94 protein-coding genes (2 of these 94 running past the window's edge) are annotated in these 115,343 nt (G+C 49.3%); 36 read left to right on the top strand and 58 right to left on the bottom strand.

The window, feature by feature from the left end; genetic code table 11:
* Nucleotides 1-649, bottom strand: partial view of an amino acid deaminase gene (locus tag D0C16_RS18600; RefSeq protein ID WP_151033747.1) — the beginning only. 659 nt of this gene lie to the left of the window's left edge; 649 of the gene's 1,308 nt are visible here — the first part of the coding sequence; the start codon lies at nt 647-649; its stop codon lies beyond the left edge, outside the window.
* A 387-nt stretch (nt 650-1,036) separates the two neighbouring features.
* Here D0C16_RS18600 and D0C16_RS18595 point away from each other — a divergent pair, with 387 nt between their 5' ends.
* The 3 genes from D0C16_RS18595 (at nt 1,037) to D0C16_RS18585 (ending at nt 4,348) form a co-directional block, all read left to right on the top strand.
* The gene (locus tag D0C16_RS18595; protein ID WP_151033746.1) at nt 1,037-2,452 is read left to right on the top strand and encodes a glycoside hydrolase family 19 protein; all 1,416 of its coding nucleotides are present in this window, start codon (nt 1,037-1,039) and stop codon (nt 2,450-2,452) included.
* Nucleotides 2,453-2,644: 192 nt separating this feature from the next.
* Nucleotides 2,645-3,301 (top strand): hypothetical protein, encoded by a 657-nt coding sequence (locus tag D0C16_RS18590; protein ID WP_151033745.1) that lies wholly within the window; start codon nt 2,645-2,647, stop codon nt 3,299-3,301.
* 138 nt (nt 3,302-3,439) lie between these two features.
* On the top strand, nt 3,440-4,348 hold the full coding sequence (locus tag D0C16_RS18585) for a surface lipoprotein assembly modifier (protein WP_151033744.1): 909 nt from the start codon (nt 3,440-3,442) through the stop codon (nt 4,346-4,348).
* A 26-nt stretch (nt 4,349-4,374) separates the two neighbouring features.
* Here the strand turns inward: D0C16_RS18585 and D0C16_RS18580 are convergent, their stop codons facing one another.
* On the bottom strand, nt 4,375-5,838 hold the full coding sequence (locus D0C16_RS18580) for a S8 family serine peptidase (RefSeq protein WP_151033743.1): 1,464 nt from the start codon (nt 5,836-5,838) through the stop codon (nt 4,375-4,377).
* Nucleotides 5,839-6,033: 195 nt separating this feature from the next.
* On the opposite strand from D0C16_RS18580, the gene D0C16_RS18575 reads away from it, so the two are divergent.
* Genes D0C16_RS18575 through D0C16_RS18565 form a run of 3 tightly spaced genes read left to right on the top strand, consistent with a single transcriptional unit; the run spans nt 6,034 to nt 7,820 of the window.
* A complete protein-coding gene (locus D0C16_RS18575; protein ID WP_151033742.1) occupies nt 6,034-6,540 on the top strand; it encodes an RNA polymerase sigma factor in 507 nt (168 codons plus the stop codon).
* A gap of 21 nt (nt 6,541-6,561) precedes the next feature.
* Complete coding sequence (locus tag D0C16_RS18570; protein WP_151033741.1) at nt 6,562-7,308, top strand: hypothetical protein; 747 nt, start codon at nt 6,562-6,564, stop codon at nt 7,306-7,308.
* Between the two features lie 17 nt (nt 7,309-7,325).
* Entirely contained in the window at nt 7,326-7,820 is a 495-nt protein-coding gene (locus D0C16_RS18565) for a hypothetical protein (protein ID WP_151033740.1), read from the top strand.
* Between the two features lie 171 nt (nt 7,821-7,991).
* Here D0C16_RS18565 and D0C16_RS18560 read toward each other — a convergent pair whose 3' ends face one another.
* The 3 genes from D0C16_RS18560 to D0C16_RS18550 all read right to left on the bottom strand — a co-directional run bounded on the left by D0C16_RS18560 (nt 7,992) and on the right by D0C16_RS18550 (nt 12,220).
* Entirely contained in the window at nt 7,992-8,873 is an 882-nt protein-coding gene (locus D0C16_RS18560; RefSeq protein WP_151033739.1) for an SMP-30/gluconolactonase/LRE family protein, read from the bottom strand.
* Between the two features lie 153 nt (nt 8,874-9,026).
* Nucleotides 9,027-10,754 (bottom strand): bifunctional protein-serine/threonine kinase/phosphatase, encoded by a 1,728-nt coding sequence (locus D0C16_RS18555; RefSeq protein ID WP_151033738.1) that lies wholly within the window; start codon nt 10,752-10,754, stop codon nt 9,027-9,029.
* Nucleotides 10,754-12,220 carry an MFS transporter gene (locus tag D0C16_RS18550; RefSeq protein WP_151033737.1) on the bottom strand — a complete coding sequence of 489 codons (1,467 nt, stop codon included), beginning with the start codon at nt 12,218-12,220 and terminating at the stop codon, nt 10,754-10,756. Before D0C16_RS18550 ends, D0C16_RS18555 begins: the two co-directional genes overlap by 1 nt.
* Nucleotides 12,221-12,855: 635 nt before the next feature.
* Between D0C16_RS18550 and D0C16_RS18545 the strand changes: the two genes are divergently transcribed.
* From D0C16_RS18545 to D0C16_RS18525, 5 genes are all read left to right on the top strand, one after another.
* Nucleotides 12,856-14,331, top strand: a complete 1,476-nt coding sequence (locus D0C16_RS18545; RefSeq protein ID WP_151033736.1) for an MFS transporter — start codon at nt 12,856-12,858, stop codon at nt 14,329-14,331.
* Nucleotides 14,332-14,553: 222 nt separating this feature from the next.
* Nucleotides 14,554-16,272 (top strand): bifunctional protein-serine/threonine kinase/phosphatase, encoded by a 1,719-nt coding sequence (locus tag D0C16_RS18540; protein WP_151033735.1) that lies wholly within the window; start codon nt 14,554-14,556, stop codon nt 16,270-16,272.
* A gap of 149 nt (nt 16,273-16,421) precedes the next feature.
* Nucleotides 16,422-17,834 carry a PleD family two-component system response regulator gene (locus tag D0C16_RS18535; RefSeq protein WP_151033734.1) on the top strand — a complete coding sequence of 471 codons (1,413 nt, stop codon included), beginning with the start codon at nt 16,422-16,424 and terminating at the stop codon, nt 17,832-17,834.
* Nucleotides 17,835-18,017: 183 nt separating this feature from the next.
* A complete protein-coding gene (locus D0C16_RS18530; protein WP_191968545.1) occupies nt 18,018-20,156 on the top strand; it encodes an ankyrin repeat domain-containing protein in 2,139 nt (712 codons plus the stop codon).
* 249 nt (nt 20,157-20,405) lie between these two features.
* Nucleotides 20,406-21,683: a GGDEF domain-containing protein gene (locus D0C16_RS18525; protein ID WP_191968544.1), complete on the top strand. Its 1,278-nt coding sequence runs from the start codon at nt 20,406-20,408 to the stop codon at nt 21,681-21,683.
* A gap of 55 nt (nt 21,684-21,738) precedes the next feature.
* Here the strand turns inward: D0C16_RS18525 and aga27 are convergent, their stop codons facing one another.
* The 5 genes from aga27 to D0C16_RS18500 form a co-directional block, all read right to left on the bottom strand.
* The gene (gene aga27 / locus D0C16_RS18520) at nt 21,739-22,953 is read right to left on the bottom strand and encodes an alpha-galactosidase Aga27 (protein WP_151033731.1); all 1,215 of its coding nucleotides are present in this window, start codon (nt 22,951-22,953) and stop codon (nt 21,739-21,741) included.
* A gap of 145 nt (nt 22,954-23,098) precedes the next feature.
* Nucleotides 23,099-24,457: a cellulase family glycosylhydrolase gene (locus tag D0C16_RS18515; protein ID WP_225318753.1), complete on the bottom strand. Its 1,359-nt coding sequence runs from the start codon at nt 24,455-24,457 to the stop codon at nt 23,099-23,101.
* 219 nt (nt 24,458-24,676) lie between these two features.
* On the bottom strand, nt 24,677-25,894 hold the full coding sequence (locus tag D0C16_RS18510) for an AGE family epimerase/isomerase (RefSeq protein WP_151033730.1): 1,218 nt from the start codon (nt 25,892-25,894) through the stop codon (nt 24,677-24,679).
* 4 nt (nt 25,895-25,898) lie between these two features.
* Nucleotides 25,899-27,080 (bottom strand): 4-O-beta-d-mannosyl-d-glucose phosphorylase Mgp130, encoded by a 1,182-nt coding sequence (mgp130, locus tag D0C16_RS18505; protein WP_151033729.1) that lies wholly within the window; start codon nt 27,078-27,080, stop codon nt 25,899-25,901.
* A gap of 165 nt (nt 27,081-27,245) precedes the next feature.
* A complete protein-coding gene (locus D0C16_RS18500) occupies nt 27,246-29,117 on the bottom strand; it encodes a sodium:solute symporter family protein (protein WP_151033728.1) in 1,872 nt (623 codons plus the stop codon).
* A gap of 324 nt (nt 29,118-29,441) precedes the next feature.
* Here D0C16_RS18500 and D0C16_RS18495 point away from each other — a divergent pair, with 324 nt between their 5' ends.
* Together D0C16_RS18495 and D0C16_RS18490 are read left to right on the top strand one after the other, a co-directional pair.
* Complete coding sequence (locus D0C16_RS18495) at nt 29,442-30,443, top strand: LacI family DNA-binding transcriptional regulator (RefSeq protein WP_151033727.1); 1,002 nt, start codon at nt 29,442-29,444, stop codon at nt 30,441-30,443.
* A 113-nt stretch (nt 30,444-30,556) separates the two neighbouring features.
* Nucleotides 30,557-31,189: a DUF6498-containing protein gene (locus tag D0C16_RS18490; protein ID WP_151033726.1), complete on the top strand. Its 633-nt coding sequence runs from the start codon at nt 30,557-30,559 to the stop codon at nt 31,187-31,189.
* A gap of 25 nt (nt 31,190-31,214) precedes the next feature.
* On the opposite strand, the gene D0C16_RS18485 is transcribed toward D0C16_RS18490, so the two are convergent.
* The 25 genes from D0C16_RS18485 to gspC all read right to left on the bottom strand — a co-directional run bounded on the left by D0C16_RS18485 (nt 31,215) and on the right by gspC (nt 61,031).
* Nucleotides 31,215-35,183: a glycoside hydrolase family 6 protein gene (locus D0C16_RS18485; RefSeq protein WP_151033725.1), complete on the bottom strand. Its 3,969-nt coding sequence runs from the start codon at nt 35,181-35,183 to the stop codon at nt 31,215-31,217.
* A gap of 285 nt (nt 35,184-35,468) precedes the next feature.
* Entirely contained in the window at nt 35,469-36,620 is a 1,152-nt protein-coding gene (locus tag D0C16_RS18480) for an AGE family epimerase/isomerase (RefSeq protein WP_151033724.1), read from the bottom strand.
* A gap of 418 nt (nt 36,621-37,038) precedes the next feature.
* A complete protein-coding gene (locus D0C16_RS18475; protein WP_151033723.1) occupies nt 37,039-38,022 on the bottom strand; it encodes an AgmX/PglI C-terminal domain-containing protein in 984 nt (327 codons plus the stop codon).
* Nucleotide 38,023: 1 nt separating this feature from the next.
* A complete protein-coding gene (locus tag D0C16_RS18470) occupies nt 38,024-38,545 on the bottom strand; it encodes a biopolymer transporter ExbD (RefSeq protein ID WP_151033722.1) in 522 nt (173 codons plus the stop codon).
* On the bottom strand, nt 38,542-39,087 hold the full coding sequence (locus tag D0C16_RS18465; RefSeq protein WP_151033721.1) for a biopolymer transporter ExbD: 546 nt from the start codon (nt 39,085-39,087) through the stop codon (nt 38,542-38,544). The genes D0C16_RS18470 and D0C16_RS18465 overlap by 4 nt, the downstream gene beginning before the upstream one ends.
* 40 nt (nt 39,088-39,127) lie before the next feature.
* The gene (locus tag D0C16_RS18460; RefSeq protein WP_151033720.1) at nt 39,128-39,808 is read right to left on the bottom strand and encodes a MotA/TolQ/ExbB proton channel family protein; all 681 of its coding nucleotides are present in this window, start codon (nt 39,806-39,808) and stop codon (nt 39,128-39,130) included.
* 53 nt (nt 39,809-39,861) lie between these two features.
* The gene (locus tag D0C16_RS18455; protein WP_151033719.1) at nt 39,862-40,248 is read right to left on the bottom strand and encodes a hypothetical protein; all 387 of its coding nucleotides are present in this window, start codon (nt 40,246-40,248) and stop codon (nt 39,862-39,864) included.
* Entirely contained in the window at nt 40,241-41,038 is a 798-nt protein-coding gene (locus tag D0C16_RS18450; RefSeq protein WP_151033718.1) for a tetratricopeptide repeat protein, read from the bottom strand. Before D0C16_RS18450 ends, D0C16_RS18455 begins: the two co-directional genes overlap by 8 nt.
* Nucleotides 41,025-43,931 carry a tetratricopeptide repeat protein gene (locus D0C16_RS18445; RefSeq protein ID WP_151033717.1) on the bottom strand — a complete coding sequence of 969 codons (2,907 nt, stop codon included), beginning with the start codon at nt 43,929-43,931 and terminating at the stop codon, nt 41,025-41,027. The genes D0C16_RS18450 and D0C16_RS18445 overlap by 14 nt, the downstream gene beginning before the upstream one ends.
* Nucleotides 43,928-45,877 (bottom strand): tetratricopeptide repeat protein, encoded by a 1,950-nt coding sequence (locus tag D0C16_RS18440; protein ID WP_191968543.1) that lies wholly within the window; start codon nt 45,875-45,877, stop codon nt 43,928-43,930. Before D0C16_RS18440 ends, D0C16_RS18445 begins: the two co-directional genes overlap by 4 nt.
* The gene (locus D0C16_RS18435) at nt 45,877-46,404 is read right to left on the bottom strand and encodes an AraC family transcriptional regulator (protein ID WP_151033716.1); all 528 of its coding nucleotides are present in this window, start codon (nt 46,402-46,404) and stop codon (nt 45,877-45,879) included. The genes D0C16_RS18440 and D0C16_RS18435 overlap by 1 nt, the downstream gene beginning before the upstream one ends.
* Nucleotides 46,405-46,729: 325 nt before the next feature.
* On the bottom strand, nt 46,730-47,932 hold the full coding sequence (locus D0C16_RS18430) for a hypothetical protein (protein ID WP_151033715.1): 1,203 nt from the start codon (nt 47,930-47,932) through the stop codon (nt 46,730-46,732).
* A gap of 133 nt (nt 47,933-48,065) precedes the next feature.
* Entirely contained in the window at nt 48,066-49,049 is a 984-nt protein-coding gene (locus tag D0C16_RS18425) for an FAD:protein FMN transferase (protein ID WP_151033714.1), read from the bottom strand.
* A gap of 3 nt (nt 49,050-49,052) precedes the next feature.
* On the bottom strand, nt 49,053-49,841 hold the full coding sequence (locus D0C16_RS18420) for a type II secretion system protein N (RefSeq protein WP_151033713.1): 789 nt from the start codon (nt 49,839-49,841) through the stop codon (nt 49,053-49,055).
* Nucleotides 49,842-49,913: 72 nt separating this feature from the next.
* Nucleotides 49,914-50,393, bottom strand: coding sequence for a type II secretion system protein GspM (gspM, locus tag D0C16_RS18415; RefSeq protein ID WP_151033712.1), 480 nt, complete (start codon nt 50,391-50,393; stop codon nt 49,914-49,916).
* Between the two features lie 34 nt (nt 50,394-50,427).
* On the bottom strand, nt 50,428-51,702 hold the full coding sequence (gspL, locus tag D0C16_RS18410) for a type II secretion system protein GspL (RefSeq protein WP_151033711.1): 1,275 nt from the start codon (nt 51,700-51,702) through the stop codon (nt 50,428-50,430).
* Nucleotides 51,703-51,767: 65 nt separating this feature from the next.
* Nucleotides 51,768-52,892, bottom strand: a complete 1,125-nt coding sequence (gene gspK / locus D0C16_RS18405) for a type II secretion system minor pseudopilin GspK (protein ID WP_225318752.1) — start codon at nt 52,890-52,892, stop codon at nt 51,768-51,770.
* Nucleotides 52,846-53,559 (bottom strand): type II secretion system minor pseudopilin GspJ, encoded by a 714-nt coding sequence (gspJ, locus tag D0C16_RS18400; protein WP_225318751.1) that lies wholly within the window; start codon nt 53,557-53,559, stop codon nt 52,846-52,848. Before gspJ ends, gspK begins: the two co-directional genes overlap by 47 nt.
* Nucleotides 53,528-54,013, bottom strand: a complete 486-nt coding sequence (gene gspI / locus D0C16_RS18395) for a type II secretion system minor pseudopilin GspI (RefSeq protein ID WP_151033710.1) — start codon at nt 54,011-54,013, stop codon at nt 53,528-53,530. Before gspI ends, gspJ begins: the two co-directional genes overlap by 32 nt.
* Nucleotides 54,010-54,582 carry a prepilin-type N-terminal cleavage/methylation domain-containing protein gene (locus D0C16_RS18390; protein WP_151033709.1) on the bottom strand — a complete coding sequence of 191 codons (573 nt, stop codon included), beginning with the start codon at nt 54,580-54,582 and terminating at the stop codon, nt 54,010-54,012. The genes gspI and D0C16_RS18390 overlap by 4 nt, the downstream gene beginning before the upstream one ends.
* A gap of 19 nt (nt 54,583-54,601) precedes the next feature.
* A complete protein-coding gene (gspG, locus tag D0C16_RS18385; RefSeq protein WP_304487097.1) occupies nt 54,602-55,063 on the bottom strand; it encodes a type II secretion system major pseudopilin GspG in 462 nt (153 codons plus the stop codon).
* Between the two features lie 62 nt (nt 55,064-55,125).
* Nucleotides 55,126-56,364 carry a type II secretion system inner membrane protein GspF gene (gene gspF, locus D0C16_RS18380; protein ID WP_151033708.1) on the bottom strand — a complete coding sequence of 413 codons (1,239 nt, stop codon included), beginning with the start codon at nt 56,362-56,364 and terminating at the stop codon, nt 55,126-55,128.
* A gap of 10 nt (nt 56,365-56,374) precedes the next feature.
* Nucleotides 56,375-57,925, bottom strand: a complete 1,551-nt coding sequence (gene gspE / locus D0C16_RS18375) for a type II secretion system ATPase GspE (RefSeq protein WP_225318750.1) — start codon at nt 57,923-57,925, stop codon at nt 56,375-56,377.
* 3 nt (nt 57,926-57,928) lie between these two features.
* Entirely contained in the window at nt 57,929-59,983 is a 2,055-nt protein-coding gene (gene gspD, locus D0C16_RS18370) for a type II secretion system secretin GspD (RefSeq protein ID WP_151033706.1), read from the bottom strand.
* Nucleotides 59,984-59,990: 7 nt separating this feature from the next.
* The gene (gene gspC / locus D0C16_RS18365; RefSeq protein WP_151033705.1) at nt 59,991-61,031 is read right to left on the bottom strand and encodes a type II secretion system protein GspC; all 1,041 of its coding nucleotides are present in this window, start codon (nt 61,029-61,031) and stop codon (nt 59,991-59,993) included.
* A gap of 538 nt (nt 61,032-61,569) precedes the next feature.
* Between gspC and D0C16_RS18360 the strand changes: the two genes are divergently transcribed.
* The 3 genes from D0C16_RS18360 (at nt 61,570) to dxs (ending at nt 64,691) form a co-directional block, all read left to right on the top strand.
* Nucleotides 61,570-61,818 carry an exodeoxyribonuclease VII small subunit gene (locus D0C16_RS18360; protein ID WP_151033704.1) on the top strand — a complete coding sequence of 83 codons (249 nt, stop codon included), beginning with the start codon at nt 61,570-61,572 and terminating at the stop codon, nt 61,816-61,818.
* On the top strand, nt 61,815-62,702 hold the full coding sequence (ispA, locus tag D0C16_RS18355) for a (2E,6E)-farnesyl diphosphate synthase (protein WP_151033703.1): 888 nt from the start codon (nt 61,815-61,817) through the stop codon (nt 62,700-62,702). Before D0C16_RS18360 ends, ispA begins: the two co-directional genes overlap by 4 nt.
* A 78-nt stretch (nt 62,703-62,780) precedes the next feature.
* Nucleotides 62,781-64,691 (top strand): 1-deoxy-D-xylulose-5-phosphate synthase, encoded by a 1,911-nt coding sequence (gene dxs, locus D0C16_RS18350; protein ID WP_151033702.1) that lies wholly within the window; start codon nt 62,781-62,783, stop codon nt 64,689-64,691.
* Between the two features lie 403 nt (nt 64,692-65,094).
* On the opposite strand, the gene D0C16_RS18345 is transcribed toward dxs, so the two are convergent.
* The 4 genes from D0C16_RS18345 to D0C16_RS18330 form a co-directional block, all read right to left on the bottom strand.
* Entirely contained in the window at nt 65,095-66,303 is a 1,209-nt protein-coding gene (locus D0C16_RS18345; RefSeq protein WP_151033701.1) for a sugar MFS transporter, read from the bottom strand.
* A 34-nt stretch (nt 66,304-66,337) separates the two neighbouring features.
* Complete coding sequence (locus tag D0C16_RS18340) at nt 66,338-67,483, bottom strand: Gfo/Idh/MocA family protein (RefSeq protein WP_151033700.1); 1,146 nt, start codon at nt 67,481-67,483, stop codon at nt 66,338-66,340.
* Nucleotides 67,484-67,514: 31 nt separating this feature from the next.
* A complete protein-coding gene (locus D0C16_RS18335; RefSeq protein ID WP_151033699.1) occupies nt 67,515-68,567 on the bottom strand; it encodes a sugar phosphate isomerase/epimerase in 1,053 nt (350 codons plus the stop codon).
* Between the two features lie 217 nt (nt 68,568-68,784).
* Entirely contained in the window at nt 68,785-70,755 is a 1,971-nt protein-coding gene (locus D0C16_RS18330) for an ATP-dependent DNA helicase RecQ (protein ID WP_225318749.1), read from the bottom strand.
* A 256-nt stretch (nt 70,756-71,011) separates the two neighbouring features.
* On the opposite strand from D0C16_RS18330, the gene D0C16_RS18325 reads away from it, so the two are divergent.
* Nucleotides 71,012-71,782: a hypothetical protein gene (locus D0C16_RS18325; protein WP_225318748.1), complete on the top strand. Its 771-nt coding sequence runs from the start codon at nt 71,012-71,014 to the stop codon at nt 71,780-71,782.
* A 72-nt stretch (nt 71,783-71,854) separates the two neighbouring features.
* Here the strand turns inward: D0C16_RS18325 and D0C16_RS18320 are convergent, their stop codons facing one another.
* From D0C16_RS18320 to D0C16_RS18260, 13 genes are all read right to left on the bottom strand, one after another.
* The gene (locus D0C16_RS18320) at nt 71,855-72,712 is read right to left on the bottom strand and encodes an AraC family transcriptional regulator (protein ID WP_151033698.1); all 858 of its coding nucleotides are present in this window, start codon (nt 72,710-72,712) and stop codon (nt 71,855-71,857) included.
* A gap of 245 nt (nt 72,713-72,957) precedes the next feature.
* Entirely contained in the window at nt 72,958-74,433 is a 1,476-nt protein-coding gene (locus tag D0C16_RS18315) for an OmpA family protein (protein WP_151033697.1), read from the bottom strand.
* A gap of 235 nt (nt 74,434-74,668) precedes the next feature.
* Nucleotides 74,669-75,253 carry a YceI family protein gene (locus D0C16_RS18310; protein WP_151033696.1) on the bottom strand — a complete coding sequence of 195 codons (585 nt, stop codon included), beginning with the start codon at nt 75,251-75,253 and terminating at the stop codon, nt 74,669-74,671.
* Between the two features lie 76 nt (nt 75,254-75,329).
* Entirely contained in the window at nt 75,330-75,887 is a 558-nt protein-coding gene (locus D0C16_RS18305) for a cytochrome b (protein WP_151033695.1), read from the bottom strand.
* 328 nt (nt 75,888-76,215) lie between these two features.
* Complete coding sequence (locus D0C16_RS18300; RefSeq protein WP_151033694.1) at nt 76,216-76,608, bottom strand: acyl-CoA thioesterase; 393 nt, start codon at nt 76,606-76,608, stop codon at nt 76,216-76,218.
* A 225-nt stretch (nt 76,609-76,833) separates the two neighbouring features.
* Nucleotides 76,834-77,226, bottom strand: a complete 393-nt coding sequence (locus D0C16_RS18295; protein ID WP_151033693.1) for a hypothetical protein — start codon at nt 77,224-77,226, stop codon at nt 76,834-76,836.
* Nucleotides 77,207-77,752 (bottom strand): RHS repeat domain-containing protein, encoded by a 546-nt coding sequence (locus tag D0C16_RS24685; RefSeq protein ID WP_304487096.1) that lies wholly within the window; start codon nt 77,750-77,752, stop codon nt 77,207-77,209. The genes D0C16_RS18295 and D0C16_RS24685 overlap by 20 nt, the downstream gene beginning before the upstream one ends.
* A 199-nt stretch (nt 77,753-77,951) precedes the next feature.
* Complete coding sequence (locus D0C16_RS18285; RefSeq protein ID WP_191968542.1) at nt 77,952-79,028, bottom strand: nucleotidyl transferase AbiEii/AbiGii toxin family protein; 1,077 nt, start codon at nt 79,026-79,028, stop codon at nt 77,952-77,954.
* Nucleotides 79,028-79,645 carry a DUF6088 family protein gene (locus tag D0C16_RS18280; protein WP_151033690.1) on the bottom strand — a complete coding sequence of 206 codons (618 nt, stop codon included), beginning with the start codon at nt 79,643-79,645 and terminating at the stop codon, nt 79,028-79,030. Before D0C16_RS18280 ends, D0C16_RS18285 begins: the two co-directional genes overlap by 1 nt.
* Nucleotides 79,646-79,938: 293 nt before the next feature.
* Nucleotides 79,939-81,309, bottom strand: a complete 1,371-nt coding sequence (locus tag D0C16_RS18275) for a TRAP transporter large permease subunit (protein ID WP_191968541.1) — start codon at nt 81,307-81,309, stop codon at nt 79,939-79,941.
* The gene (locus D0C16_RS18270) at nt 81,303-81,848 is read right to left on the bottom strand and encodes a TRAP transporter small permease subunit (protein ID WP_151033689.1); all 546 of its coding nucleotides are present in this window, start codon (nt 81,846-81,848) and stop codon (nt 81,303-81,305) included. Before D0C16_RS18270 ends, D0C16_RS18275 begins: the two co-directional genes overlap by 7 nt.
* Before the next feature lie 50 nt (nt 81,849-81,898).
* Nucleotides 81,899-82,450 (bottom strand): transposase, encoded by a 552-nt coding sequence (locus D0C16_RS18265; RefSeq protein WP_151033688.1) that lies wholly within the window; start codon nt 82,448-82,450, stop codon nt 81,899-81,901.
* Between the two features lie 200 nt (nt 82,451-82,650).
* Nucleotides 82,651-83,919, bottom strand: a complete 1,269-nt coding sequence (locus D0C16_RS18260; RefSeq protein ID WP_151033687.1) for a M48 family metalloprotease — start codon at nt 83,917-83,919, stop codon at nt 82,651-82,653.
* A gap of 80 nt (nt 83,920-83,999) precedes the next feature.
* Here D0C16_RS18260 and D0C16_RS18255 point away from each other — a divergent pair, with 80 nt between their 5' ends.
* From D0C16_RS18255 to D0C16_RS18185, 15 genes are all read left to right on the top strand, one after another.
* Entirely contained in the window at nt 84,000-84,482 is a 483-nt protein-coding gene (locus D0C16_RS18255; RefSeq protein ID WP_151033686.1) for a DUF4265 domain-containing protein, read from the top strand.
* A 35-nt stretch (nt 84,483-84,517) separates the two neighbouring features.
* Entirely contained in the window at nt 84,518-85,297 is a 780-nt protein-coding gene (gene yaaA / locus D0C16_RS18250; RefSeq protein WP_151033685.1) for a peroxide stress protein YaaA, read from the top strand.
* A gap of 166 nt (nt 85,298-85,463) precedes the next feature.
* A complete protein-coding gene (locus D0C16_RS18245; protein WP_151033684.1) occupies nt 85,464-85,847 on the top strand; it encodes a TfoX/Sxy family protein in 384 nt (127 codons plus the stop codon).
* Between the two features lie 95 nt (nt 85,848-85,942).
* A complete protein-coding gene (locus D0C16_RS18240) occupies nt 85,943-86,821 on the top strand; it encodes a response regulator (RefSeq protein ID WP_151033683.1) in 879 nt (292 codons plus the stop codon).
* Between the two features lie 99 nt (nt 86,822-86,920).
* Nucleotides 86,921-88,183, top strand: coding sequence for a hypothetical protein (locus D0C16_RS18235; RefSeq protein WP_225318747.1), 1,263 nt, complete (start codon nt 86,921-86,923; stop codon nt 88,181-88,183).
* On the top strand, nt 88,183-88,602 hold the full coding sequence (locus tag D0C16_RS18230; RefSeq protein WP_151033682.1) for a hypothetical protein: 420 nt from the start codon (nt 88,183-88,185) through the stop codon (nt 88,600-88,602). Before D0C16_RS18235 ends, D0C16_RS18230 begins: the two co-directional genes overlap by 1 nt.
* A gap of 44 nt (nt 88,603-88,646) precedes the next feature.
* The gene (locus tag D0C16_RS18225; protein ID WP_151033681.1) at nt 88,647-90,245 is read left to right on the top strand and encodes a sensor domain-containing diguanylate cyclase; all 1,599 of its coding nucleotides are present in this window, start codon (nt 88,647-88,649) and stop codon (nt 90,243-90,245) included.
* A 272-nt stretch (nt 90,246-90,517) separates the two neighbouring features.
* A complete protein-coding gene (locus tag D0C16_RS18220) occupies nt 90,518-90,721 on the top strand; it encodes a hypothetical protein (protein WP_151033680.1) in 204 nt (67 codons plus the stop codon).
* 68 nt (nt 90,722-90,789) lie between these two features.
* Nucleotides 90,790-91,554, top strand: coding sequence for a triose-phosphate isomerase (tpiA, locus tag D0C16_RS18215; RefSeq protein WP_151033679.1), 765 nt, complete (start codon nt 90,790-90,792; stop codon nt 91,552-91,554).
* A gap of 235 nt (nt 91,555-91,789) precedes the next feature.
* Nucleotides 91,790-92,869 carry a class II fructose-bisphosphate aldolase gene (fbaA, locus tag D0C16_RS18210; RefSeq protein WP_191968737.1) on the top strand — a complete coding sequence of 360 codons (1,080 nt, stop codon included), beginning with the start codon at nt 91,790-91,792 and terminating at the stop codon, nt 92,867-92,869.
* 87 nt (nt 92,870-92,956) lie between these two features.
* Nucleotides 92,957-93,925, top strand: coding sequence for a class 1 fructose-bisphosphatase (locus D0C16_RS18205; protein ID WP_151033677.1), 969 nt, complete (start codon nt 92,957-92,959; stop codon nt 93,923-93,925).
* 400 nt (nt 93,926-94,325) lie between these two features.
* Nucleotides 94,326-95,570, top strand: coding sequence for a glycoside hydrolase family protein (locus tag D0C16_RS18200; protein ID WP_151033676.1), 1,245 nt, complete (start codon nt 94,326-94,328; stop codon nt 95,568-95,570).
* Nucleotides 95,548-95,955 carry a hypothetical protein gene (locus tag D0C16_RS18195; RefSeq protein ID WP_151033675.1) on the top strand — a complete coding sequence of 136 codons (408 nt, stop codon included), beginning with the start codon at nt 95,548-95,550 and terminating at the stop codon, nt 95,953-95,955. The genes D0C16_RS18200 and D0C16_RS18195 overlap by 23 nt, the downstream gene beginning before the upstream one ends.
* Nucleotides 95,956-97,089: 1,134 nt before the next feature.
* Nucleotides 97,090-98,181, top strand: coding sequence for a hypothetical protein (locus D0C16_RS18190; protein ID WP_151033674.1), 1,092 nt, complete (start codon nt 97,090-97,092; stop codon nt 98,179-98,181).
* Entirely contained in the window at nt 98,162-98,683 is a 522-nt protein-coding gene (locus D0C16_RS18185) for a hypothetical protein (protein ID WP_151033673.1), read from the top strand. Before D0C16_RS18190 ends, D0C16_RS18185 begins: the two co-directional genes overlap by 20 nt.
* A 277-nt stretch (nt 98,684-98,960) precedes the next feature.
* On the opposite strand, the gene D0C16_RS18180 is transcribed toward D0C16_RS18185, so the two are convergent.
* The 6 genes from D0C16_RS18180 to D0C16_RS18155 form a co-directional block, all read right to left on the bottom strand.
* Nucleotides 98,961-99,614 (bottom strand): hypothetical protein, encoded by a 654-nt coding sequence (locus tag D0C16_RS18180; RefSeq protein ID WP_151033672.1) that lies wholly within the window; start codon nt 99,612-99,614, stop codon nt 98,961-98,963.
* Between the two features lie 66 nt (nt 99,615-99,680).
* Entirely contained in the window at nt 99,681-105,338 is a 5,658-nt protein-coding gene (locus tag D0C16_RS18175; RefSeq protein ID WP_151033671.1) for an alpha-2-macroglobulin, read from the bottom strand.
* A gap of 108 nt (nt 105,339-105,446) precedes the next feature.
* On the bottom strand, nt 105,447-106,346 hold the full coding sequence (locus tag D0C16_RS18170) for a peptidoglycan DD-metalloendopeptidase family protein (protein WP_151033670.1): 900 nt from the start codon (nt 106,344-106,346) through the stop codon (nt 105,447-105,449).
* Nucleotides 106,347-106,450: 104 nt separating this feature from the next.
* Nucleotides 106,451-108,703: an arginine/lysine/ornithine decarboxylase gene (locus tag D0C16_RS18165; protein WP_151033669.1), complete on the bottom strand. Its 2,253-nt coding sequence runs from the start codon at nt 108,701-108,703 to the stop codon at nt 106,451-106,453.
* A 225-nt stretch (nt 108,704-108,928) separates the two neighbouring features.
* Nucleotides 108,929-109,639, bottom strand: a complete 711-nt coding sequence (locus D0C16_RS18160; RefSeq protein ID WP_151033668.1) for a hypothetical protein — start codon at nt 109,637-109,639, stop codon at nt 108,929-108,931.
* Between the two features lie 157 nt (nt 109,640-109,796).
* Nucleotides 109,797-110,321 (bottom strand): helicase, encoded by a 525-nt coding sequence (locus tag D0C16_RS18155; protein WP_191968540.1) that lies wholly within the window; start codon nt 110,319-110,321, stop codon nt 109,797-109,799.
* A gap of 173 nt (nt 110,322-110,494) precedes the next feature.
* On the opposite strand from D0C16_RS18155, the gene ubiE reads away from it, so the two are divergent.
* The 4 genes from ubiE to D0C16_RS18135 form a co-directional block, all read left to right on the top strand.
* Nucleotides 110,495-111,244, top strand: a complete 750-nt coding sequence (gene ubiE, locus D0C16_RS18150; RefSeq protein WP_151033667.1) for a bifunctional demethylmenaquinone methyltransferase/2-methoxy-6-polyprenyl-1,4-benzoquinol methylase UbiE — start codon at nt 110,495-110,497, stop codon at nt 111,242-111,244.
* 21 nt (nt 111,245-111,265) lie between these two features.
* Complete coding sequence (locus D0C16_RS18145) at nt 111,266-111,874, top strand: SCP2 domain-containing protein (protein ID WP_151033666.1); 609 nt, start codon at nt 111,266-111,268, stop codon at nt 111,872-111,874.
* A 193-nt stretch (nt 111,875-112,067) separates the two neighbouring features.
* Nucleotides 112,068-113,708 carry a ubiquinone biosynthesis regulatory protein kinase UbiB gene (ubiB, locus tag D0C16_RS18140; protein WP_151033665.1) on the top strand — a complete coding sequence of 547 codons (1,641 nt, stop codon included), beginning with the start codon at nt 112,068-112,070 and terminating at the stop codon, nt 113,706-113,708.
* A 143-nt stretch (nt 113,709-113,851) separates the two neighbouring features.
* Nucleotides 113,852-115,343, top strand: partial view of a bifunctional diguanylate cyclase/phosphodiesterase gene (locus tag D0C16_RS18135; RefSeq protein ID WP_151033664.1) — the 5' portion only. Its footprint extends 326 nt past the window's final position; the window shows 1,492 of its 1,818 coding nt (coding positions 1-1,492); its start codon is at nt 113,852-113,854; the stop codon falls past the right edge of the window.

The raw sequence follows: 115,343 nt of genomic DNA, 5'->3' as shown, positions 1-115,343 counted from the left end.
GTACACCTTCGTAAACTTCAACACCACAGAGGGCGAGGGATTTTGGATATTGGGCAACAGCAACCAAGACGGCATCGCGAGTTGCAACGTCGCGCACGCCCGTGCGGCCACCGGCAACCCCCAGCTCCAGCAACAGATTCAAACGCTGGCCAGCGGCAGCAAAGAATTCGCCCAGTTGGGTAACATTGGTTGCTGAATCGACAATTACATAAAACTCAAAATCAGGGTTCTGCAGCAGGCGGGAGACAATCGCCATATTGGCTTTGCCGACCAGTTGATTAGCCATAATCACCCGGCGCACCCCAAATTCATAGGCCGCCTGCACCTGAGGCGCAGTTGCCAGGGTAATACCCCAGGCGCCCTCTTCCAACTGGCGATGGAATAACGCTGGACTCATAGTAGTTTTGCCATGAGGTGCGAGTTTCAGCCCGTAGGTACTGATAAAAGACTTCATCCATTGCAGGTTATGCTGCAAACGGCTCTCGCTCAGCACCGCCACTGGCAGACTGATGTCCTCGCGCAACAGATTCCACCCCAGCAAGCCCGCATCGGTAACCAGGGGCTGTGAAGTCAGGTCGCCGAGACCTTTACCCACTGGGCTCAGCAGTCTGCTTTCAAATCTTTTCTGTAAATTATTTTCTTTTGACATTGGGGTCAATCCAACAAAAGTCCGGCAAAAGCCGGAAAAACAAGCACTTTTGCCAAGGCTACCATCAAAAATGCGCCATGAGAAGAAAATTATTTACAGAAATATGTCATTTAAACCGATGAATGTGAAAGTTTTTTAACACCTCTGTAAAAAATTTTCACCTTTGAAAACAGCCCCTGCACAGACAAACCAGGTGGTGCGATATCGCGCCCGCGCCGAAAGTCGAACCCGGGTTCGATTTTCGGCGGGCCAGTGGCAGTTAAAGGCATCCTCAAACTGGGACTGGCAATCGCCGTTTGCTTGTTTGATGATCAGCCCGGCCGCCAACACCCCACTCCAATAACTCTGTGTGCGCCCACCCCCATCAACCCAGCGAGGACAATAACAATGAACAACTTGTCACCCCGTTATCGGCACTGGCTTAGCCTGCTTGGCGCCGGCCTGACCCTCGGCGCCCTGGCGCTTCCAACTCAGGCGGTGGTTTACCAAGCCGAGAGCTACTCCAACTTCTATGACACCACCGTCGGCAATAGCGGTGGCGCGTTTCGAAGCGATGCCGTGGATATAGAAGCCACCACCGATAGCGGTGGCGGCTACAACGTCGGCTGGATAGAAACCAATGAATGGTTGGTTTACGGTGGCCTGAGCATCCCCACGAGCGGAAGCTATATCGTCCGCATGCGCGTCGCGAGCCCCTCTGGCGCTACCGCGGCCGTCGATTTGAATGGGGGCAGCATTCCATTGGGCGACTTTGCCATTCCTGCCACCGGCGGCTGGCAAAACTGGACGACGGTAACCCGCACCCTGAACATTAATGCTGGTACCTACAACCTGGGTGTGTTTGCCAAAACCAGCGGCTGGAATTTTAACTGGATCGAAGTTGTGCCCAACGGCGGTACCAGCGGCCTTGTGACTGTCTACGAGCACTGCAATTACGGCGGATGGGCAGCGGGCTTTAACACCGGCTCCTATGACGGTAATGTGATGACCTCGCTGGGGGGGCGCAACGATGCAATTTCCTCGGTGCGCGTGGCGGCAGGCTACGAAGCAGTACTTTATGAAAACTGGGATTTCAGCGGCGCCTCTGTCGTGGTGACAGGCGATAACACCTGCCTGAGCAACTTTAACGACCGCGCCTCCTCTCTCATCGTAAGGCCCGCTACCAACAGTGGCACAGGCTTCGCGGCGATAGTTAGTGAAACCCAGTTCAACCAGATGTTCCCCGGTCGCAACAGCTTTTACACCTATGCCGGACTAGTCGCGGCGAGCAAAACCTACCCCGCCTTCGCGGGCACCGGTGACCTGGCGGCGAAAAAACGCGAAGCCGCGGCCGCGCTCGCCAACTTCTCCCACGAAACCGGCGGCTTGGTGTACGTGACTGAAATTGCCAAGGGCGAATACTGTGGCGATTGGGATGGCAACCCCGCCACTTGTCCCTGCGCGCCCGGCAAACGCTACTACGGACGCGGCCCCATCCAGCTCAGCTGGAACGGCAACTACTGCGCTGCTGGCGCGGCTTTAGGCCTTGATCTGCGCGCAAATCCGGATCTGGTTGAGCAAAACCCGACCGTGGCCTGGCAAACCGCGCTCTGGTTTTGGATGACCCAGGCCGGCGCCGGTTATCGTCCGGCTCACGATTCTATGGTCGGTGGCTTTGGCTTTGGTGAAACCATTCGCACCATCAACGGCTCGCTTGAGTGCAATGGCGGTAATCCGGCGCAAGTGCAAAGCCGCATTAACGAATACCAGCGCTTCCTGAATATTCTGGGCGCTACCGCAGGGCCGGGGAACATCGGCTGCTAACAATCAAAATACTCCACCATTATGGGCAGCCGCAGAGCAATTTGCGGCGGCTTTTTTAATGGCCAACATTATTTGACTATTCGTTTTTTTAAAAAATTTTTCCTTCTCCGGGAATAAAAATAAATCCTCATGCGTTAACAGGATACAAGCGCGGAATTTCCCGCTTGCCTATTAACCCAGAGGATTAACGCCATGAACAAAAAATTATTGATGCTTGTTATTTGTAGCCTTACCGCCAACAGCTGGGCTGCCGATATTTCACTTGCTACCCGTACCGATTCCAACAATCAACTTTCTGCTAACAATGGCCTTTCTGCCAACAATCAATTTTCTACTACCAGCCAAACCAATCCGCAAGGTGCGAGCATTGCATTGAGTGGCTCTGCACAACACCAACAAGCAGCATCAGCGACTAGCGAAGAAAATGCTCCCGCAGCGACAGATGAAGAGAAAGCCAGTAATCTAAATGCACAGACACAACAAAATATGCAATCAGTCACTGGGCAACTGAACACCAAGGTGAACCAACAACTGAATACCATTTCTGCGCTACAAGCGGATAAAACCCTGCAAGATTCGGCAAACAATCTGCTGAGCACCAGTGTTGATGGCTCTATCAGCAACGCCATTAACAACAGTCTGCAAACCGGAGTGGCCAGCGCGCTGGATGCAACTGTTAATTCAGCGATCAACTCTACCGTCAACTCAACCATTGATTCAGCGGTAAATTCCACCATCAACTCGGCGATTAATTCCACACTTGATTCAACTATCAATTCGACCATTGATAGCGCGGTGGACAGCACCATTACCACCGCACTTAACGATAGCCTCAACCTTGGCCAATAACCGTTGGCAAATAACCGTTGGCAAATAACCGATCGTCACTCACCGTGGATAACAACCATTGCAGAAGCATCGGCGCTGCGGCGCCGGTGGTTTTTATCACAACCGAAAAAAATATTTCCCCTGTGCGGAGCAAATATCATGAACACTAAATCACTCGCCCCTATTACATTTCTCAGCTGCATCATTGGCGCCGCCAATGCAACAGTTGCAAAACCGTCTACCCAATTCGAATTGGAAACGGGAGCGGAATACGATTCCAATTTATCGGTGATTGAATTGGACCAAAATTCTACCGAAGGTGATTGGTCTGCACTGGCCAATGCGCGGGTGAACAGCCAATGGCAGGCGAGCGAGAAAATCAAAGTAAAAGGCGGGTTGGGTTACAGCAACAAAACCTATCAGGATTTCCGTGAATTTGATTTATCCATCAAGCAGGCTTCTGCCGATGTTAGCTACGATTTTAGTCTGCTGGCTCTGGGCGCGAGTTATCACTACGCCGATGCCGAACTGGATGATCAAGGCTTCCTGACCCTGCAACAACGCAGCCTGTATATTTCACGTTTGATTAATCAGAAATTTTTTCTGCGCGCTGCCTTTAATAAACAAGATAAAAAATTTCCCGGCCTTAGCGCTCGCAATGCCGATAACCAGAACCTTGCCGGCGACGCATTTTACTTTTTCAATCAAGGAAAAACTTTCTTTACTCTTGGTTTGACCGGCGAAACGGAAAACGCAGGCGCCAATGAATTTGATTATGACGGAGTGAGTTTCCGCACCAGTCTTAATCACCAGTTTTCGCTAGGTAATATCAAAAATCGCGTGCAGCTGGGTTATCGCTACGAGCAGCGCGATTATTCCGCAGTGACTCCGTCGATAGAAGCCAAACGCACGGATGAACGCCGCATTACCACGCTGGAGTGGCAAATAGAAACGACGAAATGGTTAAGCCTGGTGGGCAAAGTGGAACGCGGCAATTACGATTCCAATCTGGCTGCCGCCAACTATTCTGAAACGGTGAGCTCGTTAATGCTTAAGGCCCACTTCTAACGAGCGAGGTGTTTAATGCACCTCGGTTAAGGACGACTTATTAAACCATCACCAAATATCGGGTCGCGCCCCGCCGCGCCCAAATCCAGCGCCTGCTTTTTTAGTTGGTCGATGGCGGAAATATTTTTTGTAGTACAAGCAACCGCGGCCGTTACCAGAGGCGCCGCCATAGAGGTTCCGGTTTCAGGGCCAAAATCGCCACTGCTGCGCGCGGTAAACACGGCAACACCCACGGCTGCAAAATCGATGTAATCGCCGCGATTGGCCCAGCGATAAATGCGCTGGTTTTTATCCACTGCCGTTACCGCAATTACATCCGCGTAAGCAGCGGGATAGGCAGGCAGTGCCGCCGGCCCTTCATTGCCTGCCGCCGCAACAATAGTGATGCCCGATTGAATGATTTTTTGAATCGCCAAAGCCAGGATTTTATTATCCGGCCCCGCCAAACTCATATTAATAACGCGCACTTTTTTTTCTGCTAACCAATTTAACGCGCGCACCAGGTTAACCATGGTGGCGCCCTGCGCATAGTCTGAGCGCGGGTAAAACACCGATGCAGAAAATACGGTTGCCGCAGGCAATAAGGGGATTAGTGGTTGATTCTGCCCCCCACGCATGCCCACCAAAATACCCACCACAGCGGTACCGTGAGCGCGCGGAGCTTCAAATTCAGCGCCGGCAAAATCCTGGCTTTCAATATGGCTGTTTGCAAACGCAACATGATGCGTATTTAGCGCCGTATCAATCACACCAACACTCACGGCGTGATCGCACATTGACTTGGCAACCGGCGTTATTGAAATCGCCGAGGAATGTTGTTCTTTCGCTTGAATTACCCCGTGCGGGCCGCCCCTTTGTGGGCTGTAGATGTGATTGCGATCCAGCTGCTCATGCAAATGCGCCGGCAAATGTTTTTTTAATTCAGGCAAGGAATCCAACGCAGCAGGCACACGAAAACGCACCAGTTGCAATCCCAGATCTGCAAATTGCGTCTGCTCGATAATTTCAGCATCCAGGGCCGCTAATGCGGTTAATCCGGGTTGGTCGAGCAACATCAACCATTCGCGCTCGACTGCGCGCCAGTTATCTTCCACCCGCACCTCAACAAAAGCCGTTGCACCTGCGCGATTGAGAATTGGCAGGCGAGCCGCAAGTGTATTGCCGACAGAATCCCCTGTTGCTTTGGCGAGACCTTCGGTTGATTGAACCGCACCCTCTACCGCTTGACCCAGAGTATCCGTTAGCGGATTGATGACTTGACCTGACAATTCATCCTCCGCTGTTTTGCGCACCTGCTCCTGCACATCCTCTGTTACCTGTTCCAACTCTCGCGTCACGCCATCAACCTGATTACCCAGGCGATCCAGCAACTGCGCCTGAGCGCCCTGACACCAACCGGCGAGGATCAGGCTCATACAGGTCGACGTCAACAACGTCGATTTCAACAAGGTCGATTTTAAAAGCATCGATTTCAAATGCGGGCGTTTCATAGGGCAGACTCGGTGAGGATGGGGAAATTAAACACAAAAAGTGGTTCATCTTCATTAGAAACGTTTGGCAAGCCCGAAAATTCCACTAAAAGATTTGCTCCAGACGGGAATAAAATACGTATCGGGCCGTTAACTGGATAACAGACCAAAAAATCCTAAGCCCCTGAAACTGATATTCCCGAGCAAAGAACCCCTATGCAACACGATCAACTGAAACAGGAATTAACCCGGATAGCGCCCGCACTGCGCCGTTTCGCCTATTCGCTCACCGGCTCAGCCGCCGATGCCGATGACTTGCTGCAAAATACCCTGGAGCGTTTGCTGAGCAAGGCGATTCCGGACGATGTCGAGCTCGCCAAGTGGGCCTTTCGTATCTGTCGCAACCTGTGGATTGATGAGTATCGCGCGCGCAAGGTGCGTCAAAAGAATGTGTATTCATTGGACGACACCGAAGAACCAGCCACCGACGGTGAACAGGTCATTCATGATCAAATCACCCTAACCCAAGTGGACGCTGCCATGAACCAGTTGCCCGACGAGCAGCGCACAATTATGGCGCTGGTGGCAGTACAAGGACTGTCGTACAAGGAGGTGGCCGAAACACTCGGCATTCCACAAGGCACAGTGATGAGCCGCCTGGCCCGCGCGCGCGTTGCGCTAGTGAAATTTTTAAACCCCACGGCAGACCCGGCCAGCGCGTGAGCGAACATTGAGGCAATGACAATGACAATTTCCGATGAACAACTCTCCGCCTTTCTGGATGCAGAATTACCTAAAGCCGAAATGGAATTGGTACGCCAGGGTTTAGTTGACGATGAAAATCTCGCAAATCGATTGGCCGAACTGGCGATGGTGGATGAGCAAATTGCCAGTCACTACGCACAAATAGACGCGCGCCCAATGCCGCTTGCCATTACGCAGCTTCTCGCACAAAAAACTGCGTCACCTTCAACAGAAACTGCACCAGAACCTGTGCAAGAGAACAAAGTTATTCAATTTCCATTCTGGAGAAATGTGCAGCGAGGGCTGCAGCAACACGCAGCCCTCGCTGCCAGCGTGGTACTGGCTATAGGTTTCGCTGCGGTTCAATTGCTCCCCGGCAACAACCCGGGTGCAAGCAACTGGCATGCGGTAGCGCAGGTACTGGAGCAAAATATCAGTGGCAGCGAGCAGCGGTTTGAAGATGGCAGCAGTATTAAACCGCGCCTCACATTTATCGATAACAAAGGTGACTACTGCCGGCAGTATCAGGTTATTCAACGCGAGTACAGCAGCGAAAATATTGCCTGCCGCCGCAACACCCAGTGGGAATTGGTAACCAGCCTGCCACAGAAAGCACTCGCACAAGGCGATTACCAAACTGCCAGCGGCGGTTCACCGCTAGACACAGCACTGGATGAAATGATGCAAAGCGAAGCTTTTGATACAAACGCTGAACAACAAGCCATTCATTCGCGCTGGGCGCAATAATGCACGGAGTATTGATCATGAAACCTGCACTGCTTTTTTGTTTGATCTTAATGCTGAGTGCATGTGCGACTGCACCTTACTCCCACTATCGCGCTGCACAAAAAAATGGCCCCGGCTATAAGGAAATCGCGCTGGACAGCACCAGCTACCGCGTGCAATTTACGCTGCGCGGCAACCAGCGCACTGCTACACAGAATTACGCCTTGCAACGCGCCGCCGAGTTAACGCTGGCGGCGGGTTACGATTGGTTTATCGTGAGTAAACAAAAACGTCGGTTAATATCGACACGTGAAAACTCCGCCGAGCGCACCGAAACCATAAACACCCGCCGCTGTGGTTTGCTCGGTTGCCAAACACAAACCTATCGCGCCGACAGAAACGACCCACTCGCGGAGCAGGACAACTACACGCTAGTGCTATTGGACATTCACATGGGCAGAGGCATTCGCCCGGAGAAAAATAGTTACGATGCGCAGGAAACCTGGGAGAAATTTTCGCGACGAGAAAAATAAGTTTTTAACTTCGTAGCCTGTTTGTCATTAGGGCGTGTATTTCGAAAACCCATGAAAACATCCGTACAACCCCCTCAAGTCACCCCTGACTTGAGGGTTTCGCAATACACACCCCAACGCCAAACTCACGTTGAAATAAATTAATTAAAGCCGAATGCTAAAACGGAAAATTTATTTCGCGTGCAACAACCACTCACGTCCCGGCAATTCACTGCGGAAGGTTTCTATAGCACCGCGATCCTGTAGGGTGACATAAACGGTTTTGCCATCGGCGCCGCCAAAGGCGACGTTGGTAGGTTTTTGGCCTTTGAGTTTAATGCGTTGCAGCAAGGTGCCCTGCGGCGAAACTACCGCAACTTCGCCAGCAGCGTAACGAGCGATATATAAATTGCCTGCCGAATCACAACGCATTCCATCCATACCGTGATCTTTAAATTCGATGAGCAGGCGCTTGTTGCTGACATCGCCGGTTTTGCTGTCGATATCGTATTTCCAGACTTTTCGCTGCACGCTTTCATTCACGTACAAATGTTTTTCATCGGTACTCACTTCCACACCGTTAGTGGTGCCCATATCCGCTTCCAGCAAGGTCACTGTGCCATCGGTGGCGACTTTCCACAGATTGCCGGTATTGTCTGCCCACTTGGGATCGCTCGCATAAATCACACCGGATTTGGCGATGGCGATATCATTGGGCTGATTCATCTTATCGCTGTGTGCATGCACACTAATGGCTTTGGTGTTGGGGTCGACCTTCAACACGTTGTGGGCGGAATAATCGGCCACATACATAATGCCCTTGCGATCGAAACGAATGCCATTGCCGGTACTACCTTTGGGCAATTTCACAAACAGCTGCGCGTTATCTTTTTTATCGATAATGCCGATGGTGCCTTCTTCGGCAAAATTCACGGCGTATAATTTGCCTTGTGCATCCACCGCCGGGCCTTCAACGCCCTGGGTAAATACGTTATCGGCTACGTAATCTTCGGTTTGGGCGTGACTATAGCCACTGATGGCGAGACAAACGGCCAACAACAACTTTTTATTCATAACAACCTCGTGTGCAATTTCAGAGTGTACGGCATGGCACGTCGAGAGCTAGCAGGGTGAATGGGCCAACCACTCATCGGTGGTAGCTCCTTTTGATTATGGTGCAGATACTACAGGATAGCCCTCGCATCACCAAGGGCAACGGAGGGATAATTAAAAATACAGCGCCACGCAAAACGCCACAAACAAACCGCCGGAGAGATACTGCCAAAAGCGCACCGGGTTTTTATCTTGCAGGAGTGCGCGATAGTGTTGCTTGTATTTGGGGTTGGGATGTTGCAGCTCGTGCAAAAATTCTGACACATCACCGTGGCGACGCTCCGGGTCATAGCGCAAGCCTTTGCGAATCGCACCATCGACCCAAAAGGGCACCAGTGGATTGAGTTCGTAGGTGGAGGTGTAACGGGTATTTAAATAGGCGCGCTCGCTGCGACAGGAACCGAGCTTGCCATCGAAGGGCGGCTTGCCCGTGAGCATTTCAAACACAATCACCGCGAGCGAAAACAAGTCAGATTTTTCATCGCTCTTACCATGCAAAATAGTTTCCGGTGGCGAATACTCTGCAGTTCCTAAAATGCGTTCGCGCGCAATAGGCGAACTGATTTCAACAATGCCCTGCACTAAGCAGGAACCAAAATCGATAATTTTAATTTCGCCGTTGCGATCCACCATAATGTTGGCCGGGCGCAAATCCTGATGCAAGGTTTCGCGGCGATGAAACGCGCGCAGGCCTTTACTGATCTGTTCAACTTTATAAATGACGTCTTGCACCGAAGGCTGCGGATTTTCTTTAATCCACTGATTCAGGGTAATGCCATCCACATACTCCATTAAATAATAGAGACAGCTTTTGGTTTTATTCGCCGCAATAACCTTCACTACATGGGAATTGTGGATGCGGCTACCGATCCAGGCCTCCAAAATAAAGCGTTCAATATAGGCGGGGTCATCGACAAAGTTGATCGATGGCGTTTTCATGCAATACATTTGATTGGTTTCAATGTCTTTTACCAGATACACCTGGCTGCGACTGCTCGCGTGCAGTTCTTTTTCCACGCGATAGCCATCAACCACCATACCCGGATTCAAATGCGGCGGGAATGGCAGTGCGCTGAGTTTTTGGCAGGCGTCATCGACATTTTGTTTAGGTAACGAATCCACCCGCAACACCTGACAACTGATATTGTCATCGCTATTATTGGCAGCGGCCAGCGCCACGATGTGTTGCGCCAGAGCTTCATAATCATCACCTGCCGATTGCAGTGCGCGGGCAAGTTGCTCGTCACTGACAAAATCGTGCACGCCATCGGTGCTGAGCAAATAAATATCATTTTCTTCAACGTCAATGGTTTTGCAATCCACATCAAGCGAAACATCCAACCCCATGGCGCGCACTAAATAGGATTGCTCGGCGCTAATGATGGTGCGATGGTCGCGCGTGAGCTGTTCGAATTTGCCGTTGCGCAAGCGATAGATACGCGAATCGCCCACATGAAAAATGTGTGCGCTTTGGGATTTAAAAATAATACTGCTGAGGGTACTGACGTAACCTTTTTGCGCCTCTCGAAAATGTTGCCCACGCGAATAGAGCCAACGATTTAAAGCGACCAATACCTGGGTGGTAGATTTTTTTACCGTCCAGGTATCGGGCGTGGAAAAATAATCGGCAAGGAAATTGCGCACGCAAGTTTCGCTTGCCTCTTTCCCCGCTTCAGCGGCGCTGACACCGTCGGCGATAATCGCTACCGCACCTTTGGTATCCAGCAACATACCTTCGGGAATACGAATCCCGATCGCGTCTTCATTTTGTGCTTTCACCCCAGCGGACGAAAATTGCCCGACAGTGAAACTCAAATTGCTGTTCAGGTGCCATTCGTTCATCAGTGCATTTCCACCATTTGCACTCGGCCATCCGGTAGCACTTCAAACATTTTGGTCGCCGGCTCATCGAGCAGCATTGCCGCCATGGCCGTAACTGCAATGCTTGCGGCAATGGTCAGGAAAAATACCGGCGTGCTCACAAATGAAAATACCGTGAGAAATACCACAGCGCCTATATTGCCGTAAGCGCCTACTATGCCCGCGATTTGGCCGGTGAGGCTGCGGCGAATTAAAGGCACTACTGCAAATACACAGCCCGCCGCTGAGCCCAGAAAGAACGAGCTACACATCATGGCACCGACCGCGAACGCAATCGGCCAATCTTTGGTGATACTGGACATTACAAAAAATCCGATTGCCGCGCCGATCAGTAAAATCACCAGCGATTTTTTGCGGCCAAATTTATCGCTGATCCAGCCACCGGATGGACAGGAGGCAATATCCACGGCGGCGAAGCAAGCACCGAACACCCCGGCCAACGCCACGGGAATTGCAAAGGTATTTTGGAAAAACATCGGCAGCATGGACACTACCGCCAGTTCAGAACCAAAGGTCACCGCATAGGCGAGACTTAAAATCGCCACCTGCTTGAATTTATATTGCTGCAACTTATCAACCGGCTTGCTAAACAACTGTTGGTTCAAGCTATAAATTTTGCGGCACTGTAATAAAAAGATCGCCACTAGCACAGCATCTATCACGTACATAGTGGTTGCGGTAATTAAACCGAGTGTATTCACTTTCCACGCGAGCAGCGCAAGTGCGCCGTACATAGGAATATTCACCAGCAGGTACAAGACAAAATCTTTTTTGCTGGTCACTTCCAATCCGCCCGATTTATTCGGCTTGAAATAGGTGGACCCCGCAGGAGTATCGGTCACCGAAAAATAATAAATAAAGGCATACACGAAGGCGATTAAACCGGTCAGGCCCGTGGCATAGCGCCAGCCATCATCCCCACCCACGAGCAGTGCAATGGTCGGCAGGCTGATTGCAGCAGCGGCCGAGCCGATATTGCCCAGGCCTTTATAAATTCCTTCCGCCAACCCCATTTGGCGTGCAGGAAACCACTCACTAATCATGCGAATGCCAATCACAAAACCCGCGCCCACAAAACCCAATAAAAAACGCGCGAGTGCCAGAGTTTCAAAGCTGGTAGCGAGCGAGAAAAATAAACACAGGAAGCCGGTGACGATTAACAGCAAGGAATAAACGTTGCGCGGGCCAAAAGAGTCCACCAGCATGCCCACAACAATCCGCGCGGGAATAGTCAGGGCAACGTTGAGAATCAGCAGGGTTTTGATTTGCTGTTCGGTTAAGCCAAAGGTACTTTGGATTGCAAGCAATAAGGGCGCATGGTTAAACCACACGATAAAGGTAATAAAGAAGGCGACCCAGGTCAGGTGCAGGATCCTTGTTTTACCCACAAACGAAAACACATTCAGTTTTGCACTATTTTCACTCATCACCAGAGCCTCACTGTTAACTTATGAGGCGCAAACAGCAATATCCAAGCCACAACAGCGAACCCTGTTATCTTTACTCACATTTTTTATGCACCAGATTAAAACTTCGGCAAAAAAGGCACAGGAAAGCACACCAATCGAGCACCATGCACCATTACACTCACCCAAAAAAGCGCAAATTCGAACACCAAGCTCGCACACTTTTGGTTATCTTCTTTGCGGAAACCCCTGAAAATACCGGAGTTTATCGGCAGGAGATATGCTAGCCCTGCGCACAACTGCTTCATCAACTGGCAAGACACTGATCATCTATTCTCAACGACACACTTTTGCTCGCCAAAACGGGGCAGAGCTGTTATCAGCACCACAACTGCACCATTCGGAATCAAATATTGATTTTCAGGCGTTTATTTGGCGCACACCAAATAACTATTTCTGCACCCAAATACACCTGCTGGTTAGAAGAGCGCGTTTTTAGCGCACCAATTACGTCATTCCACGCATTGACTAAAAGCTTGGCATAGCCGTTGCAGAACCCCTGCCAGAAGCCATCGAGCTTCCTACTGCAGAGCGGCCCCCTGTGTTATCGCGGTGCATCCTCTGCTGATGCTGAATAATTTGCCGGAACCCATGCCATGAGCTCACATCGTTTAAACCTGCTGGATTTCTCCAACAAATCCGTCGCAACCTTGCACTTCACCTGGTTTGCGTTTTTTCTTACCTTTGTTATGTGGTTCAGCTTGCCACCGCTCAAGCCGCTGATCACCGCCTCTTTCAATATGACGCCACAACAATGGGCGGCACTGTTAACCCTGAACGTAGCGCTAACCATTCCCGCACGAATTGTAGTGGGCAGCTTGGTGGATAAATTTGGTCCACGTGCAATTTATTCAGTGTTGTTGATTCTCTCGGGTGCGGTGTTAATCGCTTTTGCTACCGCACAAACCTACGAGCAATTGGCGCTGTTCCGCTTCCTGTTAGGTTTTGTAGGCGCTGGCTTCGTTATTGGAATCCGTTTAGTGAGCGAGTGGTTCCCGGCGCGTCAGGTTGGCCTGGCAGAAGGTGTTTACGGTGGCTGGGGTAACTTCGGTGCCGCTGCTGCAGGTTTCACCCTTCCATTTTTAGCGATCCACGTTTTTGGCGGCGTTGATGGCTGGCGCTATGCGATGATCACCGCCGCAATTATTGCGATGGTTTACGGTGTGGCTTTCTATTTGACCGTGCGTAATACCCCGAAAGGTTCTACTTATTTCAAACCAAAAAAATCCGGCGGTTTGGAAGTAACCAGCAAAAAAGATTTCGTGTTCTACGTCATGATGAACGTGCCTATGTACCTGATCCTAGCGGTACTTGCGTGGAAAATGTCGCCCACCAATTTAGGGCTGCTGAGTCAAGCAACCACTTACATACTTTATGTCGTGCTGATCGGTTTGTTTGCTTTCCAATTCTCGCAAATTTATCGCGTGAACAAAGACATGTTGAAAAACGGTGCCGCTGAACACGACAAATACGAATTCAAGCAAGTGGCGATTTTAAGCTGGGCTTACCTTGCGACCTTCGGTTCTGAAATTGCCGTGGTATCAGTATTGCCAGCCTTCTTTATGACGACATTCACTGGTCTGAGCGTCACCCAGGCAGCGATGCTCGGCGGTTCCTTCGCGTTTATGAACCTGGTGGCACGCCCCGGTGGCGGTTGGGTGAGCGATAAATTCGGTCGCCGTTTCAGCATGACCTTGATTCTGGCCGGTGTAACTGCTGGTTATTTGCTGTTGTCACAAATCAATGCCAGCTGGCCGCTGTACGTTGCCTTTGCGGCAGTATTTGTTTGCTCGTTGTTTGTACAAGCCGGTTGCGGTGCGGTATTCGCGGTAGTGCCACTGATCAAACGTCGTATGACCGGCCAAATCGCTGGCCTTGCCGGTGCTTACGGCAACACCGGTGCGCTGTTTTTCCTGACCATGAATACCTTTATCGATATTCAATCATTCTTCTACATGCTCGCAGGCGCCGCAGCGATTGGACTGGTGTTTGTACAGTTCCTGAAAGAACCTAAAGGCCATGTGGTAGAAGTGAATGAAGATGGCTCTTTGCACAAAATTGAAGTAAGTTAATTACGAAAGCGCAATAGTGAACCCTGGGGGCGTGATTTATCACGCCCTTTGCTTTTTCCGAATACAGTTTTTATCGGGCGAATAAATTAGGGCGCAATAAATATCAGGGCGCAATAAATTGCGCCCCTACATGGTGTGATATCCGCAGGGGTGTGATTTATCACGCCCAATAAATTGCGCCCCTACATTTTTTAAAAAACCTTCTTGTAAAAGACAAAAAATATGGATCACCTGCAATCAGTTCTGCATATTTCCTTTGCACAAAAAAGCGAAGCTGGACGCAAGCCAGAGAATCAGGACACTGTAGGTGCTCGCATTCCCGAAGGTAATTTACTCACCACCAAAGGCATAGCAGTTGCCATTGCCGATGGCGTTAGTAGCAGCAAGGCTGCGCGTGAAGCCAGTCAAACCGCTATTGCGGGTTTTCTCAGCGACTACTACGCCACACCAGATACCTGGCGCACACAACAATCCGCCGTGCGTGTTATCCAAAGTTTAAATTCCAGCTTGTGGGGACGCAGCCAAAACTCTATTTACGGCGAAGGCTACCTCACGACATTTTCTGCGCTGATATTAAAAGGTGACACCGCTTTTATTTTTCACGTAGGCGACACCCGCGTTTATCGTTTGCGCGATAACAACCTCGAGCTGCTTACGCGCGACCACACTCAGCGCATAGACAAACACACCACACATTTAAGCCGTGCAATGGGCGCGGATCCCTATTTAGAAGTGGATATGCATAGCTTCGAATTGCAGCGCGGGGATATTTTTATTTTATCCAGCGATGGCATTCATGAAGCTATTCCGGCACAAGAATTCAAAAACCTGATTCTTAGCCAGCGCGAAAATCTGGATGACTTAGTGAACCAGGCATTACCCCTCGCGTTGCATCACAACAGCGAAGACAATTTAAGTATTCAGGCTTTGCGCGTAGAAAATTTAGGCACTGCCGGGCAGGATGACGCCGTGCAAGTGCTGTCGCGCCTGCCTTTTCCACCCGTGTTGTCTCCGGGGCAAAACCTTGATGGTTTGCGCATCAAAAAAATTATGCACGAATCAACCCGCAGCCAGGTTTACCTGGTCGAAGATGAAAAAAATCATTTGCTGGTGATGAAAACGCCGTCCGAACTTTATCAGGACGATAAAGCCTTTATTGAGCGCTTTGTGATGGAAGCCTGGATAGGTGCACGCATTCACAGCCCGGCAGTAGTGCGGGTCATTCCCGCGTCGGAAGCGCGCTCTTGTTTGTATTACCTCACCGAATATATTCCCGGCCCTACGCTCACGCAATTGCTAAAAGAGCGCGGCATTTTATCTATCCTGGATGCGGTTGAACTCACCGAAGGTTTAATTCGCGGCATTCGCGCCTTCCATCGTAAAGAAACACTTCACCAGGATCTGAAACCAGACAATATAGTTATTAGCGGCAAGGGCCCGATGATTGTCGATTTTGGCTCTTGCTGGGTCGCCGGTGTGCAAGAAGCAGGCACACCGTTTACGCGCGATAATATCCTGGGCACGCTCGATTACTCCGCACCCGAATATCGCTATGGCGGCAGCGCCAGCGAAGCCTCGGATCAATTTTCACTGGCAGTGCTGCTCTATGAAATGCTGACCGGCAAACTGCCTTACGGCAGTGCTTACAGCAAAGCCATGGACCTAAAAAGCTTCCAAAACCTCAGTTACATCTCCGCGATGAAGCACAACCCGCTGGTGCCCTACTGGCTGGACAAAGCGTTGGAAAAAGCCCTCAGCATCAACCCCGCGCATCGCTATGAAGCCCTGAGCGAATGGTTACAGGATTTAAAACGCCCCAACCCCAACTGGCTTAGCCCGCGCGCGCAACCCTTGATGGAAACTCACCCGGACAAGGTGTGGAAATTCCTCGCTATTACCGGCTGGATTGCGGCAGCGATCGCATTTCTTTCACGCCATTAAAAAAATCCGCTAAATCCCTGACCGGGTTGTGATTTGGGTTGCCCATTGGCACCCAATTCTTTGCTATCCTTTTGAACAAATAACAATCACATCCAAACAATCACCGAAAAAGTATTCGCTACCCATAATACCGACTACGGAACCTGACCATGGCTAACAAGCGCGCCCTGATTGTTGACGATTCGACAACTGCCCAATATCGCCTAAAAAAAATGCTGCGCCGCTATCCGCTGGATATTGACGTCGCCGACACCGGTGAAGCTGCACTGCGCTATCTCGCCCACCATGTACCCGATGTGATTTTTATGGATCACACCATGCCGGGAATGGATGGCTTTCGTGCGCTGCAAATTATTAAATCCCACCCGGAAACCGCGATGGTGCCGGTCATCATGTACACCGCCCAAAGCGGCGATGTTTACACCGGGCAAGCACGCGCACTCGGCGCATTGGATGTGGTCAGCAAAGACACCATCAACGCGACAGATTTATCCAAAGTGATGGAGACCATCCACATTTATCCCGGTGAACGACAAGAAACCACGCACGAACAAATAGAAAGCGCCGAATTAATTGCCGCTGCCAACAAGGTAACGGACATCAACAACCATCGCATCGAGCGCCGCACACCCAGCCCGGTTGCATTGGAGCAAGCGCGCAATCTGGAATTGCGCCTCAGCCATATGGAGCACACGCTCGAAGATAACCGCCGTTTTATCACCTCACGCGTAGTACGCGAGCTGCAAGGCCTGCGTAAAACTATTCGCGACGAACTCAACGACATTTTGCAAAATCAACCGCAGCCAGCTCCCCAAGCGTTACCAAGCCCCGATCCTGCGCCAGAACCAAAACAAAATGGCGGCTGGTCGGTGACCAGTAAATTATTATCCTTTGCCGCGCTGCTGGTAATCGCCTATTTCCTGGTACAAATTAGCCAGCAACTCAACCAAAGCTCGCAAGTACAGGAGCAACTGGGCAAACAACTGCAAGATGTCACCAGCAAAATAAATAAAGAGCCGGAATTAATTTCCCCGGCATTGCAAAATGCCGGTATCGGCCCGCAACCTGCACTCACCACTAACAACAACGATTTTATTGGCGACCTCGCCTGGACGTTTAATCAAAACGGCGCGCTGACTTTTAAACAAAATACCATTGATCCAAAACCCGTCTTGCGCTTGCACGAACTGCTGCATCGCATTGCCAGCAACGGTTTTAAAGGTACCGCCCAAGTGACTATTTTTGTGGGCAACTTTTGTGTAGCCATCGACAACATGGGCACTGCACAACTCGCCAAACCGGATGCCACCCTGGGTGACTGCATGCTTTCCAGCGAAATTTATATGCTGGAGCGAGTGATGGATGAATACATGCGCGAAACCAATATGATTCTCAGCAACTTAACGCGCACGCCCAACTCGACACTGCAATTACAAATCGGCACCGCCGAAGGCCCGGACACCTACCCCGAACGCATCCCCACCGTCAGCGCCCGCGACTGGAATACCATCGCGCAAAACAATAACCGGATTGAGCTAACGCTGATTCCGGATGAGCAATAACACCAGCGCACATTAAAAAGCCAGCTCTCTCGGGAGCTGGCTTTTTACTGAGCACCCAAAGTCCACAATAATTTTCGCCCTATTCATCCCACCTTTGTTTACTTTTCAAATGCAGCAACGCTAATCTTGCCAAAAAAATCATCAAACAAGATCATGCTGAATTTAAAACCCAAGGAAAAAACAATGAAATATGGAATTCTTTCTATTTTTTTACTCTTATCTTCCTACTGTCATGCGGAAACAGCGTGCATCAGCGATAGCTTACGAAAATCATGGGAAACACTACAAAAGGAGCAATTCGAACGTTCGCCAGCTTCCTTTTTTGCAACCATAGATGCTTGCCTCAAAGCTGACAAGGATATTGAAGACCTGGTATCAATTATTGATAGCTCATTGATTGGATTAGCTTCCAAAAGCCCTGACACCCAAAAATCTACCTATTTATTTAACAAATCAGCAATCAAATACGCTGCAGAAAAAAATATACCTTTATTTCAATTTGTTTTTGCCCGCATACACAATAATCAATATAGATGGGCCTCCGAACTGGAACCGGTTGACTACTACACCTATATATTTTGGCTGAAAAAAGCGACCCAAAATGGTGACCAGAATGCATTAATGGATTTAGCTCGGCTAGCCAAAGGTAGCTTTTTAACTCGATATGACGAAGCTCCAGAATCTATGTATTTTCCATTCTTCACATTAAATGTGAATCAGGCAGTAAGCTTATTAAATAGCATTGACTCCACCAAGCTTAACAAAACATTTTATCCGTATGACGAAAGGAATCAATTGCAAAGAGAGCTGACAGGTTCAAATGAACAGATAACCACTAAGTTTGATAAAGCCGCTGTAAATCCAGAACCCAATTATCAAAAACCCATCTGGCTCAAAGGTTATATTGATGAGAAAACCCCAATAACCATGGTGCTTTATTATCAGAATGATGGTTATACCGGCAGCTATTTCTATGACAAAGCGTTTAAAAAATGGAAGGGAAAACTAGCCATAAAAGCAAGCACTATAAAAGAACGATTACTAGTTGAAGTTTTTGACGATTCAGGAAAACAGATTGAGCGTTTTAACTTAACAATACACAGTAAGAAAGACAACCATATTTATTACTCAACAGGAACATGGTCAGCAAATGGCAAAAACCTGCGCGTGGAACTCGGAGACATCTTATTATTTGATGACTTTGTAAGCTGCGAGGAAATGCTGCTAGCGCCAGATTTTGTATTCAATCGCGAACTGGACTTCGGCGTAGGCGCAAACAGCAACATGACGAGTGTAGCTAACGACTGCCCTCTAATAATTGACAATATTAGCTTCGCGCAAAAAGCATTTTCTCTAGCTTCAGAAATTCGCCACCCACCCAATACGGGGCCTTATTGTTATGGATCATTGATCCATGTAAAAAACAGAGTAGCCTCTTATAAAAGAGCTATGGCGGCTTACGCTCCAGAAATGTATATGGAAAAGTATCAGAGCGAACAACCAAAAGATGCTAAAAATCTCGATAACTGGTCAAAAATAGAGCCCTTTAGCAGGAAGCTATCTTTCGACTTCAACCAAGAGCTGATTGTTTTAGACGCTAAACTTCAAGATTTTTTAAAATTGCGCTCAAATGAAAACACCGGGAAGCCAGAGGCTTTCAGCAAGGCGGCTATAGCTGCCTTACTAAATTATGCTGTAGGCTCAGGAACAATAGAAGCCACCAAACCAAATTTAATAAGCCTTTATGAAAGCAAGGGCATTAACGGAATCAATTCAACACAACCAACCCCTGAGTCTATCGTTGATTTCCAAACATCGCTTAATTACGCATTAGTCAATGATTACCCTGATGATCTAATTAGTGTGTTGATTGATAAAAATCAGGATTTAAATTTTGGCAATGAATCTCCTATATTTTATTCACTGCATAACAAAAAATTATTAACGATTCTTTTGGAAAAGGGGGCAGATATTAATTATGCCAATAGTTTTGGAAAAACCCCCTTATTTTACAGCATTCAAAATAATGACATCGCATTAACCGAGTTTTTATTGTCAAAAGGCGCAAATTTAAATCATAAGTACAAATCAAAAACTGATTACGAGGCAGCACAGGACCACTCCACGGATTATTATTGCATATATAGGAAAGCCCGAACTCCATTAATGCACGCCGCCCAACATGCATCACTGGATATGGTAAAGCTACTAATTCGGAACGGCGCAGATAGTTCAGCAAAAGACGACAATGGCGATAGCGCGGCAGATTACGCGAAACAAGCGAACAAAACCGAGATAGCGAATTATTTAAATAGTCTTTGATACAGAGATAATCAGGCTGGATTCTCATCTAATTCTATTGGTAAGCGCTACTTTGAGGCATACCTGCATGTTGTATCAGTTACGAATACCCTCTTCAAATCAATAGTGACCAAATGTCTCGCCCCCACACGATAAGCCATGCTAAAACTCATGGCTTATCGTTGTGTTGTATTCCTACCTTCGGCTGCACTGCCCTTGGACATACTAGATTGGTCTACACTTATTGACTGTTCAGGATGGGAGTTGCGAATGCAGAAAACGTCAAAATCCTCACTAATATTGCTCTACCGGGCTCTGTTTCTATCAACGGTGCTTGCGTTAGTGGCAATACTTACCTATTTCGCCTTGCCCGATCGAAAAGTTCGCATATTGCCGGGATTCGGCCATGAATCGCATTTATTTTTCGATGGGGAAAAGGGCGGACTAACAACGGCCAACTGGGTTAACCAACCGGCGTTCCACTTTACCTGTACTGCGACCACCCCGGTTACTGAAACCCCTTACTGTGGCTTAAGCATTAACTTTCACAAATTCGAGAATGGAATTGATTATTCCAATTTTCAACATATTGAATTAAAAATTCGGTATCACGGAAATAACCATCGCTTGCGTTTGAAGCTGCACAATTTCAAACCGGCACACACCAATGGCGATACACAAGAAACCTTGCAAGGGCTGGAAGTGAGTATTTTGGCGAGTGATGCCAATAAATTGCTCGTCATCGACAACCGGGGTTGGGGCAATTTTTCTCAGGGCAGCACAGTTGATATAGGCATAGACCTGGTTCCACCCATCGCACCTGGCACACACGAACTACAACTTGAATATGTAGAAATTCACGGCAAGCGCTTCAAAGCAGAATCCTGGTATTTGGGTGTGGCTTTGCTGTGGCTGTTATCCAATTTATTTTTTATTACTCGCCATTTAATGCAACAAGAAAAACGTATTCGCAATGACTCGCAACGTTTATCGACCCTTGCCCTTTACTCTAACGACCTGCAGCAGGAATCGCAGCACTACAAATTACTTTCCAATACAGACCCATTAACAGGCGCACTTAATCGCAATGGGTTTGCTACCGACATGGGGCAACGTTCACCCGCTGGAAAAATGGAATCGAACACTACACTAATGATTATCGATATCGACCACTTTAAACGCATTAATGACAGCTATGGCCACGACGCTGGCGATGTTGTGCTGCGTGAAACCGCAAAAATTATCCACAACAACACCCGTGCCGCCGATAGGTTTGTTCGCTGGGGAGGAGAGGAATTTGTCCTCTACTGCGAAAATACCAATCCTCAACAAGCACTACTCATCGCGGAGAAAATTCGCCTCTCTATTGAATCGGCGAATATTCTTTACAACAGCGCGGCAATTCCAATGACAGTCAGTGTGGGAATAGGTGTTGCCCTAGCCAGTGAAGACTTTGACCATCTGTTCAAACGCACGGATCAAGCGCTCTACAAAGCCAAAAATATGGGGCGTAATTGCATCGTATTGTCCGACACAAACGATAAATAAAAAAAGCCAGTAGGATAAATCCTCCTGGCTTTTGATTATTACCGTTCTAAAACAATTATTGCGGAGTCAAACGCAACACCACTACACCGTGTGCAGGAATTTTTGTGGTGTATTTTTCTGCCGTTGAACCCTTGGCCGTATTCCAAATATCGCGCCAGTTGAATTTCTTCTGGTCGAAGAAAATTTCGTGCTTGCTGATATCGTCTTTCATGTAGTGAAAGGCCCAATCCAGCGTGTAATCGCGCGCAACATCATCACGATTCAGGAACAGAAACGCGAATTCACCTTTCTCCAGCGGTTTGACGTAGATTTCGATGTCGCCATCATCAATCCACTTCATTGCTTGAACACCCAGCTTGTCCTGATTGATGGCGAGCATATCTTTATTAGTGAGGATTTTTTTGGTGGCCTCACTCATGCTGCGCAAATCATTCCCCGCGATTAGCGGTGATGCCATCATGGCCCATAACGAGAAATGTGCGCGATCTTCGTCTTCAGTCATACCATTGCCGACTTCCATCATATCCATATCATTCCAGTGACCGGGTCCAGCAAATTTGCGCAAGCCGGCTTGCTTGTCGAGAATTGGCAACACGCCCCATGACGACCAGGAACCGTGGTTGTGCTCGCAATTCCAGCAGGGATAGATATCGCCAGTGGTGCGCCAAGAATGGCCAACATCTTTGGCCCAATCCCAGGGCTTGTTATCGCCCCATTCGCAAATGCTGAATAAAATCGGGCGACCAGCTTTATGCAGCGCATCGCGCATCGTTGAATACGCAGAAACCGGATTGATATCTTTAGTATCACACCAATCGTATTTCACGTAATCAATACCCCAACTCGCGTAAGTAATGGCATCCTGATATTCATGGCCACGGCTGCCCGGACGGCCGGCACAAGTGGTATTACCGGCATCGGAATAAATACCAATTTTCAAACCTTTTGCGTGTACATAATCGGCAAGCGCTTTCATGCCAGACGGAAAATGTTTTTTATCGGCCTGGATAAAACCGTTTTTATCGCGCTCGCCGTGCCAGCAATCATCCACGTTAATGTACTGGTAGCCCGCGTCTTTCATGCCGGTTGTCACCATGGCATCAGCCATTTCGCGAATCATGTTTTCGTCGACGTTACAACCAAAGGTATTCCAGCTGTTCCAGCCCAATTGCGGCGTCTTGGCAAGCTGATCAAATTTTTGTGCATGGGCCTGCGCACCCAATAAAAGCGAGGCAATAACGCCACAGCAGAGAAGTAGTTTTTTTGTCATGAGAGAGTACCTGTTGTTGCTCTATTAAAATTGCAGCTTTATAAATATCGTTGCTTTTATTGAATATTACTAATCATACAAATTAATGGATTTGTAAAAAAAACTGCAATCGAAATTGCAGTTTTTTACGAGCGACGATAAACAATTATTTATTCAAACTGTGAATCTTCGCGTTAAAGGCTTTAATGATCGCAATCGTTGATGCATCGGAATCAAAAATACCATACATACCTTGCTCTTCCTGGGGTGGATCACCCATGTAGTCATCGCCTTCCTGCCACCAGTAATTCGGGCGACTAGTGCGCGCTGCACCGTTCCAGGCCCAGAAGTTATAACCAGCAATGGGTTCGCCTTTTTTCATCGGCGTCCAAAGCACGTTAAAGACTTGCTGATAAAATTTATCGCGCACCTGAGTGGTGGCTTTAATATCATAAGCACCCGCATCGCGATCCAAACCAAATTCTTCCAACACAATTGGCTTGCCGATTTTTTTAGCAATTGCGATGTGCGATGTTAAATATTCTTCACCTTTCGCCCAGCCCGCGTCCCAAGTGCCGGCAAAATTGGTTTTATCAATCCAGCCCCAGTTGCGAATCCACATATGATAAGTCAGGTAATCCACATTCTTACTGGTATGCGCATCGATAAATAATTTTTCATCGCGTACTGACCCCATTAAACCTTCGCTGCCGGTGCTCACCAAATGATGCGGATCCAACTCTTTAATGTACGAAGTTACGCCATTAATCCAATCCACATAAATTTGTTTTTCTTTGTCTGTCGCATTGGAATTACCCGGGCGCGGTTCGTTAGCCAATTGCCAGGACAGAATGGCCGCGTCATCCGCATAGGTTTTGCCCGTGACTGTGTTTACGCGCGTAACGATTTTCTTAATCGTTTTGCGATATTCGTCCTGAGCTTTGGTGCTTTGGTAAAAGCTGGCCGAACGCGCCATAAAACCTTCCCAATCTTTAGTGACGTTAGGATCTTGCATGGGCTTGCCATCAACCCAACTCATGTACTGGCTCATACCGCCCGACCACTGCCAGTAGTTATTCAAGTAGAGCACTACCGTCATATCGCGCTTGGCCACTTCGGCCATAAAATAATCCAGACCTTTTAATAATTCCTCATCATAATTGCCAAATCCGTTGGTCGTCGCCGGCTTTACCACCGAATTAATATCGCTTTTTTCCGATACAGCGAGCACGCGCAAATTATTGACGCCTAGCGCTTTGAGCGTATCCAATTCTTTGGCAAGACGAGCGCGATTACCCACTTTATTCGCGGCACCCAAATAACCGGCGTACCACATATTGGTGCCTGCGATGTAATAGGGTTTGCCCGACTTTTCAAACTGTGTACCTTTCACTTTTACAAACGCCTGATACGCGTCCGCTTTTTTTGGTTCCGCCGCCAATGCGACAGAACTCAAGCCAAAACTCAGGATCGCCGCCCAAATCCCCATATATCTTGCTGTTTTAAAGTAGCTTATTGTTTTCATTCCAATTACCCGTTGAGTGCTTTTCGGTGTAGTAAATCTAGCAGACTATCCGGTTCTTGCCCGCCCATGGGCGTACAATATTTTCCTGCATTACAAACAGAAAAAACGACAGCCATTGAGCAAATAGCTATCGTTTTTCCTTAGTAAAAATTTACCGGTTTGATTCGCCGTTCGGATGACTTTTTATGGGTCACACGGCAATTTTCATAATATTTCTGCTTAAGCCAATTTTTGCAAATAGCGCACCGCTTCCAACATCGCGCGCCCATTGTGATAAGGGCATTTCCAGAAACCGACCTTGTAGTAAGCATCTGCTGCACGGGCCTGCAAACTGGACAACCAAAACCATTCACCATTTTTATGGTCGATTTGATAGGTTTTAATAAATTGCCAAATATTTTTTGCAGCCTCGTAATAACGCGTTTCACCGGTCATTGCATAGGCGAACAAAAATCCAACCAGTGCTTCTGCCTGCACCCACCAGACGGTATCGACATTCACGGCTTGAGTAGCAAAATCGTAAGAGTCCAGCACCTGCCCGTATGCACCAATACCTTCTTGCAAGGTCACTTCGGCGATGTTCAGCAAAGTTGGAGTGAGAAACTCGGTGTAAGCATCATCACCCAGCGACTCCAATGCCTGGGCAATTAACCAACTGGCTTCAATGTCATGACCGTAGGTATAACCGGGCGAAAAGTCTTTCCACTCCAGATCCATAAACATGCGCAGATGATGCGTATTTCTATCGATCATGTATTTATCAAACATCTCGATGTTATAACGCAAGGCTGCTTTTACCGATTCACGTTTATCAACCTGATACAAACGTGTATAGGCTTCCAGAATATGCAAATGGGTATTTTGTGATTTGGGATAATTCAGATCTTTTTCACTCAACCGCAAATCGGCAATCACACCCCATTCGCGCGTAAACGCTTCCAAATATCCTTCGCGCGCGCGATCAATACCGTGTTGCTCAATTAAGGAAAAACAGGATTGCGCCAGGTGCAAGGCCTGCTCGTCCTGCGTTAACTGGTAATAGGCGCAGAGCGCGTAAATGGTAAATGCCTGGGCGTAGATTTGTTTCTTGGTATTGATGGGCTGGCCCGTTGCATCCAACTCCCAATAAACACCACCAAATTCGCTATCGACAAAATGTGCAACTATGTAATCGTAAGCGCGCTGCGCATTACGACGATAATCGGGGTTATCCACTGCTTGCGCGACTTCGCTAAAAAACCAGAGGATGCGCGCATTTAAAATAATCCCCTTGCTCGCTTGCGTTACTGGCTGGTTATCCGCGGAAATCTCTCCGTAAAAACCACCTTGCGCCTGGTCGGGTGCATGCTGCGCCCACCAGTCGGCAATGGCAATTAATTCCGCATGAAATTCTTGCGGCAACGGCGCAAAACGCGCCGGCAATACAACTGCATTCATGCGGTTACACCAACTCATTCAACACTTTTAAATTGGCACTGATCAATTCATTGCGCACCGCTACGGATGCCGCTGAACGCAGGCCATCTTCCGGGGTGTTTTTGCAATAGTCGATCAGCTTTTCCACGGTAGAAGTCGCAACATGCATGCGCGTGTCGGATGAGGCGTAATAAATAAACACTTCATTTTTTTCATTCACAATCCAGCCGTTGGAGAAAGTCACGTTGGACACATCGCCCACACGTTCTTCGCCGTGGGGTGCAATAAAATGACCGGCAGGTCGGTGACTGATCACCCAGGGGCGTTCCAGCTCAGTCATGAACATGTACAAGGTATAACGCAAACCGGCCGCGGTGTTGCGCACGCCGTGTGCCAAATGCAACCAGCCTTCTGCGGTTTTTATGGGCGCGGGGCCCTGGCCATTTTTAACTTCTTTAATGGTGTGATACACCTTGGGGTCCACAATGACTTCGGATTTTACTTCGGCATTGGTCATGGTGTCGGTTAAGCCCCAACCCACGCCGCCACCGGCGCCCACACTGATAAAACCATCTTGTGGGCGAGTGTAGAGCGCGTATTTGCCATCCACAAATTCCGGATGCAGGACCACGTTGCGCTGCTGGCCGGAATAGGTAATCAAATCCGGCAGACGCTCCCAGGTAATTAAATCTTTAGTGCGAGCGATACCGCATTGCGCTTCTGCTGCCGAGGTGTCGTTCGGGCGAGTTTCATCTTTGCGCTCGGTACAAAACAAACCGTAAATCCAGCCATCTTCATGAGCAGTTAACCGCATATCGTACACATTGGTATCCGGGCGATCGGTCTCCGGCATGGTGATGGGGTAATCCCAGAAACGGAAATTGTCGATGCCGTTAGGGCTTTCAGCGATGGCAAAAAAAGATTTGCGATCTACACCTTCTACGCGCACTGCCAAAATATACCTTCCATTCCACAACATGGCACCGGAGTTAAATGCGGCATTTACCCCCTGACGCTCCATCAAAAATGGATTGGTTTTTTCATTTAAATCGTAGCGCCAGAAAATGGGAGCATGCTCAGCAGTCAGGATAGGGTTTTCATAGCAATCGTAAATGCCATTGCCATTTGCCTTCTTGCTATTTTTTTTGGTTACCAATGCATTGTGCTGCTGCAACAGCGCTCTGGCTTTGTCGTTAAAGCTGCTCATATTGTTTACTCCAATGAGTCAAATTCTGATGTTACTAATGTTCGCCCAAATTCATATTCATTACTTAAAAAGCACCATGCATTTAAGTAATCGATTACAACTGATATTAAATTTTTTTCGCCGCAGCCATTAACAACCCAGCTGGCTGCAGCGCAAATTATTCACTTAACTTTTATTGAGCAGGTGCTCGTCATTGGTACCTTTCAGTACATCTGCCGGAGTATCCGCTGGATAGTCTTCCAGTTTTTTATACCAGTTAATCCACAGGAAAATGCTGGTTGCAATGACCACCGCCATAGCAATCGCAAATTCCTGCCAATGTTGGATCACCATAAAGATCGGCGCCGCCGTTAGCGAGGTTTGCCACACAACGCCCACCACCACATTGATGGCATCGCGGCCAGAATTTTTATTCGCTTGCACCTGTGGGTAATCTTGCTGCACCGCGGCCAGCACCGGCCCCCAGAAGCCCCAAGGACGAACTTTAAGATAGAATTTTTTCAGGACATCCATATCGTCCGGAGCAGTTAACAATGAGCCAACCACGCAGGCCACCACGCAGGCGAGAAACATAAAAGGGAAGGCTTTGATTGGCGACACATCGGTAAAAATTAACGGGAAGGCTATCGCGAAGCCGGTTACCATGCCCCAGAAATAACCGAAGCCGTTAAAGCGCCACCAATACCATTTGAGTAAATTTGCCGCGGTATAGCCGCCGTAAAGCGCACTCACTATCCATCCAATAATTTGGTTGAGACTCGGAATGAAAAAACCAATCGCCACCCCAAAAATAACGAATAGAATCGATACCAAATAACTCATGCTGACATAGGTTTTGGCGTCGGCATTGGGATTGATGTAACGCTTGTAAATATCGTTAATCACGTAAGCCGGCGCCGCATTCACGGTTGCAGCGAAGGTCGACATGAACGCGGCGAGCAAGCCCGCAATTAACAAACCTAATAAACCGCTCGGCAAAATATCGCCAGCGAGCACCATCGGCAGGATTTGTTCAAAATCGATATTCTTACCCATGGCATTCAACTGCGGCATAAACAATGCGATAGCCAGGACACCCAAACCAGTAATCAACATATAGCGAGGAAACAACAGCACCAGCGAAACGAAGCCACTCATTTTGGCTGCCTCTTTGGGTGATTTAGCCGAGAGTACACGCTGCATATCGTACGTAGGTTGCGGGCCAGCGAGGCTCTGTAATATCCCTTTAAACAACACCAGCATAAAAAATACGGTAAACGGGGAATAACCGTCGGCGAGAATTTTATCGTTGGCTGCGGCCAATTGTTTGGACCAATCCAGATCCAGACTGCCACCCATCCATAAATGATTCCAATCCGCCGGCACCAGGCTCGCGAGCAACTCGGGCGAAACGCGCTGCATTGCAATCACCCCCACCGCCACACAGGCAATCGTCATGATGATGAACTGCAACACTTCGGTAAACACCACGCTGAACATACCGCCCTTCACCACATAAACGGTGGTTACCAGGGTGATTAGCAAGCCGTAAAAGACATCGTTCATGTGCGGATCGGACGACAGTTGCCAAGGCATAAATACTGCCGCAAATTTGCCAATCCCGATAAATCCATAGGCGATAAAACCAATCACATTGACCAGCGCAAACAACACCACAATCAAATGCGAAAGCCGCGCGCCCTTACCATCACCAAAACGGAACGTTATCCACTCAGCGCCGGTCATTACACCGGAACGGCGCAGCCAGCTGGCGAGAAAAATCATCAGGAAAATTTGGTTGAATACCGGCCACAACCAAGGGATATAAACGCTACTCAAGCCATAGACAAAGAGTAGATACACCATCCACATAGTGCCAGAAATATCGAACATCCCTGAGGCGTTGGATAAGCCCAACTGCCACCAGGAAAGCTTATTACCTCCCAGGAAATAACTTTTAATATCCTTGGATGCTCGTTTGGAAATCCAAAAGCCAACCACCAGAGTTGCTACAACGTAAGCGAGAATAATCGCTATATCCAGCAAAGGAAGATTCATGAACACACACCAATTTATTATGTGGATCGCCAATTCAGTGGACGAGGTGATCGCTTTTCTTTTCTGGCCCAGCACATCCGTGCAGTAGCTTCCGGAGTTACCGGTAAGGACTGAGACTCAGGGGAACTGCAATCGACAAACCTTTCACAGCCAAGATATAGCACAGCCGACCATAAGGTTCGTCATAGAAGGCTAATGTAACCGTTTACATGTTTTTTTTCTAGTCTCTTTTGGCGCGCTGTAGTAAATTTTCACGCAAATAAGCAAAACCCCAATAAATTCAATATCAACTAGCTCTTTACCGGCTCCCCTAAGGTCACTTTTATGTCCAATATTCGCGATGTCGCCCGTCTGGCGGGTGTTTCCGTAGCTACTGTGTCGCGCGCGCTCAGCAACCCTGAGAAAGTTTCCCCGGAAAGCCTGGATAAAGTGCACAAGGCAATTGCCGAAGTCGGCTATAGACCGAACATGCTCGCACGCAACTTTCGCTCGGCGCGCGCCTATGCCGTTGTGGTACTGGTTCCCGATATCGCCAACCCCTTTTACTCGCTGTTCATCCGCGCCCTGGAGGATCGTGCTCACCAGAAAGGCTATGCCGTACTGCTGGGCGATACGCGCGGCACTCCTGAGCGCGAACTGGAATATATCCGCCGTGTGGAAACTCGTCTTGCCGATGGCATAGTGCAACTGCGTCCCAGCTCGGAAAAGAGCCAGAACAACATCCCCGCCGATGTCCCCTGCGTGAATGCCTGCGGCTGCGAATACACCACCGGCCCGGCGATTCGTATCGATAACCGCGGTGCGGCCAAAAGCATGGTGAATTATTTGATTTCGCTCGGGCACAAACGCATCGGCGTTATCTCCGGTTTAAAAGACAACCCCCACGCAATCGATCGTCTTGAGGGTTACAAAGAAGCGCTCGCCGAAGCGGGCATTCCCTTTGAAAAAGATTTGATTGCCGAAGGCGACTTCACCATGTGGTCCGGCCTGAACGCTGCCTTCCAGTTCTGCAACATGAAAAATCGCCCTACGGCAATTTTCTCCATGAACGATGAAATGGCGATTGGCGCCATGCAAACCCTGAAGAGCCAGGGCATTCGTATTCCTGAAGATATTTCCGTGACCGGCTTTGACGACATCGCCTACGCCAAATACTCGGACCCAAGCCTGACCACCATTTCGCAACCGGCGGAAGAAATGGGCAAGATGGCAATGGATATGTTATTGAAAGTAATTGAGGGTGAACCGCTGAGCCAGCGCGAATGCGTTTTGCCAACAGAATTTATTATTCGTAAAAGTACGGGGCCAGTGCCGGGCAAGAAATAATTACTGTTGTTATGAAAAACACGAAAAGCGCGCTTAATGGCGCGCTTTTTATTGGCGGCAAGTAATTAACGGCAACCAACAATAATCAATGCCGAGTTACGGGTAACTTCGATATGAGCAATCAAACACGCGGTAACAATTTTATCTTTCTTGCCAGCTTGATTTTACTCAACCTGGTGCCTGCTTATGGAGTTTTTTATTGGGACTGGAAAAGCTTCGACCTGATTTTTTTATATTGGCTGGAAAATTTAATCATTGGCGTCTTCACCGTTTTAAAATTGATGGCTTACCCCTACCAGAATTTCTCACAAGTTGCTGGCCGGATATTTCCATCGATTCTTTTCAGCGTACATTACGGCATTTTTTGCCTGGCCCATGGATGTTTTATTGTGTTGTTCTTCGCACCCGATGAACAGTATCGCTCCCAATTTGGTGATATCACTTATTTAATTGCATTGATTGTGAGCCAACATCAACTTGGCTGGCCGCTGTTGGCACTGGCCAGTTATCAATTAATTGATTGGCTGCGCGATGCAATAACCCATTGGCCCAGCGAGGAAAAAGTCGAGCACATAATGTCCGCGCCTTACAAACGTATCGTCGTTTTGCACTTCGCAATTATCGGAGGTGGATTTTTTATTGCGGAAAACAATAATCCAATTGGCGGGCTGTTGTTGTTGATTGCACTGAAAATAGTAAATGATGTCTATCAATGGTCCAGAGCTATAAAAAAGCCGCCCTTGTGAGGCGGCTTTTTCATTCATACACAGATTATTCAACCAATCTCATGGAGCCAAATACGCTTGCATCCAAATAACCCTGGTTGTTTTTGTGACCCTGGGTATCCACTGAGCCCATCATGCTTTCGCGCTGTGCACTGCCATCATTATCGATGTAACTGGCAGAGAATCCCATCAACTTACCGGCTGTGAGCGTCAGCGGAGTATTTGCCAGAGAATCTGAATAATTCTCACCGTAAATACGCACGCGCATTTCCCAATAATGTTTATCGCCGTTGCTGACCATGCGGACATCTATGTGGTCATTCAACAATTTAGGTCCAGAGGTGGTGTAGTCCACAACATCGCCATAGGTGCTGACGTGATACGCCCAGGCACTGGTGTTGTACTGGTGCTGACCGCCATTTTTATTTTCGTCGATAAAAATTTCTACCGTGTCATCTTCCCAATAATTACTCAACGCATCGCGGGTGCGATCGTAGATGCGATCATCGGTAATATCGAACAACAGATACAAATAGTTTTGATCCCACAGGGCTTTGTATTGACCGGTGTAATCGGCGGCGCTTGGATTAGATTGAGTTCCCAACCAGAATACGTTGATCGGTGCCCAACTCGCCTGCGCCCACACAGAGTCCACTGCACCATCTATCACTGGAGCCACTTGCGCCTTGGGCGCGATATACAAGTTGCGGTCAGCAATGCTGGAACTGGATGAGGATCTTGGCAGCGACGAAGAACTCGACGAGCGAATCGACGAACTCACCACACTACTCAGGGATGAAGTGCTCGACATACTACTGCTTACCAAGCTGCTAACCGATGAACTGGAGCGAATGCTGGACGAGCTGGAGCTAGTCATCACACCGGTGTGCGCGCGCTTGATGGAGAACACATAGTCCCACAGTTGCGGATTCATATAGGCGCGCATCCATACTGTGTGCTGCAAGTCATTGCCATTTGGTGGATCACCTGGATCTACCATGGCGGTAGTGCCACGCGGAAATTTATTCATGGTCGCACAACCACCCGCAGTGCGAATTGCACTCACCGTATTTTCGGTATCAGTCACGGAGTTATTTTCATCGCCTTCGCCCTGTTGTGACCAAATAACCACTTTGGAATTGGCAACAGCTTGCGCGTGATTGCTGCTAACTGGATGCCCCGACATAGGTACCGCCGCCGCAATTAAATCAGGCCGGCGCGCGGCCAATTCCCAGGAGCCACCACCGCCCATGGAAATGCCGGTGACATAAATGCGATCAGGATCGATTTGATAAATCGTTTTCAGGTGCTCAATTAAATCCGTCAAGGCTTTGCCATAGCGAGAAGGGTTGCCGCTGATAGAGAAAGGAGCGCCGCCACCTGATGACCATTCGTTACTATAAAATTCACATTGGCATTGGGGCGCAACAATATAAGCGGGTTTGCCTTGGCGATTTTCCGGCGTTAACAACGAATTGCTCGATGCAAAAAATGGCAGCGCGTGGCGCGATGTTAAATGCTCTTCATTACTACCGCGCTCGCCGCCACCGTGTAAATAAATCACCAGTGGATATTTCGCTTGTGGATTGGCAGCAGCCTGTGATGGTTGATAGAGGTTATACGGCAAAGCGATGTTGCCGTTATTGAAGGCCGGCATTTTCACCATCAGCTCGCGATAATTTTTCACCACCTTTTGCGCTTCATCATTGGTGTTGTAGGGCGCCCAGGAGCCAAATTGAGTCGCAGGTGGCGCAGCGGGGCAGTCGGTGCGAACCACATCCGACACTGAGCTACTGGACGAGGATCTCACACTGGAAGACGCTGGCACTGACATGCTGCTCGCCGACGAACTTAGAACCGACGAACTTGCCCTGGATGACGATAAACTCGAGCTAACGGCAGAGCTTGTGGCCCGCACCGAGCTGGACGCCGCAGAACTTGAAAGCGCCGTACTCGAGAGCGATGAGCTGATTACCAGACTGCTGGAACTGCGCATAGAACTGATGGAACTGCGTACTGAACTTGAGGATGCTGCACTGGAGACCGGATCAAGGCTTGGGTATGCATTTCTCACCAACAATTGGAACGCTTCCGGGAACCAACGGCCTGCAACCGGGGCATTGGCGAGGGCACCTGTGCCCAGGTTGGAATTATTGCCTTCGGTAAAGGTGTACGTTGGGTCGCACATGCGATCAAAGCCCTTGGCCGGATCCAGTGGATCAAACGACAACTCCAGGGACGATGCACCATCAGATTCACCTGGCGGTTTCACCCAAACATAGGCGTCCAGACCCGGTGCAGGCGTGGCTTGTGGGCGCTCACCAATACCACCGGGTTGGTTACACCAATTGCCTCGATGGATACGACGATCAACGCGGGATTGATCGACAAAGGAATCAACCTGGGTACTGGTGGATTGCGCTGTTGGACGATTCGGACCACCCCATCCGTTGCGCGAGGTGTCGACCAACATGCCGATAGATTGAGGGAATCCCGCCGCAATCATTTTGGTTCGCCAAGCTTGCACAAACGCTACTTCGCTAAAGTGCGGATTCCACTCATAGAATTTTGCCTGACGCACCTGAGTGCCACCACCGCTGCCCGGCATAGCACTATTCGCCAACGAGTCCAGGAAGGGTTCGTACACAGGTGTGTAACCCGATGTATTAGACACAAAGCCGGCAATGGAGCGCACACCATTGGTGGTGCCTTTGATTGCATTGGCGATCAAAGTAACCGCCTTAGTGAAGTTATCATCCCAACCCAACCAACCTGAGTGGCCGATATCCACATAGCTGTAGACGTTTGGAATTTGCGACAGTTTATTGAGCGTGTACTGCGTATTGGCAATATACCCATGCGCCGCATCGGTCGCGAGCTGACAATCAGGATCACTTAGATTCGTCACGAGGTTGGGCAATGAGTCAGGTTCAATGATCGCAATAATGCGCAGATTGCGGTATTTGCTATCAGCGAAAATATTCGCCACTGCATCAATGTATTCACTGCGATAACGCGCGCTTCCGTTTGGTCCCTGGGTCAATTCACCGTTAGACGCAAGTGCATGGCAATCGCGATTGGGCAGGTCATAAACAACTATCTGAATCAGGTTCGCGCCTTGCTCCAGAGCTGCATCCAAATGATCACGCAAACCGAAGCCTTCTGCAGGATCTATCGCCCCAATGCGATCCATCCAAATAGCGGTGTTGTAGTTGGCAATTTTATCGCCACCAACTTCACCACGGGCTTTTGCTGACCAGTTGGGATCAATGTACCAGCGCGCACCCACAAACGGATTATCCAATGGATGTGCATCGATTGAACTGACCGAACTGCTTGTGCGCGAACTCATACTGCTCGACACCAGACTGGAGGATGCAACTGAGCTAGAGGACGCAACTGAATGCGAAGAAAGAACTGAACTGGACGATACAATTGAGCTGGACGATGCAACCGAGCTAGACAGTGAAATTGAGCTGGATGATCGCGATACGCTCGTGAAAACGGCCGAACTTGAAGACGCTATGCTACTGGAAGTGAATACCGCCGAGCTGCTCGTTGCCGGGACTGATGAACTACTCGACGTGCGCGCACTGCTGCTGGAGGATGGAATACTGGAAACCGCACCACTACACACACTGCCCGTTACACTGGGTCGTTGGGCGGGCGCGTTAGCCACACCTTTATTGCCCTGTACACCAAACTCAACCGTCTGCCCGGGATTTATCCGGTCGTTCCAGCCCATGCCGGTCGCGGTATAAGGATTACTTCCGCTAATGTTGGCGTTCCAACCTCCAGTGCGGGTTGAACCGTCGGTATAACGCCAGGAAACAGACCAACTGCTAATTGCCGTTTGAGCGTCATTCGTGATTCGCACAGCGGCAACAAAGCCATTGTTCCATTCACTTTGCACAACGTACTCGCAGCGGGCTGCGTAGCTGGAAGCAGAATGCAGTGCCAGCATTCCACAAAAAGTCGCAGCAAAACGCCGCAACGGAATTTTTGAGATTTTCATTATTCCCTCGATTACAAGGTGATTTACTCAGAGAGCCTATACAGCAGGCGATGAAGGCATGGTGATGCGATGCGGAGCGCATTATCGAGTTACGCACCGGAAAAAAGCGGAATGGGTTCAAGCAAATTGGATTGCGGAGAAAATTGTGGCAGCTCAATATTCAGATGCAGAGCTAATTTTTTTCTAACAAACAAATAGTTCATTAGTGGCAAACTTTGCCTGTGTAGAGCAGCAAAAAAATAGGAGTACCTGCAGGTGCAGGTACTCCAACAACGAAAATAATGTTTACTTTACCGCGGCGTTCACGTGATCCAGCAATTCCATCGCCGCAACAATTAAATGGTAGAGCGTGCTGGCGGGCGCTACATCAACGACCACTTCATCATTGGCACCGCGCTGGTCCACATAGGAGCCCGGTGTTGATGCACACAAATAATAAGTAAATAAATCGTCCACGCCTTTAACGGCAATGGCTTCGGCATTAGGGTTACCTTCGCGAATTTGCACCAGGCTGGCTTTGATTAATTCGGTAATACCCCAGCAGCGTTTGTTGCGATCGATAACGTCACCCGTGTATGACACCGCATCAAATAGCAAACCGGATTTATCCATACCGATTTCCAAACCGCGCGCGTAAAGCGCTTTGGTGTAATGCGCAACCGGGCGACCGGTGCGGCGGTGATACCAATCCAGCAGCCAAACCCATTCCATCATATGGCCGGGTTCTACCGTATCGCCTTTGGCATTGGGTAAACGAGTCCAGCTATCGTCGAAAAATTCAAACAACACGCCGTGAGTTTCATCAAAAAAATGTGACTGGAAGAGCGCAAATAATTCGCCAACGCGCGCTAAATATTTTGCATTGCCGGTTGCATCGTAAAGCGCGAGGAAGGCTTCAAATAAATGCATGTGCGGATTCTGGCGGCGACAGGCGTAGGCGTAATCGCCTTCGATCCAACCACCCACGGCGGAACCGAAGTGCGCATCCAAATGCGCAATTAATTTATCCGCTTCATCAAGATAGGATTGTTCGTTGAACGCGCGATAACACCAGGCATTGGCGAGCAAAAAGAAGGCGTGATCGTAGAGGTCTTGCTTGGTATCTACTACCACAAAATTGTTATCCAGCAGATGTGTGTAACCGCCACCTGCCGTTGGATGCGCGGCAACATTGTGCACGAACGTCAGCAGGTTTTTAGCAACCGGTTTCCCCTGCTCACACCAACCGCGATGGTAAGCCGCAGCAAAGAAAAATGCTTGGCGCGCTTGCACCCTCACGCGCGTACTGGACTCGAGGTCCGGTAATCCGGCCGGGGTTAAACGCTCATAATTGGCGTTGGTCTTGGGTTCAATTCCACGCTCCAGCCACAGTGGCAGGGCATCGTTTTTAATCCAGCTTTCTAGTCGGCTCGCGGCCGCACGCAATGCTTGTGACATAAGAGAGTTTCCCAATTCGCAGCGCCGCCCCTGGCGAGAAATGAAGTGAATAGGCTGATTGCGGCTGAAGTGCAGAAGCATTTTGCGGGAGGATTCACTAGGGCGCAAATGAAAAAACCCCGGCAAGCCGGGGTAGAAAAAAACACAACAGCGGGCTATGGCTGAACAATTAATCACTAACATACAAGGATATTCGGAGCCTGGTGATTGAGCATTCAACCAACAAAACTGTAACCGATTACCACTGCATAACCATGAATAAAAAGGCCTTAGCGACGCCATTATTATCAAAAATGTAACCGATTACAATCAATTTATGCAAAAAGGGTAAAAAAGTCGTCGCGTACACGTTAAATGGAATGGATCGCCAATGTGATATAGCTCCCACGGCCAGTGTTAACTGAACCGTGGGTTAGCGTTATTGCGGCAGGAAATCGAAGGTTTGGGTAATGGTTGTGCGCGCCACATTGGATGCTGGAAATGTGATGAGCTTAATACGCTGGAGGATCTTGCTCTCTAACGCGGAATCACCTAATTCACTCGATACCAGACTCGCCTCGACAATTCGGCCATTGGGGTCGATCACTATTTTCACCACCATCTTGCCTTGCAGGGCAGGATTTTGGCGCAGGGCGCGGTTGTAAATCGAATAGATAGCACCTTTGTGCTGCTCCATGATCTTGCGGATTTCCTCCTCACTGCGCGCTGCACCGCCAGCACCATCGCTATTGCCCGCTTTAGCTGCACCGGTTTTTTTACCCGCTTCAGCGAGACCGCTTTTCACCTTGGTCGTCTCACGCCCGGACAATGCAACTCCGCCGGTATCGCGACTCATGGCAGCGGTATTGATGCCACCACTGGCAACCTTGGCGCCGCTGGTAATCATGGCGCGATCAACCTGAGCTGCTTCACCCGTACTATTAGTCACAGTAGTCGCTGCCGTTTCTATCGCCGAGGTTTGCATCATCTCGCGCATTTCAGCGAGATCATCCTTAAATTGGCTCACCTGGCTTTCAGCCTGCTCGCGTGCGCGCTCAACAGCTTCCTTGGGTGGTAACTTGGACGGCTGCCTGGGCTTTTCAACTGGCTTGGGCTCTGGCTTTGCTTCCACCGGTTCAGGCTTTTTTTCCTCGGGTTTCTTTTCTTCCGGTTTTTTCTCTTCCGGTTTTGGTGGTTCAATCGGTTTTGGTGGTGGAAGCTCCTGCTTTTCCAGCACCACACGCGCCAGTTGCGGCGGTAGCTTTTCTTTTTCAGCGCGCGCCAATTCCGGGACTTTAATAACCGTGACCACCACACTCACCGCGAGCAATACAACAATGCACACCAACAAAATTTTGTTGTAGCGCTTGTCGTCATCAATCGACGAGCTCCAGGGTAATTCCAAATTCAGGGCAAGAGCCATATCAGCCTCCCCCACCGGAATTAGCAGGCAATTCCTTTTTGGTGACGGCGAGAGAAATATCGCGATACTCAGCAGCAGCACAGGTTGCCATAATTTTCTTCAGCAACTGATAAGGCACTTTTTGATCCGCCATGATGGTTACCGGGCGGCCAGTGAGCTTATCTTTTTCAGCCAAGGGGCCAGCGCGCTCAGCCTGGTATTTCAATTCCTGCTGCAAAGGCGCGTACAAATCGCTGGTGGACGCTATCAGATCAGTCACTGTACCTACCGCACGGCCACCCACCACCACGTCAGTCGCGCTAACTAATACCACGAGATTATTTTCCGGTACCTGTTCAGAAAAAGACGCGGGCAATTTAATACTTTTATCGGTTTGCAATACTTCTACATCACCGGAATTCACCAACAGGAAAAATACCAAAATGGTAAAAATATCCATCAAGGAAACCAGGTTTAACTTGGAGGCCTGATTCAAACGGCGGTGATGTTTAGCCATACGCTTGGCGCGCAGCGACTGTTTCATTGCGCACCTCCCGCTGGCGCTACCGCACCGGTGGACTGACCTGGCGGAGGAGCATCACCCAACGAAATTTCCGGGAATAATTCTGCATCAACGAGATTAGCCGCTACCACGGCTTTAAACGAGCGCACGGTATCCATAGTGGTGACGAGCGTTTGGTAGTCGGTGTCTTTTTCCGAGAGAATATAAATATCTTTTTTCTGGATGCCTTTGTCTTCCAGCAGGCGTTTTGTTTCTTGCAACACACTCGCCAGCATTTTGAAATCATATTCGCCATCAGCGGTTTTTTCGACCCACTTTAATTTAATGCCTGCCGGATAATTCACTTCAAATTTATCGGCGCGAATAATTAATTCGAGTTGTTGTGGCGGCTCCTCCGTCATAGGAACACTGGAGTCAGCCATATCCGGTAATTTTAAATCCAATACCGTGGTGCGCGAGAGCACCATGCTCATCAACAACACCGGTACCAATATGATCATTAAGTTCATAAAGGAGGTGATGTCGAGATCAGGGTCCTCTTTAATTCGCCGTTTAATGCGCATGAGATTGAACCTCGCTCTTACAATTCAACAGGTTCAATCGTTATTGTGCAGATTGTGGTTTGGTAGCACCGGTATCCTGCGTACGGGTACGCGGTACATCCTGAACATGGGAAATAATATTCAGGCACTTAACGCCCGCCATTTCCAGGCTATCAATAATTTCTGTGGTTTTGCTTTGCAACATTGAGTGGATCAACAATAACGGAATTGCCGCGACCAGACCAAACGCCGTGGTATTCATTGCAACGGCAATTGATGACGAGAGCAGTGCTGCTTTTTCTGCCGGGTCGGCGCTGGCAACCGCCGTAAATGCCTGGATCAAACCGATAATGGTACCCAACAATCCCAGCAGGGTAGCGATATTGGCGAGGGTCGCGAGATACGCGGTGCGCTTTTCCAAACGCGGCATGGCCTCCATAACACCTTCCTCCATCGCCAATTCAATATCATCGCGACGTGGCGATTGGGCCATGCGCGCGATACCGGCAGCGATAATACGCGCGATAGGGGCATCGCTGGATTTACCGACATTCAGCACACCGTTGTAATCCTTTTTTTGCAACAGCGGCAAAATACGATCAAACGCTTGGCGATTGGAACTCTTGGCATTCATTAAAACCAACCAGCGTTCAATCGCAATCGCCAACCCCACTACCAATACCACGGCGATGGGATACATGAAGGCGCCGCCTTCCTGGAAAAAACGAATCAGAGAATCCATAACCAAAGCCTCACAATAAAAATGTTTTAAGTTGTATTCGTGTTTAAAAGAAATTACTCAGCCGTGCTATCGTCCCACTCGCCCGATGCTTCCAGGCTGCGCTGCATTTCATCGCGCTCTACGTGACCAAATACTGCTTCTTGCTGGCTACTGAGCATCTCCATTTCCAAATCCGGACTGGTGGGCGACTGCCAGGGGAGGATATACATCACCCGCGGTTGTTCCTGGTTGCCCGTTACCGTAGTACGCAGATTAATATTGGCTTCGCGCACCATTTTTTTTCCGCTTGCATTTGTTGATGCGGTTTTATTGTCCGCATCAGCTTTTGCTGGCGCGCTGGCAGCCGCCGACTCAGCAGATGCCTCGTTCGTTTGCGCGAGCGCCGGCAAACTGACAATAATCGACACAAAGCAACAGACTTGGGCAAATAATTTACTCATCGCTAGCCTCTTCAACGACTTCACTCGACTCTTTTACCGCTTCACTCGTCGCTGCTTCTCCATCAGCGTCAACATCTGCCGCCGCATTTTCTGTGACGGGTGTCGCTTTCGGTTTGGGCGCAATCCCCAAACGTCGCTGCAAATCCGCAATCCAACCGGTCACTTGCTTGTCGCCATCGCCGCGCAATTGCTGGTAAGCCTCAAAGTGCACCAGGGCCTCGGCATTTTTGCCGAAATACAAATCATAAAGTATGCCGATATTGCGATGACTTTCCGCATGGAAGGGCCAAATGCTTAAGGCCTTTTTATAATTGCTTTCTGCATCATTAAAGCGCCCCTGTTCGCGCTGCAAAATAGCCAACTGGTTGTAAGCATCCAGATTAGTGTGGTTGGCATTGATCGCGTCGGTAAACGCCTGCTCCGCACGTTTATCTTCTTTCTGTGCACGGTAGATCAATCCCAAATTCAAATAGGCACCAGACAATTTGGTATTTTGCGCTACCAATTGTTGCAGCAAGGTTTCCGCCTGCTGCCATTGCTTGTTGCGCATCGCGCGCGTGGCATTGGCAAATTGTTGCGCGGCGGCACTGCTGATTGATGGTTTATTTTGCAAATAAGGATTAGGGGTAACCGGCCCTGCCGGCAGAATAGATGTACCTGCTGGTACAACCGCTACCGGCTCATCAGCTGCCGGTTTTTTGCCAGCCGTTTTTTTCGGTGCCGACGACGAACAGGCCTGCAGTAAGATGATTCCTGCCATCAACAACCAATAGCGTTTAGTGAATCTCATCGCTCACCTCCAAACGCATTTCAGATTTGTTGTAACGGCCGGGCAATAATTTGGCGAGCGCCGCAAAGCTGCGTTTTACGCCGGCATCGTAAGTGCCTTTCCAGCTGCGCTGGGCATTGGCCTGATGGATTTCAATCGCCTTTTCCTCAAACGGATAAGCCTGTTCCTCCAGTAAAATTTCGTATTGCTCCAGCGCTAATTCATCCAGATCTTTGGGTCGCTGCGAATTCATCAGGTCGCGACTCAATTGCGCATAGACCTCGCCAATTTTAAAACTGGCTTCGGTGGTAAATTCACTCACGCCATAGGCAAGGATTTGCTCCTGGGCTTTAATTGCTTTTTCCATAGCTGCACGCTTACGCTGCAAGCTGGCTTTTAGCGGAAGGGTCAAGGATATGCGTGCAAATTCATCGTAACTCGCCTGGGATATTTCAGTCTGCGCGCTCGCCGCTAACCAGGTTGAGCGATCAGACTTCTCACTGCCCGCGCGATTGTGCGTATTCACAATATTCTGCAACCAGTAATTGCGCTTATCGCGATTGGCGGATGCTTTGTATAACTCTGTTAATTTAAATTGCGCTTCCAGGTTATTCGCCAACGGCCGAGGATATTGCGTAGCGTAACGCTGGTATTGTTCGATGGCCTGTGAAAGCTTGCCCGATTTTTCGTACAACTCAGCGCCCATATAGAGCGACTGGCGTTTTACATCCGGATCAGTACTGGTGCGCTCCATCACCACTAACTCATCGGCAGCTTGTTGCCATTTATTCTGGTTTTGATAGATCAATACCATTTTGGCCGGCAGCGTTGCCGCTAATGCATGTTGCGGATATTTTTTTCGGAATGAGGTGTACACATTTTCCGCTTGGGTCCATTTTTCCTGATCCATTAAATAAACACCTGCATCGTACTGCGCTTTAATCGCCACTTCGGTATCCGGGGTGACTTGCGTAATACGCAGCAGTTGCGCAATCGCCGCATCCTTATCGCCAAATTCAAGGCTCGCCTCCGCCTGGCGATAAATACTGGCGGCAATGCGTTCGCGCACTTGTTGCGCACTGGGTGCGCCGGGGGTTTTACCATGGGCGGGCAGTAAATTTAATACCTGCACATAGGCTTGTTCCGCCGCCGCATATTCTTTGGTTTCAAAACGGCTATGCCCCAGAATTAACCAACTGGTAAATTGCAGCGAACCTTCCGCCGGTGGCTGCCAGGCAATCACCCGTTCGGCGATGTTTTTTGCATCCACGTAGCGATTTTGTTGCAGTAAATCGTTCGCTGCTTCTGCCAATACCACCACCGCGCGCGGATCATTTTTGTAAACATCGGCAAAGTTCAACGCATTTTGTATCTTGCGATTTTGCCATTCTTCCATGCGATTATCCGGCAGGCTGCGCGCCGACTGTATTAATTGCTGCGGAATTAAAATTGCGGCGTAGCCGGCGTCGGCTCCGCGCAACTGGTCCATGTAGCCATAGGCAACTTGCTCATAGGCTTCCATGGCGGGAATTAAATCACCGGATTCATTCAAACATTCGGCTAGCAAAAAGGTCATCTCTGCAACCTGCGCATCCTTGGCAAAGGTTTGCACAAATTCGCGATACCATTTTGCCGCGCGCGCAAACGCGGCTGTGGAATCCGCTTTATTGGTTGCCTTTAAAGTTTGTGCCTGGGCGTGTTCGTATTGCGCTAGCTCTTGCAGGGATTGATGCAAGTAGGCGAGCGCATTGTCGCCGATTGCACCTTTCCGTTGCGTCCAAAAGTTGCTGCTAATTCCATAACGCTCCACAAATTCCTGTTTGGCAGGCAGGATTAAACTGGGGAAGTCGCCCTGTTGGTAAACATCAATCGCTTTAATGCTAAAGCTGGGCGAAAAATCGGAATTGGGGTTGTGCTGCACAAAATGCTGATAGGTTTCAGCGCTATCCGTGAAGCGCTTTTGCTCCAGATATAATTGACCGAGCTGTTGGTAAAGCAAATATTCGTAAGCGCGTGGGCCACCCAACGCGAGCTGCAATTCGCTAATGGATTTTGCACCGTCCAGATACGATAATGACAGCCCCATAACACGTAACGTATCTTTTACCAGATTCGCTTTGGAGAGCCCAATATCGGTTAGCGCCGCATCCACATCTTGCGGATTGGTGGCGTGACCAATTAATTGATCGAGCACGCCGGCAAATGATTTCAGTGCGAGGTCGTAATCACCACGCTTAAATTGCGCCCAACCTTTCATATAGAGTGCGTTTTGTTGCAGCTCCGCATTATTGCCTTTTACCACCGCATCGTAGTTGCGCTCGGCAGCTGCGTAGTCACCATCGGCAAAAGATTTCTCCGCGCGGCGAAATTGTGTCTCCGCCATAAATGGCGAATCGGGATTGGTTTGCGCTAATTGGTCGAGGATCACCGACGCCTCTTCAGTGCGTCCATCGAGTGACATCGCTTTGGCCAGCTTGTAGCGCAATTGATCCGGCTGAATACCTTTAGCGGATGGCGCCGCCGCGCCCTGCATTTTTAACAGCTCATTGTAGAGCGCAATCGGCTTGTCATACTGACGACGGGTATCAGTTGCGTCCAGCTGTGCTTTTTCACTGCGCGCCATTTCAAGGTCGGCAATACGCACCATAATTTGCTGACGCAAGGCCGGCTCTTCCGCGGCGGCGAGTGCACGCTGATAACTCTGTTCAATGCGCGCCATATCCAATACTTCTACTTTGGTTTTGGCATTGGGAATTTTTGCATCGGGCAAATCCGCCAGCGTTTTACCGCGTCCATCGTCGCCAATGCCGAAGGTACCGCAACCTTGTAAATGAACGCTGCTGGCGATAATGAGCGCGAGTAATGTCACTCTTGTCGTGCGCGACCGGGTTGACTGTTTAGTGAGGAAAATCATTCGGGTTGCTTCCTCAATTCGGCATCATACAAACGCGCCACCGCGAGATGCGCCTGCGCTAAATAATTGTTCAGGCGTTTCTCGTGGGTTGCGAGCTGCGCATCCACTTGCTCACGTAAACTGGCACTCTGCTGGTCAATTAATTGTTCAGTGTGCTGCAAATTACTATTCACGTCTTTGCGCAACACATCCAACCGAGCCAACACGGGCTGAATGTCCATGCTGGTGAGCGTGACTTCTTCAATTCGCTGGCGTGTTGCCGCGACAGTGGCGAGCGCATCGTCAATCGTTTTTAATTCGGCGTGCTGTTCTGCCATCCGCTCTGGAAATGCCTGCGCCGCACGCCACAGCAAAATACCTTTAAACATATTCAAGCGCGATTCCACATCGGCTGTGTTCTGCCCCGCCGCCTGCATTTGCTGAATTGTTTTTTCGCCGCGCTCGATCCGCTGATAGAGTGCACGCGTATCCTCATCAGCCAGCGCGATATAATTTTCCGCGCTCGCAATAGTTTGCAACCGCGCGGCAAGCTGATCTCGTTCAACACTTAACGTCTGCTGTTTTTTGGCCAATAATTGTTGCGCGCTTTGTTGCTCGTGACGGCTGCGGCTTGCTTGTTTTTCCAACAACAGTTCGCGATAGGCCTCCAGTTTGGGTTGCCATTGTTGCAAGAGCGTTTGGATGCGCAGCAAATCGCGCAAATCCAGCACAGAGGTTTGAAATGAATTTTTAGCAAACAATTCATTTAAGTACGCGGAGCGCGTTTTGATCACGCTGGTTTTATCCAGCTTGAGCCAGTTTTGTCCATCATCGGTAATGACCGCCGTAGGTGCTCCCTCGGCCGTGCCATCACCGCGCAGAATTTTTTTTGCCTCTTTATCCGAAAATGCTTCGCTGCCCACCAACGTCAGTAATTCACCTTGCGTAAGGGTTGCGCGCATCTCGCGAATTAATTGTATTTCACGGGCAAGCAGCTCTTCAGCGGTGTGATATTCCTTAACGGCTTCGCCTTGCGCATCCAGCTTTTCGTAAGCGTAAGGAATGGCAAGTAGCGATTCCTGCACCGCGGGTTGCATTAAACTGCGCTGGCGCAATACCTGCCAGGGCTTAAGCGCAACGGCGTATTCCTCTTGCGCAACAGCAGCCCAACCGTAACCAAGCAATGCCTGATTGGCGAGCGGACCTTCCAGGCGCACTTTGGTGAATTCACGAATCGCCGCGCGGTATTTTTTTTCTGCCAGAAATGAATAGCCAAGTGCGGTATAGGCTTTATCTTGCAGCGCCCATTCTTCTTTCTGACGCGAAGGGCTAGCGGAAATGTCGATATCCGCCAGCTCCTCGAAAAACTCCTGCGCACTTTTAAAGTTGCCTGCGCGCGCATGAGCAGCGCCAAGGTTATAAAGTGCGTAAGGATTCCAGCTGCGTAATTCCTCAAGGTCTTCGGGTTTGACCTCGGCAAAGTTATTGTTACGAATACGAATATTGAATTGCAGTGCCTGCAATTGAGCGCGCAGGGACGGTTTAAAGTTGCTACTGACGCGTGCAAAACTTTGTTCTGCCGCTGCCTGATCCCCGCGAATGTAATGCAATTTGCCTAAATAAAACCAGGCCGCATCGCGAACATGCTCGGGGCGACGTTCATCTTGCAATATAGTGGTGAATACACTTTCTGCGTGATGCTGCATACCAAACGCGAGGCTGATGCCGCCGGCAATCAATTCCGGATTATCGCTGTGGCCCTGAATTCCATCGCGTGTGTCAGCGACCATGAGTTCAGAGAGCGCTGGAATATAATCCTGCTGGTAGTAGTGGTAGAGCGCCACACCGTAGCGTAAATCTGCCACTGAGGTTTTCATCTTTTCTTTTGCCTCTACGCCCGGAAGACAGGCGAGGCTCGCCAGTGCAAGCACGAGCGATTGATGCCGAAAGAGCGCAGCGGCACGCATTACATTTGCCATTGCTTAATAGTAAATTCCGGTTGCAACTGCGCGGTAGAATCCACTATGCGCAATTCCAGCACTACCGGATCTTGCGCCTTGCTGATCACCAGTTTTGCGCCGCGTTTGTAATCTTTTTGGGGGCCGCGCCCGGTAAAAAAGGCGCTGATTTCATGCTCGCCAGTTTTTAAATTGCCGACATACAAACGCTGCACGCCGCCGCGAAACAGGGCTTTGGTTTGCTTGTCGGTGTAGAGCTCGCTCGCTACCAATTGGCCATCAATTTCCAGTTTGATTGCATCCAAATTAAAGAAAGCGCCCAAATCCATGGACACGTACACCGCCACCTGCGTACTGGCGGGATAGAGCAGCTCCTCTTCCAGAATGAGTAAATCGCGATTGAGGGTCAGCACCGATTCTTTCAGGGACTCCACATTACCCGCTTCCTGCGCCAAGGCGCGCAGCGGACTAAGCAGCAAGGGGCACAGCGACAACAGCACAGCCAGGCGCAACCAATGGCGCAGGGGTTGAATCATGTCTCTCTCCAGTTTCACATCAGGCCAATAGTTATCTCAGCCCGGGATTTTTTGTCAGCGCGCCCATTGCCGCTGCCTGTTTTTGACACTCACAGCTACCGTGAATAAATCATTCTAGAAGCCAATCCGGATATTGGATGTGACTTTGAGCACAGTTGATCTGGCGCTTGAGTGATTTTTTTTAGGCGATGATCACGCCCTGCACAAAAGTGACAAGGCCGGTCAAAAAGTGAGAATTAAGGATAGCTTAGATGGTTTTCGGAGAGGGACAACTCCTCCGCTATTTCCCAGTGTTTATAGCGGAGGAAGGGCTTACAACAGGAAATTACTCGGTGATACGGATCGTATCCAGATAAATATAGCCGGAAGGCAAAGGGGTACCCGTAGCGTAAACATGAATGGCCAACTTGCGTACATCACTGGCGTTAAAACCACCGGCAAAGCTACTGCCCAATTGCGTGCTAATCATTACCCACTCTTTATCGGGAAATGCCTGGCTAGTGAAACGCTCAGTCGCTGCTTCACGCCCGGCACCATCTGTCGCCACCAACGCAAACTCCATTGGATAGGCGAAGCCAGAAACAATGCTGGAGAGTAATTTGATTTGCAGACTTGCCGTTTTGTTTTTGATGCTAATTGGCTTGCTCAGTTGCGTTTCCAATGCCCAGTGATCCAGACTGCTGGTCCACTCTGGAAATGCACCCAAGCCCTGAGAAAGATGTTTGTGAATCTCACTGATTCCACCCGCGTAATTTACAAACTTCCAGTTGTTAGCCGATGCCTCGGTATTGAAATGCTCCACGAACACTTCTTTGGATGAGGAGATGCTGCCGGCCCCTTTGATCCATTGGATGTTATCCAGTTGGAATACAACCCCTGTTTGCACACCGTCATCAATAGACGGGCGAATCATGAAACCGGTATTAACTTTTTTCAAATCCAGACCATCACGGACCAAATCGGCGACTTTAAGCTCAACCGTTTGCCACTGATTTAGAAAACTGACAGGAACCTTGGCTGAATGCGACAAGCAGGGCCACACACACTCTACTACCACTTCAAATAACATTTGCCCTTTATTCGCGTCGTAGGCGTTGCCGAAACTCTGCACGTTTATATCAAACTTAATAGTGCCCGTTGCGTAATCACTGCGATCAGTCGGCTCGGTATTGAGGTAGATCTGGCTATTAAAACCACTCTTTAAACCAAAGCTCACCTCAACAACTTTGTTGCGTCCCGCGGCCGGGGAATCCACTAATTTCCACTGCACGTTACCGGCATTGGCTTCAGTGGTATATTCGGAGCCCTTACCCGTAGCGACTTCGTAATTGAAGGCTTTGAAAACACCCCAGCTCTTGTTCACGCAATCGGCAAACAGCGTTCCCTCGGTGCCGCAATTGCCCCCGATAGGGTTGCCCCCAATAGGTGTTGATGAAGAGCTACCGCCCGATGAAGAGCCACCGCCCCCACCACCGCCACAAGCGCCCAATAACAAACTGATGAAAAGAAGTCCCCAATAAAATTTCATAACTACTCCTTGAGAGAGAAAACGAGAAAACATAAACGTGTGATAGGAAAAACGCGAGGAGAGAAGCGCAGCCGCTATTGTACGAAAATTTGCGCGTCACGCGGCCAGAAAAAAAGTGATCTTATAGGCAAATCTATTGTGGAACGGCCAAACCCTGACTGTAGAGCACCTTACCTTCGGTGGTAATAACTACCGCGTCGAAGCCGGGCAACTTATTGATCAGCGCCAGGCCTTTGTCTACCCCCAAAATAAACACGGTGGTAGAGAGAGCATCCGTATCTATACCCACCGGCCCAATAATCGTCACACTATTAACACCACTGACTGGAGATTTCCCCGTGCGCGGGTTGATGATGTGATGCACACGCTCACCCTTATCATCGATAAAGTAGCGCTCGTAATCACCCGACGTGGAAACAGCAACATCTTCCAGAGGCAAGGTAATTGCCACTTTGTCTGCGCGCGGATTTTTAATTCCCACCAGCCAGGGGCGACCCAATTTATTTCCCATCACGCGACTATCTCCGCCGGCAGTAACGCTCGCATGACTAACGCCGAAACCTTTCAGTATTTCGATCGCTTGATCTACTGCATAGCCTTTGGCGATGCCACCCAAATCGATATACACCTTGGGGTGTTCAAACCAGAGAGTGTTATTTTTTTTATCCAAATGAATAAAGTGGTAATTAATGGCCGGTAACAATTCTTCGCGTTGCTGCTCGCTGGGCGTTAACTTTTTTCGGTAATCGTAATAGCGCGCGAGAGATGCGAAAGTGATATCAAACACACCATCACTAAGGCGGCTGTAATAGAGGGATTTATCGATGATACGCGCTAGCTCAGCCGAAATTGTTAATGGCTTTTGCGCGCTGGCTTTAGGGGCGAGCTGATTAACTTTATAGAGTTCGCTGGTTTCAATGTAGGGACTGAAGGTCGCATCAATACGGCGCATCTCGTCCATTACGGCGACCACTGCTTGCTCGGCTTTTACATCATCATCCAGATACAAAGTAACACTAACTTTGGTACCCATGATGTCTTGGGTATCGCCGTGCCATTTTGCCTGAGCACACCCAGCGACAACACAGAGCAACAGTGCGCAGAATATCCGCCACATAAATTACAAATTCAAGTCGACACGGTAATGATGTTTATTTTCAGCATCCACTTTTTCAAGCTGGGCAAACATCGCCAATACATCTTGCGCATTGGCCGATTCGAAAAAGGTCTGAGGGCCGGCAAATTCTCCAGTCACCCGGCCCCCTGCCGGTGCGGCCAATTCAATCTGCAAATTCACCTCCAGCGGGCCAGAAAGCTGGAACAGTTTTGCGCTGACGCCGTTGTTACCATTATCGACCAATTCAGCCGCATAACTTCCTATATCCAACCAATTTGTACCGGTGTTTACTCGCGCACCACTCCACGTGAAATTGCCTTTTAACTTTCCAAGCACATTGCCGCGCAACTGCAGTGAATCTATATGAGAAGAAAACTGGCCTTGAATGGGTACGGGAATTTTGCTTTGCAATATCGACGATGGCACGGAGATATCGGCATTGTGCACCTCGACCTCTCCATTTGCACCGGCACAAACCTCACCGGTAAATTCTTGCGCGGGCAATTTGGTGGCTACCTGTGCGCAACGTGTTATCAGTGACAGTGGATTTAATTTCCAACTTAATTGCCCGAGCGAGTGCTCCTGACCATTCATTTGCAAACTGGCGAGACTCGCCTTGCCATTCCACACGCTGCCGGTAACACCGCTCATCGCCAAACCTGTGCCGCGCGTTAATACCCACGCGCCCCAAATGGCGGGAATATTACTCAGCACAAACACCAGAAACAGCACAACACCCAAGCTGATCCAGAGTTTTTTCTTGGCTTTAAGTAAATCGGGAATGCTGCTCATAGAATTTTCTTTTTAATTTCTGTTAACAAAGTCGAGACGCGCTGCTATCGAACAACGGATATATCGTGTTTATCACTGCGCTTTTTGCAGGCGCAAATTAACGGTGACTTGCCCAGGGTCATTAGTGGAGGCCAGGGACAAATCCGTTACGTTAATGCCCTGCTTGTATTCCATTTCGTATAACCATTGCATCAAGGGTTGGTAGGCAGCTTTATCCAGACGAACACGAACTTCACCATTGGCTCCAGGCTGCAACAGACTCATTTGCAGCCCATTATTGCGCAAGCTGGAATCAATCAAACCGTTAATATTTTCATTCGTACTCGCATTGCCCTGTGCACGCAATTGCTGGATTTGCGCGGCAAGAATTTGCACCCGCCCCAGGGTTTGGGTGGAGCTGGTGTTAGCTTGATACAACTGATCGCGCTTTTTCTGGATTGGTGTAAGTAACAGCAACCACACCAGGTACAGGACCAGCACCACCGCGCACGCAAGAATCATGGTCTGCTCGCGGCGATTGTATTTGTTAAGCAAATTTAAAAACTGGTTCATCAAATTTTCCTCAATGAGTGGATCAACTCATCGATTACTGGGGATTTTTAGTTATTTTTAACCGCGCCGTTTGCACGTTGCCCTGAGCATTTGCACTGAGCACTTCCGCATTAAAACCCTTATCGCGAATACTTTGTGCGAGCGCCTCAAATGTCGCGAAGCTATCGGCCTGCACATTAATATTTAACTCGCCAATTTCGCCCACATACGCGATACCTTTAATGCTCACATTAGGCACTGCTGAAATTTGCGGTAACACCACCGCCAACAACTCCATAACACGACCCGACTGGCTGGTGGGCTGCAGTTGTTTCAGTACTGTATTAAGTTGTTTTTCCGGATCAACCATGCGCCCTTGCGGAATAACCCCGCGCGCGGCCGCTTCAATTTGCTGGCGAATTTTTAAATTCTCGCCGCTCAATTTTTGGATTTCGAAAACCATAGTGCCGAGATAAACCAGCGCGCACACGCCCGCAAAAATCGCAACGGATTTCCACAGTTTCCACCAGCGTTCGATGGGCAGTCGCTGTGAGAAATCGCCCTGACATAAATCAATTGCACTGCTACCAAAATCCAGACTCCAGGCATCGGCCAGCGTCTGGGAGCTAATTGAAGTTTGCAATTCGGCGGGAATTACTTCGCTCAGGCGCGCGAGATCCTCATCGCTGGCCGCACGCAGATGCAAGGCGGGCAGGCGATCCACTCGCTCTTGCGAGGCTAGCAATAATGACAGCGCCATGCGTGCGTGTGCTTCCGCCACACTGAAGCCCAACGTGGGGGCGTAGCGCAAATAAAATTGGCCATCATAAAGACCCAGCGACCAGTGATTGTATGCGTCGCCGGTAGCTTCAGCAGCCAAAGGTAATACCTGGGGCGCAGACCAACAGCGAGTAACTTCAATTCCCAAGGTCGCCAGTTCCGCAAATACTGCCTGCAGCCAGGTTTTATCGGTGTAAGCAACAACCACGCGACCATCGGCAGGATTACCTAGCGCAAAATGCAGCTCCTCGACATCGCCCACGACCGACTCTTCGAGTTGGAAGGGCAAAAGATTGCGCAGGTGCTTTTTTTCTTTTTCACTGTATTCCAGCTCACGCGTGCTAACACTGGCACCGGGCAATATCAACCAAGCCGATTGGTTAGTACCACTACGTTCTCCCAGTGCCGCGCGCAGGGCTTCACGGTCACCGCTTGCAGCGGTATCCGTTTGCGGCTGGCCATCGGTCCCCAGCCAACACCAGCGAAACCAATCGCCCAATGTTTTACCATCGGTGGAGCTATCTACAGAGAGCAGCAGTTGCATTGACATAATTTGCTCTGATCACTTAAGTAAATTGTCGTTATTGATCGTTAACGTCTTATTGGATGGCGGATTTACTCAACCAGCTCGGTTTCGCCATCCTCATCCTCTTCTTCATCGCCGTGGCGCACAGAGCTGGGCAACTCATAAACATCTTCACGCTGGATTGCCTTGAGCGTCGGACGCCCCTGAAAATCATCGCGTGTCATCAGGCTACGCATACTGCGGCGTTGCTCAACCAACTGCACTGTGGCGTTAAGCCAAAAAAACGTCGCCTTTACGTTCAGCCCCTCTACATTTTTGCCGGGAAATGCCGTCTGGATTGCAGACTGTTCGGTGAACCCGGTTTCAGGGCGAGCGGCAAAAATCTGTTTAAGATCTGACTCGGGTGCGGGCGATAACGAATTGCTGTCATTGATCGTTAACAGTAAGTTATTGATCATTTTAGTCCCGCGTACCACCGGCTCCATCGTATTAATATTCATGCCCACCCCGGGTTGCGGTAACACCGTGATAAACGGCATTAAGCGCAAAACTAATTGTGGGTTTTCATGAAAACCTCGAATCAAACGCAGTTCATCGACTGATTTAAACGGCGCATTAGCCGGCATATAGGGTTCGGGCATACTTTGATAAAAATTCGACTCAGCGCCGCCTTGGCCGGATTCGTTTTCATCCGCATCAATCCAGTCCACTACCGCTTCCAGCAAATACTCTGCCTGATCCTGCCCAAGCGGTATGTCCGGAAAGGTTTGTAATAACCGGATAAAACGCCGCTGCTGCTCCGAGGTATAGCGTTCAGGGCTACCCATTGGCTTATCACCGACCAATGGAGAGGCTAGATCATTCAGGTTGAGCTGGGTGGTAGCATCGACCAGTTGCGCAACACCAGAAACACCCTCGTCCTCAATTGGAAACTCCGTGTCCCAACCCTCACCCAGAAAATCAGTCGCTTGATCGCGATCCACTTCGGCAAACATCAACTTGGCCACTTCTTCCGTGCCTTCCAAAAAGGCTCGCGCCTGAGCGCCATGCCAGCGAGCCTCAGCACGCGCAAGCCCCAACTGGTATTGCGCAGCAAACTTGATACTCAAGGCGGCCACTAGGGCGACAATCAGCAGCACCAACACCAGCACGGTGCCGCGCTGCGCGCTATTGCGGCGGCTGAAATTGCTCTGGCAAGGCAAACAAGCGCGCAATTGTTCCTACCCCTTTGAGTTGAATCGTAATTTCTATCGCCAGGGGCAAGCCCACAGCACCGGTGGTTGCATCGGGCCAATCCTGCAGCCAATCGTCGGTAAATTCACGGCCTTCCAGCGCGCTTTTGCCACGCGAGGCTATAGCGCCCTGGTGCAGAAAGCGGATTTGCACGTCTTCGACATCTTCCAGAAGCAACTGATGCAAGCCGTCATCTTCTTCCAGATCCACATCCGCCAGCAGGAGGTTGTATTCCGGGGCAAAGTCACGCCACAGCTTTCCATCCAGTAGGCGATACTCCACCAATTGCAGGTCGCTGCGTTGGCGGTTTGAGAAATTCACCCAGCCTCTGCGCTTGAAAATCAACAGCACTTGATCGGCGTCTTCACCTGACCCGTTTAGGCTGTCGCCCTTAAATATCCAGGTTCGGTCAGTACCAATCGGTGGCACTATGTGGCGCAGGTCAGTTCCGATAATCTGCCAGGCACGGTCAATTTTATTAATTTCATTCAATACTTCGTTGGTGCGTGTTGCACCGCGATCAGCGGAGTCCAGCGACTGGAATGCCATTACGGCGATGATTGCCGAAATCACCAACGCGATCATGACCTCTAGCAGGGTAAAACCCCGCTGCCGGCTATTGCAGCTGCTGGGTGAATTCAGGATCACTGATATACCCCGTCAACAGCGCCATCGCCGGTTTGTCGTTATCCACTATTGTCCGCCCCAAGGTTGGCCCATCGGCCACTCCCAATAGACGTACCGCAATTTCTATGCGCTTAAAGCCCGGTACCGGCAACGTATCCATAGCGATGGTTTTTTGCTGCCACTGCCAGCGAAATCCGGCCAGATCCACTACTCCGGAATCTTTTTCTGGTACTTTGTAATCCACTAGGCGTTTTTGCATTTTTTGCTGTTGCAACAAGCGGATTCGGGTCAATTGGTTTTCCGCTACCCAATAGGCATAGGTTTTATCGCGAATTGCTCCCGATCCATCCAGTTGGGTCATAACCAACGTAACCAACGCCGGGAGGGCCATAGCTACAATCATCAGCGCGATCATCGCCTCCAACAGGGTAAACCCCGCCTGTTGCTGATCATGTTGGCGTCGGATAAAGCTCATCGACCTTTGCGCTCCGCTTCGAGTCGCTCTTCTTCGTTAACCCAATGAATTTCACCGGTCGCATCCAACTTGAATTTCTGGGTTTCCACCTCGTCATCCATATTGGTTTGACTGGCAAAAATGGCGATTTCAGTTTCCGCCGTAGCATCGCCACTGGGGAAAAAGCCGATCACCGGATCCTGAAATTCCAGCTCCGGGTCATATTCCCACAGCTCTTCATCAATCGTAAATTCAATCGCCAGGCCTTCCGCAATACAGTGGGGAGTTAGCTCGGTCAGGTCTTGCCAGGCGCGGTCGCGCACTCGCCGCCAGATGTAACACCATTGTTCCTGAGCATCCACATCCTGGGCTGGGCGCAACTCGACAAATAAACCATAGGTTTCGCCTTTTAGTACCGCCTGCTCAGCCACGTAGGTGGTTTGTAACATGAACTCATCGGCTTCCTTGCGCGCCTTGTCAGCCGCGGCATTGCCACCGACTGAAATCGAAATGACCCCCACCGCCATGCCGATGATAAATACCACCACGATGATTTCGATCAGGGTAAAACCCTGTTGGCGGGGGTTCACACGCAATATCCGCTACCGATTATTCTGCATCCCACACGCTGATGTCGGCATTCTGGCCTTCACCACCGCTCACACCATCAGCACCGAGACTGTAGATGTCGTATTCGTGACCTTCACCAGGACTCATGTACTGATAGTCATTGCCCCATGGGTCTTTGGTGAGGTTATCAATGTAACCAGACTCTTTGTAGTTGCGTGGTACCGGTGCGATGGAGGGCTTGCTCGCCAGGGCTTCCAGACCTTGCTCGGTCGTGGGATAGGTGAAGTTATCAATACGATAAAGTTTGAGTGCCGTTTGCAGGGAGCTAAAGTCCGCGCGCGCTTTCTGGATATTGGCCTTATCGAGGTTATCCATCACGTTAGGTACCACAATCCCCGCCAGCAAACCAATGATGATTACCACCACCATGATCTCTACCAGGGTGAAACCCGCCTGACGGGCACTGGCCTTAAGGCCGGACATACGCGCTCTTGTGTTCATAGTGTTCTCCTGGAACCGCATTTAGCAAATGTTTGTGAAGGAAATCCGTATCGGCGACCCGCTTAACTTAGCTTGGTCATTTCGAAAATAGGCGTGAGAATTGCCAGTACAATCAAGCACACGGCACCACCCATAAAAATAATTGTGGCCGGCTCAAGCAGCCCCATGGCCACCCCCAGCATCATCTCCAGCTCCCGCTCCTGATCTTTGGATGCGTTATCCAACTGCTGTGGCAGGGTGCCGTTGGTTTCCCCGCTCGCTACCAACTGAACCAACAGAGGAGGAAAGTTTCCGGTATTTTCCATCGCGCGACTCAAACTCATACCCTCGCGCACCGCCGCAGCAACCTGATCGCAGGCCTCTTGCAAGATTTTATTTGTCATCACCTGACCGGAAATATTTAACGCCTGCAGAAGCGGTACACCACTCGCCGATAACAAACTGAGTGTTGCAGCAAAACGCGCCGAGTTAATTTGCTTCACAAGTTCGCCAATCACCGGCAATTTCAACTGCACCACATGCCAAGCGCGCAATCGCTTGGGATCTTTCATCAAGCGTTTGATCAGGTAGTACACCCCGATCAGCACGACAAATAAATACACGCCGTAATTGATCAAAAAATTACTCGTAGCAATCAGAGCCTCGGTAAGTGCCGGCAATTCACGCTTGCCCTGCTCAAATATTTTTACCAACTTGGGCACGACCAGCACCATCAAAGCGACAATTACTGCAAGGCTCACAACCAGCATTACGATCGGGTAAATCATCGCCATTTTGATGCGTTGCTGCAGTTGCTGGCTGGTCTGGGTGTAATCTGCGAGCCTTTCCAACACCGGGCTTAAATAGCCAGAGCCTTCACCGGCACGCACCAAGGCGCGGTACATATCGTTAAATGCAGCAGGATTATCACCCATGGCCTGGGCGAGACTAAAACCTTCCAATACACGCGTACGCACTTGCAATACCACACGTTTAACATTGGCTTTTTGCGATTGTTTGGCCGTAGCGTGCAAGGCTTCATCCAGCGGCAAGCCGGACTTTACCAAGGAGGCGAGCTGGCGGGTAATCAAACTTAAATCGCGCACACTGAGCTTGGCAGCGCGACGACGGAAAGTCGCCGACAGGTTCAGCCCTTCACCGCTAGCAGTTGCCGGAGCTTCACCGGTGGCGCTCACGACCTCTAATGGCTTAAGCTTTTTGGCGCGCAACTGGGTGCGAATATGCCGCTCGGAGTCACCTTCAAGAATCCCCTTAACGGTTTTTCCTTCTTCGTTCAGCGCTTTGTAACTGTAGGCACCCATGAGCTATTCCTTAGAGCTGCGTAGTTACGCGCAAGACTTCTTCAATACTGGTGACGCCGTTGAGCACGCAGGTACGGCCGTCATCGCTCATAGACGCGCTGTTTTTGCGCGCCTCGGCTAATAGCTCTTGCTCGCCCGCTTGCTCATGGATCAAGTGGCGCAGCCGCTCGGTAATCTCAATCAGCTCATAAATACCCTTACGACCACGATAACCCTGATGGTTACAATGCTTGCAACCGCTGGGTGCCGGGCGCCAGATAGGGGTATCCACCGGCAATTTGAGCATTTCACGCTCCGCATCACTCGGTAGGTATTGTTCCTTACAGTGGGTACAGAGCACACGCACCAAGCGCTGCGCCATAACCACTTCAAGGCTCGATGCCAACAAGAAGGGCTCAACACCCATATCTTTCAAACGCAACACTGCACCAATAGCAGTATTGGTGTGAAGTGTAGATAGCACCAAGTGACCAGTTAACGATGCTTGAATCGCAATTTCTGCAGTTTCACCGTCTCGAATCTCACCCACCATTACTACGTCCGGGTCTTGACGCAAAATCGCGCGCAGACCGCGCGCAAAGGTCATATCGACTTTGGCATTTACCTGGGTTTGGCCGATACCGGGCAACAGGTATTCCACCGGATCTTCAATAGTAAGAATATTGCGGCTGCGAGTATTGATATGGCTGAGACTAGCATAGAGGGTAGTTGTTTTACCGGAGCCGGTTGGGCCGGTTACCAGAATAATACCGTGTGGTTTGATCAGGTTTTTGGTCAGGCGCTCATACACCTGCGGTGGCATCTGCAACTGCTCCAGACGCAATTGCCCCGCTGCCTGATCGAGAATACGCAACACAATCCGCTCGCCGAAGGCAGAAGGAATGGTCGATACACGAATATCTACTGCGTGCCCGGCAAGGCGAACAGTAATACGGCCATCTTGCGGTAGGCGTTTTTCAGCGATGTCCAAACGCGCCATTACCTTGAGACGCGACACCAGAACTGGCGCCAGCTCAGCCTTGGGTGACAGCACTTCCGTTAATACACCATCGATCCGAAAACGTACTGAAACGCGATCTTCAAAAGGCTCAAGGTGGATATCTGAAGCACCTTCACGTACCGCCTGGGAGAGAATTGCATTAATCAAACGAATAATCGGTGCGTCATCGTCACCGGCCAGCAAGTCGGTGCGATCAGCCAAGTCATCCGCCATGGAAGACAAATCGAACTCATTGCCCAGATCTTCCGCGGCCCGCTGAGCGGCCCCATCACCACTTTGGTATTCGCGGGTCAGGCGCTTCTGGAAATCCTCGGCTGGCATTTCTTCCAGCTCAAAACTCTTGCCGAGGATCCGTTGCAACTCCAAGAGCACATCCAGAGTTAGCCCCGGCTTATGCAGTACACGCGGCCTAGCGCTCGCACCTACGTCTTCCAACATAACGCCATGGGCAGAGGCAAAACTGAACGGGAGGCGCTCAAATGCCTGCAATTGACTTGATGAGTCTTCATCTCCGAGCGGCGAATCAGCTCCCAGAGTTGGCTCCAGTACTTGCTCGCTCACGATTTATTCCCCTGCCTGGGTATTTGCAGGTTGTTGGCTATTTTGCTGAAATTCGCGAATTTTCTCTTCCCATTCCGGCAAGACGGGGACATCACTCTTATTCATCAAAATACCGCGATTACGCTGGAACTGGACCTGTTGGTCGCGTAACGTCCGATACTTCTCAGCAGTAGCTCCAGTGAGCACCTCGTCAGTCCGAATAATGGTCGGCTTCAAGAAAATTAACAGATTGGTTTTATTCTTCTTGGCCCCTTGAGAGCGGAACAAGTGGCCAAGAACTGGAATGCTGCCCAACACCGGCACACGGCTATCACTTTTATCAACCTGATCCTGAATTAAGCCGCCCAACACCACTGTCTGGCTATCACCTGCAAGAATCTGGGTTTTAATTTCACGCTTACTGGTGGTAGGACCATTAGGTGAGGATTCTGAACCACCCAACACCGATGAAATTTCCTGTTCAATATCCAGTACCAGACTATCCCCCCCATTTATGTGCGGGGTAACCTGTAGCTTAATACCCACGTCTTCACGGTTTACGGTATTAAACGGACTGGAGAATGAGTTGTTACCACCCGTGGTCGAACCAGTCATTCCGGTGTAAGACCCTGTAACAAACGGCACCTGCTGACCAACAAGGATAGATGCCTCACTGTTGTCAGTGGTTAACAGACTTGGTGTAGAGAGAATATTGCTGGATTCGGTCGTTTGCAGCAGTTTGAGCACACTCAAGAAATCAACATTTTTACCTAAGCGGCCCACGCCAAATATTGGCGATTTGGCCGAAACAATACCTGTCGCCAAGCCTGCCAAAGCATCATTATCGTTGGGACTTTCCAACAAATTAAACGCTGAGCCCGCAACCCCACCCAGGCCAGATCCGGGAGCAAAACCACCGAAGCCAGCATCATCAGCCTGATACATCCACTCGATACCCAGCTCTTTCTGATTTTTGCCGGTGATCTCCACAATAATCGCTTCAACCAAAACCTGCGCGCGACGAATATCCAAGCTATCAACAATCGATAGCAGGGTATCCATGGTCTCCACATCAGCAGTAATCAATACCGAGTTAGTCGCCTCGTCCGCTTGAACTGCCGCTTGGGTTGCATTGGCGGGAGCGCCATCAGCCGGTTTAGCTCCACCGACGCTTTGCAACATTCCGGTTAATACCTTGGCAACTTCTTCCGCTTTCGAATATTTCAAATAAATCACACGCACATTGCTATTGCGGGTTTGCGGGCGATCCAAATCATCGATCAATAACTTGAGGCGCTGGCGACTCAAATCATCGCCACTGATAACCACTGCGTTGGTGCGCTTGTCCGCCACAATCACCGGTGGGGAAGTAGTCATACCGCGATTGGGATCCGGCTTTTCCAGTTGGCTCAACATGGCCACCACATCGGCTGCGTTCGCGTATTTCAATGGAATCACGTCGGTATGGGTCATACCGATTTTATCCAGCTGAATCACCAACTCATTCATGCGCGCAACGTTGGCACGGGTGTCAGTAATAATCAGCGCATTGCTGGGTTCATAGGTTGTCAGGTGGCCATACTGGGGAACCAGGGGACGCAACGCCGCCAAAATTTTTGCCGCGCTGGTATTTTTCAGCGGGATTACCTGGGTGATATATAAATCGTCTTTGTTTTTGACATTGTTTTCCGTCGGAATGGGTAAATTGCGCGCATCGCGGTTCATTACAATACGTACAATATTGCCGCTTTCCACAGCCGTGAAGCCATGCACATCCAGCGATGCGAGGAACAGCTCATAAAGCTCTTTAGCGTTGAGTGGCTTGGTGTTGATTACCTTAATCGGGCCACGCACCTTGGGATCGATAATGATGGTTTTCCCGGTAGCCCCCGCAATAAATTTAATAACTTCCTGAATATCCGAGTCATTAAAATTTACTGTCCAGGCCTGCTCACCTGCTGCATTTTGCCCAGCGGGTTCTACTTGCGCCCAGGCGAGATTAACGGTACCACTGATAATCGCCGCCAGCATTACGCTGGAGATTATTTTCTTATTGTTACGACCATTCGAACGGATCACGAAAACCTCACTTGAGCATTACGTCTAGGTTAACTGTACTGCCACCGCGTCTGATCTCCAGATTCGCCGATGTGGCACTACCCATACTTTTGTATATTTCCATAATCTTGCCAGGACTACTGAGCGGAACCCCGTTAACGGCAGTGACTACGTCATCTGTCTGTAAACCTAAAGAGCTAAACATTTCCGCGTTGCGCCCTGGGCGAATCTTGTAACCCACCACTTGGCCGTTCTCGCGATAAATACTCATCGCCACCACATCAGCGAGTGTCTTACCCATCTGCGCCATTCCCGCATCGCCAGCGGGAGAAGGTACAGGCGAATCAAAACGCGGGCTTTTATCGGCAAACACCGGTGGTTGCTGTTGGTAAGGAGGATTGGCATACCCGCCGGGTGTTGCCCACTCAGATGAAGGTGCCGCAACCGCGGTACCCAGTTTTGCTGCTGGGTCATCCTTGTACATCCACAAGGATTCAAAGGAACCGTTGTTATTAATAATTACCCGCAGGTCAAGCACCTTGGCGAGGGTTACATTGTTGCCAATAGGGAGTGCATCGCCAATCCCATAAACATCTGCTCTGTCGCCGGTTGCAATAATGGCCCGCGCCGCTTTTTCATCATTGCTCGACAACACACCGCGCAAAATTAAGTTGAGCTGGGTATCTGCCGCGTTATTTTCGATGCCTTGGGTTGCGGGCGCCGGTTGCGCCTCCACTGCTGCCACGGGCTCTGCACTGGTCTCGCCAAAAGGCGCTAAATTTTTAACCTGTGCGATATTGATCACCTCTGCCGCCGCTGGATTAGCGCCAGGCATGGCGGCCACCACCGAAGTAACTGTCGCCGGCGGAATAGTCGGCCCAGGTATAACCAGCCAAAATAGGCGCGCCACGCTGTGGCTCAGCCAAATTACGAGCAACAGCACAATCAACCACTGCCAACGCTCCAGTGGTATGCGACTCAAAAAGGCAAAGAGGCGCTGCAGCAGCTGCTCTAACTGGGCAGTTCGCTGTGCAAGGGCGGCGTTATTTACAAAAGACTTATCTGGCATGAATTTGACTGAGTCCTTCACACTGGGTTTACGACAGGTTCAGCTAGGCAATTATCAGTCGTATCAAAAGCTTAGTGCGTTATGTTTATCAAAGCTATGAGATTCTACTCCACATCTATTACAAAAAGTAAGATTAGGAAGACTGCGGAGTGGCCAAAAGGCCTAAGTTTCAACAGCTTTTGGACGCCAGAGAAGCAGGTAAGTTGCAGATTTGATGAAATATGCGACAAAAGACACAAAAATAGTCACGTAAAATGCGAAAAACCCCGATTGCAGGAGGGGGCAATCAGGGTTCTTACAGGATGACAGACCAACCTTGGCGGTATACGTGCTCGATTCCATTGTACTCCTTGCTATTGCCGCTTCCAGCAGCAATCTCCTATGGAGGTCATTATTGATGAATAAGACGTCAGGCAACAGTGGCCAATTTCGGCAAGTTTTGTAGGAAATATCTCACAAAGATGTGCGCCAAAAGCCCTGCAGATTTACAGCGTCAGGTTTATAATCCGCGCCCAATCACCACCACGAGATTGCACCCATGCCGCCCAAGAAGAAAAATATTGATTTTGAGCAATCGCTCAGCACGCTGGAAAGCTTGGTAAATCGAATGGAGCAGGGCGACATGACACTCGAAGAGTCCCTGCAATCATTTGAAGCCGGAATAGCATTAACACGTGAATGTCAGGCACGCTTGGCCGCCGCGGAGCAACAAGTCAATAAATTGATCGAAGACCAGGGCAATATCACCCTACAGACCTTTGACGCTGAAACAGGCGACGACGAATGACAGGTCATTTTAGTCAATTTGCCCAAAACTGCCGCCAACGTGTTGATAGTGCCTTGGATGTTTTTCTTCCTGAACAGACCGACCCAACCTTGCTGCTGACGGCTATGCGTTACAGCCTTTTCAACGGTGGCAAACGTGTGCGCCCAACTTTGGTCTATGCGGCCGCTTTGGCAGTTAACCCGAATATTGACCTGGCCGGCATAGACCCTATTGCCTGCTCCTTGGAGTGCCTGCACTCCTACAGCCTGGTACATGACGACCTGCCTGCAATGGATGACGATGACTTGCGTCGCGGTAAGCCCACCTGCCACATCGCCTTCAATGAAGCCACCGCAATTTTGGCAGGGGATGGGCTACAGACGCTGGCATTTGAGCTGCTTTTGAATGCAAAAGTATCGGCAGAGCTTAAAGTGCAGCTAGTTGGCGAATTGGCAAACGCCTCCGGCGCCAAAGGGATGGTGCTGGGACAGGCGATAGACTTAGCGGCCGTAGACCAGCAATTGAACTTGTCCGAACTAGAGACAATGCATAGATACAAGACCGGCGCACTTATACGCGCCAGCGTTGCAATGGGGGCGCTCGCCGCGGGAGCAAATGAAGAGCAACTGAAGGCATTGGATGACTATGCCGCAGCAATTGGACTCGCCTTCCAAGTACAGGATGACATTCTCGATGTAACGGCTGACACGGCAACATTGGGAAAACAGCAAGGCGCTGATATCGCTCGCAACAAACCTACCTATGTCTCCCTGCTGGGACTGGACACAGCAAAAGCCAAAGCAGCTGAACTTCATCGGCAGGCACTTAGCGCATTGGATGTTTTTACAGAACAAGCGGTACACCTGCGCCAGCTAGCAGACTACATAATCCAAAGAGCAAGCTAGCCAAGCCCTTGGCAAGCTGCCTACAATGGTGAACTTGCAGAGTTTGCCCCAGAACTATAACCAGATTGATGACGCTGAATGCATAACGAAATCCCCACCAGCCGCCCGCTAACTCCCTTGCTGGACAGCATCGATAATCCTGCTGACCTGCGCCAACTCAGCGAAAAACAACTGCCGGAGCTGGCAGAAGAGCTGCGCGCCTTTTTGTTGTACAGCGTAGGTCAAACTGGCGGACATTTTGGTGCCGGACTTGGCGTAGTGGAATTAACCATCGCCTTGCATTACGTTTATCAAACGCCAGATGATCGCCTCGTATGGGATGTCGGTCATCAAACTTACCCCCATAAAATTCTAACCTCGCGCCGTGAGCGCCTCGGTAGTATCCGTCAAGGCGGCGGCCTTTCCGGCTTCCCCAAGCGCGAAGAAAGTGAATATGACACCTTTGGTGTGGGCCACTCCAGTACCTCCATCAGTGCAGCACAAGGCATGGCGATAGGCGCCAAAATGGCAGGCGTGGAGCGCAAGGTAGCGGCCATTATTGGTGATGGAGCCATGACCGCAGGCATGGCGTTTGAAGCGTTAAACCATGCCGCACACACCGAAACCGACATGCTAGTCATACTCAATGACAACAATATGTCCATCTCACCCAATGTCGGTGGATTATCCACTTATCTATCTAAAATCTGGGCGAGCAAGTTCTACAATTCACTGCGCGAAGGTAGCAAACAGGTGTTGGGGAAAATCCCCCCAGCCTGGGAATTTGCCCGTCGCACGGAAGAACATTTCAAGGGCTTTATGTCCCCTGGGACCCTGTTTGAAGAAATGGGCTTTAACTACGTCGGTCCAATCAATGGTCACGACCTGAGCGATTTAATTCGTTGCTTGCGAAGCCTGCGCGAAATTAAAGGCCCCAAACTGCTTCATATCATTACCCAGAAAGGCAAAGGCTTTGAGCCGGCGGAGTTAGATCCCGTTGGTTATCACGCCCTTAACAAAATCGAACCCCAAAAAGCTGCTATAGGCGCTGTCAACACGCCAAAAAAACTAAAGTATCAAGACGTTTTTGGCCAGTGGCTGTGCGATATGGCACAGCAAGACGACAAATTAATTGGAATTACCCCAGCTATGTGCGAAGGCTCGGGCATGGTCGCGTTCTCTACTGCCTTCCCCGCGCGATTCTATGATGTCGCCATCGCCGAACAACACGCTGTTACCCTGGCTGCTGGCATGGCGTGCGAGGGCCAAAAGCCGGTGGTTGCGATTTACTCAACTTTTTTACAGCGCGCCTATGACCAGCTGGTGCACGACGTAGCCCTGCAAAATCTGGATGTTACCTTCGCAATAGATCGCGCCGGATTGGTCGGAGAGGATGGCCCAACTCATGCGGGCAGTTTCGATATTAGCTACCTGCGCTGCATCCCCAACATGGTTATCGCCGCACCCAGCGATGAAAACGAATGCCGCCAGCTTCTCTACACCGCTTACCAGCATCAGGGGCCTGCAGCGGTTCGCTATCCTCGCGGGACAGGCACTGGGGCAATCATCAATCCAACCATGACTGCTGTACCTATTGGGAAGGGGTTAATTAAGCGCGAAGGAAAAGCTGTTGCACTCTTATGTTTTGGTACCTTGCTGACAAATGCACAAATAGCTGCAGATAACCTCAACGCCAGCCTCTGTGACATGCGTTTTGTTAAACCGCTAGATACCGAATTGATCGAAAAAATGGCAGCAAACCATGATTTATTGGTGACCCTGGAAGAGAACGCAATCGCCGGCGGCGCGGGCAGTGCCGTAACCGAGTACCTGCAATCAATAGGCCTAACGGTCCCAGTAGTACAACTTGGATTTACTGATGAGTTTGTCGATCACGACAGCCAGAAGCAGCAGCTTGCCGCACAAGGTTTGGACGCAACATCGATAGAAGCAACTATCCGTGCTCGCTTGGCTCAACTGCAATCACCGAAGCCGCTCGCCGCGAGTTAAACCCAACGCAAAACTTGAACAGACAAACAGCGCAGGCATGCTGCTGGTTGTCGATTCACTCGCGCGAAAAAGCAATCTAAACACTGAAAAATGTGCAGAATACTAATTTGACGATTGGAACTTAACGGATTAAACAGAGGGAAACGCTGGGAAGGAAGGTGGAAACTCAAGTCCTTTTGAGCTCACTAAACCACTCACTCATATCATGGTCATGCGGGAGTATTTATACACCCGACCATTCAAAAAACCCAACCAACTGCACCACAAATGCGAACCAGTTCCTATATTTGTCGCATAACGCATCAACTTATTACATCAGATTACAACTTGTCGCCTCAATTTGTGGCCACCAAAAAACAAAAAGCGCCACTTAGGGCGCTTTTTGTTTTTCTCGTGTGAACTCTCAATGGGCAAAGCGTTTGCGCAGTAAAAACAACACCCCAAATGCGATAATTAATACACCAGGAATCATCGCCAAACTTTGCAGTGTCGCCTGACCTGCTACCAGCTCAACAGCATCACCAGTTACTCCGCTGTCGATTGCCTCTTTCTTGGCTGCATCCAACCAACTACCAATGACTGGATTCCAAACGAACACCGAGAACATACCTGCACCACCCATCAGCGACATTCCTAAAGCACCGGTTTTCGCGGTGTATTCGCTGGTAAATCCAATCATGGTTGGCCAGAAATAAGTAACACCTAACGCGAATACCGCCGCTGATACATAGATCATGTAGCCAGATGCCTGACTCAACAACACCAAACCAATAGTGGTTACTACTGCTGATATCACCAATACGCCGGCCGGATTAAATGCATGCACAAGTGGGCCGGCAAAGAAACGCCCAAGCGCCATCAAGCCTGCGGTGAGCGCTAATACCATCATAGGATGCACATCAGACGATTCAAAAATACGCCCTACCCACTGCTGTGCCCCGAATTCCGAAATTGCAGTCATGGTCATACAAAACATCATAAACAGGAACAAGGGAGAGATGAGCGCTTTAACGTTGGCAGCCGTTGAAGTCTCAGAGTTCTCCATTTTCGGAAAGGTCTGACCGAAAATCATCGCGCCATAAACAAAGGTAGGGATAATCATAATTGCGATTTGCAGCTGCCAGCCCAACCCCAATTTGGTCATCAGTGCCGACACCAGTGAGCCAATCACAATACCGCCGGGAAACCACACATGAAATTTATTGAGCATGGCGGTTTTGCGCGTGTGATAAATATCGGCGATCAACGGATTGCACGCCGCTTCCACCGAACCATTGGCGAAGCCGATAAAAAAACTCGACAGCAACAGAGTCCAGAAACCACCGGCCGTAATAGTTAAAATCAACCCAAGCAAATGGCAAGCAAATGCCAGATACATCAGGGTGCGTGCACCTACATAGTTATAAATAAAACCACCGAACAACATGGCGATGGGAAAACCAAAAAACGCCATGCCGTTGATCCAACCTAGCTCGGTGTTGTTAAAATTAAATTTAACGCTGAGTTCAGTCAAAATACCCGCGCGAATAGCGAAGGTCATGGCCGTTACAATCAGCGCAATACAACAAGCGGTAAAAAGCCGCTGGGGATTCATTGTGGAAGATGTGGTCATGAAATCTTTACCTGTTGTTATTGTTAATAAAAAATTACGCCAGCGGTGTCCAAACACCATCGCGCTGACTTGAGGTTAGCACAGCGTTAATAAAGCGCATGCCTTCCACACCTGTGTCGATATTCGGCACCCAGTTTTGCAGGAAGTGATTTTCTCCCGCACTACGTGCAACCAAAATATCGGCAATATCTTTGTACAAGTTGGCGAAACCCTCGAGATAACCTTCCGGGTGACCGCCAGGCGTGCGCATACCGCGCGCGGCAATTTCACTACCGATATCGCCTCGACGAGTGATTCGCTGACGCGGTTTGTTTAATTCGCCAAACCACAATTCGTTGGGATTTTCCTGCGCCCATTCAATACCGGCTTTATCGCCATACACGCGAATACGCAAACCATTTTCACAGCCGGGAGCAACCTGGCTCGACCACAACATACCCTTGGCACCACCATCAAAACGCAACAGCGCGTGAACATTGTCATCTACCAAACGGCCGTCGACAAAACTGGTTAGGTCGGCGCTCACTGCACTGAGTTTTTGTTGAATGATAAAACGCGCAAGTTGAAATGCGTGAGTACCTATATCACCCAGGCAACCGGCCGCACCGGAACGCGCAGGATCAGTACGCCATGACGCCTGCTTGTTATCATCAGCTGCCGCTTCCGTCAGCCACTCTTGCGGATATTCAACCTGGACGACACGCACTTTTCCAAGTTTGCCCTGCTCAACCAACTCGCGCGCGTAACGCACCAACGGATAGGCGGAGTAGTTGTGGGTGAGCGCGAAAAAACAGCCGCTTTTTTTCACAACTTGCTCGAGCTCCAATGCTTCTTCCAGGGTCCGTGTAACCGGCTTGTCGCAGATCACATCAATACCCGCTTCCAGACACGCTTTTGCCACCGGAAAGTGCATATGATTCGGCGTAACAATGACGACTGCTTGAATGCCATCGGCGCGCGTTTTTTCAACGCGCAACATTTCTTCATAAGAGGTGTACGCGCGATCGGCGGCAATATGTAAATCAGCCGCCGATAATTTTGCATTGTCCGGATTGGAAGACAGTGCTCCGGCAACCAATTCAAACCGATCGTCCATACGCGCCGCAATACGATGTACGGCTCCGATAAATGCACCACGGCCACCACCGACCATGGCATAACGAATTCTTGGTGTTGTCATAACTTTATTTCCTGAAACTGGCAGCTAACCATTAAAGGCCGAGAATGCGGCGGTTTTTTGTTTCATCAATTCCGCTTTTGGCAAAATCATCAAACGCGCGCTCAGTCACTTTAATAATGTGTTGCGCAATAAATTTCGCGCCCTCTTCTGCACCGACTTCCGGATGCTTCAGACAGCACTCCCATTCCAACACCGCCCAGCCTTCGTAATCGTAGGCCGCGAATTTGGAAAAAATTTGTTTGAAATCTACCTGGCCATCGCCGAGTGAACGGAAACGACCAGCGCGATCCACCCAACTTTCGTAACCGCCATACACACCTTGCTGTGCGCTTGGATTAAATTCCGCATCTTTCACATGGAACATTTTGATGCGCGCGTGATAGCGATCAATGAAGGCAAGGTAATCGAGTTGCTGCAACACAAAATGCGATGGATCGAACAAAATATTTGCGCGCGGATGATTATCTACCGCTTTCAAAAAACGCTCGAAGGTTGCGCCATCGTGCAGGTCTTCACCTGGATGAATTTCGTAGCACACATCCACGCCCTCTGCATCGAATGCATCCAGAATTGGTTTCCAGCGCTTTGCCAATTCCGCAAAACCATTTTCCACCAAGCCCGCCGGACGTTGTGGCCAAGGGTAGAGAAAGGGCCACAGCAACGCGCCGGAAAAAGTAGCGTGCGCTTTCAAACCAAGATTTTTACTCGCTTTGGCAGCCAACATTAATTGTTCAACCGCCCACGCCTGCCGCGCGGCCGGATTCCCACGCACCGACTCTGGCGCAAAGCCATCAAACATTTCGTCGTATGCCGGGTGTACCGCCACCAGTTGCCCTTGCAAGTGGGTCGATAATTCAGTCGCTACCAAGCCGTGTTTGGCGAGGGTTGCCTGAAAGCTTTTACAATAATCCAGATTGTTAGCCGCCTGCTCCAAATCAAATACGCGCTTGTCCCAGGTGGGAATTTGTACCCCTTTAAAACCCAGGCTGGCGACCCAGGCGGCAATATTCTCCAGGTTGTTAAAGGGTGCGGTATCGCCCAAAAATTGGGCGAGGAATATGGCTGGACCTTTAAGGGTTTTCATAGGTATCTCCGGCAGTGGCTGGATGCGGGGCATCCTGTAATTATTAACGGCAAAATTTTGAAGGCGATTATTGCAGCTCCAGCACAGGAACCACAGAGAAAATCTGATTTATTCATCCGCGCAAAACTCTATTCCATGTCGCTACAGGGCGCGACACGGGAAACAGTTATTTACACTTCTTATAATCCCCAAGCACTGGCTAGAGGATAGAACAAATTTAACCCGCCGCGGCCAATACCACGGAAAATGAGACCTCAGCCAACGCGCCGAAAGCGGGGTGATTTTTTAGCGTAGAACGACTGGTGGCCGGACTGGGTAGGCCGCATAAAAACCGGGCCAGCTGGCGGGAATGCAACAACGGCTCATGCTGCTCTTGCTTTACTGCCGCAAGCAAGGCCGACTGGCGTTCAGTCAATTTGGCCTGCACGGGTACCAAAACCCGCGCGGCGCCAGTGCCTGTACAGTGATTACACACCCCACACGCAGGCGCATCGGCTTCACCAAAATACTGCATTAACTGCTGACTAAGGCACGCGGGGTTATTAGCAAATTCCACGACGCGGGCGATACGTTTTATATCGCGAGCTTCGCGCTGGGCAAATAATTGTTCCAGATAATCGCACAGAGAGTGCACTTCGGCAGGGGATGTTATTGTTTGATTATTGGCATAAACCTGGCGCAAATTGGCAACTGACAATCCAATCCAGCTTTTTTCTTCCAAATAATCCAACGCTTTTTGGATACGTTCTTTAGGCTCATTTAGTTGGATTGCAACCCGCGCAATATCCAACGTTAGCCATTTTTTTCCCATACGCCCAGCCGAAAAAACCTGTCGCAAAAATTGCGCGCGCGCCGCGTCAAAGTTCGCAAGAATTATTTCAGGAGGCTGAATAAACTGTACTTTGTACTCGCTATAAAACGGCGTAAGTGCACTTATTACCCCGCGCAGTTCCAAATAGGTCAAAGCAGTATTTAATACCAGCGGGCGCAAATCAAAACGCTGTGATAGCTCATAGGTTGAAAGATCAAACACATCGCCTGCGGCTAATAAATAACGCACCAATGCCGCCAAGCCTTCGCGCGCCGGCGTATCGCCGTAGCTGAAATTTTCCAGCACGCGCACATCGTCACCAACGGCCAACAATTCACACACAGACCCATTCCCATCGCGCCCGGCACGGCCAATTTCCTGTACATAATTTTCTATCGACTTGGGCAAATTAAAATGGTACACCGCACGGATGTTGCTTTTATCGATGCCCATACCAAATGCGATGGTGGCCACCACAATCGGGACTTCGCCACTCATAAACGCATTCTGAATTTGATCGCGCTCGTCATCTTTTAAACCGGCGTGATAATAAGCGGCCCGCAAACCGGAAGCGTTTATGGCCTGCGCGATTTCCTCCGCCGTTTTTTGCAAGGTGACATAAATAATGGTAGCCGCTTCTGGCGCCTGCTGATGTAAGCGCTCCAACAATATTGTTTGGCGTTGATTAGCCGTGCAGGGCGTAACGCGCAATTGCAAATTAGGCCGCGCAAAACTGGTTTGTATATGATGCCGCGGCTGAATGGAAAATTGTCGGCAAATATCCGCAGCAACGTCAGGCGTTGCTGTTGCGGTTAATGCCAGTACTCGCTCCACACGCAATTTCCTGGCGAGATCCGCGAGCAATAAATAATCTGGGCGAAAATTATGGCCCCATTCCGAAATACAGTGCGCCTCATCAATCGCCAGCAAACTAATCGTGGAACGCGCAAGCCGCTGCACAAAGCGCTCATTCTTCAAGCGCTCGGGCGATACATACAATAATTTTAAACGCCGCTCATAAAGCCCATCATAAATCGCCTGGGTTGCCGCTTTGTCCAGCGAAGAATCCAACCGCGCTGCGGGAATCCCTAATGCCTGCAGCGCATCCACCTGATCTTTCATTAAGGCAATCAGCGGTGAAACCACCAGTGTCAGACCTTCCAGCATCAAGGCCGGCAATTGATAACACAGGCTTTTGCCTCCACCGGTAGGGAATACCGCCAGCGCTGATTGCCCCTGCAGCAATGCATTGATAACAGCCTCTTGCCCAGGGCGAAAAGCCGGCAATTTGAATGATTCGTGTAACACCTGTAAGGCAGAAGACATAGCGCGCGACTCTTCGCGGGGCAAAGATGTTTCCAAAATATTAACTGCCATCGTCCGTGACTCCGTTTATCTGTGCGAATAGGTTGTAAGGTAATTGTGAACCCGGCATCAATCGCTTTGGGCGGATAGAAAAATACCAGTTTTGCATTCAAAAATACATTTTCTACTGGCTTCAACTTGGCAGAATAAATTTAGGGAGCAGGATTCACCAATAATCGCTCATGCGATTTTTCACCATAAAAATCCGCCGCCATACGCGAGGCACACAGGGATACCAATAAATTCACACAATAACAGCGAGGTCAACATGATCAACCCTCAATACATGCGTCACCTAAAACGGTTTATGGTTTTTATGGTCGCCAGTTGCAGCAGTTTTATATGCTTCAGCGTGCAAGCAGTCAGTTGTAGTAATTTAAGCGAATGGAATAGTGCAACGGCTTACAACGGTGGCACCCAGGTAAAACAATCAGGCAAAGCCTATAAAGCCAATTGGTGGTCACAAGGTCACAGCCCGGCGAATTATTCCGGCCAATGGCAGGAATGGACACTGCTCGGCAGTTGCGATGGCACGGCCGCATCCTCAACAAAAAGTTCAAGCAGCAAACCTGTATCATCATCGAGCAAATCCAGTGTCAAATCTTCCATTGCTTCTAGCAAGGCCAGCTCATCCGCAAGCGGAAATGATTGTGGCGCGGCCTGGTATCGCGCCAACCTGACCAATTATGAATCCTATCCTGCACCGGGCAGTGACGAATGCGTAATTTATAACGGCTGCACCTGGAGCGGTTATTTCTACGGCATCTCCGGTAAACAACCGGAGTCCTGGGTGATGGCCAACAACATTGCGGCGGTACATTTAAAAGATTGGAGCTGGCTGGGCAATAAAACATTGAACTTGCGCCAGGGCAGCAAGCGTATCACCGTAAAAGCTTACGATGCCTGTTCCGATTCTGATTGCGATGGTTGCTGTACCGCTAACCTCGCCGGCGATGGATATCTGATTGATTTGGAAAAATACACCATGCAACGCTTTGGTTCTGGCTCGGGTATCGTGGAGTTTCAGGTTTGTAATTAGTCCAACAAACTCCCGTGGACCTTTTGGGCCGCAATGCGGCCCGTTTTTATTTATCGCTTCTTTTACCTGACGTTATGATTTTACATAGCTGCGTTTAAATTCACGCGGTGTACATTTTTTTAATTGCATAAAACGGCGATTAAAATTGGAGAGATTATTAAACCCGCAGCGATAGCTGATATTCGCCACCGGCATATCCGTTGTTAGCAATAACGAGCAGGCACGACCAATACGCAATTGATTGACAAATTCGGTAAATGTTTGCTCCGTGCGCTGTTTAAAAAAGCGATGAAAATGATTGGTGCTCATGTGCGCGAGCGCGGCCATAGTTTCTGCACTCAAGCCCTCTGTGTAATGCTGATGAATATACGCGATAACTTTATCAATTTTTTCCGTCGACGAATCCGGGAAATTCACCGGCGTATAGCCTTCGCTGGAAATGGGGCGCGCACTTTCATCCACACACATCAATTGCAGAATTTCCAACAACCAGAGTAACCGCTGCATAGGCGTTGCATCGCCCATAGTTTCAAACCGAGTGCGACACGCTTGTGCTGTTGCCAGTGAGAATGCAACTCCACGTTTGCTTTTTTGCAGCAAATCCCCCAGCGGTTTTAATTCCGGCATTAGCGCCAGAGATTCAATCCAGCCGGTCGGCAATTGCGCCACATAGGTGAGATGCTGACCAGGGCGCAGCAGGGATTGAGAATGCCAGGTGTGCGGTAATTTTGGCCCCAGTAGCACCAAATCCAGATCACCATAGGCATGAATGTTATCGCCAATATACCGTTGCCCTTCGCTGTTAAGCGTTAAGCAAAGTTCATATTCCGGGTGATAGTGCCAATTGAAGGGAATTTCATCCAGCGCATACAGCCAATAACGCCATGAGCAATTTTCAGTAGGTAAGACTTTTTCATACATTGGCTTCATGGCAGCACTCCAATACAAATACCGCAGGTGCGAGGCACTTGCGGGTTATGTAAATGTATTTATCAAAATTTGAAGTTCGCCAAAGCTGCCAGGGTATTTTTAATCTTATTGGCTAATGGCAATAGAAACAGAAAACGCGGCAGCTGACAAGAACAATGAAATGCAAAAAGAAGAAATAGAGACAAAAAAATCCCCGCCTTGGCGGGGATTTTTACAACTCATTATCTGCGCAGTGAACTGGATATTTAACGCAGACGTTTCACCAATTCCACACGACGATTTTTTTGCTTACCCGCATCACTGGTATTGTTGCTGGCAGGCGCATAGGGGCCAACGCCTTGCGCCTGCAAACGATTAGCGGCAATTTGATAATCTTTCACCAAGGCAGCAACAACCGAATCGGCACGCTGCTTCGACAGAGTTACGTTAGCTACACCATCGCCGGTATCGTCGGTGTGGCCTACGACATAGAGCAACAAATCACTATTGCGTTTTAACAGGTCTGCAATCGCATCCAGTGTTGGCTTGGACTCGGCTTTAATATCCGCTTTGCCGGTATCGAAATATATGCCGTAAATCAGCGCCTTGCCGTCAGCATCTATTTGCTGTTTCAATTGATCGGCGTTGACATTGACCAGACCGGTTTGCACCGATTTTTCTTCCAGAATAATTTGTTGCAATCCCACTTCATCCTCGTGGCCACCAATAAATATTGCTGCGTATACATTGCCTGTTGGCAACGCTTTTTTGGCTAATACGTAATAGGGTTTGCGATACCAGTTGTAAACATTGTCTTCAACTGAAACCTGACCACCGAGTTCGCTCGCTTGCTTGTCAGTTCCACATTGATCCAATTCGCATTGCGAAATAAAAGAGAACCCACCATTGAGCAATGCCGCTTTATAGTTTTCATAGACTTTCAGTGTAGAAACATTTTGAATTTCATAGGTATGCCGGGCAAGGTCACCGGTTAACTTCAGTGGTGTTTTATCTGTCGCGTTGCGCGCCATAGGGATGGTGATAGTTTCCGTATCCACTTTTTTGTGTGTACGCAGCTTGGCACCTGGGTAGCGCGGCAACATGGAATGATCTTTCGCTTTCTCCTCTGCTGACAAGGGCTCAACCGGTGTCGGCGCCGCCGATTTGTTCGCATAGCTTTCATCAACTTTTACCAAACCGGTTTCCAGCGGTTCGGATTCAATAATCACCTGTTGCAAGCTAACCAAATCTTCATGGGAACCAACAAACCAGGCAACATAAATTTTTCCCTTCGGTGATTCCTTTGCACCGACCCAGTAATAGGGTTTTCGATATTCGTTAAAGACGTTGCCGCGCACGGCGATCAAGGTTCCCAATTCGCTGGCTTGTTTTTCATCGCCACAGGCTTCCAGCACGCAGGAAAAAACTTCTTTAAACCCCAACTGTTTAGCCGCAGCCATATAATTTTCATACACTTTCAGCGAGGACACATTCTCAATTTCGTAATTGTGCCAATACACATCCCCCAGCGCGTCCAGCTTGGTAAATACGGGTTCGCTTTTAGTCACATCGATAACCGAAGTCGGCAGTGAAAACTTTTCATAGTCGTACATCTGTGCCTGCTCCAGATCCGCCTTGGGATAGGCCGCAAACAATGGATGATCATCTTCATAGTCCGCGTATGCAGTAGCACTCAGTAAACTAACCCCCAAACCGATTGCCATAAGTCTGTGTTTGAACATAACTACTCCATGGTTCTTTTTAATGATTTAAAACTGCCGTATGCGTAAAGCCGGCAAACTACGCATGAAACGCTGAATTTTGGATGAATGCATTTGCCCGGCTAGCAACGAATTGTAACTTTGCAGACTAGTTCAACTTTTTCGATGCAGCCGCACGCTCAGTAATCCATTTTCTTGCCCACTAAAAGCAAAAAACCACGCCTGAGCGTGGTTTTTTGCAACGAAAGAATCGAGCTTACTTTTTAACACCTTCGACTTCGAGCTGCAATTTAACGGTTTGTGACGCTGGGCCCAAATCCATTTTCACGTTGAAATCTTTCAGTTTGATTTCGGTCTCGCCAGAGAAGCCAGCGCGGTAGCCGCCCCATGGGTCTTTACCTTCACCGACTTTTTCCACTTCAATCGTTACACTTTTGGTTACGCCATTCAGGGTCAAGTCACCGATGATATCGAACTCGTCTTTATCGCCCGCATCGACTTTGACTGACTTGCTGACAAAAGTCGCGGTAGGGAATTTTTCCACATTCAGGAAATCACCGCTGCGCAAGTGCTTATCGCGCTCAGCGTGGTTTGAGTTAACGCTGGTGGTATCAATAGTTACGGTGATGGTGCTGGCTTCCGGTTTGGCAGGGTCGTAGGTAAATTCGCCGTCGAACTTATCGAAACGACCGGTTAACACGCTATAGCCCAAATGCTTGATCGCAAAATTAATCGAGGCGTGCGCGCCTTTGGTGTCTATCGCATAAGTATCTGCCAAGGCAGGCAGTGCCACTACACCAATACTACTTACTGCCAAAGCAAGAAGGGATTTTTTTAACATGGAGAAGCTCCTTTGAGGTTGATCGTTTACACGTTAATTGTCACGGGGTTGAAAGCTGGAATTTAAAATTAATACATTACACATCGGATTTTTTAACTGGCTTGAGCATACGAACCAGGGTTTTGTCGCGCATCACGAAATGATGCATCAAAGCGCCTAATGCATGGACAACCACCAGCGCGATAATTCCCCAGGCAAAATATTCGTGCAGCCCACCGGCGAGATCCACATTGCCCGCACTTAACTCCACCAGTACCGGAAATTTAATCAGGTTAAACATACTGGCGGGTTGGCCTTCCGCCGTGGTAATTAAATAGCCACTGATTATCACCACAAAAATAAAAATATAGAGCGCAAGTTTGACCAATTTAGCGGCTTTTTGTTGCACCGGCTTTGCAGGCAAATCCACTGGTGTTGGATTACTAATTCGCCACACAATCCGCAACAGCATCAACAATAAAACCACCAAACCCAGACTGATATGCAACTCAGGCCCTTTGTGATACCAGTCGTCGTAATAGGTCAGATCGACCATGTACACACCCAGCCCGAATAAAAATAAAATCAGTAGCGCGCTGATCCAATGAATTGCAATGGCAACGGCACCATAACCCTGGGGTGAATCTTTTAGCATACTGGCCTCTATTGGTTTTATTGGATAACACGGCAATGACTGCACGATAGCAGCACATGCTGAAAATTTCAGTACCGAAAAATTTTAGAGGATTGGCGGCGGACTGCTCGATGAGGCAATGTAAAGATGGCTTTACACAAACAACATCAGGGATTTCAAGCAGTTACCACAAACTGACGCGACACACTCACAAACGCATTCAAGGTATTGATCAGTTTTTTCGTTGTTTATGATTCAATTTTCGAGGGCTGTTTTAGCCAAACTGTGCGGTATTTAATTTTATGCGTTGTTAGTTCCGCACCGATGTTACCCTGTGTAGTTTTTAACCCTACGTGGGTTTTATAACAGGGCGTTTGTGACCCTGTTCATCAATCGCTACATACACATACTCACCTTCAGTCACCTGGCTGATGTGATGTGTGAGAAAGTCTTTAATCCAGACTTCTACCTTCACGCGGATAGACGTAGTACCAATGCGCAGCGTGCTGGTGTAACAACTAATCACCGCACCAACCGGCACCGGCCGAATAAACACCATACTCCCCACCGCCACTGTAGTAACCCGCCCCAATGACACCTCATTCGCATGGATGGCCCCCGCAATATCCATCTGCGCCATCAACCAACCCCCGAAAATATCCCCAAACGGATTAGTATCCGCCGGCATGGTGATGGTTTGCAGGGTTAGTGTACCTGTGGGTGTGGTGTTGGTGGGTTGCATGCAAATATTCTCTAGCGAAGTATCGAGTCAGTATAGCTCTCGATTTCTGCGCGGACAGCGTCAGAAAAAATTTAATAAAAACAGAATACCGTAGGTTGGAAAAGCATAGCGCCTTCCGACAAATACATGGGCGCATGGCACATGACCAATAAACATGTCGGAAGTCGCTGCGCTCTTCCAACCTACAATTATTTATTAATCTGAGCTACATGTTAAATCCGATTGCTATCCGTCACTGGGGTACAAAATAGCTTCAAATGAAATATTATATTTTGATAATTTTCTTATAGAGCAATCAGAAAGATGTAGTGAAAAGGCAGGAATAATTCTGGGATTAAAATAGATGCCTAATCGCAGCTCACCGCGAATATACCCAACAACATCCAATAGCTGCTCAACACCTAACAAAAAATCAATAATTATCTTCCCAAAATCATTATTACTTGTCGTTAGCGGTTCGTTAGCTTTATAGCGAACAAATAGATTTTCTAGGCCAATATCAACCGCTTCAAATTGAACCATGTAAAGGTCTCCGTGGAAAGAATCCATTCCACGTCTATCAATCTGAAAAAGCCTTAAATCTATATCTACTTCTGTTTTATATATTGCATTCATCATTTTTTTCCTGATTGTCAGGGATGCCATTATGGTTGCAATCCAACTCTGCGCACCCCATCGGAGTAGGCATTAGATACCAAGGAATCAACAAATCTAACAATATTCCTGGATCTGCAAATCCACCTTGGTCTTGCTTCCATTGTTCATATAGTTCTTTGGCATCTTTCTTTGAAACCTGACCTGTTTCAGGATCTTTTAATTCTTTTATCAATTTACCATTATCCTCTCGATGCAACCATCTCCAGAATTCCTTTGGATATCCATATAATTTATCCCATGGACCAAGACCTAGAGGATCCATCAATATTAATGGATTCCCTCCAACATAAGCATAGGAATTAATCCCTCCCTCTAATCCAATCGGGTCACTCTCAATATACCGCCCAATACTCGGGTCATAATCCCGAAAGTAGTTGTAATACAAACCTGACTCCGGATCAATATATTGGCCGGGGAAGCGGCTGAAAAGTTCGATGCTGTTGGATTGATTGGCAGCGAGTTTTCCGAAGGGTTCGTAGTTGGCCATCCACACCACCTGCTGGCTTTGGTTGGTGATCACTTGTGGGGTATTTAAATGATCGTTGTGGATGTAATACAGCGACGTTGTCGTTGTGGTAACCGGTGTGACTGCTGCGAGATCAATTTTATCGATATTAGGGCCAATTGGTTCATTATTATTTTTCCTCTATAGAAAACCAACACTATGTTTTTTGATAATTTCAGTGTTAGCGGAAGCTATCGCGTGCCCAAGCCATAATATCTTTGTTAATTTTCCCTTGCGCCAAATATATTCGATTAATTATTTTCTCAAAGCTATCAGGCTGCCTATGAATATAGAACATGCGCCCATCAACGGCAGCCTCATGATCGGAGGCAATGCCGGATAACCGCTCAGCACTTGGGATAAGTTTTATTTCACCGCGAAGTGCAGCTTCATAATCAACTCCCTTTTCTGCCCAGCGCTGCTTTTTCATTTCAACAACGTCAATCATCGCCTGCTTGGTGTTTTGGAAATCAACCATGCCTTTTTGCAGAATGCGATCGACGTCATACCAATGTCTTGCCAAACGATATGTATCCGGTTCTTTGTCCATAGTTGAAAATTGATGAAGTGCTGTCAATTTTTCCCATAAAATATAAGACGGTTCATAAGCCTGTACTGTTGCGTGCGGAAAATTTAAAGCACCTAATGCTTCAACGTCAGCCATATAGCATTTTATTTCATGTTCTTTTGTGGGCAACCCTCGGTTTCGCCCGCCAAATTCCAACAACACATGCTCCAAGTGATAAACGCCCTCACCCTCAGCAACTTTAGGAAAGTAAATATTAACTTCTTCGCCATGGGAATCAACAACAAGTTCAGCGCCCAACCCTTCAATATTATAGGACTCAAAACGCTGATTGAGCTTTTCAACAAGTTGTGATGACCACTCCGTCAGACGCTGACTTTGTTGACTACGAAATTTATCGCGCTGGCTACGGCTTTTTGTTGATTGCTCCCATGCAACAGACTCATCATCAACTTCTGCCAAATCTGCCCAATGGATTGATAAATCAATATCCTCTGAAAAGCGGTCAATAATCCCCCAACATTTGCTCAATGCAGTTCCACCTTTAAAGGCAACCGCATATTCTCCTAAAAAGTTTTCATCATAGAGCAAGCGTAAAATTTCAGTTACCCAAAGATCTTTTTCAAAAAAGAAATCAGGTAAACCATCGGGATGATTTTGAGCCGCAACCTCCAGTATCCGTTTTAACTCGTCTCGCTTCTGAGCAGTACTATAGAAATCTAAAATATTCATTATGTAGCCTGCTCTAATTGTTGAAGCTTACTTTTCCACTCACTTAACTGGGGAAGTGAGCTCAGTTTTCTGGTTATCATCTTTACTTCAGAAGCGCTGAGGGATAATCGCTGGACAGCTCTTTTTAAATCCGAAACTTCCACCGATTGCGGTGGCGTTACTAAAAGTCCCCGCAACAGTGCCCCCTCAGGTTTATTTTCCCAACGCAGCTTTCGCTCAGCAATATGACGCACTTCGACAATCTGATTACCAATTTTGAATTCTCGGGAGGGGCCATTACTCCAATACACAGCTTTCATTGGAGCCTGGGTCTGAAACCCCAAGCGATAGGCAGATTCCAGCCCTTGGCTCACCAGCTTGTAACCATGCTTTTTGGCCCAGGCGCGGGCAACTTCATTAGCGCTGGCAGTAGTTTTGATACTTGGCAGACTTGGTAGAGGTTTGGGGCGAGCATAGAAGCCCTTGGATACCCGAGCTACAACACCCTCCTTAACCAAACGGCTAAAGGCCTTCTGTACAGACGTCTCGCTACCCAACTCATAGAAGCTGCCGATGGGGAAAGGGACGCCGCGCTGCATACGATTTAGCCGGGCTAGTACCTTTTGGGCGACTGACATGGCGATAATCCTGACATTAATTAGGTATAGTGATCTTATTCTAGTCCAGTATTTACAAGGCTTACAAGGGTATTAATGTCAGGATTAATGTAGATACTAATGAGGATTTGCCTCTGACTAGACCTTTTCTGGCGGAACAACAGTATGCCTACAGCAATTAAGCTGATTGCCATGTCAGACTCAGAACTGCTTGGAGTTCGATTTACGCAAAGATTCGATTGGATTTGGCGAAGATACAAAATAAAAAGCCCGACAATAAGCCGGGCCCTTAACTATTTTCATGCACCAAGGAACTACATCCGCTCCGGCAACCAGGTAACCAACCCCGGCCATAATGCCATCGCACAGAGCAAGAGAATTTGCAGCACGATAAACGGAATAACACCGCGATAGATTTCGCTGGTTTTAATTGTTGCCGGGGCGACGCCGCGCAAATAGAAAAGTGCGAAACCAAAAGGAGGGGTGAGGAAGGAGGTTTGTAAATTTACGGCGATCATAATGCCTAACCAAATTGGGTCCACCCCCATTGCGAGGAGCACGGGGCCGACGATTGGCACCACCACGAAAATAATTTCGATAAAGTCGAGAATAAAGCCGAGCAAAAACATCACCACCATGACCAGCAACACGGCGGTAAATACGCCGCCCGGTAATTGGCTAAAAAATTCGTGCACCATTTCTTCGCCGCCGAAACCGCGAAATACCAGTGAGAAAAGTGACGCACCAATTAAAATCATAAAAATCATAGCAGTGATTTTTATGGTGGATTGGGAGACTTCGCGCAAGCGTTGCAGGTTTAATTGTTTTTTGCCGAGTGCTAACAAGCAAGCGCCTAATGCACCTACGCCCGCAGCTTCCGTGGGCGTTGCTGCGCCGATGAGAATTGAGCCGAGCACTAAACCAATCAATAGCAATACGGGCAATAAGCTCAGCAATACTTTGACTAAAGGAACCTTTTCCCCCTCATCACTTTGCACGCGCGGAATAATGTGCGGACGAAAGTAAGCGGTGAAAAATACGTAGAGGATATAGAGCACAACCAGCGCGAAGCCCGGCACTAGCGCGGCTACAAATAAATCGCCCACCGAAATCGTTTTGGGATTAAACACGCCCAATTTTAATTGCGCTTGTTGATAGGCGCTGGAGAGCACATCACCCAACAGCACCAATGCAATTGAAGGTGGAATAATTTGCCCGAGGGTTCCGGTTGCGCAAATGGTACCGCAGGCAAAACTGGGCGAGTAACCGCGTTTGATCATGAGCGGCAGTGACATCAACCCCATGGTCACTACCGTTGCACCGACAATGCCGGTGCTGGCAGCGAGCATAGCGCCCACAATCACAACGGATATTCCCAAGCCACCCGGCAAACGCCCGCAGGCTTTGGACATATTTTCCAGCAAATCTTCCGCAAGGCGCGATTTTTCCAGCACCGTCCCCATAAACACAAACAGTGGCACTGCGACTAACGTGTAGTTATTCATAATGCCGTATAAACGTGCGGGAAAACTTTTTAGCAAGTTGGGATCAAATACCCCACCGGCAATGCCGCAGGCGGCAAACAAAAGTGCAACGCCACCGAGCGTCATAGCAACGGGATAGCCCAGCATTAAAAAAATGCAGATAGCGGCAAACATCAACAACGGCAGAATTTCAATTAGCATGATGCTTCCTCCTGCGCGGGTGTAATATTCATCAGCACTAACAGACTGCGCAACATTTCTGCAATCGCTTGCAAGCTCACACTGAGTGCCATCAGTGGCAATAAACTTTTCAACAAGTACACACCACCAAGCCCGCCCGAGTCAGTGGAGCCTTCGCCAATGCGCCAGCTTTCGCTCACAAACTCCATGCTGCCCCAGCCGATAAAAATCATCAGCGGCAAGGTGAACAGCAAACTGCCCAGTACATCCACCCAGGCACGCGAGTGCGCAGACATTTTGCGATAAAAAATATCCACCCGGACATGATCGCCCGTTTTCAGTGCATAGGCGGCACCTAACATAAACACCAGCGCATGCATGTAGGTAACCGATTCCTGCAAGGCGACTGAGCCAATACCAAAGACATGGCGCAGGGTCACAACCGTGCAGGCGACAAGCACCATAATCCCGGTGAGCCATGCGGTGGTGGTACCGGTATATTCGGCAACGGAATCGAGCCAGCGGATGCTGCGTTGAGCAAGGGAATTTGAAGCAATCATGATGAGTGGACTAGTTAGTTTTATTGGGCGGCGATTATACCTAATAATCATTAGATCACAGCGTGATAAATATCCGCCAACCAACGCTGCGGATTGGTTCTTACATAATCAGCAATCTTCAGGTAAGTCATTTCATCGCGAATCACATGCTCGTGATAATTGCGTTGCCAAACCGGAGCTCCCAACAATATCCCTTGTACATGCGCCGTATAGGTCAGCCGCCCCTTAAATCCTCGCACAATATCCCCCACCGTAGGGGCGCGATTTATCGCGCCCTGATTTATTGCGCCCTGATTTATCTCTTTCTGATTTTTGGGCGCAATAAATTGCGCCCCTACGAGTTGGACAATCCCGTGCATGTGGTTGGGCATGATAATGAAATCGTGAAGGTGCAAGCTCGGGTAATAGTTCGGGAGCATTTGCCAGTGTTGGTGCGCCAGCCTGCCTAATTCGTTGAGGTGCATTTCTGCATCTGCGATATGGCCAAACAGCATTTGTCGCTGTGCCGTACAAATAGTAATGAAATAAAATCCGGGTTGTGCGTAGTTAAATTTGCGCAACCGAATAGATTGTCGATGATGAATCTGAGGGTTGTAACTCATAACACAGTCCTTTGTAACTTAATTCCATGTAATTACAGTAGGGGCGCAATTTATTGCGCCCTGATTTATTGCGCCCTGTTATCTATTGCGCACCAAGTTATTGGGCGCGATAAATCGCGCCCCTACGAATATCGATTTGGTTGATTTTCCACACTGAATAAAAAAAGGGCGCGATAAATCGCGCCCCTACGGAAAATCAGTTATTGCAGCCTACCCAGCTTACCCTTAGCCGCTTCACCGATTTCACCACCGCCTTGTGCGGCCTGCTGGAAATACTGCGCAGCTTGCGAGCGATTGCCTTTGGCGAGGGAGATTTCACCTAAATAGTAAGTGGCAATTTGTGTAGGCAAATAGCGCTGGCTGGTGAGTAAATCTTTTTCCGCCAGATCGCGCTTGCCCTCTTCGTGGTAGGCAATACCGCGCAACACATAGGGCTTAAAGTATTTCGGGTTGGCCTGGATGGCTTGATCAAACGCGCCCACCGCTTCATCAGTTTTTTTCTGTTGCAGCAGCAGCTGGCCTTTCATTTCCCAGAATAAATTTTCTTTGGGTTGTTGGGCAATGGATTTATCTACATAACCCAATGCATCAATATATTTTTTCTCGCCTGCGAGCTTTTGCGCTTTTTGATAATTTTCGTAGGCTTTTTTGTCTTTGGTGACTTGCGCCATCGCGCGCTGGAACGCGTCTTTATTGCGCACACCGCCAGGATATTTCGCGGCAGTTGCGCGATTCTTTTCTACCCGCTCTTGTGATGGCGGATGGCTGGCAAACAGGCCTTCAATAAAACCGGAGTTGCGGCCTTCTGATAATTTCACAAAAATTTCCTGCAGTTCGACGGCGGCTTGTGCGTCGTAACCCGCTTTGGCCATGTATTTAATGCCCACCTCATCGGATTGCAGTTCATGGCCGCGACCATACTTGGCTTGCCAGGCTTGCGCACCTACCGCCAATGCACCCATACCCAACATGCCGTACTCGGGTTTTTTTTCAGAGATGGCGACACCGGCAATCAACACCGCACCACCCAGTAATACATTTTGCGTTTGCTGCTGGGCACCATGGCGCGCCGCGGCGTGGACAATCTCGTGGCCGAGTACAGAGGCGAGCTGGGCTTCATCCTCCAAATACACCAGCAGGCCACGGTTAATCGCCAGCTTGCCACCTGGCATTGCCCAGGCGTTGGGCACGTCGTTGTTCAGTACCACAAACTCATAGGGCAAGTCCGGGCGATCACTCACCGCTGCTAACTTTTTCCCCACCTTTTGCACATAGGCCGTCAACCCCGGATCTACTGTGTATTGACCGCCTTGGGATTGTTGGGCCGGGCCATAATTTTGCGCACCCGTGGCGACCTCTTGCTCGGGCGACATTAACGAGATTTGTTTTTCGCCAGTAACCGGGTTGACCACACAACCGGTCATAGTTGCCAAGAGGGCAACCCCGAGCAGACGTAAGAAAATGTTCATAGTGAGACTCCTTATGAATGAGCTGCGTATAATGCCACAGCTTTTTTAAACCTGAATGTTAACCAGCAAGTGACCCCCGAATGAAATCCCTGCAAATTATTGAGCTTTTCGCCGGTATCGGTGCCGACAACAAACCCATAGTAGAACAACTGCAAGTGCGCGAACTGGATGACGGCACCCTGCAACTGGTGCAATCGCCGGCCTTTGCCAAGGGGCTGGCCAGCGGCGATGTAGTGCGCATGCTGCCGGAGACACGCGAGTTTGACCTGGTACAGCGCAGCGGCAACCTGAGTATTCGCGTGTTTAGCCGCGGCGATACCGGTGCCTTGTCCGACCAGCTCAGCCCGGAACTGGAAAAGCTGGGCGGGGAGCTGGACCGCGAAACGCCGCGCCTGTTGGTGTACAGCATCCATGTCAGTTGCGGTTTTGAAGCCATCGAGGAAATCCTCAACCGCTATGTGGGGCGAGACGGCCAGAGCGCCTGGATGTACGGCAATGTCTATGACCCTGCCGACGGTCAAACCCCGCTCAACTGGTGGTTAGACATCCTCAAACCCGAATAAGCCCTCTGATTCCTTGATAAGTTGTTTGAATTTCTATGTTGCATGTGATTTCCCCCGCAAAAACCCTGGATTTTGAAACCGCGCCGGCGATTGATGATCACAGCCAGCCGCAGTTTCTCGAACACTCGCAGGAGCTGATTGACCAACTGCGCCAGCTGAAGCCGGCAGATGTTTCACGCCTGATGGCGATCAGTGAAAAACTCGGCGAGCTCAATGCCCAACGTTTTCAGGATTGGCAATTACCCTTCTCGCCACGCAATGCCAAACAAGCTGTGCTGGCGTTCAAGGGCGATGTATACACCGGTATGCAGGCCGAGTTGTTTAGCAAAAAAGATTTCTCGTTTGCCCAGAAACACTTGCGCATTCTCAGCGGCTTATACGGATTACTGCGGCCATTGGATTTGATCCAGCCCTATCGTCTGGAGATGGGCACTGGTTTTGCCAACACACGCGGCAAAAATCTCTATCACTTCTGGGGCGATATCATTACCGACCAACTCAATGACGAACTGAAATCGCGCAAAGAAAAAGTGCTGGTCAATCTCGCCTCTACCGAGTACTGGAGCTCGGTCAGTAGCAAAAAATTGGATGCCGAAGTGATCACGCCTGTGTTTAAAGATCGCAAAAACGGCCAGTACAAAATCATCAGCTTCTTTGCCAAAAAAGCGCGCGGCATGATGAGCGCGTACATCATCCAGCAACAACTCAAAAGCAGCGAAGCTATTAAAGATTTCAACACAGCGGGCTACACATTTAACGAGGCCATGTCCTCCGCCCGGGAATGGGTTTTCACCCGCGAGGAGCAGGCTGCCTAATCGAAATATTAAAAAATATTTTGAGCAATAAAGCCTATATATCCAAAAGCTCGGCACTCCCTCAGGCGCCGCAAAAAACAATCTTAAGCAATGATTGCTTTGCGCCGCCTTGCTACCTACATTGGGCACAGTTTTACAACTCCAATAATCGATAGGATATCGCCCCATGAACCTCAGTCACGCCTATCTTGATCGTGTGCTTGCCAGCCTGTCGCGCGTGACCGAGGTTTCCTATCGCCGTATTTTCAACGGTGTGGGGATCTATCATCGCGGCGTACAATTCGCGCTGATTATTAATGACCGCCTGTATTTTCGCGCTGACGATGCGTCGCGCCCGTTGTTTATGGCGCGCGGCATGCAAGCATTTCAACCGCGCGTAGCAGTGCAGGTAGAATCCAGTTTTTTTCAACTACCCGACAGCGTGCTCAGTGCACCGGCAGAATTAACGCACTGGATGCGCATTGCTGTGGAAGCGGCGCACGCGGGCAATTTTTGCGATGACGAAACCACGTTGGAAACTCCCATCCACCACCTGCGCCAACGCGCGTGAGTAGTTCTACCCCAAGCGATTGATACGCAAACCCATAAAAGCTGCGCTAGTATTTAATGATTATATTTTAGCCATTAGCACTTGGGGCACTCATCATGGGAATTCGCATTCTAGTCGTGGACGACGCCACTTTTATTCGCGATATGATCAAGAAGCAACTGCGCGATAAAATTCCCGGCGTGGAAGTGATTGATGCCCCCGATGGCGCACGCGCGCTAGCGCAAATGAAAAACCAGGCGGTTGACCTGATTCTCTCCGACTGGGAAATGCCCAACATGACCGGCGCCGAATTGCTGACCACCGTGCGCGCTATGCCCAACTCCGAAAAAATTCCCTTCATTATGATTTCCAGCCGCGGCGACCGAAACCATATTGTTAAAGCGATTGAATTAGGCGTGTCTGATTATTTGAGTAAACCCTTTTCGGCCGATGAACTGCTGAAAAAAGTGTTCAAACAATTAAAAGTGATTGGCAAAACACCCGCGATGCGCGCCAGTGGTGCCACGACGCAAGGTATTGCATTTGCTTCGGTGGATGTCTTAACCGGTGGCCGCGCCGAGCCTGCGGTTGCGGCAGCGCCAAAACCAGCAAATCCTTTCGCTAACGGCAGTGCCAGTGTACTCGGAGCCAAACCCGCCATAAAAGCGGTAGAGCCACCCAAAACAACGCGCGGCAAGGCCCAATTGCGCTTTGCTAACAATCGCATTTTCAGCTGCGTGATTCGCGAAATGTCGCTGCAATTAATGAGCGGCCTGATGCAGCGCGGCGATAACCTGCCGAGCGTCTTTGAACAAGCCGCGGTGGATATTGAAACGGGTGATGGCAGCAACCTGGCGCGCGTCAACGGTTACGTTCATAGCATCACCGCGGGTGAAAACCGCCCGGATACCAACGTCGTAAAAGTGGTGATTCGCCTTGTGGATAACGACCCGGAAAAATTTGAAACCCTGTCCAAATACATTGCGCAAATGTAAGCCCTGCTAACTCAAACCAACCTGCAATTCCAGACTCGCTGGCTATACTCAGTCAATATCGATTCACTGGTGATTGCCAGCTTTGCAGGTTGTTCCTCCATGGATGTACGCAAATCCGTTTTATTCCCGCTATTCACGCTGCTGTTAACCAGCGCTTGTTCTCTCGCACAGGCGGAGGCGGACCACCGTTTTTCCGGTTTTGCCACACTGGGGGTTGCGCTCAATAGCAGCGATGAGCTGGTATTTCGCAACGATGTCACTCAGGACAACGGCGCATATAAAAACAACGGCTACTGGATGAATGACTCACGCCTGGGTCTGCAATGGCAGGGGCGCTGGTCAGCACAATGGGAAACCACCGTCCAAATTGTCGCCAAGGATCGGTTTGATAATACCCCGGCCAACTCCTTCGAGTGGGCCTTTGTACGCTACCGTCCGGTGGATGGTTTGGATTTACGCCTGGGTCGCCTGGGTGTCGATGCATTTATGCTCTCGGATTTCCGCCAGGTGGGTTATACGCTCCCCTGGGTACGCCCGCCCCAGGATCTTTACGGTCTTACGTCAATCTATCATTTCGATGGCATGGACCTGACCAAACGCGTTGCGCTGGGCGATACAACACTCAATCTTAAAGCTTTTTACGGCAACTCCGACGAAAAATACCCCACTGGTTTCAACAACGGCCGACACATTAATTTTGATTTCGACTTGTTCGGTCTTAGCAGTACTCTGGAATGGCGCGAATGGAAGCTGCGCTACAGCGTCGTAACCGTAGAAGTTAATAGTGACCTGACCCAACCCCTGCGCAATGCCTGGACGCAGTTCACCCCCCTCTGGCCGGGAGCCGGGGAGTTTGCGAGCAAACTGCAATCCAAAAACCGGGATTTCCGCTACCACCAGCTGGGCCTCAATTACGACAACAATGACTGGTGGTTCCAAAGCGAGTATGTCCGCATCGGCTCTGACTTGATGCTAGTCACTAATGCCGAGCACGCCTACGCCAGTTTGGGTAAACGTTTTGGCTCGCTCGGAATCTACGGACTGACCGGCTACGCCAGCCCGCGCCAGGCAGAACTGGGCATCGCATTGCCCACCGGCCTGCCCGAGCCTTACGGGAGCCAACTCCAATATCTGTCCCTTGCCACTCGCAACCGAATCAATGGCGCACGCATCAAGCAACACAGTTATGGAATTGGTGCACGCTGGGATTTCACCGCCAAAATGGCCCTGAAATTCCAGATAGAAGAATTTACGGTGGATAAAGCTGGAGCGGGGCTCTGGTTTGCCACCAATGCCGCACAAGACAGCAATTCAGATCACGACCCAAGAGTCACCAGTCTCGCATTGGATGTGCTTTTTTAATGGCTAAACTGTTTACGCTAATCACTCTGCTGTTATTCAGCGGCTCACTCCAGGCAGACATACTGGTGATCGTGAACGCGCGCAATTCCGTTACCCAGCTGGAGAAAAAACAGGTAATCGATTTATTTATGGGCCGGGTGTCAGCTTTTCCCGGCGGCGCTCCGGCCCAGACGTTCGACTTAAAAACCGGTACGCCCTTGCGCGCCGATTTTTACAAACGCCTCACCGGTAAAAGCGAAGCGCAAGTGGATGCCTACTGGGCCACCCTGGTCTTTGCAGGGCGCATGTCGCCACCAGAACAATTTAACGATGACCAATCAGTGATTGCCGCCGTCGCCAAAGACGTGGAAGCCATTGCCTATGTAACACGTCAGGCATTGCCTGCAGGCGTTAAAGTAGTTATGGAGCTGCCACGCTAACGGGCACCTAACCAGAATCGCTCGCGCTTAACTAGAATCGACATATGAAGATTAACAGTTTGCACATCAAAGTCTCGCTGAGCGTTGCCACAATGGCGCTGCTGGTGGTGGCGGTGTCAGCGCAATTCTTTTATCAGCGCGACTACAAGACCTCCTTTGCTGAAAGCGAGCGCTCGGTATTGCAGCTGTTGGAAACCGTTCAAGCCACAGCGGCAATTGCCGCTTATGTAGGCAATCGCGAGCTCGCCCAGCAAGTGGTCACGGGGTTAACCCAAAACGACATAGTGATTGGAGCCAAAATATTTGCGGGCAAGGAAATCATCGGGCAAAACGGCAAGACCAGCCGCGAGATAAAACAGGAGCTTATTTCAATTTCGTTGGTGGCGCCCTTTGACGACAAAGAAGTGGTGGGCGAGTTGGCCGTAGTCCCTAATGCGGCGTTGATTGCGGCGCGCGCGCGCGACTCCGCCATGTCGACCGCCCTCGGCCTTGCTGCCCAGTCGGGGCTGGTAGCACTACTTGTGTTAATAATGGTGTACTGGTTGATGACCCGCCCGCTGTCGCGCTTGTCGGGCAGCCTGCATCGCATCACCCCCGGCGATGGCGGCCGACTGGATGTCAATCGTATCCATCGCGGGGACGAAATTGGCCTGCTCGCGGGCGATATCAACGCGCTTCTGCATACCGTCGAAAAAATGCTGGAGGAAGAGCGGCAATTGCGCCATCGCGTGGAACAACTGGAAACCCGGTTTCGCGGCATTTTTGAAGACAGTAGTGCGGGCATTTTTCTGGTGCGCGAGCAGGGCAGATTGGTGACTGCCAACCCGGCGTTTTTTCGCCTGACCGGCATTGACGAAACAGAACAACAGCCGCGTGGAAATACTGATTTGATCAGCCAGGTATTTCTGGATGGTGATCAAGCCAAATCACTGATTAAGCTCGCCCTCGTCAGCAAGCGCCCCCATTCGGCCGATTTACGCATTCGCAGCGACATTGAAGATACCCTGCGCTGGGTGCACTGCATTTTTTCCCCTGCGGGTGATAGCACCACCGTTGAAGGGGTGATGTACGACGTAACCCAGCGTAAACATTCCGAAGCGCGCATTCGCGAACTGGCCGAAACCGACAGCCTAACAGGGCTGCGCAACCGCCAGGCCGCCGATGCCGCACTTCAGGCATTAATTAGCCAAACTCCCATTGGCAACAAAGCCTTTGCGGTGATGCTGATCGACCTGGATAGGTTCAAATACATCAACGATACCTATGGCCACGACGCGGGCGACAAGGTGCTAATCACCGTAGCCGAACGCTTGCGTAATCTGGTCCGCGAGTCCGACCTGGTCGCGCGTATGGGCGGCGATGAATTTTTTATTATCCTCAACCACGCCGGCAATATCGGCATAGTGACTCGCATCGCGCAAAAAATTCTCGATGCCCAGCAGGCGCCGATTGAAGTACAGCAGGGCGTGCAGGAAAAAATCGGTATCAGCGTAGGCATCGCGCTTTATCCAGAGCACGGCGACAATCCACTCAGCCTGCGCAAACACGCCGACCAGGCCATGTACGCGGTCAAACGGCGCGGCAAAAATAGCTTCGCCATTTACGAGCCGGGCGCTGAAGATCCGCTGATGGAATCCGCTTGATTTATCCTGCTAGCGCCTCGCTCAACCTACTGCCTCAAAATCACCCAAAAATGTAAACGATTACATTTTTTAAGCGCTATGTAACGAAACGTTTTCACACAAAAAAGCCAAAAAAATAGGATTAAAAATTCAATAAAAACCATTTTTGAACAAAATATTTTCGCTCTCTGCTTGCTCGTTTGCATTTCGCTGTGTAGGATTTTTACTAACAGCTCTGCAGAAGCTCACCTTATCGGCAATACACACAGTCACCCATCACAGAGGTAATCCCAGTGAACAGGACTCATGTAACTGCCGCAAACCCACGGCAAGATGCGACCCAGGCTAACGCGCAGCCACAAGCCGCAGCGACCAAACGCGATACACTGGCCAGCTACCAGTGCTTTCCATTTACCTACACCTACTACGGATTCAGCACCGAGGCCTGCGTGTACGAAACGCCGGTCGCCGCGCCCAATCCGCTCCAGACGCAATAGCGTCTGGTTGCAGTAACCTCCACCGCGACAAAGCATTTATAACGACAACAAGATCAACCGGGAAAACCATGAAACAACGTAAACCTATAGTGATTGCCAACTGGAAATTAAACGGCGGCCTGGACCTGATATGCACCTCGGTTGCCTCCTTTATTGGCAAACACTTCGCCGCGCAAATTGCGATTTGCCCACCCTATTTGTACATGCGCGACATGATGACCTTTTTGCAATTTTCTGAACTGCAAATTGGCAGCCAAAATTTGAGCCGCTACGAATCCGGCGCATACACCGGCGAAACTTCTGCGCAGATGTTGAAAGAAGCCGGCTGCTCGCTGTGTTTGATTGGCCACTCGGAACGCCGCGCCATGTTTGCGGAAAACAACGAAGGCTGTCAGATCAAAGTGCGCACCGCCTTGAGCCACGATTTATTGCCGGTGCTCTGTGTGGGTGAAAACCAGCAGGAGCGCGAAGCCAATATCACCGAGCAAGTGCTGCGCAAACAATTGCGCGAAGGGCTGCCGCAAATGGATCTCAACGACAAAGATTTATGTGTTGCCTATGAACCCGTATGGGCCATTGGCACCGGCCTTGCAGCCACACCGACAATTGCGCAGGAAGTGCATCAATTTATTCGCCGTGAACTCGCGGAAATTTACGACACTGACACTGCCAACCGTTTGCGTATTTTGTACGGTGGCAGCGTGAATAAAAACAACGCCCATGATTTGTTGATGCAACCCGATATCGACGGATTACTAGTAGGCGGCGCCAGTTTGGACCCCGGCCACTTCCTTGCTATTTGCGAGCGTGCCTCGGACCTTGCCGACGAATAGTTTTCAAAAATAGTTAACGATTTTAATCTCCCCCACCCCCTCTTTTTCAAAGAGGGGAGCCGCTCCTCCCTTTGAAACGGGGCGCGCAGCCAGGGAGGTTGGGAGAGATTCAAAACAGCTTAACTGGCGCATGCGCGCGGTAATACACAATTAATTAAAAAGAAGTACAACGAAAACAAACAATCGGCGGCAACTTCGGTCATCACAACAATCAACCACAGCTCAGGATTTGATGATGAACAACCTTGCCCAGTTAGTAGCCCCAGGGGTCGCCACCGGCGAAGACGTACAAACTTTATTGAATGCCGCCAAAGCGGGCGGCTTTGCCTATCCCGCTGTTAACGCAGCAAACACCAACACCATTAACGCTACGCTTGAAGCGGCGCGTAACGTTAACTCGCCGGTCATTGTGCAAATCTCCCAGGGCGGCGCGGCATTTTTTTGCGGTAAAAGTTTAAAGCTGGAAGGCCTCAAAGCCTCTGTACTTGGCTCCATTGCCATGGCCCGCTATGTTCACACAGTGGCCGAAGCCTACGGCATTCCGGTCATCCTGCACACCGACCACGCCGCGAAAAAATTGTTACCCTGGATCGATGGTTTGCTCGATGCGAGCGGACAGCAAATCGCCCAAACCGGCAAGCCGCTATTTAGTTCGCATATGATTGATTTGTCGGAAGAGAGCCTGGAAGAAAACATCGAAATTTCGGCCCATTATTTAGCGCGCATGAAAAAACTGGGCATTACGCTGGAAATCGAATTGGGTTGTACCGGTGGTGAGGAAGACGGTGTGGACAATACCGGGTTAGATAATTCCGCGCTCTACACCCAGCCCGCAGACGTAGCCTACGCCTACGAAAAGTTAAGCGCAATCGACAGTAAATTTACCATCGCGGCTTCCTTCGGCAATGTGCACGGAGTGTACAAACCCGGCAACGTTAAACTTACACCGGTTATTTTGAAAAACTCGCAAGAATTTGTGCGCGAAAAATTCCGCTTGGGCCACAACCCGCTGAATTTTGTTTTTCACGGCGGTTCAGGGTCAGATCCCAAAGAGATTGCCGAATCGCTCAACTACGGCGTCGTAAAAATGAATATCGACACCGACACCCAATGGGCATTCTGGGAAGGCACTATGGATTTTTACAAAGCCAACAGCGCCTACTTGCAAGGGCAAATCGGCAACCCGGATGGCGATGAAAAGCCCAACAAAAAATTCTACGACCCGCGCGTATGGCTGCGTCAAAGCGAAGAATATATGGCCAAGCGCTTGGAGCAATCCTTTGCGGATTTAAATTGCCTGAATCGCTATGTGTAAATTGCGCAGCCTCAACAGCATCACCGACTAATACCACCCGGGGCCAATGTAATATTGGCCTTGCGTGTTTTCCGGACAGGATTATTCATGATTAATTTATTTCAACACCTGCGCGAACAAGCCGTAGCAGCACCGCTAATCGAATTACTGGAAGTGGTGACCAATGCCAGCAAAGAAATTGCTTTCCGTGTGCGCCATGGCGCGTTGGCCGGTGTACTAGGCTCAACACAAGATGAAAATATTCAAGGCGAAACCCAGAAGCAACTGGATGTAATTAGCAATCAATTATTAAAAGATTTATTGCTTGCCTGTCCGCATGTGTGCGCTATTGCTTCGGAAGAAGAAGATACCGTCGTGGCCGGCAATTCTGCGGGTGAATTTATTATCGCCTTTGATCCGCTCGACGGTTCATCCAATATCGATATCAACGGTCAAATCGGCACTATTTTCAGTATCTATCGCGCACAAAAAAATCTCGCCGCTAATGACGAAGCGCAATTTCGCCAGCCGGGAACCCAGCAAGTCTGCGCAGGCTATGTACTTTATGGTCCATCCACGCTATTAGTAATCACCACCGGCAAAGGCACTCACACCTTCACGTTGGATGCCACCCAAGGCACATTTTTGCGTACCGCAAAGGACATTCAGATTCCGCCCGACACTAAAGAATTTGCCATCAATATGAGCAACCAGCGCTTTTGGAATCAATCCATGCGCAACTACATTAGTGATTTAGTCGCTGGCGAAAGCGGCCCACGGGCAAAGAACTTTAATATGCGCTGGAACGCCGCCATGGTGGGCGATGTCCACCGTGTAATTTGTCGAGGCGGAATATTTATGTACCCATCTGACAACCGCAACCCAAAGCAACCGGCGAAATTGCGCTTGCTCTACGAAGCCAACCCCATGGCCATGCTCATCGAAAACGCCGGCGGCAAAGCTTGGAGCGAAAGCCAGCGCATTCTGGACATTCAACCCAGCGCCTTGCATGAACGTGTGGCGGTAATTTTAGGTTCAGCGAATGAGGTGGAAACTTGCCTTGGGTATCTGAGATAACTCTCAAAAAGTCCCAGTTATTTTCAAAAAAAGGTACACAAACAAATAGCTAACTCACCTGCTACAGAGTGAGTTAGCTTAATTGCGTGAATAGAGCACTGCCTAACGAAAGAAAACACTCGAACTTATTACTGCGCGGGCTGAGAGGACTTTCAAGTCTTAACTGTCGCAGAAATCCAAACAAGTCGAAAAACAAGTTCCCCAAAAGCAAGCAGGATAAAATCTCGCCATTGCTTGCCCTGCATCGGGTTTTTATTGTGGCATCTAAATCCGTTAGCCACCCCACAAAATGAAAATCCTTCAACCCTGCTGATTGACCCAAATGCGCAGACTGGCTAACCTCGCTGCCCATAGATTTTACCGAACGGAAACCAAAAATTTTTATCATAAGGAATTGCGAATGGACCTTTTCGAAATAAAACGCATCAACGAACTTGATTGGGAAGACATTCCTTTCGTTGAACACCCCAGCTTTGGTTTTACGCGCACCTTCGACGCCTTTAACAATCCCAATAATCCCTGGCAGCGTGTCATTAACCTACGTGAATTTATCGCCGCCGAATTCGGAAACTACGACCCGATCCAACATTACGCCCACACCGAAGATCGGCTGCGCGACATGATGCACGACGGCCACTACCTAAGCATCTGCCGCACCGGAAAACCTTTCGTTGCCGCATTCGAGTGGAAAGAAAACCCGGCACATCCGCACAATGGCGAATGGATAGATGCGCATCGTTTTTTTTGCGGCGGCCGCTTTATCAAACTCCACTTAGACAACATCACCCACCAATGGCACACCCGCAAAGCCCGCACCTTTATGGATGAACTCATGGAGACGCCTTTTGCTTTAGCAAAAGAAAAAGTACAGGAATACATACCGGCACCGCCGAGGGTTCCGAATCGGATTCCGGAGAGGGCGACACTACCAGTGGCTCCCGCCCCTAAAATTGAACCGGAAGTTCTGCCAGTAGTTAACACCCAAACCAACGCAAAATTAACTCGAATCCTTACCCTGTCTGAGGGCTTAACAATTGGATCTCAAGGCGAAGAGGTCAGGTTATTACAGCAAGAGTTAGGGTTCACTGGAGATGACATTGATGGCAAATTCGGAGGGAAAACAAACTCACTACTAAAAAGCAAAATCGCTGGCCTGCGAGAGCAGGAAGAAATCAAAAAGTTAATATTAGAACCAAAAATTATTGCGTTTCTCAGATTGCTGAGGTCAGTCGAAAGCGGAGATCGTTATAACGTAATCAACGGAGGTAAGATATTTGACGGGTATGAAGATCACCCACGGATCAGCGTTCAGTATGAAACAGATGGAGTTAAATGGAAAAGTTCCGCTGCAGGTGCCTATCAATTTCAGCCTTCAACATGGGATTATTATGCTAACAAGTTAGGCCTATCAGATTTTTCACCGTCCAATCAAGATTTAGCAGCAATTGGGCTATTGAAATCACAAGGAACGATTGAATCTATACAATCAGGTAACATCGAAGGGGCGATATATAAAGCATCAAAAGATTGGGATGCCTTTCCTGCCGGGCCAGATGGGCAAAGTAAGTGGGGCGGATCAAGACCTCTCGCACCTTTATTAAAAAAATATGAGGATATTGCTAATGATAAAAACCTTCAAAAATAATATTTTACTAATTTTTTGTTTTATAGGGCCACCCACGATTGCTGAAGAAACCTTAGAGGAAGTTAACTTGAAAAAAGGTTCCTTCATAGTAGAAGCAAGATCTGATTTGATTGCAGATGGATGGAGCCCACTAGTTACAAATGAAAAAATGGAAGATGGAACATATCGAAAATCAATTGGGGATGCCAAGAAAATCAAATCTGCAGGCATTGCAGAAATAGAAGGTTGTTCACTCGCAGGAATACCTTATTGCTCATTCAACTACATTAAATCTGAAAAATGCTTGCAAGTAGTGACTATCGGAGAAATTGATGAAATCCAGAATTCTCTGAAAATTCACAATTGGAAATTTATCGAATGCAGCTCATTGAGCCAAAACAAATAGACCAGCCAATTATATAAGTACACCGAATAGAAACTACAAAGCTTGAATACGTTGTTCCGCTAGTACTGTAACAGGTGCAAGGGTAACGATATCAATTGGCATAGGTTAGGCGAACAAATATTCTAATGATTTTTAGAGCCTTTAGAAAGCTGAATACTTAGAAGACTATTTCTAAATTCAGCAGATAGATATGATTATTAGATTTTGCATAAGCGTTTTGATTAGCATTTCCACGGAAGCCTTAGCCAGTGATCTGTATAGTATTGCGGACGTGAAGCAGGATTACTTACGAAAGATAAACAACGAAGAGCCCGATCGACACAAGCCCTTGAAAATTAATAAAGTGAATCATCAGGAGAAGGACGTTAATGGTGATGACAAATTAGACTTGTTAATTTTCGAATACTATCACTGTGGATCTGCAACCGGGTGTCGTAGCGATATTTATTTGTGCGTCACAGGCGAACAATCTTGCAATAAAAACGGTTATTGTTTTGCGGAAAAGTTGCAATAAGGGCAGTTAATAGATAAAAGGAATCAACCAGATTGCGACAACCCTATAATAATTCAATAATATTCGCTTTTTCCATTTTTCTATGGATTGTTTGGCTCTTGTTACTTTCAGTATTTGCCAAAGCCGATGCACCATTTTAGCAAGGAATTGATTTTTACCAAGCAAGAGGCGAGTTGATAATAATCGGTTGGAAGCCCCTCACGACTTTTACAAAATTCGAGAACGGAGAACTCGAAAACGATTTCGGAGAAGCGCTCACCTATAAACAAAATAACTTTATTGAGATCGAATCCTGTAGCGGTACGGGCGAGCAATACTGCATTTTTAATTACCAGAAAAGTAGTGAATGTTTACGTGTTGTAACGCAAGGGATGTATGATCCGAAAACAAACTCACCAGTGGTAATTAATTGGAAGACTGTTGATTGTAGCTCGCTTACAATCAAGTAATTGTAGGCCCGTCACGTCGGCTTTTATTGTGGCATCTAAATCCGTTAGCCACCCCACAAAATGAAAATCCTTCAACCCTGCTGATTGACCCAAATGCGCAGACTGGCTAACCTCGCTGCCCATAGATTTTACCGAACGGAAACCAAAAATTTTTATCATAAGGAATTGCGAATGGACCTTTTCGAAATAAAACGCATCAACGAACTTGATTGGGAAGACATTCCTTTCGTTGAACACCCCAGCTTTGGTTTTACGCGCACCTTCGACGCCTTTAACAATCCCAATAATCCCTGGCAGCGTGTCATTAACCTACGTGAATTTATCGCCGCCGAATTCGGAAACTACGACCCGATCCAACATTACGCCCACACCGAAGATCGGCTGCGCGACATGATGCACGACGGCCACTACCTAAGCATCTGCCGCACCGGAAAACCTTTCGTTGCCGCATTCGAGTGGAAAGAAAACCCGGCACATCCGCACAATGGCGAATGGATAGATGCGCATCGTTTTTTTTGCGGCGGCCGCTTTATCAAACTCCACTTAGACAACATCACCCACCAATGGCACACCCGCAAAGCCCGCACCTTTATGGATGAACTCATGGAGACGCCTTTTGCTTTAGCAAAAGAAAAAGTGCAGGAATACATACCGGCACCGCCGAGAGTTTCGCAGAAACGAGGAGAACAAGCAGTTGCAGTCACAAATGTTGTTGTTTCAGAAAAAGTTGCCCCCAATGAAGCTAATGCGACCGAACAACCAAAACCACCCTACAAAGTATTGAAAGGGAAATATGGAACCTTGCATGATTATGGGGACCATATCGTGCATTGGGATATAGATAAATTTGAGGACAGCAATCAAATATTGTCTTCATATACAGGCAAGCACGAATGCTATTCTCTCGGAGATGGATTTGGGTTACCAAATACAACTCATATAAAACCCGGTAGAAAACTTTCAGATTTCGGAGGAGAAATACCCGATAAAACTATTTTTGCAACTTTTGTTGATAACGGGAAAGGGAAATTAGTTTATCCATCCACAAACAATGGGCTTCCCAATTTAAGTGGGCATCTATTTGTATACGACAAATCGTCGGGTGGGTACTCACCATTAGAGAACAGTGTTTCTGTATATCATCAATATAAACGAGGGGACATGCCCAACAAAGTTCACAAAGCGACAATGCAAAATGATCCTTCAAATAGCTCCACCCTAGCCAAACATCTGGATAAGTACTATGCGGTTATTATCAACTAAAACTTGTTTTTTTATTTTAGGCCTTCCATTTTGCCAGCCACTGTTTGCTGAACAATTTTACAATGCACCTAACTGCCCAAAAGAGATTCGAGTTCAAAAAGGTATAGTATCGGGCAACGAAGAATGGGCTATTTTTGTAAGCAAAAAATTTAAATCGAGCACCGATAATATTAACATTCCTGACGGTACCTTATTAACTGAAGGCAAGGCTCCAAGCATAGCAATCATCAGAGACAACAACCCAGAACCAATATTGATAAGCTCAAATATTGAGAATTACGAATCCAAGCATGATGAATTTATATGGAATGAGAAAACATTTGAGCTTTCCTCCAAGAAGGTCTTTTTATGTAATGCCAGTGGCGCCTCTTCTACGACTCCTAGACCCTTCATAAAGTTGTATGTTGCAGTCCCAGAAAAAACAGTTGCCTGCAATAAGATCTTCTCCTTAATCAATGGGAAGCGCTCTTGGGATTCACAACAAATGCAGTGTTATCTCTAGATCACCCAGCTAATCTCTCAACTCTATAGCCAACTATTGAAGACATCTTTTTCTTTAAGTGCTGAAACACGTACGAAGCCGCAGAGGAGTTCGAAAAAAGCAGCAGAAGAAGAGCCTTTGATTGCTGAAAAAATCCTACGAACGCAGAACCATCTGTGGTCGCAGATACCAATAGAAATACCGCCCATACTTACAATATTTTAAAAGGATAGAGGAGTATTATCCCTTCTAAATGAAAACATAAGTGTTATGCCTTGGGAGATAGTTTGGAATCCTATTATTTTGCGCCACCTTTATGTTTATCAAATAAATATCTCAATTCTGAAAATGGAACCAAACCTTCATTTGCAGGGTTTTCTGGCAAAAGTTGATGGTCAATATATCTAATACCAGTCACCACATCATATTCGCCAATAGCCATGTCAAGCAAAATGTAAGTTCCTGCAACGATGATATTTTTATTTTCGGCTGTTAAGTTAGAGTGATAGAGAATCAAATCAAAGTTACCTTCATCGATGATGGGTTTAATCCAAATGGTTGAAGGATCAAAATCCACCCCGGCATAGGTTAACGTGAACTTGGCAAAATCATCCATTCGAGGCCTAAAGGCAATAACTTCCCATTTTTTTAAATCCGGGGCAGAGGCTGTCAGCTTTTGAACAGAAGGAAATAAATCCCTGATGCCGTCGGCACTTATTATTAACTCTCGCTTGCCTTCGCGCTCGGAGGATAGTTCGAATGTTAGCCCGTCACCGTACTCAGTCAGCTTACCCGAAAGACGATCCAGAATTTCGCCATCAGATGCATTATTTACAAACAATGCATCTTGATGCTTAACAAACCAAGACCAGAACTTCTGCTCCTGGGTTTCTTTTGCAAATAGTCCCATTGAAATACTCATCGTTAAAGCGAAAATAAAAATCTTTTCCATATTTTAATCACATTAAGTTGATTAACGACCAAGGTTAATTACTTCAATAAACCTTGGCCGCACATTTTACTTCGCCACAACCTCTACCCAATACCCTTTGGTCTTCGCATTAATTTTCTCATTGTACATGGCGCTGGTGTGCCAGCCGGGTAGGTAGAATTTTCCGGCGTAGCTCGCGTTTAAAATAATGCGCAGGGTTATGCTGGTTTGGTTGCGTTCCTGGTAGCGGTAGTACCAGTAGTAGTTGCGCCACAATGAGTAGTAGGCCAGCACGCGGTCGTCGCGAATGTCCATATAGTCTATGCCTTTGGGCATTTGCGCACCCTCGAGGCGTTCGTTGCGGATTTGCCAGCCGCTCGGAACTACGGCGTTGAGTGCGATATTTTCAATATTGTCGAGTAGCAATTTATCGAACTCGCCATGAATGGTAACTTCGGCTACAAAATCCTGCCCCTGCGGTAACTGCTCAACGCTGAGCGATTTATTATCCAGCGTCAAAAAATTCACCGACATACTCAAACCATTGCTCGCGGGTTCTTCTTGCAAATTGGCGGGAATGCCGCGATTACTTACCAACACCCGGATAGGCGCGTCGTGGTCATTGCGCACGCTGACTTGCGGATTACTGATTGCCATTTTGTAGAAGGCACTGTTACTGCCCTGAGTTACCCAACTGGTTTCACCTTGTTGTTGCACGGCAAATTTCAAATCATTCGCGCTGGTATTGGCCGCAGCAAATTCACTCATCGCCAGTAGTGCCCAGGCAATACTTTGCGTGGAATACCAATCGCCGCTGGAAAGCTCTTTGGCAACCTGTTCAGCCACTTCCCACGTGAGGGTTTTTTCCGCGCTCACGGTCACCAGTGTGGCCAGCAATAAACCTCGATCACGCAAATCCGAACCATAGGTGTAACCCGCGTCTTTATAGGTGGGTACTAGATTGTAGAGTTGACCCAGCACATCGGTGGCGGCATCTTTTAGTCCAACATGCTGATAGCTCATGGCGAGCAACCAGCGCGCAGGCATGCGGTATTCGGCTTGCGATGCATTCAAATTGTTTTTTAAGGTTTCGCGCAAACGATTCATGGCCGGCAATTCGGCTTTATCCGCTAATGCCAGCGTGTAGAGGCGATACGCCAAAACCATTTCATCGTAGTAATTGCCCGCAATTTGTGGATTGCGCGCGGCGCCGCTTTGGTATTTCACCCAATTATCCAACAGTGATTTGGGAACTGCGTAACCGGCGCGCTTGGCTTCCAGCAAGAAATGCCCCGCATAGCTGGATGCCCACTCGTTCACATAAGCATCGCCCGGCCAGTAGGAGAAGCCACCGCTGGCGTGTTGGAATCCCGTTAGGCGTTTAATGCCCGCCTTAATGTTGTTATCAATTTCGGCTTTTTGAACATCTGTTAAATTTACCAATTTAGCGAGACGCAATTGTGGAAAGACCGACGAGGTGGTTTGCTCGATACAACCGTGCGGATAGCTAATTAAATAGCCCAGGCGTTCATCCAGATTTAACGGCGGAAGCGTGCTGACTTCCAGCGAGGCGGTATTGGTGCCAATCATGCCGTTGGCTTTTAACGGCGATCCCCAGGTTTCCCCCGGTTGCAATACTTTGGATTCCCACACAGTGGTAGGTGGATTTGCCGCGCGCGAATCGATATAAATTTCTTGCACCGCCACTTCATCACCTGAACGTGCCGTTACTTTCACATGACCTTTGCCAATGCGATCATTCACTTTTAATTTCAAACTGGCAATCGCATCGCCCGGCTCACTGAATTGCAATTCAGCACTGCCTTTTTCCACGGTAAAAATTTCGTTCGCTTCTACGGAAATTTCTACCTTGTTGATATTGGCTTCGCTGACAAATACGTTCACCGGCAGATTTACCGACTCCCCCGGGCCAAGCACGCGCGGCAAAGTAGCAAACAGCGTGACCGGCTGCGTGACTGTGACGGTTTTTTCGATGTTGCCGTAAGCAGTAACAGCATCTTCTTTTTTCGCATTGTTCGCGGTATCACCGGCAACCAACATCACGCGCACCGAGCCCATATAGGGTGGCAATTTAATTTTATGCTCGCGCACTTCGCCAGCTTTTAATTCAAAGGCGCCGAGGAATTGCACCACCGGCGGGAAGCGACGCTCGCGGCGTTTGCGCTCAGCTTCCAGCGCCGCATCGGAACCACCGACCGCAAGCACGCGCTCCAGCGATGCACCGTAGGCCCCGACTACCTGATCAAATAAATCCCAGGTGCGCACGCCTAAAGCTTCGCGTTTGTAAAAATAACCGTGCGCATCGGGCACATGGAAATTGGTTAAACCGAGCAGGCCTTCATCGACCATCGCCAATGTGTAAGTCATCGCACGTTGATGTTGTTCACCCACTTTAATAGTGAATTCAGTTTCCGGGCGCACTTTTTCGGCAACATCCAGCGTCGGTTGTAAACGCGTCTGTGGGTTTTCTACCAGCAGCGGCACTATGCCGTACAAGCGCATGGGTGCCTCGGCAACACGCTCCTGATGGGGCAACAACAACGCAACATGCGCGTACACATTGGGCGCCATCGCCTGGGTAATAGGAATATCAATTTCGGTTTGACCCGCTTGCAAATCCAGCCAACGGGTTTCCAATACGCCAGTACCATTTTCAATACTGAGCAACACACGGCCCTCACGCGCTTTGGGCAGTTTTACTTTTGCAGTATCACCCACTGAATATTTTTCTTTATCGGTGGATAACATCATTTGCGTGGCGGAATCACTCGATGCGGAGGAATCATAGCTCCAGCCCAGATATACAACTTCACCGGAGCAATGACCTGCCTCACCGGAGTCAATATCACACACACGAATAATATGACGGCCCCAGTCGTATTTATTTTTTTCCAACTGCCAATTAATGCGGCCATTTTCATCGCTCACCAGAGTTTCGGTGTGCACAGCGGTGTGAGTAGAATTATTAAAATATTCAGCGAGATTTTCCGCCTCTTCATCCCACCACCAACGCCAGCCAATTTCGTACACATTAATTTCAACGCTGCGATTAGCTTCAGCTTTGCCATCTTCCCCCAGGGTTTGGATGATTACCGGATGATCTTCATCGCGGCCAATGGCATCCATGTAGCCGCTGCCTTTGGGAATATTTAAGCCCACCCAGTGATCAAAGGGCAGCAATTCATAGGGGCGTAAAATGGTGCTGAAGTTACCGCTCTCTTCAAATACACGGGTAGTAAAGGAGGCGGTTAATTTTCCTGGTGGCGGCGATGAGAGACTGACCTCCACCGGAAATTCGGCGTAGCCTTTCTCATCTACTTTGCCATCAAACACTTTTTGTGTGCTACCGGCAAATGCACGTACTGGATCATCAAAATTAAATTGTTCAAAACCGGTGAACACCGATTTGCGCGCGAAGAGTTTTAATTCTGAATCGGTTTTTAAATTCTTGGCGGTCGCGCCTTGCAACCATTGCGCAAACAGGGAAACCTTGCTGGGCATACTGGACATACGCAGCGGATTTTCAGCGAGCGTTAGATCCACTTTCAAACGGTTGGGCACTACCATTTCGATTTTTAAAATTTGATCGAAATAGCGGTTACCCACATGAACTACAGCGCGATAGTTTCCAGTGGGCGCCGTTTCTTCGGTTTTCAGATTAAACGTATAAAAATCATTGACCGGTTGCACGCTGGTTTGGCTGGCCACTTTTTTGCCGCTCGGATCAAATAAATCCAGCGATACAGGGTGGTTGGGCGGTAACTGTTGGGTTTTATCTTCCAGAATAAAAGTGAGGAAGATATCATCGCCCGGGCGCCACACATCGCGCTCGCCGTAGAGGAAACCTTTTAAACCACCTTTGATATGTTCGCCACTCACATCAAACTGATTGGTAGGCAGCGCTTCGCTGTTGCGCAAACGCAGATAACCTGGCTGCTTACCATTTTTTGCTTCTAAATAAAACGGCACTCCATCCGTAGTTAATTGCAGCATGCCGTAGCTGTCCGTAGTGCCTGTACCAATCGGCTGGCGCTGATAGTTGTACGCGGTAATCTCCGTGCCACTCAAGGGTTTGGCTGAATTTAATTCGGTACTGATAATATGCAGTTGATTGCCATCGGCACGCTTGGCCATTAAACCAATATTGGACACTATAAAATTGCGCGCGGAAGAAATTTCATCGCCGTAGTAATAGTAGGTATCGTCGCAGGGGTTATTGCGTTCGCTGTAATTGTAATAACCTTGCGATTGGTAATACTGCTGATACCAAGCCGGCTCTTCTTCGCGCTCGTAGTAATTTTCGCCATCGCTATTTTCCGGCATTTTGCTGACCGGCTCACTCGGGCGCGCTGAATCGCAGGTGTACACAGAATTGCTGCGATCAATGCGCAACTCCACGCGAATTAAACCATCTGGATGTTGGGCCATTAATTCGGTGAGATCCAGATTAAAACGCTGCGCACCCGCGCGCGGAATTTCCGGCAGGCGATAGGTTTTACGCCAGAGGTAACGACCGGTATCGGATGCTGCGGTCGCGGAGGTTAATTGATAGTCCTGCAAATATTGGCCGATATTATTGGCAAATACTTTAAAAGCAATCACCTGTACTGAATCCACACCCGCCGCCTCAAAGGGCACAGAAATTTGACTGGCCGGTGGCAGGATGGACGTTTTGCCCACAAAGCGCACCAGGGGTTTTACCAACTGCAATACCAGTTTTTGTTGATAGTCGTTAGCCAATGTTTTTTGTTTATTACTGCTCACCGCTGCGTTGACGACCAAATCCAATTCACCGCTGGGGTTTTGATCAAGAGTATGGCGAATTACACTGCCATCGATAATCGCGCTAACCGGCTTTCCGCCCAAACTGATTAAGCCACTGATATTTTGATTGCTATCCAACTCATCCGAAAATTGAATTTCAATGGCGGGATTCGGCTCACGGATCACCTGTACGCCCGTGACTTGAAATACTTTTAACGCCGGAATTTCCAAATCGCGTGCGCCTTTATCGGAAGAACCGAGTGGGGCACCATCCCACTCCAAATGAATATTGTCGGTCGTATCCGTGCGATTAATTCCGGTCAGTAAAAAATTGTGCGTCTTTTTATCTGTCTCTTGCGTCCAAACGGCGTCGGCCATAGTGTCATTCACGCGTAGTGAGAGCACTTTTTTTACCCTATCCAACTCGGCCGTATCCGCCGTAATAATGCTGCCGCTCAATTGCATTTGCTCTTCATTACCGGTCATGACACTCAGGCTGTTCACCTTCAAATCAAAATCCTGCTTGATGGTGCGCACATCAAACGCAAAATCATCGAGTGACTGCTCAACGCCCTGTAACCCTTTGGGATTCAAACTAATGCGAATAGGCGTATCACTCGGCAGCCGCTCAGCGGGCTGAATCCGTAAATCGGTAGTTGAGGTAAAGGTGAGATTGACCGGAATTTTGTTATCCAAACTAATTAATTTCGAATCAAACGCGGTGTTCACTTGCTCGGCCGAAACCACCGGATGGGTAAAGCGGATATAGAGGGGCGCTTCAGTCGCAATCCACCCCTTGGGATATTCGGCGATATGCGCATCCCACGCCGGTGCCACCTGCGCCGCCTTGGCGACCTCCGCTGGTGCCGTTGACGATGATGTCGGCGTTGATTTATCGCAGGCAACCAGCAACATAGTCGCCATCGCCATTACGCACCATGAAACCCATTGAACACGCATAGTTAATCCCTGTTTGATTGTGATTTGGTAAATCGTTTGTGTAACTGACTTTTACTGCTAATTTGCGACGAGCGATTAAAAGCGCCTTAAAAGTAATTCAATTCGTACCTATCCGCGAACTAATTGATCACATATTTTCAGGCCTTCGGTTGGATAAACTGTATTTCCATCCCGAGTAACAAAATGAAACGGAACCGATACGCTTTTAAAATCGGCATTGCGACTCACGACAAAATGCAAATGAGGTCCGGAAGAAAAACCAGACGACCCGGATTTGGCAAGTAACTGCCCGGATTTCACCTTGTCACCGGCTTTTACTGACGCAGTGCCAAGCAGAATATGGAAGTAACTGGCAAAACTACCGTCCTCATGCATAACAATAACGTAATTGCCTTTATCCAGAAAATATTCATTCACACCCCCCATGTGATAATCGTCTTTCACACCAACGACGACCCCGGCACGAGCGGCAACTATGGGCGTGCCCACATTCATGGCGATATCCACCGCGTAGCGAGAATGATCTTTTGAGTGAGAAAAACGTCCGTTGAAGGCCTGCGAAATATAAGTGCAGGACAGCGTGTTTACTGGAAATTGATAGGTTTGATCGGAAAGTGTGACTTTGGAATCCCCTAATTGCCAACGGTACTTATAGGCTTCGACCGGATTTTCGCTTTGAAATAAATCCAGTCGCCCTTGTGCTGGAATTAGCCACGACTTTCGCCCGCCCTGAAGCTGCGATGAAAGTAGCTCAATTTCGATAGGGCCATGAAATGGATTAGTAACGCGCAACACATTATTAGCTTGGCGCTGGACGACAACAAATTCTGGACCCAACTGCTTTTTTTCACTGCTTTTGTAGTCAACCACTTCAGCGGTTGATTCTTTGGGCTTTTTATCGGTGTATTGCCATTTACCATTTGCGTCCTGATATTTGTAGATTTCCGCCAATAGTAATTGGGAACTAACCAATAACCAGATGAGGATTGTAAGCTTGAAAATATACATAGCTTCCTTGTGAGGCTCCTGCTGAGGCACAAACAACAAAAAAGCCACTCCATGTAAATGAAGTGGCTTTTGAATTTATAACATCCTGTTCATGAACGGCAGCTTTATTGTTTAACGCAGTCTACATAGTAGTCTTTTTTGCCATCCACTTCGCGCTTCACCAGGCCGTGAACGTCGGTTTCAAAACCAGGGAACTTCTCGTTGAAATCGCGCGCGAATTTCAAATAGTCCACGATGGTTTTGTTAAAGCGCTCGCCTGGAATTAACAGTGGAATTCCCGGCGGGTATGGCGTTAACAAAATCGAGGTAATGCGACCTTCGAGTTGATCGATAGGCACGCGTTCGATTTCGCGGTGCGCCATTTTGGCAAAGGCGTCGGAAGGCTTCATCGCCGGTTGCATATCCGACAAATACATTTCAGTGGTCAAACGCGCTACGTCGTAAGCCTTGTAGAAATCGTGGATCTGCAGGCAAAGATCGCGCAGGCCCATGCGCTCGTAGCGCGGGTTGGCTTGTGCAAACTCAGGCATGATTCGCCACATCGGCTGGTTTTTGTCGTAGTCATCTTTAAATTGTTGCAGCGCCGCCACCAGAGTATTCCAACGGCCTTTGGTGATGCCGATGGTGAACATAATGAAGAACGAATAGAGGCCGCACTTCTCGATAATTACGCCGTTCTCCGCCAAGTATTTGGTCACAATCGATGCGGGAATACCGGTCTCGCTGAATTGGCCATTCACTGACAAACCGGGGTTTACGATAGTGGCTTTGATCGGGTCGAGCATGTTGAAGTTAGGCGCGAGTTTGCCGAAGCCGTGCCAATTGTCATCGCTGCGCAATACCCAGTCTTCGCGATCGCCAACACCGTCTTCCGCGAATTCATCCGGACCCCAGACCTGGAACCACCAATCCTGGCCCCACTCTTCGTCCACTTTTTTCATGGCGCGGCGGAAATCCAGCGCTTCCAGAATCGATTCTTCTACCAGCGCATGACCGCCGGGCGCTTCCATCATGGCTGCGGCGATATCGCAGGACGCGATAATGGAGTATTGCGGCGAGGTGGAGGTGTGCATCAGGTAAGCTTCGTTAAACGCATCCTGATCCAGTTTTACTTTTTCCGATTCACGCACCAACACTTGCGATGCCTGGGATAAGCCAGCGAGCAATTTGTGCGTGGATTGGGTGGAGAAAATCATCGACTCTTTCGCGCGCGGACGATCTTTGCCAATCGCGTGCATGTCTTGATAGAACTCGTGGAAGGTGGCGTGCGGCAACCAGGCTTCATCGAAATGCAGCGTATCAATTTTCCCATCAAGCATATTTTTCAGCGTCTCTACGTTGTAGAGCACACCGTCGTAAGTCGATTGGGTGATAGTGAGGATACGCGGCTTTTTGTTTTTGGCTTCGCGCGCAAACGGGTTCGCCTGAATTTTGCGCTCGATGCTTTCGGGGGTGAATTCTTCCAGCGGAATCGGGCCGATAATGCCGAGGTTGTTGCGCGTCGGCATCAGGAATACCGGAATCGCACCGCACATAATGATCGAGTGCAGAATCGATTTGTGGCAGTTGCGGTCAACCACAACAATATCGCCCGGCGCTACGGTTGAGTGCCACACCATTTTGTTGGAGGTGGAGGTTCCGTTGGTTACAAAGTAGCAGTGGTCGGCATTAAAAATACGCGCGGCATTGCGTTCGGAGGCGGCGATTGGGCCGGTGTGATCCAACAATTGGCCCAACTCTTCCACCGCGTTACACACGTCGGCGCGCAGCATGCGCTCGCCGAAGAATTGGTGGAACATCTGGCCGATCGGCGATTTCAAAAAAGCTACACCGCCGGAGTGACCGGGGCAGTGCCAGGAGTAAGAACCGTCTTGCGCATAATGAACCAGAGCGCGGAAAAACGGTGGAGCCAAACCATCAAGGTAGGATTTGGCTTCGCGAATAATATGGCGCGCCACGAATTCGGGCGTGTCTTCAAACATATGAATGAAGCCGTGCAGCTCGCGCAAGATATCGTTGGGGATATGGCGTGAGGTGCGGGTTTCACCGTAGAGATAAATCGGGATATCCGCGTTTTTGTAGCGAATCTCTTCCACAAACGCACGCAGGGCTTTTAGGGCGTGGTCAGTCTCTTCTTGAGAACCGGTACCAAATTCCTCGTCGTCAATCGATAGAATAAAAGCGGATGCACGGGATTGTTGTTGCGCAAATTGCGACAAATCACCATAGCTGGTGACACCGAGCACCTCCCAATTTTCCTGCTCTATGGCATCGGCAAGGGCGCGAATGCCGGAACCCGAGGTGTTCTCGGAACGGAAGTCTTCATCGATGATGACAATGGGAAAACGAAATTTCATGGGGTCTCCATTAAAAAGTTGGCTGGAGTTAACACTTGCCGACGTGACCGCCTCTGGGTGGTGTGAATCGCCAGGCTGGCGTACCTGAAGGGTAGACCAAGATAACCGGGCGCTGTTTCAAAAAAATTGCTCCCGGCAAACCGGGAGCGTGATTGTAATCTAGTTAGTGGCGTTCAAACATATTTTCGTGTCTGTTTACCCTGAAATATCAAAAACCGGCGTCGATTAGCCGGCGGCAGTCTGGACGCCGGCGCTAGCTCCGCGCTGAGCGCGGCGATACCAGAGCAGCTCCAAGATTCCAATCACCAAAAACAAGGTCATGCGCGGCTCAGGCACAGGTACCTTTTCTATGGTCCAACTGCCCACATCATTGGCTGCGGAATAATCAAACTGGAGCAGAACCAGTTGTATCCAATGGCCGTGCCAGGTGGTTGGGTGGAATCTATTGGTAAACACATCGCAATTACACATGCCCGTACCGCTTTGCGATTTGATATCGACCCGATGGTTTATATTGCGATAAGCCCACATATTCGTATCGGGAGTAATCAGCTCGGTAATGGTGATCATTAAATTCCAACCGAGAATTTCTCCCTTGCGATTAAGGCTAACTCGCCCGTAGGACGCGGGACTAAGGCGCAAGGGGTAATAGAGTAAGTCGTGTTCTGATCTAAACGAGAACGTAAAGTCATCCATGAAGAAATGGGTAATCGGTTTGCGCGATAAATCTTGCTCAGGGGTTTTGAAGGAGACACTGAAACCAACCGGCATCAAACCAATATCAGCGATATCCCAAGGATACCCGTCCATAAATGCAGCCGTTAGCGGAAGCTCGGGACTCGTGTAAGTGAATTCCAAATACGCCGATGCCGGCACCGAAATAACCAATGAAACGATAGCCAGAAAACGTTTAACCCAATACTGGAAAATACGCATAGCCACATCCTTGGGGTAAACCCCCAACAGGTTAATAGGAAATCGAACGTTGATAGTCCGGCGACTATTCAAGCACGCTGGTTTGATCCTATGTGTGCGCTGATGCACGCGCCGCCGTGGCGTCTGGCGCCAAGAGCGAATCGCCACCTGGTACCACTTAAAAGCGCAGCATATTGGCGTTACTACTGCGGGTCATTGAATGGGGTGCAGCATCGGCCGGATACCGGCGCGCATCCTCCTCGATCAGCAGCAGTGCAGCCGGTTTTAGCAGATCGATTTGCGCCTGCTCTGCCGCGCTTGGCCGCTGGTAACCGCGCACCCAGCGACCACCCAATCTGCTGCCACTGAAAAAATCCCATCCATAACCCCAGCGGTAAGTTGAGGGCCAGTAAGGGCCGCCGCCCAAGCGCACCCCATGGTAGGTTGGATCAGCAATTAAGGGTTGTTCGGCATCTTTAATACATTGCTTCAATACTTGATCGGCTTGTTTACGCTCTGTACGGGTACCGCCAATCCAATAGGCCAGGTCATGCGCGACACAGCAATGCCGCCAAAGGTTAGGGCGATCCGGCGGGCCATCTATCCACACCGAGCAGCCATCGGTAGTAAAGGGTTTTAGACCATCCGCCAAGGCCGGAGCCACCGCAAATAACAAACCAACAACGACAAGCGCGCTACGCACAAGCAACTCCTGTGAAACCCGCCGCATCTTGCGGGATTTTTGGGGTGTGAGAAACAGGCAGGCATTGTACAATGCCGCCCACATCCAGCGAGCGCCCGCTCAACATTGTTGTATCCAGCGTTGATAGCTCTTTTTGGTAGCCCTTATTTGGACGCCCCTATTTGGTAGCCCCTATGAACGATAAAAAAACCACCCATTTTGGCTTTCAGCAAGTTCCGGTCGAAGAAAAAGCCGAGCGCGTCGCTGAGGTATTCCATTCCGTCGCTGCCAAATATGATTTGATGAATGATTTGATGTCCGGCGGCATTCATCGCCTGTGGAAGCGCTTTACCATTGAAGCCTCCGGCGTGCGTGCCGGCCACAAGGTGTTGGACATCGCCGGCGGCACCGGCGATTTGAGCTATCAGTTTGCCAAGCGCGTGGGCGCGAGCGGGCAAGTTATTCTCGCCGATATCAATGCATCCATGCTCGGCGTGGGCCGCGACCGTTTAATTGATCGCGGCATTGCCGGCAATATCGGCTTCGCCCAGTGCGATGCACAATACCTGCCGTTCCCCGATAACACCTTTGATTGCATCACCATCGCCTTCGGCCTGCGCAATGTGACCGATAAAGACTTGGCGCTGCGCTCCATGCTGCGTGTACTCAAGCCCGGCGGCCGTTTGCTGGTATTGGAATTCTCCAAACCCCAGAGCGATTTGTTGAGCAAGGTCTACGATACCTACTCATTCAAAGTACTGCCGTTTATGGGCAAGTTGGTGACCAACGATGCTGAAAGTTATCGCTACCTGGCTGAATCCATTCGTATGCACCCGGATCAACAAACCCTGAAAGAGATGATGGATAACGCCGGATTTGTGCGCACCGAATTCCATAACATGACCGGTGGCATAGTCGCGTTGCACAAAGGCATCAAGCCCTAATCCATCGGGAAGCTACTGCCCATGCTGATCACTGCAGCCCTCGCCAGCGCGGAAAAAATTATCAACACCGCGCTGCGCTATGACCCGGCCACACGCCTGAAACTCGCGCGCCTCTCGGGTAAAATCCTCGCGGTCAATATCACGGCGCCAGTCGCAATAAATTTATTTGTGATGCCGCTGGATGAAGAAATCGAGTTGATGGCAAATTGGGATGGCGAAGTCGATACGCAACTAAGTGGTTCGCTGATGGCATTGCTGCAATTATCTACCACCGAAATTCACAACCTGAAATATTCGGGCGTGACCGCTATGGGCGATTTGACGCTCTTGGCAGATTTGCAACAGTTACTGAAGCACCTGGATATTGATTGGGAAGATATGCTCAGCCAATTTACCGGCGATATTATCGGCCACCAGACCGCACAAATTATTCGCGCAAAATTCGGCTGGGCCAAGGATCGTGCGCAAACAGCTGCACGTCTGGGCAAAGAATTTCTCACTGAAGAATATCAGGCACTGGTATCCAAACCTGAGCTGGATGATTTCCATCAACAAGTAGATGAATTGCGGTTAGCGGTCGACCGCGCGGCCGCGCGCGTAGAAAAACTGCTTGCGGAGCGCAAACCGTAGGTTGGGGCGGGGCGCGTAGCCTGAGGAACGAACCCCAACAAAGCAACGCCGATAAATCGCTAAAAAAACCTAATCCAATTCGTCTTCATGAAAGGAATTCATCGTGTTGTGCGATTAAGTAATGTTGGGGTTCGCTGCGCTCAGGCTACGCGCCCCGCCCCAACCTACAACAACAATGAGAATTGAGTTTGCAATGGTCTTTTTCCGCTTATTAACAATCCTGCGTGTGTTTGCCCGTTATCGTTTGGATAAACTGCTGCCCGACAATCTGCCGTTTGCCGCGCGCCTGTTATTAATTTTCTTTCGCCTGTTTCCAACGCCTAAGCTTTCTCGCGGTGAATGCCTGCGGCGCGCTTGCGAAGACCTTGGTCCCATTTTTGTAAAATTCGGCCAACTGCTTTCTACACGCCCGGATCTGGTGCCCGACGATATAGTCAGCGAACTCAATCACCTGCAAGACAATGTTGCGCCTTTTTCCAACGAGGTTTTCCAGCGCATTGTGGAGCAATCGCTCGGCGCGAAAGTGGCTGAGGTATTTGCCAGCTATGACACGGCGCCTCTCGCCTCTGCATCGGTTGCGCAAGTACATACCGCGACTTTAAAAGATGGCCGCGATGTCGTCATCAAAGTCATTCGCCCCGGTATTGAAAAAGTCATCGCGCAGGATATAGAACTGTTATTGCGTGTCGCCCGCTGGGTGGAAAACAACACCCTGGACGGCAAGCGCCTGCACCCGGTGGAAATTGTCGAAGATTATCGCACCACCATTTTCGATGAACTGGATTTACAGCGCGAAGCGGCCAACGGCTCACAACTGCGGCGCAACTTTTTAAATTCGCCCCTGCTGTATGTGCCCGAAGTTTACTGGGATTACACTCGCCATAACGTGTTGGTAATGGAGCGCATCTACGGGATTCCCGTGACCGATATGCCGGCACTCAATGCGCAAAATACCAACCTGAAAAAACTGGCCGAGCGCGGCGTAGAGATTTTTTTCACCCAGGTGTTTGATCACAACTTCTTTCACGCCGATATGCACCCGGGCAATATTTTTGTCGCCACGCAAAATCCGCAAATGCCACAATATATCGCCGTGGATATGGCCATCGTTGGTTCGCTCACGCGCGAAGATCAATATTATTTAGCGCGCAACCTGCTCGCCATGTTCCGCCGCGATTATCGCCAAGTTGCAGAATTGCACGTGAAAAGCGGGTGGGTGCCCAGCTATGTGCGCGTGGAAGAATTGGAGGCGGCGATTCGCACTGTGTGCGAGCCCATCTTTGAAAAACCGCTGAAAGAAATTTCCTTTGCCAATGTATTGCTGACCCTGTTCCGCACTGCACGTCGTTTTGAAATGGAAGTGCAACCGCAGCTGGTGTTATTGCAAAAAACCCTGCTCAACATTGAAGGCCTTGGTCGTCAGTTGTACCCGGATCTGGATCTCTGGGCTACCGCGCATCCTTACTTGGAGCGCTGGCTTAAGAACCGTTTCCACCCCAAAAACCTCTGGCGCGAACTCAAACGCACCGCACCCGACTGGATGGAAAAATTCCCGCAGGTGCCGGATTTGATTTTCAACAGCCTGCAACAGTTGCCGCAGATGTCCCAGCGCCTGGACCTGCTCACCCACGAACTGACCGAGCGCAAAGTCCGCAAACATCATCACGGCCGTCGCAAGCTCATCGCCCTGGTCGCCTTCGGTAGCGCCGCCTATTTCCTCTACCGCGATACTCAGGGGTCAGCCGTGTTGCGCGACTGGTTATTTACCGATTTATCGCCTTCGACTATCGCGCTCATTGCGATTGGTTTATTGGCGGTGTGGTTCCGAAAGTAACGCTTTATTCGCGTTTTTTCTTCGATATAGCGCGAATCCGATAAATGCATTTGGCACTAAACAAATCTTCATAAACGGCGCGTAGCTATTCCTTTTCCTTCTGCTATAGTCCGAAGACAACGATAGCGAGGGATGTTTTTGTTATGTCGAGTGTGCCGCGTATCCTGCTGGTGGATGATACCCCCGAAAATCTGGATGTCCTCAGTGGAATTCTTGAAGATTTGGACTGCGAACTGTTGGTAGCAACCTCGGGTGAACGCGCACTGGAGCTGGCCGGGCGTCGCCTGCCGGATCTGGTGTTGCTCGATGTCATGATGCCGGATATGAACGGCTTTGAAGTATGCACTCGCCTCAAGGCCGATTTGGCCACCACTGAAATTCCCATTATTTTTGTTACCGCTCGCGCTGACGATATCAGCCAGGGTTTTCGCGTGGGCGGTGCGGATTACATCACCAAGCCAATTAACGGCGATGAAGTGCGCGCGCGGGTGCGTCATCAACTCGAACGCCAGTCGATGCTGGCGGAGTTGAAATCCTTCAATCGCGAGTTGGAATCCAAGGTGCGTGAACGCACCGCCGAACTTACCATCGCCAACCGCCAACTGCGCGAGGAAATTAACGAGCGGCGCTATATGCAAGACCGTCTCAATTATCTCGCTACTCATGATTTTGTAACGCGCCTGCACAACCGCAACGCCCTTGAGGCCCATGTTTCCGAATTGCTGGCGCGCATCCAACTGGAAAATATCAGCGCAACGTTTTTACTGATCGATATCGACCGCTTCCGTTTGATTAACGAAAGCTGTGGTTGTATCGCCGGCGACGAGTTGCTGCGCCAGTTTGCCGATAGCGTTGCTGGCCTGTTAACGCGCGAGGATTTCTTTGCGCGCTTAGGCGGTGATCGCTTTGTGGTAGTCACCCAGGGTGCCGAGTACGATAAAGGGATGGATTTGGCCCAGACCATCCTCAAGCACCTGGAGCAATTTAATTTTCAGTGGGAAGACCGCCAGTTCAAATTGGCGGCCTCCATTGCAGCACTGCCGCTTAGTCGCGCCATGGTCAGTTACGACCAGGTGATGCTCGCCGCCGATGAAGTAATTTTCGTCGCCAAACGCGATGCGCGCGGCGCTGTGTTCAGTTTGGAAGAGGCAACCAAGCGTAGCAATTTGCACAAGGACAATATCAATTGGGCATCGCGCTTGGTGGATGCACTGCAAAACCAGCTGTTTCGCGCCTATTTCCAATTATTGGAATACTTTCCCGACAGCACACAAAAATATTCATCGTCTTACCGTTTGGAAGTGCTGCTCAGATTATGGGATCCACAGACCCGACGTATGGTTTCACCGGGAGAATTTATCGGCCCGGCCGAGCGTTTGCATTTAATTCCAGAGTTGGATAAATGGATGATCAACCATGTGTTGGGCTTATTTTCCCAACATCCCCAATTGCTGGAAAAAATGGATTTGATTTCGATTAACCTCTCTGCAATTTCAATTCGTGAAACTCAATTGGCGCAATTTATTATCAACAGTTTCCAGCAACACCAGATACCCGCGCATAAGTTCTGCTTTGAAATTACTGAAACCCAAGCCATCGTCAATATAGATTCTGCGCGGCAGTTTATGCAGACAC

The organism is Cellvibrio sp. KY-GH-1, assembly GCF_008806975.1.
Taxonomy (GTDB): domain Bacteria; phylum Pseudomonadota; class Gammaproteobacteria; order Pseudomonadales; family Cellvibrionaceae; genus Cellvibrio.
This window is presented reverse-complemented; position numbering and strand designations above follow the sequence as displayed.

Bases quoted from the DNA above. Each gene is read 5' to 3' on its own strand.
- D0C16_RS18490 (WP_151033726.1), top strand. From the start codon at position 30,557: ATGAGCAATCAAACACGCGGTAACAATTTTATCTTTCTTGCCAGCTTG.
- D0C16_RS18305 (WP_151033695.1), bottom strand. From the start codon at position 75,887: ATGCTAAAAGATTCACCCCAGGGTTATGGTGCCGTTGCCATTGCAATT.
- D0C16_RS18420 (WP_151033713.1), bottom strand. From the start codon at position 49,841: ATGAGCAGCATTCCCGATTTACTTAAAGCCAAGAAAAAACTCTGGATC.
- D0C16_RS18555 (WP_151033738.1), bottom strand. From the start codon at position 10,754: ATGAACGAATGGCACCTGAACAGCAATTTGAGTTTCACTGTCGGGCAA.
- D0C16_RS18180 (WP_151033672.1), bottom strand. From the start codon at position 99,614: ATGGAAAAGATTTTTATTTTCGCTTTAACGATGAGTATTTCAATGGGA.
- ubiB (WP_151033665.1), top strand. From the start codon at position 112,068: ATGGTCTTTTTCCGCTTATTAACAATCCTGCGTGTGTTTGCCCGTTAT.
- gspM (WP_151033712.1), bottom strand. From the start codon at position 50,393: ATGAACCAGTTTTTAAATTTGCTTAACAAATACAATCGCCGCGAGCAG.
- D0C16_RS18240 (WP_151033683.1), top strand. From the start codon at position 85,943: ATGGGAATTCGCATTCTAGTCGTGGACGACGCCACTTTTATTCGCGAT.
- D0C16_RS18265 (WP_151033688.1), bottom strand. From the start codon at position 82,450: ATGAGTTACAACCCTCAGATTCATCATCGACAATCTATTCGGTTGCGC.
- D0C16_RS18510 (WP_151033730.1), bottom strand. From the start codon at position 25,894: ATGAATGCAGTTGTATTGCCGGCGCGTTTTGCGCCGTTGCCGCAAGAA.
- aga27 (WP_151033731.1), bottom strand. From the start codon at position 22,953: ATGACAAAAAAACTACTTCTCTGCTGTGGCGTTATTGCCTCGCTTTTA.
- D0C16_RS18445 (WP_151033717.1), bottom strand. From the start codon at position 43,931: ATGATTTTCCTCACTAAACAGTCAACCCGGTCGCGCACGACAAGAGTG.
- D0C16_RS18185 (WP_151033673.1), top strand. From the start codon at position 98,162: ATGCGGTTATTATCAACTAAAACTTGTTTTTTTATTTTAGGCCTTCCA.
- D0C16_RS18585 (WP_151033744.1), top strand. From the start codon at position 3,440: ATGAACACTAAATCACTCGCCCCTATTACATTTCTCAGCTGCATCATT.
- D0C16_RS18295 (WP_151033693.1), bottom strand. From the start codon at position 77,226: ATGATGAATGCAATATATAAAACAGAAGTAGATATAGATTTAAGGCTT.
- D0C16_RS18540 (WP_151033735.1), top strand. From the start codon at position 14,554: ATGGATCACCTGCAATCAGTTCTGCATATTTCCTTTGCACAAAAAAGC.
- D0C16_RS18485 (WP_151033725.1), bottom strand. From the start codon at position 35,183: ATGAAAATCTCAAAAATTCCGTTGCGGCGTTTTGCTGCGACTTTTTGT.
- D0C16_RS18495 (WP_151033727.1), top strand. From the start codon at position 29,442: ATGTCCAATATTCGCGATGTCGCCCGTCTGGCGGGTGTTTCCGTAGCT.
- D0C16_RS18430 (WP_151033715.1), bottom strand. From the start codon at position 47,932: ATGAAATTTTATTGGGGACTTCTTTTCATCAGTTTGTTATTGGGCGCT.
- D0C16_RS18345 (WP_151033701.1), bottom strand. From the start codon at position 66,303: ATGACCACATCTTCCACAATGAATCCCCAGCGGCTTTTTACCGCTTGT.
- D0C16_RS18235 (WP_225318747.1), top strand. From the start codon at position 86,921: ATGGATGTACGCAAATCCGTTTTATTCCCGCTATTCACGCTGCTGTTA.
- D0C16_RS18270 (WP_151033689.1), bottom strand. From the start codon at position 81,848: ATGATTGCTTCAAATTCCCTTGCTCAACGCAGCATCCGCTGGCTCGAT.
- D0C16_RS18260 (WP_151033687.1), bottom strand. From the start codon at position 83,919: ATGAACATTTTCTTACGTCTGCTCGGGGTTGCCCTCTTGGCAACTATG.
- D0C16_RS18195 (WP_151033675.1), top strand. From the start codon at position 95,548: ATGATAAAAACCTTCAAAAATAATATTTTACTAATTTTTTGTTTTATA.
- D0C16_RS18440 (WP_191968543.1), bottom strand. From the start codon at position 45,877: ATGCGTGCCGCTGCGCTCTTTCGGCATCAATCGCTCGTGCTTGCACTG.
- ubiE (WP_151033667.1), top strand. From the start codon at position 110,495: ATGAACGATAAAAAAACCACCCATTTTGGCTTTCAGCAAGTTCCGGTC.
- D0C16_RS18425 (WP_151033714.1), bottom strand. From the start codon at position 49,049: ATGTGGCGGATATTCTGCGCACTGTTGCTCTGTGTTGTCGCTGGGTGT.
- D0C16_RS18300 (WP_151033694.1), bottom strand. From the start codon at position 76,608: ATGCAACCCACCAACACCACACCCACAGGTACACTAACCCTGCAAACC.
- D0C16_RS18435 (WP_151033716.1), bottom strand. From the start codon at position 46,404: ATGATTCAACCCCTGCGCCATTGGTTGCGCCTGGCTGTGCTGTTGTCG.
- gspC (WP_151033705.1), bottom strand. From the start codon at position 61,031: ATGCCAGATAAGTCTTTTGTAAATAACGCCGCCCTTGCACAGCGAACT.
- D0C16_RS18595 (WP_151033746.1), top strand. From the start codon at position 1,037: ATGAACAACTTGTCACCCCGTTATCGGCACTGGCTTAGCCTGCTTGGC.
- D0C16_RS18165 (WP_151033669.1), bottom strand. From the start codon at position 108,703: ATGAAATTTCGTTTTCCCATTGTCATCATCGATGAAGACTTCCGTTCC.
- fbaA (WP_191968737.1), top strand. From the start codon at position 91,790: ATGAACAACCTTGCCCAGTTAGTAGCCCCAGGGGTCGCCACCGGCGAA.
- D0C16_RS18535 (WP_151033734.1), top strand. From the start codon at position 16,422: ATGGCTAACAAGCGCGCCCTGATTGTTGACGATTCGACAACTGCCCAA.
- D0C16_RS18550 (WP_151033737.1), bottom strand. From the start codon at position 12,220: ATGAGTGAAAATAGTGCAAAACTGAATGTGTTTTCGTTTGTGGGTAAA.
- yaaA (WP_151033685.1), top strand. From the start codon at position 84,518: ATGTTGCATGTGATTTCCCCCGCAAAAACCCTGGATTTTGAAACCGCG.
- D0C16_RS18465 (WP_151033721.1), bottom strand. From the start codon at position 39,087: ATGCGCATTAAACGGCGAATTAAAGAGGACCCTGATCTCGACATCACC.
- D0C16_RS18245 (WP_151033684.1), top strand. From the start codon at position 85,464: ATGAACCTCAGTCACGCCTATCTTGATCGTGTGCTTGCCAGCCTGTCG.
- D0C16_RS18310 (WP_151033696.1), bottom strand. From the start codon at position 75,253: ATGTTAAAAAAATCCCTTCTTGCTTTGGCAGTAAGTAGTATTGGTGTA.
- D0C16_RS18330 (WP_225318749.1), bottom strand. From the start codon at position 70,755: ATGGCAGTTAATATTTTGGAAACATCTTTGCCCCGCGAAGAGTCGCGC.
- D0C16_RS18500 (WP_151033728.1), bottom strand. From the start codon at position 29,117: ATGAATCTTCCTTTGCTGGATATAGCGATTATTCTCGCTTACGTTGTA.
- D0C16_RS18460 (WP_151033720.1), bottom strand. From the start codon at position 39,808: ATGGATTCTCTGATTCGTTTTTTCCAGGAAGGCGGCGCCTTCATGTAT.
- D0C16_RS18560 (WP_151033739.1), bottom strand. From the start codon at position 8,873: ATGAATAAAAAGTTGTTGTTGGCCGTTTGTCTCGCCATCAGTGGCTAT.
- D0C16_RS18255 (WP_151033686.1), top strand. From the start codon at position 84,000: ATGAAATCCCTGCAAATTATTGAGCTTTTCGCCGGTATCGGTGCCGAC.
- D0C16_RS18335 (WP_151033699.1), bottom strand. From the start codon at position 68,567: ATGAAAACCCTTAAAGGTCCAGCCATATTCCTCGCCCAATTTTTGGGC.
- ispA (WP_151033703.1), top strand. From the start codon at position 61,815: ATGACAGGTCATTTTAGTCAATTTGCCCAAAACTGCCGCCAACGTGTT.
- D0C16_RS18205 (WP_151033677.1), top strand. From the start codon at position 92,957: ATGATTAATTTATTTCAACACCTGCGCGAACAAGCCGTAGCAGCACCG.
- D0C16_RS18285 (WP_191968542.1), bottom strand. From the start codon at position 79,028: ATGAATATTTTAGATTTCTATAGTACTGCTCAGAAGCGAGACGAGTTA.
- D0C16_RS18580 (WP_151033743.1), bottom strand. From the start codon at position 5,838: ATGAAACGCCCGCATTTGAAATCGATGCTTTTAAAATCGACCTTGTTG.
- D0C16_RS18530 (WP_191968545.1), top strand. From the start codon at position 18,018: ATGAAATATGGAATTCTTTCTATTTTTTTACTCTTATCTTCCTACTGT.
- D0C16_RS18190 (WP_151033674.1), top strand. From the start codon at position 97,090: ATGGACCTTTTCGAAATAAAACGCATCAACGAACTTGATTGGGAAGAC.
- gspL (WP_151033711.1), bottom strand. From the start codon at position 51,702: ATGTCAATGCAACTGCTGCTCTCTGTAGATAGCTCCACCGATGGTAAA.
- D0C16_RS18525 (WP_191968544.1), top strand. From the start codon at position 20,406: ATGCAGAAAACGTCAAAATCCTCACTAATATTGCTCTACCGGGCTCTG.
- D0C16_RS18145 (WP_151033666.1), top strand. From the start codon at position 111,266: ATGCTGATCACTGCAGCCCTCGCCAGCGCGGAAAAAATTATCAACACC.
- gspF (WP_151033708.1), bottom strand. From the start codon at position 56,364: ATGGGTGCCTACAGTTACAAAGCGCTGAACGAAGAAGGAAAAACCGTT.
- D0C16_RS18455 (WP_151033719.1), bottom strand. From the start codon at position 40,248: ATGAGTAAATTATTTGCCCAAGTCTGTTGCTTTGTGTCGATTATTGTC.
- D0C16_RS18450 (WP_151033718.1), bottom strand. From the start codon at position 41,038: ATGAGATTCACTAAACGCTATTGGTTGTTGATGGCAGGAATCATCTTA.
- D0C16_RS18515 (WP_225318753.1), bottom strand. From the start codon at position 24,457: ATGAAAACAATAAGCTACTTTAAAACAGCAAGATATATGGGGATTTGG.
- D0C16_RS24685 (WP_304487096.1), bottom strand. From the start codon at position 77,752: ATGGCCAACTACGAACCCTTCGGAAAACTCGCTGCCAATCAATCCAAC.
- D0C16_RS18470 (WP_151033722.1), bottom strand. From the start codon at position 38,545: ATGAAACAGTCGCTGCGCGCCAAGCGTATGGCTAAACATCACCGCCGT.
- D0C16_RS18480 (WP_151033724.1), bottom strand. From the start codon at position 36,620: ATGTCACAAGCATTGCGTGCGGCCGCGAGCCGACTAGAAAGCTGGATT.
- D0C16_RS18570 (WP_151033741.1), top strand. From the start codon at position 6,562: ATGACAATTTCCGATGAACAACTCTCCGCCTTTCTGGATGCAGAATTA.
- D0C16_RS18475 (WP_151033723.1), bottom strand. From the start codon at position 38,022: ATGGCTCTTGCCCTGAATTTGGAATTACCCTGGAGCTCGTCGATTGAT.
- D0C16_RS18230 (WP_151033682.1), top strand. From the start codon at position 88,183: ATGGCTAAACTGTTTACGCTAATCACTCTGCTGTTATTCAGCGGCTCA.
- D0C16_RS18360 (WP_151033704.1), top strand. From the start codon at position 61,570: ATGCCGCCCAAGAAGAAAAATATTGATTTTGAGCAATCGCTCAGCACG.
- D0C16_RS18175 (WP_151033671.1), bottom strand. From the start codon at position 105,338: ATGCGTGTTCAATGGGTTTCATGGTGCGTAATGGCGATGGCGACTATG.
- D0C16_RS18320 (WP_151033698.1), bottom strand. From the start codon at position 72,712: ATGAAGCCAATGTATGAAAAAGTCTTACCTACTGAAAATTGCTCATGG.
- D0C16_RS18160 (WP_151033668.1), bottom strand. From the start codon at position 109,639: ATGCGTATTTTCCAGTATTGGGTTAAACGTTTTCTGGCTATCGTTTCA.
- D0C16_RS18575 (WP_151033742.1), top strand. From the start codon at position 6,034: ATGCAACACGATCAACTGAAACAGGAATTAACCCGGATAGCGCCCGCA.
- tpiA (WP_151033679.1), top strand. From the start codon at position 90,790: ATGAAACAACGTAAACCTATAGTGATTGCCAACTGGAAATTAAACGGC.
- D0C16_RS18225 (WP_151033681.1), top strand. From the start codon at position 88,647: ATGAAGATTAACAGTTTGCACATCAAAGTCTCGCTGAGCGTTGCCACA.
- D0C16_RS18545 (WP_151033736.1), top strand. From the start codon at position 12,856: ATGAGCTCACATCGTTTAAACCTGCTGGATTTCTCCAACAAATCCGTC.
- gspI (WP_151033710.1), bottom strand. From the start codon at position 54,013: ATGAGCTTTATCCGACGCCAACATGATCAGCAACAGGCGGGGTTTACC.
- gspG (WP_304487097.1), bottom strand. From the start codon at position 55,063: ATGAACACAAGAGCGCGTATGTCCGGCCTTAAGGCCAGTGCCCGTCAG.
- D0C16_RS18590 (WP_151033745.1), top strand. From the start codon at position 2,645: ATGAACAAAAAATTATTGATGCTTGTTATTTGTAGCCTTACCGCCAAC.
- D0C16_RS18315 (WP_151033697.1), bottom strand. From the start codon at position 74,433: ATGTTCAAACACAGACTTATGGCAATCGGTTTGGGGGTTAGTTTACTG.
- D0C16_RS18275 (WP_191968541.1), bottom strand. From the start codon at position 81,309: ATGCTAATTGAAATTCTGCCGTTGTTGATGTTTGCCGCTATCTGCATT.
- D0C16_RS18280 (WP_151033690.1), bottom strand. From the start codon at position 79,645: ATGTCAGTCGCCCAAAAGGTACTAGCCCGGCTAAATCGTATGCAGCGC.
- D0C16_RS18325 (WP_225318748.1), top strand. From the start codon at position 71,012: ATGATCAACCCTCAATACATGCGTCACCTAAAACGGTTTATGGTTTTT.
- D0C16_RS18170 (WP_151033670.1), bottom strand. From the start codon at position 106,346: ATGTATATTTTCAAGCTTACAATCCTCATCTGGTTATTGGTTAGTTCC.
- mgp130 (WP_151033729.1), bottom strand. From the start codon at position 27,080: ATGAGCAGCTTTAACGACAAAGCCAGAGCGCTGTTGCAGCAGCACAAT.
- D0C16_RS18565 (WP_151033740.1), top strand. From the start codon at position 7,326: ATGAAACCTGCACTGCTTTTTTGTTTGATCTTAATGCTGAGTGCATGT.
- dxs (WP_151033702.1), top strand. From the start codon at position 62,781: ATGCATAACGAAATCCCCACCAGCCGCCCGCTAACTCCCTTGCTGGAC.
- D0C16_RS18200 (WP_151033676.1), top strand. From the start codon at position 94,326: ATGGACCTTTTCGAAATAAAACGCATCAACGAACTTGATTGGGAAGAC.
- D0C16_RS18340 (WP_151033700.1), bottom strand. From the start codon at position 67,483: ATGACAACACCAAGAATTCGTTATGCCATGGTCGGTGGTGGCCGTGGT.